General features: G+C 42.6%; 79 protein-coding genes and 2 tRNA genes. 19 read left to right on the top strand and 62 right to left on the bottom strand.

What is annotated here, in order from left to right; genetic code table 11:
• The 24 genes from LX64_RS24090 to LX64_RS24205 all read right to left on the bottom strand — a co-directional run.
• Positions 1-6,473: MBG domain-containing protein (locus LX64_RS24090; protein ID WP_148707442.1), on the bottom strand; the 6,473-nt coding region annotated here is incomplete at its 3' end.
• Between the two features lie 197 nt (positions 6,474-6,670).
• Positions 6,671-7,582, bottom strand: coding sequence for a bifunctional molybdenum cofactor biosynthesis protein MoaC/MoaB (gene moaCB / locus LX64_RS24095; RefSeq protein ID WP_111600269.1), 912 nt, complete (start codon positions 7,580-7,582; stop codon positions 6,671-6,673).
• Between the two features lie 4 nt (positions 7,583-7,586).
• Positions 7,587-8,018, bottom strand: coding sequence for a molybdenum cofactor biosynthesis protein MoaE (locus tag LX64_RS24100; RefSeq protein WP_111600270.1), 432 nt, complete (start codon positions 8,016-8,018; stop codon positions 7,587-7,589).
• Between the two features lie 5 nt (positions 8,019-8,023).
• Positions 8,024-9,127: a ThiF family adenylyltransferase gene (locus LX64_RS24105; RefSeq protein WP_111600271.1), complete on the bottom strand. Its 1,104-nt coding sequence runs from the start codon at positions 9,125-9,127 to the stop codon at positions 8,024-8,026.
• Between the two features lie 11 nt (positions 9,128-9,138).
• Positions 9,139-9,366, bottom strand: a complete 228-nt coding sequence (locus tag LX64_RS24110) for a MoaD/ThiS family protein (RefSeq protein WP_111600272.1) — start codon at positions 9,364-9,366, stop codon at positions 9,139-9,141.
• A gap of 1 nt (position 9,367) precedes the next feature.
• Positions 9,368-10,108, bottom strand: a complete 741-nt coding sequence (locus LX64_RS24115; RefSeq protein WP_111600273.1) for a sulfite exporter TauE/SafE family protein — start codon at positions 10,106-10,108, stop codon at positions 9,368-9,370.
• Positions 10,101-11,300, bottom strand: a complete 1,200-nt coding sequence (locus tag LX64_RS24120; RefSeq protein WP_245952814.1) for a molybdopterin molybdotransferase MoeA — start codon at positions 11,298-11,300, stop codon at positions 10,101-10,103. The genes LX64_RS24115 and LX64_RS24120 overlap by 8 nt, the downstream gene beginning before the upstream one ends.
• An 11-nt stretch (positions 11,301-11,311) precedes the next feature.
• A complete protein-coding gene (gene moaA, locus LX64_RS24125; protein WP_111600274.1) occupies positions 11,312-12,295 on the bottom strand; it encodes a GTP 3',8-cyclase MoaA in 984 nt (327 codons plus the stop codon).
• Complete coding sequence (locus tag LX64_RS24130) at positions 12,292-14,031, bottom strand: XdhC family protein (protein WP_111600275.1); 1,740 nt, start codon at positions 14,029-14,031, stop codon at positions 12,292-12,294. Before LX64_RS24130 ends, moaA begins: the two co-directional genes overlap by 4 nt.
• Before the next feature lie 6 nt (positions 14,032-14,037).
• Positions 14,038-15,189: a cysteine desulfurase family protein gene (locus LX64_RS24135; RefSeq protein WP_111600276.1), complete on the bottom strand. Its 1,152-nt coding sequence runs from the start codon at positions 15,187-15,189 to the stop codon at positions 14,038-14,040.
• A gap of 9 nt (positions 15,190-15,198) precedes the next feature.
• The gene (locus LX64_RS24140) at positions 15,199-17,418 is read right to left on the bottom strand and encodes a xanthine dehydrogenase family protein molybdopterin-binding subunit (protein WP_111600277.1); all 2,220 of its coding nucleotides are present in this window, start codon (positions 17,416-17,418) and stop codon (positions 15,199-15,201) included.
• 10 nt (positions 17,419-17,428) lie between these two features.
• Complete coding sequence (locus LX64_RS24145) at positions 17,429-18,409, bottom strand: FAD binding domain-containing protein (protein WP_111600278.1); 981 nt, start codon at positions 18,407-18,409, stop codon at positions 17,429-17,431.
• A complete protein-coding gene (locus tag LX64_RS24150; protein ID WP_111600279.1) occupies positions 18,406-18,996 on the bottom strand; it encodes a (2Fe-2S)-binding protein in 591 nt (196 codons plus the stop codon). Before LX64_RS24150 ends, LX64_RS24145 begins: the two co-directional genes overlap by 4 nt.
• Before the next feature lie 384 nt (positions 18,997-19,380).
• Positions 19,381-20,190 (bottom strand): HNH endonuclease signature motif containing protein, encoded by an 810-nt coding sequence (locus tag LX64_RS24155; protein WP_111600280.1) that lies wholly within the window; start codon positions 20,188-20,190, stop codon positions 19,381-19,383.
• 4 nt (positions 20,191-20,194) lie between these two features.
• Positions 20,195-20,911 carry an OmpA/MotB family protein gene (locus LX64_RS24160; RefSeq protein WP_111600281.1) on the bottom strand — a complete coding sequence of 239 codons (717 nt, stop codon included), beginning with the start codon at positions 20,909-20,911 and terminating at the stop codon, positions 20,195-20,197.
• A 1-nt stretch (position 20,912) separates the two neighbouring features.
• On the bottom strand, positions 20,913-22,313 hold the full coding sequence (locus tag LX64_RS24165) for a MotA/TolQ/ExbB proton channel family protein (protein ID WP_111600282.1): 1,401 nt from the start codon (positions 22,311-22,313) through the stop codon (positions 20,913-20,915).
• 418 nt (positions 22,314-22,731) lie between these two features.
• Positions 22,732-22,815 (bottom strand) — tRNA-Leu (locus tag LX64_RS24170).
• Positions 22,816-22,836: 21 nt separating this feature from the next.
• A complete protein-coding gene (locus LX64_RS24175) occupies positions 22,837-23,715 on the bottom strand; it encodes a hypothetical protein (RefSeq protein WP_111600283.1) in 879 nt (292 codons plus the stop codon).
• 34 nt (positions 23,716-23,749) lie between these two features.
• Positions 23,750-27,169 (bottom strand): exodeoxyribonuclease V subunit beta, encoded by a 3,420-nt coding sequence (gene recB, locus LX64_RS24180; protein WP_111600284.1) that lies wholly within the window; start codon positions 27,167-27,169, stop codon positions 23,750-23,752.
• Complete coding sequence (recC, locus tag LX64_RS24185) at positions 27,170-30,370, bottom strand: exodeoxyribonuclease V subunit gamma (protein WP_111600285.1); 3,201 nt, start codon at positions 30,368-30,370, stop codon at positions 27,170-27,172.
• 9 nt (positions 30,371-30,379) lie between these two features.
• Positions 30,380-32,215 carry an exodeoxyribonuclease V subunit alpha gene (gene recD / locus LX64_RS24190; RefSeq protein ID WP_245952817.1) on the bottom strand — a complete coding sequence of 612 codons (1,836 nt, stop codon included), beginning with the start codon at positions 32,213-32,215 and terminating at the stop codon, positions 30,380-30,382.
• A 354-nt stretch (positions 32,216-32,569) separates the two neighbouring features.
• Positions 32,570-33,229, bottom strand: a complete 660-nt coding sequence (locus LX64_RS24195; protein WP_111600286.1) for an RloB family protein — start codon at positions 33,227-33,229, stop codon at positions 32,570-32,572.
• On the bottom strand, positions 33,216-34,526 hold the full coding sequence (locus tag LX64_RS24200; protein ID WP_111600287.1) for an AAA family ATPase: 1,311 nt from the start codon (positions 34,524-34,526) through the stop codon (positions 33,216-33,218). The genes LX64_RS24195 and LX64_RS24200 overlap by 14 nt, the downstream gene beginning before the upstream one ends.
• Positions 34,527-34,917: 391 nt before the next feature.
• Positions 34,918-35,001, bottom strand: a tRNA-Leu gene (locus LX64_RS24205).
• 280 nt (positions 35,002-35,281) lie between these two features.
• Between LX64_RS24205 and LX64_RS25880 the strand changes: the two genes are divergently transcribed.
• A complete protein-coding gene (locus LX64_RS25880; protein WP_148707443.1) occupies positions 35,282-35,611 on the top strand; it encodes a hypothetical protein in 330 nt (109 codons plus the stop codon).
• A 401-nt stretch (positions 35,612-36,012) separates the two neighbouring features.
• Here the strand turns inward: LX64_RS25880 and LX64_RS24210 are convergent, their stop codons facing one another.
• Both LX64_RS24210 and LX64_RS24215 read right to left on the bottom strand, forming a co-directional pair.
• A complete protein-coding gene (locus LX64_RS24210) occupies positions 36,013-38,178 on the bottom strand; it encodes a catalase (protein WP_111600288.1) in 2,166 nt (721 codons plus the stop codon).
• Positions 38,179-38,362: 184 nt separating this feature from the next.
• Positions 38,363-38,908 carry a DUF892 family protein gene (locus LX64_RS24215; protein ID WP_111600289.1) on the bottom strand — a complete coding sequence of 182 codons (546 nt, stop codon included), beginning with the start codon at positions 38,906-38,908 and terminating at the stop codon, positions 38,363-38,365.
• A 218-nt stretch (positions 38,909-39,126) separates the two neighbouring features.
• On the opposite strand from LX64_RS24215, the gene LX64_RS24220 reads away from it, so the two are divergent.
• Entirely contained in the window at positions 39,127-41,262 is a 2,136-nt protein-coding gene (locus LX64_RS24220; protein ID WP_111600343.1) for a DNA topoisomerase 3, read from the top strand.
• Here the strand turns inward: LX64_RS24220 and rpiA are convergent, their stop codons facing one another.
• The 5 genes from rpiA to LX64_RS24245 all read right to left on the bottom strand — a co-directional run bounded on the left by rpiA (position 41,263) and on the right by LX64_RS24245 (position 48,330).
• On the bottom strand, positions 41,263-41,952 hold the full coding sequence (gene rpiA, locus LX64_RS24225; RefSeq protein ID WP_111600290.1) for a ribose 5-phosphate isomerase A: 690 nt from the start codon (positions 41,950-41,952) through the stop codon (positions 41,263-41,265). It abuts the gene before it with no gap.
• A gap of 76 nt (positions 41,953-42,028) precedes the next feature.
• Positions 42,029-43,468: an efflux transporter outer membrane subunit gene (locus LX64_RS24230; RefSeq protein WP_111600291.1), complete on the bottom strand. Its 1,440-nt coding sequence runs from the start codon at positions 43,466-43,468 to the stop codon at positions 42,029-42,031.
• Complete coding sequence (locus LX64_RS24235; protein ID WP_111600292.1) at positions 43,452-46,595, bottom strand: efflux RND transporter permease subunit; 3,144 nt, start codon at positions 46,593-46,595, stop codon at positions 43,452-43,454. The genes LX64_RS24230 and LX64_RS24235 overlap by 17 nt, the downstream gene beginning before the upstream one ends.
• Before the next feature lie 30 nt (positions 46,596-46,625).
• A complete protein-coding gene (locus LX64_RS24240) occupies positions 46,626-47,744 on the bottom strand; it encodes an efflux RND transporter periplasmic adaptor subunit (protein ID WP_111600293.1) in 1,119 nt (372 codons plus the stop codon).
• Positions 47,745-47,883: 139 nt separating this feature from the next.
• A complete protein-coding gene (locus LX64_RS24245; protein ID WP_148707444.1) occupies positions 47,884-48,330 on the bottom strand; it encodes a hypothetical protein in 447 nt (148 codons plus the stop codon).
• A 335-nt stretch (positions 48,331-48,665) separates the two neighbouring features.
• On the opposite strand from LX64_RS24245, the gene LX64_RS24250 reads away from it, so the two are divergent.
• Positions 48,666-49,223, top strand: coding sequence for a hypothetical protein (locus LX64_RS24250; protein ID WP_111600295.1), 558 nt, complete (start codon positions 48,666-48,668; stop codon positions 49,221-49,223).
• 465 nt (positions 49,224-49,688) lie between these two features.
• Here LX64_RS24250 and LX64_RS24255 read toward each other — a convergent pair whose 3' ends face one another.
• From LX64_RS24255 to LX64_RS24265, 3 genes are all read right to left on the bottom strand, one after another.
• A complete protein-coding gene (locus LX64_RS24255) occupies positions 49,689-50,411 on the bottom strand; it encodes a tRNA1(Val) (adenine(37)-N6)-methyltransferase (protein ID WP_111600296.1) in 723 nt (240 codons plus the stop codon).
• An 11-nt stretch (positions 50,412-50,422) separates the two neighbouring features.
• Positions 50,423-51,433, bottom strand: a complete 1,011-nt coding sequence (tsaD, locus tag LX64_RS24260; RefSeq protein ID WP_211324888.1) for a tRNA (adenosine(37)-N6)-threonylcarbamoyltransferase complex transferase subunit TsaD — start codon at positions 51,431-51,433, stop codon at positions 50,423-50,425.
• A 119-nt stretch (positions 51,434-51,552) separates the two neighbouring features.
• Positions 51,553-52,806, bottom strand: coding sequence for an ABC transporter permease (locus LX64_RS24265; protein WP_111600297.1), 1,254 nt, complete (start codon positions 52,804-52,806; stop codon positions 51,553-51,555).
• A gap of 157 nt (positions 52,807-52,963) precedes the next feature.
• On the opposite strand from LX64_RS24265, the gene LX64_RS24270 reads away from it, so the two are divergent.
• Entirely contained in the window at positions 52,964-54,547 is a 1,584-nt protein-coding gene (locus LX64_RS24270) for a peptide chain release factor 3 (RefSeq protein ID WP_111600298.1), read from the top strand.
• A 149-nt stretch (positions 54,548-54,696) separates the two neighbouring features.
• Here LX64_RS24270 and LX64_RS24275 read toward each other — a convergent pair whose 3' ends face one another.
• The 6 genes from LX64_RS24275 to porG all read right to left on the bottom strand — a co-directional run bounded on the left by LX64_RS24275 (position 54,697) and on the right by porG (position 62,095).
• Entirely contained in the window at positions 54,697-55,647 is a 951-nt protein-coding gene (locus LX64_RS24275) for a DUF6607 family protein (protein ID WP_211324889.1), read from the bottom strand.
• A gap of 144 nt (positions 55,648-55,791) precedes the next feature.
• Positions 55,792-56,370, bottom strand: coding sequence for an HmuY family protein (locus tag LX64_RS24280; protein WP_111600299.1), 579 nt, complete (start codon positions 56,368-56,370; stop codon positions 55,792-55,794).
• 18 nt (positions 56,371-56,388) lie between these two features.
• On the bottom strand, positions 56,389-58,476 hold the full coding sequence (locus LX64_RS24285; RefSeq protein WP_111600300.1) for a TonB-dependent receptor plug domain-containing protein: 2,088 nt from the start codon (positions 58,474-58,476) through the stop codon (positions 56,389-56,391).
• Positions 58,477-58,662: 186 nt separating this feature from the next.
• Positions 58,663-60,594 carry a menaquinone biosynthesis decarboxylase gene (locus tag LX64_RS24290; protein ID WP_111600301.1) on the bottom strand — a complete coding sequence of 644 codons (1,932 nt, stop codon included), beginning with the start codon at positions 60,592-60,594 and terminating at the stop codon, positions 58,663-58,665.
• 161 nt (positions 60,595-60,755) lie between these two features.
• The gene (locus tag LX64_RS25885) at positions 60,756-61,061 is read right to left on the bottom strand and encodes a hypothetical protein (protein ID WP_148707445.1); all 306 of its coding nucleotides are present in this window, start codon (positions 61,059-61,061) and stop codon (positions 60,756-60,758) included.
• Between the two features lie 164 nt (positions 61,062-61,225).
• Entirely contained in the window at positions 61,226-62,095 is an 870-nt protein-coding gene (gene porG, locus LX64_RS24295; RefSeq protein ID WP_148707446.1) for a type IX secretion system protein PorG, read from the bottom strand.
• 205 nt (positions 62,096-62,300) lie between these two features.
• Between porG and LX64_RS24300 the strand changes: the two genes are divergently transcribed.
• A complete protein-coding gene (locus LX64_RS24300; RefSeq protein WP_111600303.1) occupies positions 62,301-63,113 on the top strand; it encodes a GNAT family N-acetyltransferase in 813 nt (270 codons plus the stop codon).
• 565 nt (positions 63,114-63,678) lie between these two features.
• Here the strand turns inward: LX64_RS24300 and LX64_RS24305 are convergent.
• Together LX64_RS24305 and LX64_RS24310 are read right to left on the bottom strand one after the other, a co-directional pair.
• On the bottom strand, positions 63,679-65,277 hold the full coding sequence (locus LX64_RS24305) for an FMN-binding glutamate synthase family protein (protein ID WP_111600304.1): 1,599 nt from the start codon (positions 65,275-65,277) through the stop codon (positions 63,679-63,681).
• A 198-nt stretch (positions 65,278-65,475) separates the two neighbouring features.
• Positions 65,476-66,120 carry an NAD(P)-dependent oxidoreductase gene (locus tag LX64_RS24310; protein WP_111600305.1) on the bottom strand — a complete coding sequence of 215 codons (645 nt, stop codon included), beginning with the start codon at positions 66,118-66,120 and terminating at the stop codon, positions 65,476-65,478.
• 276 nt (positions 66,121-66,396) lie between these two features.
• On the opposite strand from LX64_RS24310, the gene LX64_RS24315 reads away from it, so the two are divergent.
• Both LX64_RS24315 and tamL read left to right on the top strand, forming a co-directional pair.
• Positions 66,397-71,430 (top strand): translocation/assembly module TamB domain-containing protein, encoded by a 5,034-nt coding sequence (locus tag LX64_RS24315; RefSeq protein ID WP_148707447.1) that lies wholly within the window; start codon positions 66,397-66,399, stop codon positions 71,428-71,430.
• 14 nt (positions 71,431-71,444) lie between these two features.
• The gene (gene tamL, locus LX64_RS24320) at positions 71,445-73,718 is read left to right on the top strand and encodes a translocation and assembly module lipoprotein TamL (protein ID WP_158538727.1); all 2,274 of its coding nucleotides are present in this window, start codon (positions 71,445-71,447) and stop codon (positions 73,716-73,718) included.
• A 37-nt stretch (positions 73,719-73,755) separates the two neighbouring features.
• On the opposite strand, the gene LX64_RS24325 is transcribed toward tamL, so the two are convergent.
• Entirely contained in the window at positions 73,756-74,868 is a 1,113-nt protein-coding gene (locus LX64_RS24325; protein WP_111600308.1) for an AI-2E family transporter, read from the bottom strand.
• Between the two features lie 160 nt (positions 74,869-75,028).
• Here LX64_RS24325 and LX64_RS24330 point away from each other — a divergent pair, with 160 nt between their 5' ends.
• Both LX64_RS24330 and LX64_RS24335 read left to right on the top strand, forming a co-directional pair.
• Positions 75,029-75,337 carry a GNAT family N-acetyltransferase gene (locus tag LX64_RS24330; RefSeq protein WP_111600309.1) on the top strand — a complete coding sequence of 103 codons (309 nt, stop codon included), beginning with the start codon at positions 75,029-75,031 and terminating at the stop codon, positions 75,335-75,337.
• A gap of 2 nt (positions 75,338-75,339) precedes the next feature.
• Positions 75,340-75,648, top strand: coding sequence for a GNAT family N-acetyltransferase (locus LX64_RS24335; RefSeq protein ID WP_111600310.1), 309 nt, complete (start codon positions 75,340-75,342; stop codon positions 75,646-75,648).
• Positions 75,649-75,743: 95 nt separating this feature from the next.
• Here LX64_RS24335 and LX64_RS24340 read toward each other — a convergent pair whose 3' ends face one another.
• The 3 genes from LX64_RS24340 to gyrA form a co-directional block, all read right to left on the bottom strand.
• Positions 75,744-76,079, bottom strand: coding sequence for an MGMT family protein (locus LX64_RS24340; RefSeq protein ID WP_111600311.1), 336 nt, complete (start codon positions 76,077-76,079; stop codon positions 75,744-75,746).
• A 116-nt stretch (positions 76,080-76,195) separates the two neighbouring features.
• Positions 76,196-77,452: a tetratricopeptide repeat protein gene (locus LX64_RS24345; RefSeq protein WP_148707448.1), complete on the bottom strand. Its 1,257-nt coding sequence runs from the start codon at positions 77,450-77,452 to the stop codon at positions 76,196-76,198.
• A 106-nt stretch (positions 77,453-77,558) separates the two neighbouring features.
• On the bottom strand, positions 77,559-80,159 hold the full coding sequence (gene gyrA / locus LX64_RS24350) for a DNA gyrase subunit A (protein WP_111600313.1): 2,601 nt from the start codon (positions 80,157-80,159) through the stop codon (positions 77,559-77,561).
• A 382-nt stretch (positions 80,160-80,541) separates the two neighbouring features.
• On the opposite strand from gyrA, the gene LX64_RS24355 reads away from it, so the two are divergent.
• Positions 80,542-81,870: a saccharopine dehydrogenase C-terminal domain-containing protein gene (locus LX64_RS24355; protein WP_111600314.1), complete on the top strand. Its 1,329-nt coding sequence runs from the start codon at positions 80,542-80,544 to the stop codon at positions 81,868-81,870.
• Positions 81,871-82,353: 483 nt separating this feature from the next.
• On the opposite strand, the gene LX64_RS24360 is transcribed toward LX64_RS24355, so the two are convergent.
• Positions 82,354-82,515, bottom strand: a complete 162-nt coding sequence (locus tag LX64_RS24360) for a DUF1328 family protein (protein ID WP_111600315.1) — start codon at positions 82,513-82,515, stop codon at positions 82,354-82,356.
• A gap of 220 nt (positions 82,516-82,735) precedes the next feature.
• On the opposite strand from LX64_RS24360, the gene LX64_RS24365 reads away from it, so the two are divergent.
• Positions 82,736-83,104 (top strand): hypothetical protein, encoded by a 369-nt coding sequence (locus LX64_RS24365; protein WP_148707449.1) that lies wholly within the window; start codon positions 82,736-82,738, stop codon positions 83,102-83,104.
• A gap of 23 nt (positions 83,105-83,127) precedes the next feature.
• Here LX64_RS24365 and LX64_RS24370 read toward each other — a convergent pair whose 3' ends face one another.
• Positions 83,128-83,814, bottom strand: a complete 687-nt coding sequence (locus LX64_RS24370; RefSeq protein ID WP_111600317.1) for an SMI1/KNR4 family protein — start codon at positions 83,812-83,814, stop codon at positions 83,128-83,130.
• 8 nt (positions 83,815-83,822) lie between these two features.
• Positions 83,823-85,046 carry a serine hydrolase domain-containing protein gene (locus tag LX64_RS24375; protein WP_111600318.1) on the bottom strand — a complete coding sequence of 408 codons (1,224 nt, stop codon included), beginning with the start codon at positions 85,044-85,046 and terminating at the stop codon, positions 83,823-83,825.
• Between the two features lie 400 nt (positions 85,047-85,446).
• On the opposite strand from LX64_RS24375, the gene LX64_RS24380 reads away from it, so the two are divergent.
• Positions 85,447-86,679: a TCR/Tet family MFS transporter gene (locus tag LX64_RS24380; RefSeq protein ID WP_111600319.1), complete on the top strand. Its 1,233-nt coding sequence runs from the start codon at positions 85,447-85,449 to the stop codon at positions 86,677-86,679.
• A gap of 883 nt (positions 86,680-87,562) precedes the next feature.
• Here the strand turns inward: LX64_RS24380 and LX64_RS24385 are convergent.
• The 6 genes from LX64_RS24385 to LX64_RS24410 all read right to left on the bottom strand — a co-directional run bounded on the left by LX64_RS24385 (position 87,563) and on the right by LX64_RS24410 (position 96,769).
• The gene (locus tag LX64_RS24385; RefSeq protein ID WP_111600320.1) at positions 87,563-88,357 is read right to left on the bottom strand and encodes a helix-turn-helix domain-containing protein; all 795 of its coding nucleotides are present in this window, start codon (positions 88,355-88,357) and stop codon (positions 87,563-87,565) included.
• 15 nt (positions 88,358-88,372) lie between these two features.
• Entirely contained in the window at positions 88,373-89,410 is a 1,038-nt protein-coding gene (locus LX64_RS24390; RefSeq protein ID WP_111600321.1) for an SDR family oxidoreductase, read from the bottom strand.
• A gap of 148 nt (positions 89,411-89,558) precedes the next feature.
• Positions 89,559-90,161, bottom strand: coding sequence for a hypothetical protein (locus LX64_RS24395; protein ID WP_111600322.1), 603 nt, complete (start codon positions 90,159-90,161; stop codon positions 89,559-89,561).
• Positions 90,162-90,244: 83 nt separating this feature from the next.
• Entirely contained in the window at positions 90,245-94,801 is a 4,557-nt protein-coding gene (locus LX64_RS24400) for a PKD domain-containing protein (RefSeq protein ID WP_148707450.1), read from the bottom strand.
• A gap of 481 nt (positions 94,802-95,282) precedes the next feature.
• Positions 95,283-96,314, bottom strand: a complete 1,032-nt coding sequence (locus tag LX64_RS24405; RefSeq protein WP_111600324.1) for a polysaccharide deacetylase family protein — start codon at positions 96,312-96,314, stop codon at positions 95,283-95,285.
• A gap of 68 nt (positions 96,315-96,382) precedes the next feature.
• On the bottom strand, positions 96,383-96,769 hold the full coding sequence (locus LX64_RS24410) for a winged helix-turn-helix transcriptional regulator (RefSeq protein WP_111600325.1): 387 nt from the start codon (positions 96,767-96,769) through the stop codon (positions 96,383-96,385).
• 125 nt (positions 96,770-96,894) lie between these two features.
• Here LX64_RS24410 and LX64_RS24415 point away from each other — a divergent pair, with 125 nt between their 5' ends.
• A complete protein-coding gene (locus tag LX64_RS24415; RefSeq protein ID WP_111600326.1) occupies positions 96,895-97,692 on the top strand; it encodes an SDR family oxidoreductase in 798 nt (265 codons plus the stop codon).
• 95 nt (positions 97,693-97,787) lie between these two features.
• Here LX64_RS24415 and LX64_RS24420 read toward each other — a convergent pair whose 3' ends face one another.
• Both LX64_RS24420 and LX64_RS24425 read right to left on the bottom strand, forming a co-directional pair.
• A complete protein-coding gene (locus LX64_RS24420) occupies positions 97,788-98,450 on the bottom strand; it encodes a fatty acid desaturase (RefSeq protein ID WP_245952818.1) in 663 nt (220 codons plus the stop codon).
• Between the two features lie 373 nt (positions 98,451-98,823).
• Complete coding sequence (locus tag LX64_RS24425; RefSeq protein WP_111600328.1) at positions 98,824-100,476, bottom strand: ABC transporter substrate-binding protein; 1,653 nt, start codon at positions 100,474-100,476, stop codon at positions 98,824-98,826.
• A 45-nt stretch (positions 100,477-100,521) separates the two neighbouring features.
• Here LX64_RS24425 and LX64_RS24430 point away from each other — a divergent pair, with 45 nt between their 5' ends.
• Entirely contained in the window at positions 100,522-102,156 is a 1,635-nt protein-coding gene (locus LX64_RS24430) for a M1 family metallopeptidase (protein ID WP_111600329.1), read from the top strand.
• Positions 102,157-102,485: 329 nt separating this feature from the next.
• On the opposite strand, the gene LX64_RS24435 is transcribed toward LX64_RS24430, so the two are convergent.
• On the bottom strand, positions 102,486-103,142 hold the full coding sequence (locus LX64_RS24435; protein ID WP_111600330.1) for an NADPH-dependent F420 reductase: 657 nt from the start codon (positions 103,140-103,142) through the stop codon (positions 102,486-102,488).
• A gap of 128 nt (positions 103,143-103,270) precedes the next feature.
• Positions 103,271-104,011 (bottom strand): menaquinone biosynthetic enzyme MqnA/MqnD family protein, encoded by a 741-nt coding sequence (locus tag LX64_RS24440; RefSeq protein ID WP_111600331.1) that lies wholly within the window; start codon positions 104,009-104,011, stop codon positions 103,271-103,273.
• A gap of 117 nt (positions 104,012-104,128) precedes the next feature.
• Between LX64_RS24440 and purB the strand changes: the two genes are divergently transcribed.
• Both purB and LX64_RS24450 read left to right on the top strand, forming a co-directional pair.
• Positions 104,129-105,469, top strand: a complete 1,341-nt coding sequence (gene purB, locus LX64_RS24445; RefSeq protein WP_111600332.1) for an adenylosuccinate lyase — start codon at positions 104,129-104,131, stop codon at positions 105,467-105,469.
• Between the two features lie 70 nt (positions 105,470-105,539).
• A complete protein-coding gene (locus LX64_RS24450) occupies positions 105,540-105,977 on the top strand; it encodes a hypothetical protein (protein ID WP_111600333.1) in 438 nt (145 codons plus the stop codon).
• A gap of 8 nt (positions 105,978-105,985) precedes the next feature.
• Here the strand turns inward: LX64_RS24450 and LX64_RS24455 are convergent, their stop codons facing one another.
• On the bottom strand, positions 105,986-107,017 hold the full coding sequence (locus LX64_RS24455; protein WP_111600334.1) for a sialidase family protein: 1,032 nt from the start codon (positions 107,015-107,017) through the stop codon (positions 105,986-105,988).
• Positions 107,018-107,132: 115 nt separating this feature from the next.
• Here LX64_RS24455 and LX64_RS24460 point away from each other — a divergent pair, with 115 nt between their 5' ends.
• Together LX64_RS24460 and LX64_RS24470 are read left to right on the top strand one after the other, a co-directional pair.
• Positions 107,133-107,576 carry a hypothetical protein gene (locus LX64_RS24460; protein ID WP_111600335.1) on the top strand — a complete coding sequence of 148 codons (444 nt, stop codon included), beginning with the start codon at positions 107,133-107,135 and terminating at the stop codon, positions 107,574-107,576.
• 499 nt (positions 107,577-108,075) lie between these two features.
• Entirely contained in the window at positions 108,076-108,525 is a 450-nt protein-coding gene (locus LX64_RS24470) for a hypothetical protein (protein ID WP_111600337.1), read from the top strand.
• A 15-nt stretch (positions 108,526-108,540) separates the two neighbouring features.
• Here LX64_RS24470 and LX64_RS24475 read toward each other — a convergent pair whose 3' ends face one another.
• Both LX64_RS24475 and LX64_RS24480 read right to left on the bottom strand, forming a co-directional pair.
• Positions 108,541-108,957, bottom strand: a complete 417-nt coding sequence (locus LX64_RS24475; protein ID WP_111600338.1) for an acyl-CoA thioesterase — start codon at positions 108,955-108,957, stop codon at positions 108,541-108,543.
• A 153-nt stretch (positions 108,958-109,110) separates the two neighbouring features.
• Positions 109,111-110,754, bottom strand: a complete 1,644-nt coding sequence (locus LX64_RS24480; RefSeq protein ID WP_148707451.1) for a DUF6600 domain-containing protein — start codon at positions 110,752-110,754, stop codon at positions 109,111-109,113.
• A gap of 287 nt (positions 110,755-111,041) precedes the next feature.
• Here LX64_RS24480 and LX64_RS24485 point away from each other — a divergent pair, with 287 nt between their 5' ends.
• Positions 111,042-111,734 carry a hypothetical protein gene (locus LX64_RS24485; protein ID WP_148707452.1) on the top strand — a complete coding sequence of 231 codons (693 nt, stop codon included), beginning with the start codon at positions 111,042-111,044 and terminating at the stop codon, positions 111,732-111,734.
• The last annotated feature ends 526 nt before the right edge of the window (positions 111,735-112,260 follow it).

Raw genomic sequence — 112,260 nt, forward strand, 5'->3', positions numbered from 1 at the left:
ACAAAACCTGCATACGTTACGCCGTTACCTCCATTGTATGCAATGCCGTCATATACTTTGGTAGCATTTGTGGCAGTGATTGTTAAGGTAGCCGTGGTAATTTGTAAAGTACCGTTATTGAAGTTGATCGTATAGTTAGGCGATGTTAAACCGCCCGGGGTAATGAGGTAATTACCTGTATTGGTTGCTCCTTGGGAGGTACCACTGTATGTTAATGTACCACCTAAAACCGTCGCATTCTCTCCGTTTACAAAGCCTGTATAAGTAACGCCATTACCACCATTGTAGGCAATGCCGTTGTATGTTTTGGTATCATCGATGGCAGTCACCGTTAAACTAGCGGGGTTAATCGTAAGTGTACCGGTTACATATGTAAGCATGTAATTGGAAGAAGAGAATCCACTTGGCGTAATGTTATAATTACCTGTATTAATAGCGCCTTGGGAAGTACCTGTGTAAGCTAATGTACCAGCTAATACACTAGCATCTTCACCATTTACAAAGCCGGTATAAGTAACGCCGTTACCACCTGTGTATGCAATGCCATCATAAGATTTCGTAGCATCTGTAGCAGTCACCGTTAAATTTACAGGGCTAATTACCAGTGAGCCGTTATTGTAAGTAATATCGTAGTTGGTAGATGTATAACCACTTGGTGTAACCGTGTAAGTACCGACGTTTACGGCGGTGGTTGCATTACCTGTAAAGCTTAAGCTACCAGTTAAATTAGCGGCGGTTTCTCCATTTTGGAAACCTGTATAGTTAGCGGTGAAGCCTGTGTATACTTGGCCATCGTAGTTTTTACTAGCATTATCTGCGGTGATCGACAAACCAGCCTTTGATATATCGAGGGTGCCGTTGGTGTAGGTGATATTGTAGTTAGAAGATGTGTAACCGCTTGGGGTAATGATATAATTACCTGCGTTTACGGCACCTTGTGAAGTACCCATGTAAACCAATGTTCCACCAAGTACCGTTTCATCTTCAGTACCTACAAAACCAGCATACGTTACACCGTTACCACCGTTGTATGCAATGCCATCATATACTTTGGTAGCATTCGTGGCAGTGATAGTTAAGGTAGCCGGGGTAATTTGTAAAGTACCGTTATTGAAGTTGATCGTATAGTTAGGAGATGTTAAACCGCCCGGGGTAATGAGGTAATTACCTGTATTGGTTGCACCTTGGGAGGTACCACTGTATGTTAATGTACCACCTAAAACCGTCGCATTCTCTCCGTTTACAAAGCCTGTATAAGTAGCGCCATTACCTCCATTGTAGGCAATGCCGTTGTATGTTTTGGTATCATCGATGGCAGTCACCGTTAAACTAGCGGGGGTAATCGTAAGTGTACCAGCTACATATGTAAACATGTAGTTGGGAGAAGTAAAACCACTAGGCGTAATGTTATAACTACCTGTATTAATAGCACCTTGGGAATTACCATTAAAAGCTAATGTACCACTTAATACCGTTGGATCTTCTCCATTTACAAAGCCTGTATATGTAGCGCCGTTACCTCCAACAAATGCGATACCATCATAGGTTTTCGTAACATCTGTAGCAGTCACCATTAAATTTACAGGGCTAATTACCAGCGAGCCGTTATTGTAAGTAATATCGTAGTTCGTAGAAGTATAACCACTTGGTGTAACCGTGTAAGTACCGACGTTTACGGCGGTGGTTGCGTTACCTGTAAAGCTTAAGCTACCTGTTAAATTAGCGGCGGTTTCACCATTCTGGAAACCTGTATAGTTAGCGGTGAAGCTTGTGTACACTTGCCCATTGTAGTTTTTACTAACATTATCTGCGGTGATCGACAAACCAGCTTTTGTTATATCGAGTGTACCGTTGGAGTAGGTGATATTGTAGTTGGTAGATGTGTAACCACTTGGGGTAATGATATAATTACCTGCGTTTATGGCACCTTGGGAGGTACCATTGTAAACTAATGTTCCACCTAGTACTGTTTCATCTTCAGTACCAACAAAACCGGCATACGTTACACCATTACCGCCGTTGTAAGTGACACCATCGTAGACTTTGGTATCGTTAGATGCCGTAACTGTTAAGCTGGCCGGGGTGATGGTTAATGTACCTGTATTATATTGAATCGTATAATTCGTAGACGTTAAGCCGCTTGGTAAGATGGTATAGGTACCTGCGTTGGTAGCGCCTTGCGAGGTTCCACTGTAAGTTAATGTACCGCTTAATACCGTTGCATTTTCACCATTCACGAAGCCGGCATATGTAACGTTATTTCCGCCATTGTAGGCAATACCGTTGTATGTTTTCGTATCGTTTACTGCGGTAACTGTTAAGATTGATTGGCCGATATTTAACGCACCGTTGACGAAATTGATTGTGTAATTCGTAGAAGTTAAACCACTGGGGGTAATCACATAATTACCTGTATTAACTGCACCTTGGGAGGTACCTGAATAGGTTAATGTACCACCTAAAACGGTGGCATCTTCACTGCCCACAAAACCTGAATATGTTACGCCGTTACCACCTGTGTATGCAATACCATCGTAAGATTTAGTAAGGTCTGTAGCTGTAACGATTAAGTTTACGGGATCAATCACGAATAGCCCACTTGTATAAGTAAAATCGTAGTTCGCAGCAGTAAAACCACCTGGCACAATTCCATATGTTCCCACATTTACAGCTGTTGTTGCACTACCTGTAAAGCTTAGGCTACCGGATAAATTAGCTGTTGTTTCACCATTCTGGAAGCCTACGTAGGTAGCGGTAAAGCCGGTGTATATTTGGCCATTGTAGCTTTTATTGGCGTTATCGGCTGTAACGATTAAGCTAGCTTTTGCAATGTTGAGTGTACCGTTGAGGTAGATGATATTGTAGTTGGTAGATGTGTAACCACTTGGGGTAATGATATAATTACCTGCGTTTACGGCACCTTGGGAAGTACCGATGTAAGCCAATGTTCCACTTAGTACTGCTTCATTTTCTCCCGCCACGAAACCCATATACGTTGCACCATTTCCGCCTGTATAAGTAAGGCCATCATATACTTTAGTAGCATTTGTGGCTGTTACCACTAAAGTAGCGGGGGTAATGGTTAACGTACCTGGTACAAAGTTGATGACATAGTTTGTTGATGATACACCCGTAGGTGCTAATGTATAAGTACCGGTATTAATGGCACCTTGCGAAGTACCTGTCATACTTAAGGTACCAGTTAAAGCAGCCACCGTTTCACTATTCACAAAACCTGCATATGTATAGCCATTATCTCCCGTGTATGCAACACCATTATAGGTTTGTGAATGGTCATTGGCCGTTATGATTAAATTAACTTGTTGAATGTTTACAGTGCCGCTGTGGTAAACAATGTTGTAGTTGGGAGATGAGAGGCCACTTAGTGTAACCAAGTAATTCCCAGCATTCACAGCATTAACCCCTGTACCTGTGTAAGTTAATGAACCTGTTAGCACGGATATATTCTCACCATTTACAAACCCGGTAATTGTTGACGTGAATGTATTGACAGGTAATCCATCGTAAGGTTTTACGATATTATCGACGTATATATCAAGTTGTGTTGGTTGAATGGTTAATGTACCTGCTACATACGTAATCGTGTAATTATTGGTGCTATACCCGCCAGGTGTAATATTATAATTGCCTACATTTATCGCTCCTTGTGAAGAACCTCCGTATGCTAATGTGCCTGTTAAATTGGTAACATTATCCGTTCCAACAAATCCACTGTAAGTAACACCATTTCCACCATTATAAGCTGTTCCTGTATATGCTTGCGTAGCGGGGTTAGCTGTAATGAGTAACGGCGCCCTTGTAATTTGCAATTGCCCTACTTGGTAAACAAAATTATAGTTCAGCGATGTATACCCGCTTGGGCGAATATCATACAAACCCACATCCACCGCATTTTGCGAAGTACTTCCATAGGTTAATGTACCACCTAATGACGACACATTATCTGTTCCTAGAAACCCTGTAATTACCACACCATTTCCACCTGTATAAGGCACTTGATCATACATTTTTGTATAATCATTCGCTTTCACAGTTAAGTTTACTTTTGAAATAATGAGGGTACCACTTTGGTAAAAGATATCGTAGTTAGTAGAGGTATACCCCGTAGGCATGATAACATAAGTACCGGCATTAATAGCGCCTAGCGATGTACCACCATAAGTTAGCGTACCACCAAGACTTGTTTCGGTATCTGTATTCATGAACCCGGTATAGGTTACGCCGGCAGTATTAACATATGCAGCACCTGTATAGTTCGTTATTTCGGTTCTAGCCTTGATCACTAACAACGATTTGTTCACGGTTAATGTTCCCGGAACATAATTGATGAAGTAATTCGGTGAAGTTAGGCCTGTTGGAGTAATGGAATAGGTGCCTGCGTTTACTGCATTTTGGGCATCCCCGGTAAAGCTTAAGCTACCAGTTAGTGCGTTCGTTTCATTATCTGTACCCACAAAACCTGTGTAAGTAACATTGTGATTCGAAGCTATGGTATATGGGAAGCCGTCGTAGGATTTAAAATCATCGTCGGCTACAATATTTAAGGAAGCAGGTAAAATACGCGCACGGCCATCTACAAAAGTAATATCATAATTTGTGGCCGTTAACCCGCCCAGTGTTAATACATAATTACCCACATTGGTGGCTCCTTGTGCAGCGCCTCCGTAAACAGGGGTACCTGAAATAACGGATTCGTCATCACCATTTACAAAACCGGTTACGGTATATCCATTACCTCCACTGTACGGGGTAGCATTGTAGGAAAAAACGGCATCCGTTACAGTAACTGTTAGTATTGGTTTGGTAACTGTTACTGGAATAATTACATCGGTGGCTGGGGCAAAGGTTGCGTCGCCTGGCTGCTTAGCTGTAATAGCTACAGCACCTACTGCTTTTATCCTAAGTTTCCAAGCATTCCCAGCTGCGGCATCTTGATAAGGTTCGGCAATTGCGTTATCCGAAGAAGTGTATTCAACAGTTAAATTAGAACTAGCTGTAGCCGTAAGTAAAGGGTCGGCCGTGCCATATACAAATATAAGGTTGGCAGGTGCCGTAATTGTTTGGGCAACGGGTACACCAAATTCAAAGGCTCCCATATCAATTACCCCGCTTGTAGCATAATCGGTTACACGTGGATTGCCTTGTAAGTCGAGAGTAGCCGCTCCTAAACCGGTAAAGTAACTATTTAATCCTGCGTCTATTAAAGGACTGTTTGCTTTCAACCTAAAATCCCCGCTAGTGGTACCGCCAGCCACTGGCAATGGAGCAGAAATTAATTGGGGATCGAGCGAGCCATCAATATTGCCGTTAACAGGCGTAGAAAGGCTCTCTACATAATTATTATAAACATTACTACCTATAAAAGCATTCCGAGTATTCCTATACACAATGGAATTGTATAAATCTATTGGCTGTGTGAGGTTGATAGAATTGGCATTTGCATTACCGTTATAATTTGAGCTGATGGTTGTATTTCTGATGGTACAAGAAGCGGCTGTACCAGAAATTGCCCCACCAGAAGTGCCTGCCGCGTTACCACTAATCAGCGAATTCGTAATTACCAAAGCTCCGGAATTAGATGTGGTGATACCGCCACCTAACGAAGTCGCCGTATTTCCCTTAAAAATAGTATTAGCGAATGTGGCTGTACCAAATAATACAGCTGCACCCCCACCCGTAGAGGTGGCTTTATTATTTGTAAATGTTAACCTATTTAATATAGATGGGATAGTATTGTAATATACCATTCCCCCACCATTCAATGCTAGGTTATTTGCAAACTCACAATCCTCCACTACCAAGGATGAAGAAATATATAATAACATGCCTCCACCATAAGAAGAAGCTATGTTATTCATCAGCCTTAAATTCTTCAAACTTCCGTTAGCATAAGTAGCATATATCCCTCCACCATAGTTTGTACCTAGGCTTACCGCTTCTACTATTTGGGCACCAGCATTATTTGCATTGCCATTCACTATGTCGAAACCATTTAACTCGAAACCACTCACATTTAAACATGTAACTACATGCAATACATTATCTGCCGAATTATTAATGGTACCTATGTCGCCATCTAAAATGGAGCGATTGGCAGGAATATTTCGTTGTGAAATAGCGGTCTCATTCCCTGCAAAGCCACCATACACACTTACATTTGGTAATAGGCGAAAAGTTCTTGAACGCGTAAGTGGGTTTGCAATATCTATATACTCAGTTGGATAGTATGTTCCCTGTGCTACCCATATTTCACGTACAGTGGATGGTGTAGCATTCAAACTACGCGCAGCTGCCAAGGCATCACCTAATTCGCCCATGGCATTGGCCCAGGATGAGCCATTGCCGGTAGCACCTTTTACAACATATAATACACCCGCTGCACTGGGCACTTGTGCAAATAAACGCGGAACAAAAAACAAAACTAAAAACAGGGATAGTAGAAGTCGCTTCATCTAAAACAGATAGGGATTTTCAGTGTAATCGTTACATAGGCATATATGAAAATACCCTGTGTATTGAATATCTTTTCTCATACACAGGGCAATTCATACCAGTTAATATTATGCAAATATAATATATATCTAACAATAAAAAAGCGCATGTATATTATGTTATGCATGCGCTTGTATAATAACTTGTTATGCTTTCATTATTGCACGCTTTGTTCGTGTCGAACCTTAAAAACATGCAGGATATAAGGGAACAGAGCAGCCGTCGTTTCTTTCACTGCCCTAGGCGATCCTGGCATGGTAATGACCAAGGTATTATTGATAAAACCTGCTACCCCGCGTGATAGCATTGCATATGGTGTGCGTTGTTGCCCATAATTGCGGGCGGCTTCCATGATACCCGGCATTTCTACATCGAGTAATGGTTTAATAGCATCCGGCGTAACATCACGACGTGAAACACCTGTACCACCGGTGAACAAGAGCAAATCGATGTTGGCTTGTACACTTTGATGGGTTTGGGTTTGAATGGCCGCTATCTCATCGGGGATGATGGTGTATTGGGATACTTGTATATTATGTTGTTGTAACAATTCTACTAGTAACTTACCTGATTCATCTTCATACACACCTTGCGAAGCACGATCGGAACATACCACTACAGCAGCTTTAATAATTTTATCTTTTTGCGGGATGATATCCGATTTACCACCTTTCTTACTTTCCAGCTTTACGTTGTGAATCTCCACTTGTTTGTCGATGGGTTTCAACATATCGTAAATCGTTAGCGCGGCAATCATGGCGCCGTGCATGGCTTCTACTTCAACGCCGGTTTTGTAGATGGTATGTACTTCGGCGTAGATTTTCAATTGCAGGCCGTCGATTTCGAAGCTAAAGTGGCTATATTCTACCGGTAAAGGGTGGCAATCGGGGATGGCGTCACTGGTTCTTTTAATGGCGAATAAACCGGCTGCACGGGCAAACTCGAAGATATCGCCTTTCGGGATGCGCTTCTCAATGACTGCGTCGATGGTAGCTTGTGATGATACTTGTACCACGGCTAATGCGACCGCTTTGCGCAATGTATTTTGTTTATGTGTGATATCGACCATACAATTATTGGTTAACTTTCCATTGATAATCTTCTATTCCTAGTAGTTCTTTTCCCCAAATAGGAATATCTTTTTTCAAACGCTCTACAAACTCATTACAAGCCTGCATAGCTTCTTTTCGATGACCAGAAGCCGCCACAACGCATAAACAGGTTTCCCCTACTTGTACCATACCTAAGCTATGTTTCACCGTTAAACCTTGTAATCCGTATTTCTTTGTTACATCTGCTACCAGTTCTTCTAGTAATGGTGCTGCCATTTCTTTGTAGGTAGTATATTCCATAGCGGTGACTGTTTTCCCGTTCTGCACATCGGCCCTAATTTGCCCTGTAAACATGGAATACGCACCAATTTGCACATTACTACTATAAGTAGTGATCAATTCCGCTATTACCGTTGCAGGAATAGCACCTTGATGAAAATATGTTTGTTCCATAATGATTACAATAAACCGTTTTCTAATAAAGCAATTACTCCACCGCGTAAACTGTATACCATGCGATGTGGATGAGATGCCGCGTATAATTCAGCAGCTTGTAAACTACGTTTACCGCTTTGGCAAACAAATATAACGGCTCCATCTCCTACATATGGGAATGCTTGTAAAAAAGTTTGTAATGGCACACGTTCATGCGGAAATTTTCCTAGGCTAGGTTCTTCGTGAAGCTCCCGTACATCTATGATTGATGGGGTTTCAGTAGCGGTGAAGATGCGAAATTCTTCTACGCTAATTTCACGTGCTTGAAGTGGTATTGTACCGCATAGCATGGCGTAATCACGACTTTCAAACTCTTCCTTACTTGTGGGCCTAGCCAATTTACCTTCCGCGGTTGAATCTATGTCGAGTTCCAAGAAACGATTATCCAGGGCCGAGAAGGTGAGTAATTTTCCGCTTAGGGTGGTGCCTAATTTTGTTATCCACTTCAAACATTCTCCTGCCATCATATTACCTATTATACCAGGTAAATATCCCAACACGCCGGCCTCTTCACAATTTTGCACTTCTCCCGGTTTGGGAGGAACGGGGAATACATCGCGGTAACTCAATCCATTTTCGAATACTGCCACTTGTCCTTCAAATCGAGAAACAGCACCGTATATCAAGGGCTTGTAGATAAAAGCACAAGCATCGGCTAGCATATAGCGTGTTGTAAAATTATCTGTGCCGTCGAGTACAATATCGTATTGCGTTAGGAGATCGATGGCATTGTGGTTGGTGAGTAGGAAGTTGTATGTATGAGTTTGAATACTTGGATTTAATACAGCTAATTGACGGGCGGCTATATCCACTTTGGGTAAACCAATATCATTCATGCCGAATAGAAATTGGCGATGTAGGTTGCTTAGTTCCACTAATCCATCATCCACTATACCAATTGTTCCTACACCTGCACCGGCTAAGCTAGCAAGTATTGGGCAGCCAAGGCCGCCTGCGCCAACTACGAGAACTTTAGCAGCTTGCAATCGTTCTTGCGATGCAATGCCGAAACCCGGCAAGCGTATTTGTCGATGATAGCGCGCGAAGGCTTGTTCGTTTATATCCATCGTCGTTATTTTTATCCTCCTGAAAATGGCGGCAGTAAAGCAATTTCAGCATGCTGATCGATCACCATATTTTGCTTCGCAATTTTCTTATTGATAGCAATTAAATACGTGATGCTTTTCAAAGATGGGAATTGTGTATGTAACATTTCCCGTAATTCATCGGAACTAGCAACAGTGGGCAACTGTAAGCTTGTGCTGCCAGTAATATCCGTTAATTGTCCAAACACCAACACTTCCATATTATAATAAATTCGGTAAAAACAATTTGAATGATGCTACTGCTAACACCACAGCGAGCAGGTATTTAATGGTATTGTTTTGGAATTTCACGGCGCCGTAATACGAACCGAGTAATCCTCCTACGAATGCAATACCAACGTATGATACCATTTGCGGGCTGAAGGTAATTCCTTTTGTTAACTGGCCTAGTAAGCCCGCTAAAGAGTTTACAAAAATAAATAAGGCACTAATGGCGGCTGCTTGTTTTTGGTTTGTCCAACGAAGTAATAACAATACCGGTGATAATATCACACCGCCTCCAATGCCCAGCATACCCGACAGTAAACCAATGGAAGCACCGATAATAATAAGCCAAAATGTAGATGGTTGTTTTGTTTCATCCACTTGAACGTCTTTAAAAAACAAGAAACGAGCAACGGGAATCAATAGAAAAACACCTAATAGTTTTTTATAGATATCGGCATGAATGGTAATACTTCCACCAATAAAGGCCAAGGGTATTGAAGCTAGTGCTAAGGGAATGAATAAGCGTTTATTGAAATAATTACCCTTGAAATAAAAGGTAAACGACGTTAAGGATACGAATAAGTTAAGTAATAAGGCCGTGGGCTTCATAACAGCGGCTTGTACACCGAATAGTGCCATTAATGCCAAGTAGCCGCTAGCGCCACCATGGCCTACGGAAGAATATAAAAAGGCTACGAGTAGTAGTAAAGGGTAAATCAAGTATTCGTTATCCATACATTGGTAATATAATCAGCTCAACAATATCGTTCGTCTTGTAATGATTCGGTGTTTCCGGGAGATGTACTAAGCAATTTGATTGCGCATAACTTGCCATCCTGTAAGATTCTTGGCCGGTTAAGATGGTTACTTGGCCATCTATATAAGTACCTTTTAAGAATTGTGTGAGTTGAATTTTTTTATTGCATTCGTTCACAAGCGGTGCTTGTAAACGCTTTAGTTCAGTAGTTTGCCCTTGTGCAGCGCGAATAAACGGCCACACATATATATAAAAGCAGGTTAGTACGGAAGAAGGATTTCCCGGCAAGCCGAATACTCGTTTTTCGCCTTTTGTACCAAAATATAAGGGTTTGCCTGGGCGCTGTTTTACTTTATGGAAGATGGGCGTAACACCGCAATTGTTCGCTGCTTGTACAACAAAATCGTAATCGCCAACACTTACACCACCTGTTAACATTACAATATCGGCAGCATGTAAAGCGGCGTTTAATTGTGTTGTTACCTCTTCTAAAGTATCTTTTGCACGGAATATTTGCAAATGGCTAATGCCCATTTGCTGCAAGCCAGCTTGCAACATGTACGAGCTAGATTCGTATACTTGGCCATGCTGTAAAGGTTGACCGGGTGTTTGCAATTCGTTGCCAGTAATAATCAGTGCCACGGTAGGCGAAGCGAAAACCGGCACTTGGTCGTACCCCAAACCAGCAAGGAAGCCGATGGTATGTGGGCTCATGCGTGTTCCTTTAGGTAAAGCAAGCGCCCCTTGCTTAATTTCGGAGCCGGCAGGACGGAAATTTTCGAATGCTTGTAATTGCGGGTAATTGATATGCAATGCATCGTTTTCGATGCGCGTCATTTCTTGCATCACAATTGTATCGGCCCCTTCCGGAACAGGAGCACCGGTGAAAATGCGTGCCGATTCGCCGGGTTGAATGCTATGTTGAGCCGCATTACCTGCCGCAATTTTAGTTACAATTTTGTAAGCATTGTTGGAAAATTGGTTATCATAACGGATAGCATAGCCATCAACAGAAGATTGATTGAATGCTGGGATATCGATCTTTGCAAATAGGTCTTCCGCTAATATTGCCCCGGTTGATTGCGCTATGGGTACTTGTATAATTTTCTTCGTTAGTGGCACTGCTTCCATTAATGCTGATGCTTCGGCCACTGTGATCATACTTTTCATCATACTCATTTTTACCCGCCAATACTGATCATACTGCGGTTGATTATTTCCGTACTTTTTAAATGCTCGAAAGAAGTGTTTCCGAATTGACCACCTAGTTTTTCTGCTTTATTAGCAATAGATTGGTGAATCAATGGCGTTATAGGTAATCCATTTCTTAAAGCAGTTAATAGATCTACTTCATCTTTAGAGAATAAGCAATTCTTCATTTTGCCATCTGCTGTTAAGCGCATGCGGTTGCAATCGCCGCAAAATGGGTGGCTCATGGTGCTAATGATGGCAAAGCTACCTGTAAATCCGGGCACTTTAAAGGCGGTGCTTGTGGCATGTGGAGCATTTTCAAGCGGAACAACATGATGCACGGTTTGTATGACATCGAGTAATGCTTTTCTAGTTACCACCTTTTCACTCTCCCAATGATTTCCATCGAAAGGCATAAACTCAATAAACCTTACTTCGATCTTTTCATGCTTTGTCCATGCAATAAAATCCAGTACTTCATGATCGTTAATGCCGCGCATAACTACCATGTTTATTTTTACTTCAAAGCCTTTGTGTAGAGCGGTTTGAATATTTTCTTTTGTTTGGTGGAATTTATCCCGGCGAGTGAGTAACATGAATTTATCAGCCGACAAAGTATCTAAGCTGATATTCAATTGTTGTACACCAGCACGTTGTAATACATCGACATAACGATGTAATAAAACGGCGTTCGTGGTGATTGTTAGTTGTGTACCTAAAGTTGAGAGCCGTTGAAGAATATCAGCAAAATCTGGTCGTGCTAAAGGTTCTCCACCTGTTAGCCTGATTTTGGTAACGCCGTTCTCTACGAACGACTTTGCCAAGCTTTCAATTTCATGGGCTTGCATGAGATGAGAACGATCCATGAAATGAAAATCTTCGTCGGGCATGCAATAAGTACAACGTAGGTTGCACCGATCTGTTAACGAGATCCGTAAATAATCGTGTTTTCTATGGAACCTATCTATCATCATGCTTCGGATCGAGTTAAAAGTGCGTTGTGGGTAATGGCATCTAAAGAAGCTTGATCGTCGATATCGAAAGCACCGCCAGGGAAATCTACAGTGGCAATATTTTCGGTATGGGCGATTACATGTTTAGCGCCGGTGTCGCCTTGTAAAGTTAGCAAAGCGGGGAACATATCGGCACGAAATAATGCCGGCACGCCGTTTCTGCCTTCGTACGTGCTAGCAGCGATAGGTACATTCCGCGCTTGTTGTTCGTGCATGAGTTGGCGTAGATGGAATGAATCCAAATAAGGCTGGTCGCATACGAGGATGAGGATAAAAGCTAATTGGGGATGTATTGCCTGTAGTGCAGCTACCCCGTGGCGAATAGAACTTCCCATACCTTCTTCGAACTGCGGGTTTTCGATGATGGTAACGGGTAAATCTGCCAACTGGGTGCGTGTAGTTTCTACCTCCTTGCCTACTACCACTCCAATAGTGGATGTACCGAGTTGTTGCGCTGTTTTAATCGTATTACGTAACAGGGTATCTCCTTTGTACATCAATGCTTGCTTGGGGCTACCTAAGCGTTTCGATTGCCCGGCTGCTAATACCAGCACCGCGTATTGTTCTAAAGGCGTAGCTAGGTGTTTTATGCGTTTATGGATATGTTTCTTTTGTTCGATACGCAAAGAAGTGCCCGGTTTGTTTGCAAACACGGCCTTTACTTCGCTGATAATAGACAGGGCGATTTCTTCCGGGGTTTCGGCTCCAATATTCAAACCAATTGGGCCATATACCCGGTTTTGTTGTTCTTGGATTTGCATTCCTTCAGCAGTTAGCTCATCCATCAATCGTTTCTGCTTTTGTTGGGGGCCTAAAATGCCGATATACTTTGCTTTACTATTCAAAGCGATCTTCAATACAGCTTTATCATACGCATAATTGTGCGACATAATAATTACGGCTGTTTCTTCATCGACCTGCCTCTCTTTCATCAATGTTTCCGGGTCGCCAACAGCAATTTGACAGGAAGGGAAACGGGTTTCATTGGCGTATGAAGAACGACCATCTAGTAAAGTTGTATCCCATCCCAGCACATCTGCCAAAGCAACTAAGGGAAGCACATCGTTCCCTGCCCCGGCTATTAAAAGTGCGGGATTGGGCTTGATATATTCGAGAAAAACAGTACACTCATTGAATTGCACAAAAGATGACGTTTGCAATGCGAATACGTGCTGTATATCTGCTTGTAATCGTTCGTATGCAATGGGTAGTGCTCCATTCGTTTCGTGTGTGTTGTTTTGAAACGCGAGTAAATGGGTACCTTGCGCAGTGGATTTTTTATCGTTCGGCGTGAAGAAAGTTGCTAGCACTACCGGTTCACGGAGGGTATTTACTTTCTGTAGGAAATAGAAAGCGGTATGATGCGTATGTGCTTGCATGGGTTCTAGTAAAATCCTGGTGATCCCACTACACCCAAGGCTGATGGCAATACCGGCTGTACCCGTTTCTTCGGAAGTATCGTAGGTTACCAGGTGTGGCTTTTGTTCTGCCATTACTAGTAATGCTTTTCTTAATACATCGCCTTCCAAGCAACCACCGCTTACGGCTCCAACGATGGCGCCGTTGGGTAAAATCAACATACGCGCACCGGGCGCCCGGTAGGCAGATCCTTCAATATGCACAACAGTGGCCAATACTGCTTTTTCAGTATTGCCCACTTTTTCAATCGCTTGTATGATTTGCCTAATTTCTTTCATAATCTTTCATTTACAAATCACGGCATTCGTTAAAAGCGCTACGACCTGTAATATATCGGCTTGGGTTGTAAAGCGGCCAAGGCTGAGTCGTATTACGCGCGCTGCTTGTTCACCAGTGATTCCCATTGCAGTTAGTACATGGGAAGGTGCTTGGAGTAAACCCTTACAAGCACTACTTCTACTGGCGGCTAATTGTTGCGACAGCGAGAGTAGTATTTGTTCTGCATGTCCGTGTGGCAATGTAATATTGCTAACATGTGGTAAACGGGGTTCGGCCCCGTTTATTTGCAAGCCTGGGATATTTGCTTTCAATTCATTTTCTAATTGATCGCGGAGTAGGCGGAGTTGTTGGGATTCTGTTTCCATCAACATAGCACATAACGCCGCAGCTTTACCAAAACCAACAATACCCGGTGTATTTAAAGTACCGCTACGCATCCCTCCTTCGTGATGCCCTCCATGTTGTTGTGGTATAAAGGGAAGGTTCTTCTCCTTCACCCCGTTTCCAATAAACAAAGCACCTATACCTTTAGGGCCATATAGTTTATGTGCAGAAAATGCCATGATATCAATGCCATCCTTCAACACATCTACAGGTATTTTCCCTACGGCCTGCGTAGCATCACAAAAAAACAAAATACCATGCTTATGCGCGATACTGCTGATTGCTTGTACGGGGTGTATAACACCTGTTTCGTTATTTGCGTACATCAGCGCTATACAAATAGTATGCGTACGTATTTCGCTTTCAAGTACAGCTAGATCAATCTTTCCGTCATCATTTACATCGAGATAAGATATTTCCACACCTTTCGATGTTAAGTAATCACATGTATCTAATACAGCACTATGTTCGGTTTTGCAGGTAATGATATGTTTGGGCTGGTGAGGAAATGCTTCAACTATTCCTTTCAAACCCAAATTAATCGCTTCAGTAGCGCCGGAAGTAAATACTATTTGTTGCGTATTCGCCCCTATTAGCTTTGCCACTTGTTGCCGGGCATCTTCTACCTGTTCATGGGCTTGCCAACCGTACAAATGATCACGACTGGCCGCGTTACCAAATTCTTGTGTAAATAAAGGAAGCATTACTTCAACCACCCTAGGATCACAAGGCGTAGTGGCATTGTAATCCATATATACCGGCTTTCCATTCATATGCTGCTGTTATGCCATTAAAACCTTATCGGGCGTAATAGGCAAATTGCGTAAGCGTTTGCCAGTTGCGTTGTAAATAGCATTGGCTACAGCGGGTGCCATTCCAATGATACCTACTTCACCTAAACCTTTCGCCCCGGCTGGGTTAATATTTACATCGGGTTTGCCAATGAAGGATACATCAATGATGGGTGCATCGGCGTTTACTGGGAAGTGATAACCGGCCAAGTCGTTACCAACAACACAACCTAATTTATGATCTACCAATTGTTCCTCTGTTAGTGCCATCCCCAGTCCGCCTACAGCTGCACCAGAAATTTGGTTTGCTGCGGCTTTATCATTTACAACATACCCGGCATCTACTACGCTCACAATCTTATCTACTTTCACTTTACCTGTTTTTGCGTGTACTTTCACTCTTACGAAGTGCGCAGCACCAGAACAAAACGCGTACTTCTGGCGTTCTTCGCCAGGGCCAGATGTGGCCTGTACATCTATAATTTCTAGGTTATTTTTCGCGAAGATGTTTTCGTATGATACAGGGCGATTGCCTTGCGTTTGCAAAGCCACACCGTTCTTTGTAAATACGATATCAGCAGGATTTACATGCTTATATGCCTCGTCTACCACACTTGCCAATTCCGCTATTTTTTTACGGAACTCGTTACAAGCGGCTACTACGGCACCGCTCATTGTAGATAAGCCTGTGCTACCACCTTGACTAGGCGCTGCAGGTAGATTAGAATTACCGAGGTTGACTTTAATTTTGTTTTTGGGGATACCTAGGTTGTCGTGCGCAATGTTTTGCATGCCTGTGCCTGTACCTGTTCCTATATCCGTCATGGCTGTTTCTACGGAAATGGTACCATCTTTCTGCATTTTAATACCGGCACTTGCTTTCGATCGTCCAGCGAACCACATGCCGCAGGCCATTCCGTAACCAATCATCCAATCTCCTTCTTTCACACTGGCCGGTTGTGCTTTGCGGTATTTCGCCCATTCAATATTGGCGGCTCCTTTCTCTACGCATTCGTTGAGGAAGTTAGTCGACCATGGCTTTTGTGTATCTGGATCGATTTCAGTCGCTAAGTTTTGTAAACGTAATTGTACAGGGTCCTTCTTCAATTGATAACTTAGTTCATCAATCGCACATTCTAAGCCGAAGGCGCCGCTACAATCACCAGGCCCGCGCATCCAAGTAGGTGCACTTAGGTTGAGTGAAACGGTAGCTTCTTCTGTTTTTGCATTGGGAATTTTATAGAGCATGCGGGAAATGCGGGTAATCCCTTCCCTGTAATTATCGTAAACAGATTTACTGTGTTTGGATTGATGTAAGATACCCAAGAAGTTACCATCTTTGTCAGCGCCAATTTTCACCTTCTGCCATGCTTGCGGGCGGTAACCTACTAATGTAAACATTTGCGGTCGTGTTAAAACCACCTTTACCGGGCGCTTTACTTGTTGTGCAGCCATTACCGTCATTAATACGTGTGGCCAAACCAGCAAACCTGCACCAAAGCCACCACCTACGAATTCGCTGATTACTTCAATATTCGCTGCCGGCATTTTCCATAAGCGCGACAAGGTACCTTGTACATTATTTACACCTTGGTTTTTATCCCAAAGTTTCAGCTTATCCTTACTTACCCAAGTAGCAATTGTAGCATGCATCTCCATTGGGTTATGCACTTCATGCTTGATATTGTATTCGGCATCTGCTACAAAAGCTGCATTACTCCATGCATCCATAGTGCCACGCTCTTTGCCCGTACCTGCTAAAGGTATAGAAGGGTGCGTGGTATCGAAGTCAACATTGAATGAGCTTTGTTTGTAAGTAGCTGTTACCAACGAAGCTGCATAAGTGGCATCTTCGAGCGTTTCGGCAATCACTAGCGCAATGGGTTGCCCTTTAAAGAATACTTTATCTGTATGTAGTACCGGCAAACTAAAACCGGATTTCTTGATAGATTCTTCATTTTCGAAAGCTGGAATGCTTGGGCGGTTCAAATGGGTAATAATATCCAAAACGCCGGCTACTTCCTTTGCATCATCTAAATGATATGCTTCAATTTCACCTGCAGGAATAGTGCTACCAACAATAACACCGTAGCAAACATTGTCTACTTTATATTCAGCAGCGTATTTACCACTACCTGTAACTTTTGAAATACCTTCCACGCGGCCTTCGGCCATATTGGAAACAGGTTTTTTACGTCGAAAGAAACTCATACCTGTACAATTAAGCGTTTAAACAATTTTGTAATGCCACTTCTACTGCACCCTTTAACATAGGTACTTTGAATGCGTTATTCGATAATGGCTTTGTTTCCTTAACAACGATGGCCGCTGCTTTTTGAAACGTTTCTAGAGTTGCATTTTTTCCTTTCAGGAAAGCTTCTGCCTCGTACCAACGCCAAGGTTTATGTGCTACACCACCTGATGCCAAGCGTGCTTGCACTATTTTATTCCCATTTAACTCAAGTGCCGCAGCTACAGAAATCAATGCAAAAGCATATGATTCACGGTCGCGGAGTTTAACGTAAGCAGCGTTCTTAAAGAATTGGTTGGAAGGAATATCCACGGCTGTAATAATACCTGAAACAGGCAGGTTATTGTCCTGTTCGGGTGTTTCACCTGGCAAGCGATGGAAATCTTTAAAAGGAATAATCGTTTCTTTTTTATCGGTTGTTCGGATGATTACATTCGCATCCAAAGCAGCTAGTGCAATACACAAATCGGATGGATGCACGGCTACGCATTCAGTAGAATAACCTACTATAGCCGACATACGATTTTCGCCATCAATAGCGCCACAGCCCGTACCTGGGTTGCGTTTATTACAAGGCAATGTAGTATCGTAGAAGTAAGGGCATCTTGTTCTTTGTAATAAATTCCCACCGATGGACGCCATGTTTCTTATTTGTGGTGAAGCACCGGCTAACAAGGCTTTTGAAACGAGCGGGAATTTTGAGCGAATCAAATCATGATTAGCAGCTGCGCTATTACGCACCATGGCACCAATGCGGATACCTTTTGCCGTGGTTTCGATTTGATCGGGCAATGCCTTGGTGATGTCGAGCAACACTTCTGGCACAGTAATATTTTTCTTCATCAAGTCGAGCAAGTTCGTACCACCGGCGATACATTGGTGACCGTCGTTTGCTTTTCTTGCGCTGGCTTGATCGAGTGATTGGATACGTTGGAAAGTGAATGGTCTCATCGTGCAGCAACTTTTTGAATGGATTCAACAATACCGTTATAAGCGCCGCACCTGCAAAGGTTGCCGCTCATGAACTCCTTGATTTCAGCAACAGAACCTGTACGGCCTTCATTTACACAGGCTACGGCCGACATGATTTGCCCAGGTGTACAATACCCACATTGGAAGCCATCACATTCTAAGAATGCTTGCTGCATGGGATGTAGTTTTCCATCCTGTGCCAAACCTTCTATGGTTGTTATTTCATGGCCTTCCATCATCACTGCTAAAGAAAGACAACTTAATGCACGTTGCCCGTCGATATGCACGGTACATGCACCACATTGACCATGGTCGCACCCTTTTTTAGAGCCCGTTAAGTGTAGTTCTTCCCGTAAGAGATCGAGCAATGTGGTACGACTATCGACCGATAAAGTATGTTTTTGCTTATTCACGATAATCGACACCGTTTCTTTCTCTTTAGAGCGAACGATGGCTCGTTTTACATTGTTGTAAAACGCCTTTACACCGGCAGGAATAAAAGCCAGTGAAGCTGCCATAGAGGAAGTGAATAGGAAAAAACGCCTCGAGATTGTTTGTTTTTCCATAGAAAAGTAATTATTTAAGCTATCAATTTTTCAACTGTTGTAACTGGACGACATTACAAGCAGCCATATTTTACAATATCGGAATTCGCTCGTTTATCAGCATAGTAAACATGCATCAAATAATTGCGAAAATCAATCCATTTAAAGCGCTGGGAAAAGACAACGTGGGAAACGGGTTTGACCATCCCGTTTTTCAATCTATTCCTTATCAAAAACACATGTATTAAATATACCAAAAAAATGCCAGCAACATGGTATTGAAGCACTTAATTGGGCCTTAAGATGGTAAAAAACTGTGAGAAAAGGAAGGAATGACGAGAAAAGTTGGTTGAATGGTGGAAAAATGGCCTTGAATCCAATTTTACGCAGGCCAATTAACAGTTTTTAGAGCTGAGTTAAATAAGCTTTGATATATGGGTTTCCAATTTTCACTAATTCCTCTTTATATTTATTGACGAAATAATCAAGGCTTTGCTTAATTCTTGGCTTATTAAGTTTTGCCTTATGCAGTGCATCGGTATGAATATGACATAAATAACAGAGCGATTCTAAATTTTCGGGATAATTATTTAATGGATTATGGTCCTTGTGATGCATATGCATATATACCCTATCCATCCGGTCTGTTATTTTAAGCGAACAAGCATTACATGTATAATTCATCATTTCTCTAAATATTTTTGAGATCTCGCCTGAATTATAGGGCCTTTTATCAAGCGACACATCAATTGTTAATGCGGCATTTGCTAATAACATTTGATAGAATTCCTCGGTAGTTCGTTCTATTGTACCCACCGCTTCCTTAGCACAATTCCCACATAGCGACAATCTAACATCATGGTAAACATCTCTTGTCGTTCGTTCTTGTACATCTACGACATTGGAATTACTCCAAATATACTTTGTGTTGAAAGCTCCCCTACTCATTTGATCCACGATGGTCTTGCATTTCATGATATGAAATTTTGGGTACTGGTTATGTTTAGCTACATCGTAACTATACATATACATATACCCTCTTTGAGCCTGGTTATTAATGGTTCGGTAAACACCGTCTTGTCTATAACTAATATGTCCGCTAATCTCTTCTTGGGTAAGATCAACCTTAATTACTTTAAAACCACTTTCCTTCATCTGTGGATACCCTAACTGAGTGAGCTTCTCCTCTAATTTATTGAATGCATATAAACGCATGGTACTATGGATGAATTTGTTGAATAATTTCTTCTACTAATTGTTCGCTGGATGTTACAATTCTGAATTCCACCCTTCTCGACAATTGTTTATCAATCTCGTTTCTTGAATTAATTGTATAATCTCTATTTTTATCTAATGTTCTTCCGAAAGAAAGACCATTTGCTGTAAGCATATATTGCAATTGCATTTGTTGCTCTAAGGTAAGGGCCTTATAGCAGGGTAAATTGCGTAAGAATTTTAGCACTTGTCTTGATCTATCTTGAGAGAGTTTAATATTATCAATATAAGGGTCGTTGGTTTCGTTTGTCGGTGTTTGATCAGTATGCCCTTCTATTCTGATTTCAGCAATACTTTGTTTGTATTTAGGGTCGAGTATCACCTTTAAATACTTAGGAAAAAACGCCGCTAGTATATCTTGGAACTGGGCAGTTACTTCAGCTTTACCAGGTTGAAATAGTACTTCTGGATTTGTGAACTTAATCGATAGATCCTTGTCTAATTGTAAATTCCACTTTGTTGCCTGGTTATGAAATGTTTTCTCTAAATCGAGATACAAATTTTCCTTTACAAGTTTATAATTTTCAAATAATTGGTCTTGTTTTTTCTTTTGATATTGAACAAGTGCCATAAAACCAAGAGAAATGAATAAAAACACCAGCATAAGTACCGTCATTAGATCGGCATATGGTATCCAAAAGTTTTCTTTCTTATTTGCCATGCTAGTTTCTATTTCCAATCATAAAACGTTGAATGCAATTATCGAGATTTTCCATCGTGGTACTTAAACGTTCGTAGAACTCGGCATTAATATTTTTAACATTCTCGTTCAAGCTATTAGACGTTTGACGAATAATATTAACAGCCTCGTTCATTTCTTTCCTGTAGTTCGTCCAAACATCACTATTCATATTCCTAAACTCTTCCATTTTCTGAATAAGAATGGTTGCTGCGTCTTTAAAACCGCGTTCATGCTTAATCCAATCATTTAATTTATTAGTTGTTTCATCATACTTTTCAGCTGCAGAATTAATAGCAATTGTACTTGCGCTTAACTTCTGGGTAATATCAACAAACTTGGTATCGTTAATCATTACCTGGTCTAGTTGTTTAATTAACAGGTGCAACTTACCCTCTTCTTGCGTAAGTATAGTAAGGCTTTGGGAAACTGTTTGCATTGTATTGGAAGAGTTTTCAAATGCAGCAGTAGTTTGCTTAAAATGGTTCGTTAATTGAGCTATTTGGGCTTTATTTTCAATTTGCCAGCCATTTAACCTGTTTACACTCTCATTCAGTTCTTGGAAATTTTCCTTTACCAGTGTATCAATTAACTCATTCATTTGTGTATTAAACTGTTCGGTTACATTCCTCATTACATCTACAAGAGCTTCCGTATTGTTTTTCTTTAAAATATCAGCGAACTCAATAAATCGTTTATTCAACTCATCACGGTTTGCCTTCATTGTTGTTACAATTAAATCTGAGTTTGCATTAGCTTTAACACCTATATCAAATTGGGCATTACGTATATAATCTATATTAGCTCCAATGTCTTTCAACTGGCCAATTTGTTGCTCCATCATTTGATGTATTCCAGCTTGCTGGTTTACTGATTGTTGTAAAATACCATCCAACTTCCCTACCACATCCACCTGGATACAATTAACCAGTGTTGTTAAATGCTGACTGTTCTCCCGTTGCATTTGTGAAATAACATGTGCTATATCAGCAAGAGCAGAAACTTCATCTGATTGCTTTTTAGGCTTATTGGGGGCACTATCGATTTTCTTTTGGATAATACCTGTGTATTTTTGAAATACAATTAATAAAGCAATACCTAGGATGGTTGCAACAAATGCAGATTTTAACCCTTCTAATAATAAGGGAATACTTTCTTGGATATTACTTGTGTCGAATCCATGTAAACCAATCGTAACCCCGATTGCTGTAAATAGGATGCCTAGTGTAGGAAAAATAGAAGGAATAGCATCGAAAATATATTGGTTATTCCAGAAGTTATAAGATTCCTGGGGTTTGTGTTGTTCATTCTTAAATCGTTGAACATAGAATACACATGCTAACACAACGCATGCAAAGATGCCAATAAATATTGCTTCAAACATATAGGGTAAATGGGTTTCAAACCTCTAATATATATATTTTTCACATATTTAATGCTATTACATATAAGTAAATCCTGGTTATGCAAATGAAAGTTCCACGAAAAAAAATTCAAATTATTTTTGGATAGATTGGTTAATGAGTAGGATAAGGTAACATATTTACAATAGGCTCGCTCCAAAAGAAAGGATAATAAACTAGCATGTTTATACCTTGGTAAGGTATTCAATATTTTTAAAAGAAAGGCAAAGCCTATTGTATTGGAAGCGTTGGCGGCTTATGAAAACAAAAACAAGTATTTTGAAGGATGTGCGTAATTCACTCGATCCAGCATTTGAAATTCCAGTCCAAATAAAAAGCTAAACATACTAAAACCAAAAACGCCATCTCTACAATGTAGAGATGGCGTTTACCATCTTGTGCCCAGAACAGGAATCGAACCTGCACTACCTTTCGATAACAAGATTTTGAGTCTAGCGCGTCTACCAGTTCCGCCATCTGGGCCTCAAAGCCGCAACCATTCTATCAATTGCGGGATGCAAATGTAAAGATGTTTTTTATAATTCCAAACTTTCTTTTGAAAAAAGATTTAAACGAGCTCTTTTGTTCGTTTAATTCGAATGGAATTTCTTCATCTATTTCTATTTGCACACCTTCTATGCAGTACTGTTTCTCGTGTTGTAAATAGTAGTGTAATGTATTTGACAAGTTGGATGAAGCATACTTTACCTTCTTTTGTTTTAGTGCTGTAGCTTTTTCGTTTTCGAAAACAATAAATCGATTATTCCTCCTATCGTACTCCATTACGAGATGACTGTACCTCATTTCACCTGGATGAAAGTGATTATAGGCACCTGGGTAAAATATGTTTCCCTCAAAATATCGCTCGAAAAAAGTGCTTACTTCACTATATAAGAGAGGTGATTGTTGATAGATTGATCTTTCACTTAGAGACAGTCCTCTTTGCCAAAACAGCTTACGAATCAGCCCCCATCTTTCTAGCGATGGATCGAATTGAATAGGAAGTTGATTATCGAAAATAAAGGGAGCGAAGGTGGCATTATTTTCCCTGTGGTGATTAACTACATCTTTCCATTTTCTATACCGATTACATGTATGTATTATAATAATGCCATCGTCTTGTTCCTTCACTTTTACCCACAAGGGAATCCGTGCACGATTCGTCAACAAATCGCATACCTCGTTCAATGTAAGTTTCACAGCAATATATCCCGGCAATCGCCACCAATTGATAATGTCACTATCGGAATCTACACAAGGTACACCCTCTAGTGTTTCCGGTAATATAACATACGTCCGCTCTTCTAACCTCCCAGGTTTTTTCAAGTAAAACTCGAGCGTTTTTCGGAATTGGGATTTGAAGTATACTACTGAATGATTCATTAAATAGTTAGGTTATTGAATAATGAAGCGTTTGTTAGTTCCCCAATAATGCCTCCAACTCCTCTATCTGCTTCCTTCCCGGCTTCACTGTAAATATACCAGTTGTGCTATCTTGCCTTACACCACGCAAGAATAGGTACACAATACCGCCAAAATGTTTATCATAGTCGAAGTTTGGCAAGCGTGTAGACAGGTATTTCTTTACGGCAACGGTGTAAATTAAATATTGCAAATGATAGTTATTGTTGTTCATTTCTGCTAACAAAGCAGCAGCATTGTAGCTTTCCAGCTGGTTGCCTAAGTAGTTGGACTTCCAATCCAACACGAAAAATTTGCCTTGGTGTTCGAAGAATAAATCGACTTTACCATTCATGATGCCCTCTATTTCTTGTTGATTATAATCGGAGAAGCGTCGCACATGAATGTTTACATCATCGCTTGATAATTGTTGGAGTGCATGGGGTTGAAACAAGGATACGGGGAAATCAAATTCAAACTCCGTCATCCTTTTCTCCTTCCCAACAGCGGATAATTGGAATGTATTTCCGTCCACTTGTAATGGTACGCGTACAACGTGCTGCACCAGTTGCTGTAGCATAGGCATATACACCTCATCCTGCCCAGGCAAATAACGATCTAGGGCAGTTTTTAACCAGTATTCCCATTTCGAATCGTCGGAGAAGCTGATGTTCTCGAAGATAAAGTGTAAGAGGTTACCTGTTTTAGCACCACGTTTGAGGGTATTGAATATAAATTGGTCGTAGGCATCGTCTATGGCTTCACCATAAGGCAGGCTTTTAAGTTCTGCTTTGGCACTTAGCATTGTGTAACTCATCTTCCGCCAATGCTCTTCCTCTAATTGGAAAAAAACTTGCTTTGTATTGCGTGGCCCGCTCGATGGAAGTGCCTGCTCTTTATATGGCACAGTGGGCATCGTTGGGAGTTGACTTTGTATTGAAATAAGTGCTGCATCGATAAACATACCCTTTAGTTCGTTGACAAACACTTTCAAGGTCGACTTGCTGGCCCGTAGGTTGCTATATATGTAGCATTTGTATACGGCACGGGTAATGGCTACATATACTAACCGCCTATTTTCTTGCTCTTGCTGCTCGCGGTAAGCTTGTTTCTGCGCATCGCTCTGCCTGCCTTGCTCGGCACTATAATATTCGCCTGTTTCTGGGTCACGGAAGCTCACAAAATCATCTCGCTCCCGTTCTGTAAAATCAAGATAAGGGGCCAATACAATATTGTATTCTAAGCCTTTACTTTTATGAATCGTTACAATTTTTACAGCAGCCTCATCACTTTCCATCCTTTGTGTATACTCATCTCCGGGAATAGCCATTCCATCAATACCACGTTTCAGCCAAGAGATCAAATCACGTAAAGATAAATTACGCCTGCTTTGTACTTGGTGAACAATTTCGGTGAGTTGCAGCAAATTGGTTAAAATGCGTTCACCGTTTTCAGCACGGTTCTTCAATAAAGAAGTACGCACGTTAAAATCGGCAAAAAAGGCCATTAGCGCCGTATACACACCATCTTTATCGAATAGCTCGCGGTATTTCGTGAAGCAGGATAATACTACTTCATCATCCAAATGTAGCATGTCATCTACCGAAAACCCAGTTAGCGGCGATAACAAAGAACGGTTAATGGTCGAGCGCTCAGGCGATTCTATCGCTTCTAGTAAGTAATATACTTCAATGGCTTCTGCTGTATTCAATACCTTCACTTCATCGATTAGCACAGCAGGAATACCCTGTTTCGCTAATTCATGCTTTACTTCCAAACCCTCCTTGCCTGTTCTCACCAAAATGCCAATATCTTCCGGTGTAATAGCACTGGTTGTACCGTTTGATTTCACAATCTTGAACTTTGTATCAACCAATAGCTGGGCTACTTGGGCCACTACGCCGGTAGCTATTTCCGACTTGGTTTTACTTTCGAAAATAGTAATGGGTATTTCGGGTTGTTGATCGTAGTAAAGCAATCCTTTCCGGTTCTCGGCAGGACTTTCCACATCTATATAATCAATACTGTCTACTTCATTTTTAAAACAGAAAGTATCAAAACCCGGCGTAGGTCTGAAAAAAATATTCATCGCCTGGATCATAGTGGTCGACGAGCGGAAGTTATGATTCATATCGTACAAATGCTGCACGCTATTACGGGCTTCGAAATACGTGTAAATATCGGCCTTGCGCCATGCATAGATGCTTTGCTTGGGATCGCCGATGTAAAACAAGATGGTATTGCTGCCAAAAGCGGTATTGAAAATCTCGTATTGCTGGCGATCGGTATCTTGGAACTCGTCGATGAATACGGCTTTGTACTTTTCTTGCAGCTTTTCTACTAGCTTGGGGTTATCCCGGTGCACGAGTGCTTTGTGTAGGTTGACAATCAAATCGTCGTACCCTAACATGTTATTACGTGCCATATAACCCTGCACGCCCTTCCCTACTTTGCTTATGGCAAAGCAAGTTAACCAGTGATGAATGTTGTCTAAGTGTTTTGTAATCTCCGATTCGATCCCCTCTTGTTTATCAATCAATTCTACTATATCACAAAACAATTCATGTATATACGCGGGCGGTTTGCTACCATTCTTCTTTTCCTTCAACATCGCTACAAACGCGGCAGCATCGTGCAACAATGGCTCGAAGGCCTTCTTCGCATGTGCATTTTTCTTGGCAGCGGTAGCTATGCTGGGTTGGTTTTTATTGATGTAGTCGTACAGCGCATTCAAAGCTACCTCTTTATGCTCGCACAATTGCGCATGTTGGGTCATCCAATCATCTTGGCGGAATGACGATATTCCATAATCGGCTGTGTCATCATATCCCAAGTACTTTTTACCGCTCATATGTTCTTGTAACACGTTCTGCATGCGACTTCTCATGCCTTCACTCCATAAGCTTTGCAATAATGCCGGGTGCAAAGTAGTTACCTGTCGACGCCAGAATTTATTGAGTTCTTTCTCTACAATAGGACTCGTATCTGGCACCATTTCAGCACCGAATAATTGGTCGGTTTCAAATGCATATTCGTTTAATACTTGCTGGCAAAAGCTGTGGATGGTTAAAACAGATATTTCATCCAACAACAACACCGCATCCCGTAACAAGTGATTCACAGTTAAAGGATCGGCGGCATCCACGGCTTGTAATACAAGTGTTGTGATATTATCATCGTCTATTTCGTTCCCGAAACTTACTTTATAGGCTTTTCGAATAAACAAACGGATACGATCCTTTAATTCGGCTACGGCAGCCTTTGTAAAGGTTACCATCAATATCTCCTTCACAGGCACACGTTTCTCCAGTACCAATCTCAACACGAGAATGGCAATAGAATAAGTTTTCCCTGTACCGGCACTGGCTTCAATGAGGTTACTATCTTCTAGCGGTACTGTAAGGGCATCAAAATGTTTATATCGTTCGTTCGTCATTTATTTACTGTAATAACCTGGAAAAATATCGGCCAGCGGGGCAACAACTTGCTCGCAAACGCGCTTGAAGGTAATAGCGTGACTAGGTTGGTCGAAATAACCACGTTCATATTCCTTTACCATGTACCTGTCGCTATTGGCAAACTTGCCACCTTCGAAAATATCATGCACCAGCTTGGCAAATTTCTCTTCATCGATTCCTGCTATTTTAGCGGGTTCAATATCGAAGTCGGGGGAGAATGGAAGTATCTCCGTTAGCCCTTGTAAATAGAAGTTCTTTAAGATACGAAGGCGCTGTATTGCATCTTCCCGGCTAATGGATGTTGCCTCGAAAACTTGTTCTTTAGCGGCGCCGGAAATGAATTGTAAACCTGTTAGTTTACCGGCGGCTACGCCAGCTAGGTAGGCAATATAGGCTTCGATCATATTCCGTAAATCGCGGGTCGACCACGATACTTTTACCCATGTGCCATCGTATACATTTTCTAAGCTGCATTTCAACACTACTTCATCAACCTGTATATCAAAATCCAAACGCTCCGCCAACTTACCTGCTGTACAGGCTTCAAATAAGGCTCGTACAGGCTGCACCTTTTCTTCTACATGTTGAACCGCTACATAGGCCATATTGCGCAATGGCAACTTACCCGTTTTCACCAAGGCGGCACGTTCGGCCGGGGTAATACCTTGTGTAGGTAGCAGCTTGTGTTTCATACCCCATTGCTGCAACTTATCTAAGCTGAACAACTCTGTTTCTCCCAACAAAATAGGATCATCGTTGAAATAGATGCCGAGTACTTTGTTGTAGTATGCTTTGAACGGGTTTTTGAAGAAGTTCGTGAGCATATCCAAAGTAAACTCTTCTAGCTGTGGTGCTTCAATTGTTTTATTAGGGTTAATGAAGTGAAGGGATGACAGGGCGTTCACATCCAAGTAACTATACAAACCAGGTACTTGGCCGTATTTACGACTGAATTCCTGCATGGGTTGCACTTTCACTAATTTCTTGCGCACATCTTCCGGGTTGCCATTGTACCCGGCTTCAATATAATCCAATAACTCGTCTACCAAAACGGAAGGCGGAATGGCCGTATTATCGCTCACACTTCTACCCAAATAACTAATGTACAAATACTGTTGGGCAGAAATGGTTGTTTCTAGGAATAGGTGCTTATCGTTCTCCTTCAAGTTACGATCTCCCCGTTTCGGTTCCTTCGACATAATATCGAAGCTCGATTTATTCTCTTTGCGGGGGAATTTATCATGGTTCAATCCCAATAACGCCACTACTTTAAACGGTATACTACGCATTGGAATAAGTGAACAGAAAGTAATACCCCCGTTCGCAAAAAGACTACTACGCGTGGTGCCAGTAATCACATTCAGCAAACTATGTACAAACACGCTATAGGGCACTTTACCAGGCAGGTACTCGTGTAATAAGTTGAATGCTGAAAGTTCCTTTAACAAGGTGGTATAATCTTCATCGCTTTCGTCTTGTTGTTCGTACACAAGGCTATGCAGTAATTGCTCTACGTACTTCACCCAATCGGCAATACTACGCGCTTCGCGGCGTTCTTCTACGGCCGTGATAAGCACTTGCGCGAAATGACAAAAGCGGATTAAGTCGTATGCTTCTTGCCCTTCCGCGATATCCAAGGGGAAAAAGCTATCGGTATATTCGCCGAATTCGGGTTCGCCGCTCATACAAATGCCGTACATAATCCGTTGAATACCGTATTTCCAGCTTACATATTGCGTTTCGTCTTCTTTATTACCTTCAATGCCAAACCTAATATTCGCGGCCTCAACAGCGGGGCGTAAGTACACGGGATCTTTTAGGTTAAAGCGCTTTCGGATGTACGAGAAATCGAGCAATTGCATTACCGCTTCTGCGGCAAATGTTTCTTCGTCTAACAACAACACCGCTTGTAGTGCATTGAAAAGATTATCGTTATCGGCATAGCTTTCATCGGCGATGGTATAACGAAAACGGTGCGGTGCGTGGTTGAACACGGCTTTGATATAGGGTGCATAAGCATCAATATCACTAACCATCACCACGATATCGCGGGATGATAATTTCTCTCTCCTTTGGTCGGACAAATGCACCAAGTAATTGTACAACGCTTCTACTTCCCTAGCAACGGTGTAGCAAGCATGTACTGTTATAGAGCCATCGGTTAAATCATTCTCCGAAAAACGGGTGCGATGATCTGTAGCGGCTGTAAATATATCGTGTTGGATTTTGTGTAATAATGAATCGGTACGAGGTTCCACCACGCCAATTTCTTCGTAGGCATTAAGGAAACCATCGTTCGCAAAAAATAGGGCAAAGCTGTTTTGGATCACCTTTCCCCAACCGGTGAGCAAAGCATTCCCAACAACCGCTGCATCTACCCTATCTTGTAACCCTTTCGCGCGCCAACGGGCTAACTGTTTCTCGTTTCGATCTTCGAACCAAAACACGCCGGGTGCTGGGTTCAGGATATGGAAATGTACATCAATCACCTTCGATACCTCGTGCAAGATTTCTACGTGGAATACCGTTAGGATGGATAAGCCAAATAGGTGAATGGCAGGCATCCGGTTAACGAGCGACTTGTGTTTCTCCGGTTGACTTTTTAGTATATCGAGGATATAATTCCCAATAAGCGTTTTATCAGGCAATATATCACCCGACAATTGCTTCACCCTTACCCATAACCATTCTTGCCACTCTTCTGTTTGCAATGTTTGCATATCGGCTTGGTTCCATTGCTGGATCATGCCGGGGCGGTATACTTGGTATTGATCGAGTAAATCGGCTACTTTCTCGGCTAATACCATCTTCTTCAAATCCGTTTCTTCACCGTGATCGAGGTAATAAGCAGCTACATCGGGGTAACGCTCTATGAACTCCGGTTCGCCGAGTAGTTTAAACAACAGCCAACTTAGATGTTGGGACGACATGGATTGAATACTCGGTCCTCCCAAAATCATGTATAGCTGGAATAGCAAATCGTTCGGTTTTAGAAACCGGGCATTTGCAGCAATACCTACTTGGTATGCTTGCCGGTGTTTCAACCAGTTATTCATACCCTCGGTTTGCGTAATAATATAGTGAGGTTGAAATACGCTATAGTTGGCCGTTTGCAGGTCGTTAATCAATCCTTCTGCCAAGCTTTCTAACGAATTCGACACCTTGAGAAATAATGCCATAAATACTTTTTATTGATCCTCCTTCCCGGCAGCCATTCTTGCGTTGATACCGGAACCCCTGTCCACGAATTTAGCGGCGGCGTTGATAATCGTTTGCTCGCTGCCTTGTACAAATACTTTTTTACGGGCGCGGCTAACGGCGGTATACAGCAATTCTCTTGTAAGAATGGGTGTTTCATTAACGGGTAATACAACAAGCACCGACGTGAACTCGGAGCCTTGGCTTTTGTGGATAGTCATGGCGAAAGCAGTTTCCGCTTGTGCCAAGTATCCCGGGAAAACGGCTTTCAAATCGCCGTTTGTATCTTCAAACCATGCCATCAGCACACCGCTTTCATCCTTGCGAATAATGCCTGTATCGCCATTAAACAGGCCGTGTTCATAATAGTTACGGGTAAGCATAATGGGTTTGTTCTCGTAAAAGTTCGTGCTTACCTGTAATAACTTTTTGTCTTGCAGGTATTTTTCGATGCGGCGGTTGATGGTGGTTAAACCCTGCGCTCCATCGCGTATGGCTACAAGTACACGTAGGTTGTTTAGCTTTTTGAGGGCTAAACGGATATCTTTTTCTTTGATGAACTCGGCGTATTCGCTAATGAATTGTTCGAATAACTTTTCGTTGTACTGTTGATCGATATGTACTTCTTCATCTGCACCCGGTACAAGGAATGCTTGGATAACCGGTACATTATTTTGAATGAGTGCTTTACTGAACCTACCAATGCCTGCATGCCCGGTAAACCTTCGGCTATGACGAAGCTCTACAACATGTTCGAACAAAGGGTGTTTACTTTGATGCTCGTTCGCTGTAGTAGTAATAGCACTCTCCTGCGCCATAAAGCTATTCATTAGCGCTGTTCTTTCGGGCGAGAAAACATTTAATTGTTCCTGCGCCTGGCAAAGATCCCCGAACAAACTCCCTGCTTCTACCGAAGCTAATTGATCTTTATCGCCCAACATAATCAACCGCGATGTAGGTTTAATGGCCGACAATAACTTGGAAAATAAGGCCAAATCGATCATCGAACATTCATCGACAATCATTACATCGTAATTCAATGGGTTCTCTTCATTGTGTTTAAAATAATGAGAACCGTTGATGGGCTTCAGTAGCCTGTGAATGGTAGAAGGACTTAAATCCTGGAAACGTTTCGCTGTTGCCGGGTCGGTTTGTGCGGCCGCATTCCGTAAGCTTTCGGCCATACGGGCAGCAGCTTTCCCAGTGGGGGCAGCTAGGGCTACCTTTAACTGTGGATCGATGGTATATAGAATGGACAGAATTTTTGCTACGGTAGTGGTTTTACCTGTTCCCGGGCCGCCAGTAATAATGGTAAAGTTGTTTAATACCCCGCTGATGGCGGCGGCTAATTGCCAATCAACTTTGTCGGCACTACCTTCGGGGGTTGAGCCACCGGGGAAAAGCGCACGTACTTGCGCTTCGTGTTGTTGCAAGATGTTGATACGTTCTTGCAACACGCTTTCTTCGGCTTGTAAGAAAGCAGCGATATACCGGAGGAAATTGGTTTCGTACTTGAAATAGCGTTGGAAATACAAGCGGCCATTATGCAAGATGAAGGGCTTATCTTCCGCATTGTTAATAGCCACCAGTTGAGAATTATACAGGCGCGAGGCATCCACTTGGTTCGCATAGGAACCGGGTAAGTCTTGGATATCTCCTTCGAGCTTGTGCAAGTCTAAACAGATATGTCCCTCGCCGAGTTTTTTGGATAACAAGTAAATGAATGGCTTCAAAGCCGGTACATCGAAGTATTCCGCGAACTGTTGGTGCACATCGTTAATCGTAACAATATTTTTCATACTACGTTTCTCCTGTTCTACAGGCACTAAGGCGTATTTTTTAGGAAGATAAGCGAATAATTTGCAACGGGTGCTAATTCCGCAGGTTTTTATGGTGGTACCCGGGGAATAGCAACTTGCAAAGTTATTCAAAGTATGGGATTTTAAAGGGAAGATTGTTGGGGGAAACCGTAGAGCTTCTGTAAAAAATGTAATATCTTCCTACATGTAGTTGTTGCAAGCCGTGTTCCGATGCCCCGTTCTACAGTATTTATGCGAACATTATTCTTACGATTGGCTACAATTATGCCCTTGATAGCAACGGCTCAAACAAAGCACTTGGGAGGCGATGGTTTCAATTGCTATTTTGCAGTCGATAAAGATTAGCAGGACACTTACAATTTAGAACTTTACATTTTCATAATCAATCCCACTTAGTTCGAAAAAGAATTGCATCTGTGCCATTCCAGCACGTGGATTTTGGAAATCAAAATCACCCAATTTTTTAGCATTGTCAATAGCGGATTTCAAATGCGGTTTAAGCCTTAAATAAATATCGTTTCCTTGTGCTGTAAAGTACTTTTGTGTTTTATCGAAATTAGGTAAATGCTTTTTTAGCCTATCAATAGCTTTATTACAATCAGTAAAATATTTTGCAGTAGACTCAAAATGCAGCAAAAACCAAAACTCTAAACAGGGATTATTTATAATAATAATTATGCTGGATTCTTTACTCTTTGCATTTTTCTTTACGATAGCATTATAATAACGCTCTAATTTCTGCAGAGGAGTTTGAGTTCCTTTTTCGGCCAAAAGAGTTTCGTTGTTTACCACATCTAAATCAATAATCCAAAATACCTTATCATAGTCTTCACTCAGTTCGATCACTTTATTATATTGATCTTCTAATTTTGTTTTTTGCGGAATTTGTGGACTTAAAGTAATACCTAATTTTCTTTCATTACGCTTCAACATTTGCAAATACCAAACTTCACATTCTCCATCAACAACGAAAGCAAATCTTAAAGGTTTTGGTGATAATCTTTTGTTACTTTGCCTCATCCTCGATATCTATAAAATAATCACCTAAATTGGGAATTCCGCCTAATTTACCGGCTTTATAAGCATTGTATACATTAGTGGTATCTCGGATTACCGATGTATCAAAATCAGCCAAGGAGTATAATTCAGTAGTACCCTTCTCTGATTTATCTGTAAACCATATGGCATCGTTTCTGAAAATATCCTTGTTGTTAAATACTTCTCTATTATGCGTAGTTGCTATGATTTGAGACTTCTTTGAATTTATTAAAAAAGAAACAATAAAGTGTGTAAACAGATCTGGATGCAAGGAGGATTCGAGCTCATCGATAGGAAATATAGCAGGCTTTTGAATTACCAAACTTAATACTCCAGCAAATCCATAATACCTTTTAGTCCCTTGCGATTCGAGATCAAATGGCAAACTATATTTTTCTTTGTTTACAGTATGTTCAAACTCTAGGTTTAAAGACGTAACCTTCCCCTTGATTTTCAGCTCTTCCAATTTATCACTTGGAGCTTTTACTTGTTTTTCTAAAAATTCAATAAAACCATTGGGGATAGCCTCCTCCTTCTTCTCAATTAAAATATTGGAAATATTAAAGTCAGCTTGTTTTAAAATATTTAACACAGTTTCCTTTTGAATTTCCGCATTGTCAATACGAGCTGTAACATAAGTACTAAGATCGGTTTGAGTTACAATTATTCTTTTTAAATAATTCGCAAACCAATCGGTTACATCTTTCAAGTGTTTTTGCTCAATATTTGTTTTAATAAAACCACCTAATACAGTATTATTCCAAAGTGTATTAGCAGCAAGCGTTTTAGTAATATCCTTATCTTTTTCTATCTTACTATTGAAAGTTATTAATGACAATTGTTTTTCTACATCTGTACTTCTCTTATAGACATTATTTTTCTTGGGATTGTAGAAATATAGCTCTTCATTAATAATAGCCTTTCTATTGAACTCCACTTCATAAAAATAACGCGTTCCATTTTGTATTAAATCAATTGATATATGCGAATTCTGCAAGGAAGACTCAACATCAAATAAAAATGGGTTAAAATCTAATGTTTCAGTTTTTTTTGTTTCTGGCTCTATAACAAGATCACGCAAAAAATCTAGTGCATTTAAAATAGTGGTTTTGCCTGAGGCGTTCGCACCATATATAAGCCCCAATTTTAAAACTCTTACATCATCAAGTGCTTGAATTATATAATAGTCTTCAAGTAAACTTGATTTATCGGCTTCAAATGACAATGTTTGTTTATCTTTTATTGGACCGAAATTTTGAACACTGAAATTTACAATCATCCTCTCTTCAATTTTGGAATCAATTTACAAAATTAATAGCAATTATTATTAACAAGCAATACCTTTTTATCAAATTTTTGTAAATCATTTTCAATTTCAAATAAAATAAACATCCTCCATTTACACGCTACATATCGCCTTCAAATGTTAAAGGAATTATCCCCTTTAACATGTCTTTCCCTTAAAGGCATATCCTTGAAATAAAAGTATATTAACGCTTATAAAGCAAATATGCAGTCGACACTTATGTGATTCAATTCTATTTTTAATATGATTCAACTGAATGGATAGACAAAGGCAAGACCGCCCTGGTAACGAGGAAATAATGTAGGAGCGATAAGAAATAAACAAAAAAGGTCGGAGAAAATTCTCCGACCTTTTTGCCATCTTGTGCCCAGAACAGGAATCGAACCTGCACTCCCTTTCGAAAACAAGATTTTGAGTCTAGCGCGTCTACCAATTCCGCCATCTGGGCTCTTATCTTTTGAACTGCGTTTTGCGCCGTTCGGGTTGCAAATGTAGAATTGTTTTTCAATTCTGCAAAAAATTATTTTCAATTGTAGGAAAATTCCATAATTCATTGTCTTACAAGCGATCAGCTTTCATTCCCAAACATATCCAAAATACATCCCCAAAACATCCAACATATATCTCTACCATTGGAAGAACATTGGGGTAATATTGGAAAACCATAGAAAAACCTTTAAAACATATTGTAAAAACCACTGCGAGAAATATAGGTACTACTTCATTACTTGGTTACCAATCCATTACGCTATCAACCCAATACCCACCAAGCAGAAACCCCAGTGTTTTCGGGCATCTACACTTTTTTCACCGACATTTCACCGACTTTTACCTACAGAACCCCAGAATTGGCGCGGGCCGTACCGACAGTTACCAAGGCTTTTGTCGACAAAAACCTTATCAAAGGGCCTATTTTACCGATAACAAGTAAGCTTTTACCTTGGATTTTATCGACTTTCACCAAGGTTCCTCCTAATAGCTATCATATAATCAAAGGAAAACCAGCTACTTGTGAAGGCAACCCGGCCAAACGCAAAGTCTCCTTAAAGGCAAGTTAAAGGGTTATCAAAGGCTTTTTATAGGCTGGTTAAAGTCTTTCAAAGGGTGCCTACAGTACTGGCAAGGGTTTTAAGCGATTTCAAAGGGAAGTTAAAGTCTTTCAAAGGGTACCCCTAGTGTTTTCAAGGGTTCCAGGCGATTTTCAAAGGGTTTTCAAAGGGTCGTCAAAGGCTTTGTGCTAAATTTTAGCAGTTGGGGGGGTTGGGGAGCCAAGAACGAGATTGCCTTGGAGCATGGGCAAGATCAAAATAAGGCATTTTAAGGCCAATAAAAGGCGCCTTTTGACCTATGACAACAAAATGTTCGGTTGATAAAAAATCGCCCTAAAAACAGCTTTAAAATAACAATCCGGCAGGCAATAAAAAAGAGTAAGCTTTACGCTTACTCTTGTGCTAAGAATTTATGAAGGCACCTTATCCCGTTTTTCACGATCCCAAAATCGATGTTGCGCAATGGCATCTATGAATTGTTGGATAAATGTACTATTTGCATTCTCCGATAATACCAATCCCAAAGTGGCTTCAGGACTATTGCTACCCAGTTTTGTACCAACATACGTTGCTTGTAAAAACGTAATCCCTTCACCATTCGCAGCAATTGGTTTGCAATGACTATATGCTTCGTTTACAAAATGAACAGCATCTGGGTCGGCGATTAATGCATTCACATGCTCATCGCCACCGGGAATATACACAGCGTCGAATAGAACCGATGCGGTGGTTAATAAACTCATATCGGCTTGGATGTTTGTATTAGTGCTGGTAACGATGCTACCATTACGAGGGCCAATTAGCACTGCTTGTGCCTCAGCTTGCGCCAGTTCGGCTTTTACTTTTGCAACAGCGGCTTCATCTACTCCATCGGCTATTAACACGGCGATTTTACGCGATTTAATGGTGTTTTTGATAGTATTCGCCATGCTTAATGATGGTGCGTTGTCGATAGGCGCTTGCTTTTCTACCGGTTGGAATTCCACCGTGTTCGCATCCGCTCCAAACATATGATTTACTGGGGCTAACGGTTCATCTATGTCTACTCCCAATCCTGCTGCCACTTCCGCTGCAAGGCGCGAGTTGACATGCGATAACAATCCTACCATGCGCTCGCGTATGGCCGGTATCGTTACTTTACCTAATTCAAATCGCAAGGCACGAATGATATGCTGTTGCTCATACTCCGATTGACTATTAAAAAACAATTTCGCCTGGCTAAAGAAATCCAAGAAGCTCTTACTACGTCCCCTCACTTTATGTGCATCTACACGTTCGGGATACGACGTAAATCCACCCTCCGACATCTTCGCTTGGAACGGGCATCCACCACCTGTTGAATTCGGATGGTAACTCGATTTGCCTACATTAATTTCTTGGCGCATATATCCATCACGTTGGTTATTATGAATGGGCACCACCGGCCTATTAATTGGAATCTCGTGGAAGTTCGGGCCTCCTAAACGGATCAATTGCGTGTCTGTATAAGAAAATAAACGGCCTTGTAACAGTGGATCATTTGTAAAATCAATCCCCGGCACAATATGGCCCGGGTGAAAGGCTACTTGTTCCGTTTCTGCGAAGAAGTTATCCGGGTTCTTATTCAATACCATTTTGCCAATTCTTACGACAGGTACTATTTCTTCCGGGATAATTTTCGTTGGGTCCAGCAAATCAAAATCGTATTTGTGTTCATCGTCTTTCGGTACTATCTGCACACCGAATTCAAATTCCGGGAAATGACCATTTTCTATGGCTTCGAATAAATCGCGGCGGTGGAAATCAGGGTCTTTACCGGAAATTTTCTGTGCCTCGTCCCATGCCACTGAATGTACGCCTAACAAGGGTTTCCAATGGAACTTCACGAAGTACGATACGCCTTCTTCATTCACAAATCTAAAGGTATGTACGCCAAAGCCTTCCATCATGCGTAAGCTACGCGGTATAGCCCTGTCCGACATGGCCCACATGATCATATGCATCGATTCGGGGCTGAGCGATATAAAATCCCAGAACGTATCATGCGCTGTTGCGGCTTGGGGAATTTCATTGTGTGGTTCGGGTTTAACGGCGTGTATTAAGTCGGGAAATTTGATGGCGTCTTGGATGAAGAATACCGGCATGTTGTTGCCTACTAGATCGAAGTTCCCTTCTTCCGTATAAAACTTCACAGCGAAGCCGCGTACGTCACGCGCCAAATCGGTGGAACCACGGGAGCCGGCTACGGTCGAAAATCTTACGAATACCGGGGTTTGTACGTTCGGGTCTTGTAAGAATTTTGCTTTCGTATACTTCGCCATCGATTCATATACTTGAAAATACCCGTGGGCGGCTGCCCCTCTTGCATGCACTACGCGCTCGGGGATACGTTCATGGTCGAAATGGGTAATTTTCTCACGTAGAATAAAATCCTCTAAAAGGGACGGGCCACGGTCGCCCACTTTTAAAGAATTCGTATCGTCGTTCACTTTTACACCTTGGTTGGTGGTCATGAACTCGCCGGAAGACTCTTCCTTATTGGGCTCTAGGTCTTCTTGCTTTTTGTTGATGTTACCAGGAAAATCTTGGGTTGCCATTGATGAAATGTTTAGAAGGTGAGGAAATTCGTTGAGTATGGATTTGTATACCATAGTGTTACAAAAAGCCAGCCGCCTTCTAAAAAGCAACACCCCAAGTATGTAAACATACCCAGGGTGTTACTAAATTTTCCGTTCAGCAGAACGTTCAATGGAATGGTAGAAACAGTTGTTCTAAAGAACCCTACACCGTTTCTTGCAAGGCGCCGGTATTAATATACCGCGCCGCAATAGCCGATAATTGCTCGTCCATTTCCTTCTCCTCTTTCAATGTTTCTCGCAATATATCCGCTATCAAATGATATTGTAAGGTCTCCGCAAAGGTAACAAGTCCACCATAGGTGGCAATTTCGTAATGTTCAATCCGCTGCCAGCATAATATTAATGCGGCATCGCGTTGGGCCGACTTCTCCTTGGTTTCCGACATTGTTCTGCGGGCTTCTTTAATCAAGCCCTTCATTCCCACGCTTTCTTCGAATGCCAATGGTAGGTCCAAATGTTGCAACACGCTTTCAATTCTGTTTACGTGCTGCTTAGTTTGATGATTGTGAACGGCTAGCGCTCGCTTCAATTCCCGTGCTTCGGCAATTTCTTCCCATTGTTTATACTGGTCGACTAACGACAAGGCCGTCCAATACAAGCAACGCATTTCGCGTACAAACAATTGGTGCAGCAGTGTGCTGCCGCTATCTTGTGAGTGTAATAGTGGATCATGTCCCCAGCTGGTCATATTCGTATTAATTTTATGGTTACTGGAAAAGAGTAAATCAAAAATGATGCAATTTGTAAAACACCGATCCTATATGCATTGTTAAAAAATTTCTTGGGGAATATGGCGTAGCGATTTTGCTACAAGTTGTTGGCGGATTCACTTCCTTTGCTTACATTAGTTATTATTCGGCGAATGAAAAAAAATCCGAACTTCGCCAGCCATTTTTAGATTGTATTATGAAAGTTTGTATTGCGGAAAAACCTAGTGTAGCAAGGGATATCGCTGAAGTAATCGGCGCCAAACAGCGGAAAGACGGTTATTATGAAGGCAATGGTTACCAAGTTACGTGGACCTTTGGGCATTTCTGTACCCTAAAAGAACCGCACGACTATTACGATCAATGGAAAATGTGGCGATTGGAAGATCTTCCCATGATTCCCTCCCACTTCGGAATTAAACTCATCGAGAATGCCGGTGTACAAAAACAATTCGGGATCATCGAAAACCTTGTGCAACAATGTGAAGAGGTGATCAACTGTGGTGATGCCGGGCAAGAAGGAGAATTGATCCAACGCTGGGTATTACTCAAAGCCAAATGCACCGCCCCCGTTAAACGCCTTTGGATTTCTTCCCTTACGGAAGAAGCTATCAAAAACGGTTTCCAACAACTCAAAGATGCTGAACAGTTTAACAACCTCTATGCAGCCGGGTCGGCCCGCGCCATTGGAGATTGGTTACTGGGTATGAATGCAACCCGCTTATTCACGAAGAAATTCGGGATGGGCAAAGTGGTGCTTTCTATCGGCCGCGTACAAACACCCACGTTGGCCATGATTGTTGCCCGCCAGAAAGAAATTAATGCGTTTAAGTCGGAAGACTATTGGGAGTTGAAAACACTTTACCGCGAAGTGGAGTTCACCGCTACGATCGAACGATTGAAAAGTCTTGATAAAGCACAAAAGGGCTTAGCGTACTTAAAGGAACATCCCTTTGAAGTAACCTCTTTCGAAAAGAAAGACGGTAAAGAAGGTAACCCTCGCCTATTCGATTTAACGGGCTTGCAAGTAGAAGCCAATAAGAAATTCGGTTATACAGCAGATGAAACGCTGAAACATATCCAAAATCTCTACGAGAAAAAACTGGTGACCTATCCCCGTGTAGATACCACCTACCTCTCCGAAGATTTACACCCCAAAATCGCCGGCATCTTAACAGATATGACGCCTTACAAAGCGCTTATTGCCCCGCTTTTGGAAAAGCCTATTCCCAAACTAAAAGCCGTATTCGACGACAAGAAAGTAACGGATCACCACGCCATCATTCCCACAGGCGTTTACCCTAGTTCCTTATCACTCGAAGAAAAACGCGTATACGACCTCGTTGCGCGCAGGTTCATTGCTGCCTTTTACCCGGAATGTAAAATTTCTACCACCACGGTATTTGGTAAAGTAGGCCAGGTAGAGTTTAAAGTTACCGGTAAACAAATCATAGAACCCGGTTGGAAAGAAGTGTACGCGAACGATCAACCTTCCAAAGACGAACCTACCGATGGTAAAAAAGAAGGGGAAGAAACGGAAGAGAAAACTTTACCACACTTCGTAGTAGGCGAAACAGGGCCTCATACCCCGAAAATTCACCAAGGCAAAACCACGCCTCCCAAACCTTTTACAGAAGCAACCTTGCTCCGCGCCATGGAAACGGCCGGTAAGCAAGTAGAAGATGAAGAGATGCGGGAATTGCTGAAAGATAACGGTATTGGCCGCCCCTCTACCCGCGCCAATATTATCGAAACCTTGTTCAAAAGAAGGTATATCGAGAAGAAAAAGAAGAACATCTTCGCTACACAAACAGGCATGGACCTCATTGATACCATTCAATCCGAATTACTGAAAAGCGCGGAACTAACGGGTACATGGGAGCGCAAACTCCGCCTCATCGAAAAAGGGGAATACCAAATGGAAACCTTTAAGCAGGAACTGATTACCATGGTTGTAGAACTTACTACCGAGGTGAAAAGCAATGCATACAAGGTAATTACCTTGGCACCGCCTACTCCTGTTGAGCCAGAAAAAGTGAAGAAAGAACCCAAGCCGAAGAAGGTAGTTGAAGTAGGTGCTTTACAATGCCCCAAATGCCAAACGCATGCCCTCAAAAAGGGGAATACGGCCTATGGCTGTGCCAACTTCCAAGTATGCGGGTTTAAGATTCCTTTTGAAGTATTTGGGAAGAAGTTAAATGAAAAACAAATTGCCGACCTCGTTACGAAGAAGAAAACAACAAAGTTGAAAGGCTTGCAAATCCCATCGCAGCCGAACCCTATCGACGGCAAAATTATCCTCGATGCGCAATTCCAATTACAAGTAGAACCCTAATTAGCGTTCACGGTAAATGTGCTGCACGCTTTTCTTATCGGCAATAATGGCTTGCGTGGCCATTTGATAGAATAGCGACGTTTCCAATACACCGGGAATCGCTTTTAGGCTTGTGTTGATCATGCCTACAGCGGGCATCGATTCGAAGTAAATATCGATTAATGCATTCCCATGCTCTGTAATCACGGCACCATCTTTCTTATTGCTTAGACGCAAGATAGCTTTTGCGTTGGGCCATAGTTGGAGGATTTGTTGTTGCACAAAGAAGATCGCTTCTTGTAGCACTTCTATTACCACCGGTACATTTACGAGTAATTGGGGTACGAACTTCGATCCGTCACCAATTAAAATAAAATCACGGGCCATAGCCGCTAATAATTTTTCGCGTGTATGAATACCACCGCCGCTTTTTAAGGCATTCAACGATTGGTCGAACAAATCACATCCATCGAAATAAATATCCAAGTAAGTCGTAACACTAATTGCCTGCGTTTTTATTTGATGGGCTTGCAATAGTTGCTGCGTATTGAAAGAAGAGGTGACCGCCGTAATGGAACGTGCTAAGTTCTCGTCGAGCTTAATCTTCTCGATCAAGTGTGCAATGGTGCTACCTGCGCCGAAACCTACCAGCATACCAGGTTGCACGAGTTGATAGGCCGCTGCTGCTGCTTTTTGTTTCAAGTCTTCCATGGTATAAAATTACATAAAAAAAGCTAGGTCATAGACATGACCTAGCGTACACATTAACACTTATAATTCAACATCATCAACCTCCTCCGAGTGCCCTGTACAATTGTACGAGGCCTTGGAACACTTGTCGACGGGTGTTTATCATTGTAAGTTCTGCTTCCAATACGCTTTTCTGCGCGGTAATGACTTCTAAGTACGAAGCATACCCGGTAGAATACAGCGTATTTGCTGTAGATACAGCGTTCTGCAAAACCATTACTTCTTGTTGTTTCAACTTGAAGGCTTCTTGCTGGTTCGACACCTTGTTCAATTGCGTAGCCACCTCTTGGTAACTGTTTACAATTGTTTGTTGGTAACCATAATACATAGCGAAAGCATTTGCTTTTTGCTGGTTGAAGTTGCCTTTCAGTTGTTTTTGATTGAAAATCGGCGCTGTTAATCCGCCCAATACGCCCCATGCTAACGATGCCGGGGTTTGGAATAGTACCTCTGGTCGGAATGCATTAAAGCCCACGTAAGGTGTAATACTTAACGATGGTAAGAATGCCAGCCTAGCAGCGTTTACGTCGGCCTTGGCCGCTTTCAATTGCCACTCCGCTTGTTGAATATCCGGCCTATTAAGTAATAAACTGGCCGGGATGCCTTGTTGCAAAGTGGGTAAGGTAGATTGCTGTACCGACAACTTGCTACGTGTAATTGTTCGTGGCAACCTGCCTAGCAAAGCATTTAATTGGTTTTCCAGCGCTGTAATTTCTTGCAGCACGTTATACTCCAATGCTTTTGTACTTAATAGCTGCGCTTGGAATTGCTGTACCGCCAATTCTGTAGCACGGCCACCGGCCTTTTGAATATGTACCGTTGCCAAAGCAGCATCTTGTAGCTTTACGTTACTTCGAATAATCTCTAGTTCATTATCGAGCGCTTGGAGTTCGTAGTAGATATTCATAATCCCGGCTACTACTTGCGTTTGCAATAAACGGCGACCTTCTTGCGTGGCAAAGAACTGCGCTATGGCGCTTTGTTTCTTTTGCTTGATCTTTCCCCAGATATCTACTTCCCACGAACTGCGGATGCCTAAGAAATAATCGGGTGTATGCGGGGTTGGGATACGTTGTTTCTCGTTGATATTGGGTGAAAGATTGGTATCGTAGTTACCTACGCCATTCAACGTATAATCGCCATAACGATCCACCCCTGCACTGGCTACAGCATTCACCGTAGGCAACCAAGCGTTCTTCGCGATCATCATATTCGCGGAGGCCGCTTGCAAGCGTTGCGTAGCTGCTATCAGGTCGAAATTGTTTTGTAGCGCTGTATCGATGAGATGTTTTAAATGTTCATCTTGAAAAATGGAATCGAACGAGGCGAGCGATAATGTATCGCGCGACGCGGTTTCGATTGCCAATGCCGTATTGTTTTCCGGCAAAGTGAATGAACGTTTTTGTGTTTGGCAGGATGCGAGCAGTACACCGCTCGCTGCCAATGCCCATGAAATATTTTTAGTGCGTTGCTTCATGTTTTGTTACTTTAATTTCTTGCGGTTTTTGTTTCACCATCGATGCAAAAAGTACATAGAGGCCCGGGATAATAATCACCCCGAAAATTGTACCCACCAACATACCACCGGCAGCTGCTGTACCAATAGAACGGTTACCCATAGCGCCCGCACCTGTAGCTATACACAATGGTATCAAACCGGCAATAAACGCGAAGGAGGTCATCAAAATCGGGCGCAAACGCGATACTGCACCTTGCTTTGCGGCTTCTAATACCGACAAGCCCTGCTTGTTCTTTAATATCGCGAACTCTACTACGAGGATGGCATTCTTACCCAGCAAACCAATTAACATGACCAAGGCAACCTGCGCGTAAATGTTATTCTCCAAGCCCATCAATTTCAACGATAAGAAAGCACCGAAAATACCGGCAGGCAAGGAAAGAATTACCGGCAACGGCAATAAGAAACTTTCGTACTGAGCCGCCAACAATAAGTAAATAAACACCAAGCAAATAAGGAAGATATATACGGCTTGGTTACCCGATAGAATTTGCTCACGCGTCATACCACTCCATTCAATTGTATAACCACGCGATAAGCTTTCTTTTGCTACCTTCTCTACCGCTGCAATTGCTTGGCTGGAAGAATATCCCGGCGCGGCATCACCGTTAATCATGGCCGCTGTATACATGTTGTAGCGGGTTAATTGTTCTGGCCCGTATACGCGTACCAGTTTAATGAAATCGGCATACGATACCATTTCGCCACGGTCGTTCTTCACATGCAACTTCAACAAGTCCTCCGGCTTTGTTCTGTAACGAGGATCGGCTTGCACCATTACCTTGTACATTTGCCCGAAGCGGATGAAGTTAGATGCATAGAAGCTACCCATGAGGGTTTGTAGATTGCTCATGGCATTGTCTACACTCACCCCTTTCTTCGCCGCCATTTGTTGATCTAAGTGAATCATGTATTGCGGGAAGCTGGCATCGAAGCTGGTGAATGCACTACCAATTACAGGATCGGCTTTCAGTGCATCGATGAATTTATTGGTTTGAGCGGCTGTTTGTTCTAAATCGCCCGTACCGCTTTTATCGAGTAAACGTAATTCGAAACCACTACTGTTACCGAAGCCCGGTACGGTGGGTGGTGGGAAAAATTCGATCGTAGCATCGCTGATATTCTTTGTTTGTTCTTGCAAACGGGCAATGATATCGTTCACAGAGGCTTTCCTTTCTTTCCATGCTTTCAAGTTCACCATACCCATACCATAGGAAGCACCCGCTACCTCGTTCACCAAGCTATAACCGGCTAAGATAGACACGGATTCTACCTCATCCATTTTATCGGCGATTTGTTGGATTTCGTCGAGTACAGCCTCGGTACGTTCAACGGTTGCACCTTGCGGGGTGGTTACGTTCACGTAGATCATACCTTGGTCTTCCGTAGGAATAAAGCCACCAGGTAAAATGGCACTCATACCGTATGTGGCAACGAAGAATCCTACTAAGCAGAGCAACGTAATTATTCGCCTTCCTGCAATAGCACCAATTAACTTCGCATACTTGCTTTCTGTTTTGTTATAACCACGGTTGAAGCTGTTGAAGAATTTCTGCAACCAACCTTTTTTCTCGCCTGTATTGTGCTTCAACATAATGGCACATAAAGCCGGCGTTAACGTCACGGCGTTTATACCAGAAATCACAATCGCGATGGCCAGCGTTAAGGAGAACTGGCGATAGAATACACCCACTGGGCCAGATAAGAAAGCCACCGGGATAAACACAGCCGACATTACCAAGGTAATAGCTACCAAGGCACCACTGATCTCGCGCATGGCAGCAATCGTGGCTTCCATAGGGCCCATATGTTCTTCGCTCATCTTCACATGGACGGCCTCCACCACCACAATCGCGTTATCTACTACAATACCAATGGCCAGTACAAGGGCAAACAAGGTGAGCAAGTTGATGGAGAAGCCCATCATTTGCATAAACGCCAAGGTACCAATCAAGGCCACAGGTACGGCGAGTGCTGGGATTAAAGTAGATCTAAAGTCTTGTAGGAAGATGAATACCACCAAGAACACCAGCAAGAAAGCTTCGAACAATGTTTTAATTACGCTCGAAATGGAGGCTTCTAAGAAGCGGGATACGTCGTAATTGAAATTGTACGTCATACCCGGCGGGAACGACGTTGCTTTCATTTCTTCCATCTTCAACTTCACATTTTCAATTACTTCTTGTGCATTCGATCCTGGGCGTTGTTTCAACATAATAGAAGCGGAAGGCTTACCATCTGTTTTCGACACCATGCTATACGTGAGGGAGCCAAATTCTACGTCTGCTACATCTTTCAATAATAAAATTGATCCATCGGCGCCTGCACGCACAACAATCTCTTCGTATTGTTTCGGTTCGAAGAACTTACCTGTATAGCGTAATACGTATTGTTGCAAGTTGGGATCTTTATCGGAGCTCTCCCCTGTTTTACCGGGAGCCGCTTCAATGTTCTGCCTGCGAATAGCGGCAATAACTTCATCCGAAGAAACATTCAAGGCCAACATACGATCAGGTTTCAGCCAAACACGCATGGCGTATTCTTTTGCACCCATGATTTCAGCACGCCCTACCCCATCAATCCTCTTTAACTCTTGTAATACGTTAATATCGGCGAAGTTGTAAATGAATTGTTCATCGAGATTTTCATCGTCGCTCATCACGTTTAAGTAGAGCAACATACTATTCACCTCTTTCTCGGTAGTTACCCCGCTTTTGATTACTTCTTCCGGTAACTCATCGATAATGGTAGCCACCCGGTTTTGTACGTTCACGGCGGCTTGATCGGGATCGGTACCTACTTCGAAGAATACTTGGATAACGGTGATACCGTCGTTACTGGAAACCGACGACATGTACGTCATACCCGGCACCCCGTTAATCGCTCTTTCCAGTGGCGTAGCAACGGCTTTCACACACACTTCGGCATTCGCACCGGTATACTTCGCAGTAACGGTTACAGAAGGCGGTACAATGTCGGGGAATTGCGTAATAGGGAGCGTGAATAACGCTAACAACCCTAGCAATGTGATAATAAGAGATATAACCAGTGACAGCACCGGTCGTTTTATAAACGTTTCAAACATCGAAAAAATAAATTCAGTGAAATAAAATCATTACATGCGCAACAATGAATCGATCGGCACCATCCGCGGTTGAATTAACATACCATCGCGGATACTTTGCACGCCTTCAGATACAACTTTTTCGCCTGGTGCTAAGCCATCTTGTACGATGTAGCATTGCGCCATGCGGGAGAGCGGCACGAAGTTTTTCATTTTCACTTTATTATCCTTTCCTACTACGAAAACGTAGTTTTTATCTTGCATCTCGAACACGGCTTTACCGGGTACTAATACGGCATCTTCTACTTCACTGGTAAGCATTACTTTACCGCTGGCCCCGTGTTTCAAGAGTTTTTTCGGGTTCGGGAATTTCGCACGGAAGGCAATGGAACCGGTGTTCTCTTCGAACTCACCTTCTATGGTTTCGATTTTACCGGGGAAATCGTAATCTGTTCCATCGGCCAATACAAGGCGCACGTTTTCATATTCGTGTTTATGATTGTCGATAGCATTTTTATATGACAAATATTCTGTTTCACTTACGTTGAAGTACGCGTATACATTCGCAACATCGGAGATAGTAGTGAACAAGGCACCTTCTGTTATTAAACTACCTTTCTTCAAAGGAATACGATCGATTACACCGTTAAATGGAGCGCGGATGGTGGTGTATTGTAACCTGTTTTCCGCGGCATGTAAGCTAGAGCGGGCTTCATCAGTTTTGGCTTCGGCGGCGGCTAGGCGAGCTTTAGCTACTTCTAGTTCCGAAGCGGCTACTACTTTCTTTTCTACGAGTAGTTTCACACGGTCTACTTCTAAGGCCGCGCCTTTTGCTTCTGCGATTACGCTACTGAGGATAGCGCGTGCTTTGGCTACTTCTGCTTTAAATTCTTCGTCGCTAATGCTGAAAAGAATTTGGCCTTTCTTTACTTCATCGCCCTCGTCGACATGTATGGCATCTAAGAAACCGTTTACTCTCGCGCGGATTTCAACGTTTTGTTGCGCTTCGATGCCTGTTACATAGGAACGGTGCATGGTGGTATCTTTTGCTTTAAGTTCTGTTACCGGCAAAGTTTTAGCGGTAGCATCCGCGTTATTATTAGCTTTAGTGGCGCAACCGGCCATAGCAATAGCTGCCAGTGATATATAGATCGCTGAATGAATTTGCATAACAATAGTGTTCTGGTTCCGCTCTGCAACGGAACAAGTTAAAAAGGAAAGTCAATACGCTGCCGCAACACACGGCGCACGTTTGTTGAATTAAATGAAATGTGTTTGTGAAAAATTAAATAAGGAGCATAAATACCTATCAGAATGGATAGAGCCTAAAGAGGAAATTGTAATAAGCAGGCAGAAACGCGCGGTGACGGCTATATTCGCCTGTTTTATTGACAGGTATTAAGTTTTGTTGTTCGTGGATGCAGTTGAAATAAAACGCAATCGGTGTAGCGAGATTGAGTTGTTTATTGACTTGATTAACGAAGTAACGAAGTTTATTCCTGCGTGGTTTGTAGGGTTTTACTAGTTCGATGGCATCTTGTGGTGCATCGTCTTGTTCCAGCAAGTCCATCTTTTCGGCTAATAGCGAATTGGGATGGGGTGCTGAAGCGTTGAGTGGATATGATTCTAAATCATGCACATCGATGCACACCGGCTGGTACGAAGCCCAAGCCGCTGTTACACCCGCTGCTATTTGAATCATCAAAAACAGCAAGCAGATCGTCCATCGTTTGATATGTTTAACACTTACTTGCATGAATCCACAAAAATAATCGTTGCAACCCAGTATTCAAAATTATAAAGTGAACAACGGTATTAAATAATGCATGAACGTGTTGTACATTTTAATGAATACTTGTTTTTATTGATGAAATCGAAAAGAAAAATAGCCATCCTTACAAAATAATCAAAACGAGCCACCACGTAGCCTTATCGGCATACATGACATATCAAATATCTACATTAAAAACGTAAAAAGTACCGTTACTATTTTAATATTTCATTAACAAGTTTGCACCAAAAACATGATAAATTACCAAGTCTTCGCACTAATATTTTTATACATTTGTAGTTGAACTAAATCGAAACCAAATGATGAAATCTCTCTTCATGACCATCTTGGTTACTAGCACCATTACAATCTCGGCGAACGCGCAATCCCAACAACGTAGCGGCTTATACCTAACCGTGGAAGATTATGTAAATGCTCGTTTAAGTTATAAAGATGCGAAGATCAATGCCGATGTTGCCTTTCAACCCAAAGCTATTAAAGTAAACGGGGCCGATAAAGTTAGTCTCGACAAACACCAAGTGTACGGCTTTAAAGATGATAAAGGTACTTCGTACCGTTTCTTTAAAGAAGGTACGTATACGATTGTCGACACTACACATTTCGATCTCTACAAACGTACTGTCAACATCGAAAACGGCAAAGAACGTACGCGTGAAACTGTTTACTATTTCAGCACAAAACCTGGTGATGATGTATTGTTGTTAACGAAAGAAAATTTGAAGAAAGCTTTTCCTACAGATGAAAAGTTTCATGTGATGTTAGATATGCAGTTTAAGAATGATAAAGCGTTGCAACAGTTTGATAAAGCTGATAAGGTGTATAAGGTGAAGCAGTTGTACGCGGTGGCGAGGATGTAAAACTGATTTTTTAAATTTTATTTTTAAAAGGTTATCTCTTGATGAGGTAGCCTTTTTTTTGCCGGAGGCGTATTGTTGCCGGAGGCGAGCAATGCCGAAGGCGAGCGATAAATTATGTTTATTGTATAAATGATTTTTCATTCTAATTCTTAATCGCATTTATTCTTTTTATTTCAAATCCCGTTGTTACTTTCTTTGCTTCTCCAAAGAAAGTAACCAAAGAAAGGAGGACCAACGGCCAATTCACTTCGTGGCCGTTGGATCGGGGCTGTGATTTGGCTTTAGTACTACTGTGGTGAAGGGCGTTGGGATTTCTTTTTGGGGGAGCGATTGGGTTTATTTTAGAGTGACGAAGAAGGGGCGGTAATAAATAGTAGTAATAATCTTTCAAGAGGGTTGTGAAGATTGTGTTGGGGCTTTTTGAGGGGGGAATGGGGGGATTATTGAGTAGCTATAAGGGGGTGGTTATAAATAGAGGTAGTAATCTTTGAGGAGGTTGATGAAGGTGGGGGAATATTGGTTTTGTTCGTCTTTGATGATGAGGGTGTTGGTGATGGGTTGAGGGTGGGTGTTTCGGCTGAAGATCCCAACTGTTCTAAAATAACTGTGTTTGGGGCTTTGTTGTACATCTAGCCTATTGTGCAGGGTAAAGCCCATGGTGGTGGCTAAGGCTAAGAAGTCTTTGAAAGGTTCGTATGGTAGTAATACAGAGAATTCTCCATTAGGCAATAAATTATGATCAATAGCAGTCAACAAGGCTTTATAGCTCAGTGTGGTGGCGTGCATGGCTTGGTTGCGTAAATGATCGCTGCTTTTGAGGGCTTGTTCGTAAAAAGGGGGGTTAGTGATGATGAAGTCGTACTTATTGGGGGCTTCGAGGGCTTGAATATCAGATTGGATGATGTGTAGGCGATCATTCCAAGGAGATTCTGCGAAGTTGCCTTTTGCTTGTTCGTAAGCGTTTATGTCTAGTTCGACGGCATCGATGATGGCGGGGCTTTTTTGGGCTAGCATGAGGCTTAATAGGCCTGTTCCAGTGCCAATGTCGAGTATGCGGTGGATGTGGGGGGTGTTTTGAAGGTATTGGGCGGTGTAGGCCCCTTGGATGCAGGCATCGGTGCATACTTTCATCGCGCAACGGTCTTGGTGCACGGTGAATTGTTTGAAGGAGAAGTGTTGGTTACCCATTTTTATATGACTTAGCTGGCGAATTCGGCGCGGGCGCTTGGGATGGCGGTTAGGTCCGTGAAAGCGGCGGCTTCGTATTTGAAATGGGCTGTCATGGCAATCATGCCAGCATTGTCTGTGCAATATTCGAATTTCGGGATGTAGGTGTTCCAGCCGTGTTTTTCGCCGTATTCGGTGAGGGCTTTGCGCAAACCGGAGTTGGCGCTTACGCCACCGGCGATGGCTACTTCTTTGATGCCGGTTTCTTTTGTGGCCTTTACCAATTTATTCATCAAGATGGTGATGATGCGGTGTTGGATGGAGGCGCATATATCGGCCATATTTTCTTGTAAGAAACCTGGTTGGGCTTTCTCTTGTTGTTGTACGAAGTAGAGGATGGCGGTTTTTAAACCACTAAAGGAGAAATCGAGGCCTTGGATTTGTGGCTCCGGGAATTTAAACCTTGTGGGATCGCCTTGTTGGGCGTATTTATCGATTAATGGGCCACCAGGGTATGGCAAGCCTAATATTTTAGCAGTTTTATCGAAGGCTTCGCCTGCGGCGTCGTCGAGGGTTTCGCCGATAACTTTCATATCCAAGGCGCTGTTAACCTGCACAATTTGGGTATGACCACCAGATACGGTGAGGCACAGCATTGGGAAGCTCGGTTTCGGGTCTTCGATGAAGTTGGCGAGTACATGGGCTTGCATATGATGCACCCCAATCAGCGGAATATCCAAGGCAAGGGCCATGGCTTTTGCAAAGCAGGCACCTACCAACAACGAACCAATTAAACCGGGTGATTGTGTAAAAGCAATGGCACTCAGTTCACCTTTGGCTACGCCCGCCTTTTTCAAGGCTGCATCCACTACCGGCACAATATGCTCCTGGTGGGCACGCGATGCCAATTCTGGTACCACACCACCGTATTGCTCATGCACGGTCTGGTTCGCAATGATGTTGGATTTTACCTGCCCATCTACGATAACTGCGGCGCTTGTTTCGTCGCACGACGATTCTATTGCTAATATTTTCACTGCCATAAACGCCGCAAAGTTACGATAGTTCAAGCAAATTTTCACGTCTGCCTACCTTCCCCTTAAAACAAACAACCCGTCACTACAAGTAGAGACGGGTTGCGAATATATAGAAGGTAAACTAGTTAGTTACCTCTAATTGCTACTACAGGATCGAGCTTCGATGCCGAGTACGCGGGGATAAAACCGCTAATGATACCCATCACCACCGAGAATACCAAGCCTACTACGATATTCTTCACGGTTAAAGTAACCGTAAAGCCCGCCAAGGATACGAGGATGGTTAAACCAAAAATCATCACCAACCCAATTAAACCGCCAATCAAACAAAGAATGATCGACTCTAATAGGAATTCTTGCATGATGATACTACGTTTCGCCCCTATGGCCTTCTTCAAACCAATAATGTTGGTGCGTTCTTTCACCGTTACGAACATGATGTTGGCAATTCCAAAACAGCCCACTAACAAGGAGAATCCTGCAATTACCCCGCCTACTGTGTTCAGCAAGGTGAATATGCTGTTCAATTCTTTATCGGCGGCCGTAATCTCGTTCAAACTAAAATCATCTTCTTCTGCCGGTTCTAGTCTTCTTACAGCACGCATCACGCCCTGCATATCGTCTTTCATGGCATTTAAGGTTACACCCGGTTTACCGATCACCATTATCCATGGATCGCCATATCTACGTTCATCTACAATTTTTCGTAGGAACATATAGGGTAAAATGACAGTTGCATCGTTGTATACACTGGCATCGATGATGCCGGAGCCTTTGTATTTCAATAACCCGATAACAGCGCATTTGTGCCCTGCTACGTTCACATATTTGCCCACGATACTGGTTCCCGGCGGGAACAGTTGTTGCCAAATATCGGCACCCAATACCACTACATTCGCCCCATCTGAGCTTTCCCGCGGGGTGAAGTAACGACCTTGCTCAATTTCAACGGTTTGCACCTTGTCGAAATCGTAGGTAACACCTAATAAATTTACGTTATCGATGTAATCGGAGCCGTATTCTACTCTCCTATTATTCACTTGTGAAAGGAAGGCTGCATGTTCCACCGTTTTAGCACGGTCTTCTACCATTTTCAATTCTTGGTAGCGAGGTTCAGGGCGGTTAACGAACTTCCACCACGGGAAATCTGGACCGCCATCCCAAGGCCATTTCTGGATAAAGATCACGTTAGTGCCAAGGCTGGCCAATTGGTTACGGATATTGGTTTCCAAGCTGTCGGTTGCCGTTCTCACAGCAATGATACAGAAGATACCAATGGTAATGCCTAAAAGGGATAGGAACGTTCGAAGTTTGTTCATGCGCAACTCTTGCAACGCCATCTTCAAACTATTCCATAAAATTTTCACGGTAGAAAGCATGAACCAAATTTAATGTATATAACGAATTTTTGTATTTATTTCTGGCTGAATGGTTAGGAAATAAGATTGTTGGTTATCTCCTTCCTTCCACAGCTAAAATAGAGAAGTGCTGCGTAGTTTACAAGGTAATTCGTACCTTTGCAGCCATTTTCCGATTATGAAGTACCAAAACGAGATTAATAAAAGAAAAACATTTGCCATTATCGCGCACCCGGATGCCGGTAAAACAACGCTGACGGAGAAGTTTCTCCTCTTCGGTGGTGCCATCCAAACCGCCGGTGCCGTTAAAAGCAATAAGATTAAAAAACATACCACTTCCGATTTCATGGAAATTGAACGTCAACGTGGTATCTCCGTGGCAACTTCGGTAATGACGTTCGAGTACCGCGACACCCTCGTGAACTTGTTGGATACCCCGGGTCACAAAGACTTCGCTGAAGATACCTACCGTACACTTACGGCGGTAGATAGCGTTGTGTTGGTAATCGACTGTGTAAAAGGGGTAGAAGAACAAACCGAGAAACTCATGGAAGTATGCCGCATGCGCGACACTCCCGTGATTATTTTCGTGAACAAGATGGACCGCGATGGTAAATACCCATTCGATCTACTCGATGAATTAGAAGAAAAATTAAACATCAAAGTACGTCCTTTAAGCTGGCCTATTAACATGGGTAAAGACTTCAAAGGGGTATACAACCTATACAACAAAAGCTACGTTTCCTTCTCTGCCAACAAAAAAGCAACCGACGATGATATCGTACCGTTAGCCGATTTAAGCAGCAGCTTTGTTGACGAAAACTTCAACGAAAAGGACGCAGAACAACTCCGTAACGATGTAGAATTAATCGAAGGCGTTTACGATACATTCGACAATACCGACTACCTCCAAGGTAAAATGGCACCCGTATTCTTCGGTTCTGCTGTAAATAACTTCGGTGTGAAAGATTTGCTTGATACGTTCGTAGAAATTGCCCCTACTCCACGCGATAGACCGTCTAGCAATAGAGAGGTTTCTCCGTACGAAGACAAGTTCTCTGGCTTTATCTTTAAAATCCACGCGAACTTAGACCCTCGTCACCGTGATAGGATTGCCTTCTTGCGTATTTGCGCAGGTAAATTCGAACGTAATAAGTTCTACCACCACGTACGCCTCGATAAAGATGTACGTTTCAGCAACCCTTACACCTTCTTAGCCCGCGAGAAAAACGTGGTAGACGATGCCTACCCTGGCGACGTAGTAGGTTTGTTCGATACCGGTAACTTCAAAATTGGTGATACTTTAACCGAGGGCGAAGATTTTTACTTCACCGGTATTCCTAGCTTCTCTCCAGAGTTGTTTAAAGAATTGGTGAACAAAGACCCCATGAAAACAAAACAATTGGAGAAAGGTATTCGCCAGTTAACAGACGAAGGTGTTGCCCAGTTGTTTACGCAACACGGTGGTAACCGTAAGATTATTGGTTGCGTGGGTGATCTCCAGTTCGAAGTAATTCAATACCGTTTGTTACAGGAATATGGTGCGGCTTGCCAGTTCAACACGTTGCCTTACTACAAGGCGTGTTGGATTACAGGTCCTAAGCAAAAAATCGAAGATTTCATCCGCTTTAAAGGATCGAATATCGTGGAAGATAAAGATGGTCACCTCGTATACTTAGCACAATCTGAGTGGTATTTAAATACCGAGCGTACGAATAACCCGGAAATAGAATTCCATTTCACTTCCGAAATTCACAAATAAGCACAACACAACTAAAAAACAAATAAAGGCCAATTGGGATCATCCCGGTTGGCCTTCTTTTTTGGCCCTATGCGAGCCTTTCAACGAATTATACAAATAAAAAAACCGCAGCTATGAGTAGCCGCGGTTGTTTGGTACGTCCAACTCAATTATCGCTTGATAGTTAAATCCTTGTTGGCCGCAGCAAACGCTTTCAACGTAGTGTTGATTTCTGTTTCTAACGCTGCGCCTGCAATTTCTTTATTAAGAGCTTTCTTTTCCAGGGTGTTCATTACGCTGTAAAGAGATTTGTCGTTCACTTTTCTCTCCAATGTAATGGTGTTGTTTTCGCCGTACAATTTCTCCCAGCCTCTGCGTACTAAAGCCCAGAATTGTTGGTTATTCTGCCACCAATCTTTCGCTTTTTGGCATTTACTTTCTTCTACACGGCGGTACGAGTTCACGCCTTTTTCACCAACGATGGTTACATCTTTTTCACCGTCTTTACGTACTACTTTCAAATTGTCTTGCTCGTGTACAGAACCCCAGTTGGTAATTTCGTGGTGGTTAGTGCGTGTTAACACGTTGTAGTCGTTACGGGTGGTGTATTCACGACGAGGCAAAGGAGCGTCCGACGTGCTTTCCCAGTAATGTCTACCATCGGCATGTACCCAAGTAGCAGAACCTTCGTAGCGGGGTTCATCGTCTACACCGAACACCTTTTGTGTCCACTGGCCTTTAACATCTGCAGCGGGTAAGGTGATATTTTTCCATTGTTGGTCTTTGTTATATACCAACAAATTCCTGTTTTCGTATTGCCAATCTTCCGTCCAATGTTTAATTACTTCGCCACCTGCCAGCAACAAGTGCTGCAAGATGATACGGTTGTTCTTGTCTTCCACTACGGTTACATATTCTAATGCACCGTCGGTTTTGTGGTAGCCTTTTGGCTTGTAATTAGAATCGGTAGGGAATGTTTCCGTGTATTCGAAGGTAACATCCATGCAACCGCACATATTCTTAATCGCCGCCTTATCTTGCGCCAACTTATCTTTTTGTTGGGCAAAAGCACCTACCGCCATAAAGGCTGTAGCGAGGGTGAGGATTGATGTTTTGTTCATAGCGTAATTGAGTGTGTTTTTTATAGAAAGAGAATCGTACTTGTTATCGTGTTACAATGAGTTTTGGAGCGAACTGGATGAAATACCGTGTTGCTTTCTACCGGCGGCATAGGGTATCAATAGGATAGTAATGTATTGTATGTATTATTTGAAGTTGACGGAACCATTCGGTTGGTATACATAACGGAAGTTCAACAACCTAGCTTGTTCTGTACCGGTTGGTGCAGCCGGTGCATCTTTGTAGTAACTGAAAATTTCAATTTTCGCGTAGTTGTTGTTGGTCGTTTTCAACATAATTACTTTACCAGGGATCGCGGTTACGATGTGGGTCATGAAGTTATAGTTGTACCAAGCTTTCGCCACTTTTACAGCTGTTGAATCCGTTGCATAACCTGTTGTTGGTGCTGTAGTTAAGTTGGCGAATACACCTGTTACAAATTGTGCTTGTGTTTTACCAGGACCGCTAACGCCACCGTTTACAATCACGTTCAACGCTTGGAAACCAATATCCCATTTAGTAGTTGCTGAATCGCTGTTAGGGATGATTTTATTTTCAGACAAGCTATACAAGGTGAACTTACCTGTGCTGGCGGTGTCGATGTTTAAGTTTGTTACGGTGGTTGATAGGATCTGAGGTGCAGGTGTATCATTTTCATCACTGCTACATGCTGTAAATCCTGCTACTGCTGCTAATACGCCTACAAAAAATAATTGCTTTTTCATTGTTATAGAGTCGATTTGTTATTTGTTATGGTTGTGTTGAAATGTGTATGTTAGCGCGATAGCATAAATTCTACCTGGTAAAGCAGCAATGCGTTGCGCATCTGTATGGTTGAGGATGTTCTCTACCGCTCCTTGTACCCTGAATTTTTCATCCCACAATGTTTTAGCCACCGAAAAATTCAATAGTGTGTACCCTTTCACAAACTCGTTCTCCATATCTGGTACATTGTTGCCATTTAAATCGGTAAACCCGTATTTACTTCTATACACTGCACGGGCGGTTACATCTAATCCCAGTGCAGGGTTGACATACATCAACTTTAAGTTGGCGGCATGATGGGAGCGATTAAACAGCCCGAAATAATCGCGGCGCGAAAGTGCACGGGTCTCGTGCGTAGCGGGATCCACGGTAAATACTTCGTTTCTTTTTACTTTCTTGAGCTGGTCATTATCAATCGCTTGTAAGTATTGATAGCCGCCCGCCACCTGCCAATTTCTTGAGATCGTTTGTTTCCATTCTACTTCTACGCCGTAAGTAGTTACTTGGTTAACGTTGATATAGCTGAAAACACTTTGGTTATTCGTTTTTACAGCCACTGCGCGGGTATCAATTAAGTTCTTTACACTGTTATAAAAGAAATTCACCGACGCGTTGCTGTTTTTAATTGGGTTTGCTTGTAAGCCTATGTTGTACGACCATGAACTTTCTGCATCTAAATTCTTCAACTTGCTTAAGTCGTACGTTACGGCTTGTATTTGCCCTGCTGCCTGCATTTCTCCAATAATATCGGAAGCCAGTTTCGTTCCTACCACTGTGTAACCCACGGCGGCATTATTAAAGTGGAGATACAACTGCCTAAAATCTGGCGCCCTATAGCCCCTACCCGCACTGGCCATTACTTTGTACCGTTCATTAATTTGATACGATATAGAAGCTTTTGGGCTTATTTGCGACGGGTATTGATTATGCGTATCGAAACGTGCGCCTAATAATATGTTCCATGCGGCATTGGGTTTCCAATTTTCTTGTACAAACATATACCCTGTATTGAAGGCCATTTTATCGTCGTACCGTGTTGCTGCTAACCCTTCGTGTACATAACCCGCACCGGCTGTAAGCGTATGTTGCGCGCGAATTTGCCAATCGAATTGATACTCTGGTTTGATGTACGATTGGGTGAAGAAAGATGCATCGTACACTTCTTTACTATTTCGGTATATCATGTTCTCGTTGGTATGATAGCGTGAATAGTAAATGCGTGCTTGGTGGGTAAAGTTGTTATTTACTTTATGACGAAGGTTGAAGGACAAGTTGCCGTCGTTTTCTTTTCCTTCGTCATCTACAATACCCTTAGTATCGTCGAAAAAGGTGTTATACTTTTGTGTGAAATACCTGCCGGAGATATTGGTTTGGATGCGCTCCGTCCAATCGTGCTGCCAGCGTAATTGGGTGGTAAGTGCTTTGAATGGCGCAACGGTGGGTGTAGTGCTACTCCCTAACGTGTAGCCGTCGGTATTGTAGTAGTTAGCATGCAACGACACCATCCCGTTTTTATAGGGTACTTTCGTACTACCATCTACGTTATACGTTCCATTCGAACCATACCTACCCGTAAAGCTGGTTATGCCTTCTCGCTTCTTTGCATTCGTGATAATATTAATTACACCCGCCATGGCATCGCTACCATATAAAGAAGAAACAGGCCCTTTAATAATCTCTATTCTTTCAATATTATTCACCGAAACACGCGATAAATCTAAGGTACCGGCTGTTCTACCAATTAATGGCTCACCGTCTAATAGAATCAAGGTATACGCCGACTCCAAACCTTGCATTTGGATGCCTTTACCATGGTTTTCGGTAATCATTAACCCTGTTTGTTCCACTAACACTTGTTGCAGTAACACGGCGCCCATGCGCTGTATCTCAGCTTTCTGAATGACGGTTACTGGAATTGGTACTTTCTTAATAGATTGCTCATTGCGTGTAGCCGTTACAACTACCTCTTGTAACGCTTGGTTTCGACTAATGGCCGAATCGATTTGTTGGGCAAAAAGGAGCCCTGGCCACGTAACGCAGCTAATGGCAATAATGTATTTAAACATTTTAATCTTCTCTCTTGTGAAATATTGTGACGCAAAAGTAGGCGGTGAAAAATTAATCTAGTTACCAATTCGGGAATTAGATTATCACAATCGGGAAAAGTATAGGAAGGGCTTATTTGGGGTAAAAACAAGAAAGGCATGCACTGCTTTAAGTACATGCCTTTCAATACTTTATTGATATGTCAATTATTTTTCAAAGGATACAATGGCTTCTTCACCATAGATCTGTTCGCGGTATTTGAGGGATGGAGAGGGTACAAATTCGCCCAATCCCAATTGTTCCCACAACAAATCCACTTTTTCAATCGTAGGAATATCACTTACCACGATGTTTGGCCAATCGCGCTGGAAGTTATCCCACTCCTTGGTTTTCAAGGTGCCATCCAAGCCTATGGCTGCTGTTAACTTGCTAGCATCGCTGCTGCTTGTTTGTGTATAGATGTAATGGTCGCGTTTTGGATCGAGGTTGTTGCAGAAACGCCATAATGACGATGGTAAGTCGTTAACATCCACGGTGTGTTCTACGAACAATACCATTTTAATGCCTTGCATAACAGGCAATGCGAACAATTGCTCGTTTAATTGCTTGATGTGCTGCGCGCGGTTCTTTTTCACGGCAACTACGAGGCAAGGAATGTCGTGCTTCAACAAGGTTTGATTGATGGCTGTAATCTCTGGCAATACGGCTTTAATCGCTTGCTCGTCGATGGAGGTGGGTGTTTTGGCGAATGCGTATTGTTCGTCGATTTCCTCGTCGTATTTCGTTGTACCATCGATACACATCTTACCACCGAAGCCCATTTTAGAGCAAGAGTGGTCGAGTACATCCATCGGGCCTTGGCTAAAGTAAATGTCTGTAGCCGGGTTCAGGTGTTTGAATACGTGTTGTGTTAAGGCTTTATAATCAGTGATTTTCGTTTCTGTATCGGCTACTACCAATATTTTGTTGAACATCATCTGCCCAGCGCCCCACATAGCGTTCATTACCTTTTGTGCTTGGCCGGCGTAGTCTTTCTTAATTTGCGAGATCACGAGGTTGTGGAATACGCCTTCTACCGGCATTTCCATGTCAACAATCTCCGGTACTAAAGTCATTTTAATCGGTGCGAGGAAGATTCTTTCCGTTGCTTTACCAATCCAAGCATCTTCTTGCGGTGGTACCCCTACGATGGTAGCCGGGTAAACCGGGTTACGTTTGTGGGTGATAGCCGTTACGTGGAAGCGAGGATACCAGTCGGCTAAGGAATAATAACCGGTATGGTCGCCGAATGGGCCTTCCCAGATCAGTTCTTCATTAGGATCAACATATCCTTCAATTACGAAGTCGGCATCGGCAGGCACTTCCAGTTCTGGTTGTGTAATACATTTCACCAATTCCACCTTTTTCTTGCGTAAGAAACCTGCTAACATGTATTCATCCACGTTTTCAGGTAATGGGGCGGTTGCTGAATAGGTATATACTGGGTCGCCACCCAAAATTACAGCCACCGGCATACGTTTACCGAGGGCTTTATATTCGTTATAGTGTTTGGCCGATACTTTATGCTTATGCCAGTGCATACCCGTTAAATTAGGCCCGAAAACCTGCATACGGTACATCCCTACGTTGCGGGTGCCGTTGTTGGGGTCTTTGGTATGAATAACGGGGAGGGTGATGAAAGGACCACCATCTTTAGGCCAGCATTGAATAACCGGGATTTTTTCGAGGGAAGGATTTTGCATAACTACGTCTTGGCAAGCACCACGACCGCTAATTACCTTCGGCATCCAAGAGGCAAACTGGCTCAATTTCGGTAACATCGCCAATTTATCTAAAATACCCTCTTTAGGTTTGGATATCATTTTAAAGAGCCCTTCGATTTCGTGGGCTACATCGTCTAATTCTTGTACACCCAGCGCCAAGCACATGCGCTTGTAGCTACCCATCGAGTTCATTAAAACCGGGAAATCGTATCCCGTGTTTTCAAATAACAAAGCCTTACCACCACCCGGCATCTTGCTAACACGGTCGGTTATTTCCGCGATCTCCAAATGTGGGTTTACGTACGTTTTAATGCGCACTAATTCGCCAGCTTGTTCTAATGTATTGATAAAATGTTCCAGGTTCTTAAATGCCATACGTTTTGATTTCGAGCATCAAAAGTAACAAAAAAAGACGTGTAATGGGGGAAATGAGGCCTGGGTAAGGTCATAAAATAAAGCTGCCCCGTATAAAACGAGGCAGCTTCGTATCGTACTAAGCAATGGTTACATTGCTATTACTTTGGATCTTCCTTTTTCTATCCACCAATCACAATCACACCTGTTACGCGTGGAGGACGTGGTACTGGAATAATCACTCTTGGTCGTGGTGGTGGTGGCACGGGTGCCGGAATTACTACCACTCCTCTATCATCACAATGCCTGTAGTGTTTATAATGTTTTGCATAATGTTTATCATCCCAACGATCTCTTCTCCTGTCGTGTCTTTCATACCTGTCGCAATCCCTATCTTTTTTTCCGTGGCCCCAACCTTTGTGATGTTGTGCATTCGCTGCATAGGAAGCTCCTATAACTAATAGTGAGAATAATAGAAACTTTTTCATACCTGTTGATTTTAGTGTTTTAGTTGGCTATACGTGGTTTTTTGCTCGCCGGCGTGGTTTTTCTCGCGTATGGTCCTGCTATGTTAATTCCAAAGAGTATGCCAAATAAAAAATGCCCCGCTTTTGCGAGGCATTTAGCATATTGTTATGTTCGTAAAAATATATTAAAACCGCATGTTAGGACAACCCGTATTGCGTAAAGCACGACGCTGTGCGCTGTTACCCCCACCTGCTAAACGATACGCAATGGTAATACCCGAGAAGGCGTACCAATCTTTGTTTTTCGGGTTACCTCTTACCGTACCATCCGGAGGATACACACCAGGTGTTCCATTTTTCGGGTTTACTTCATCACCCCGGTAAGCCATTTCAACAGCGGTTGCACCACGGTATAATAACAAGGTATTTTGATCGACATACGTGCTACTTACATCATCCAAATAATCGGTAAATGTGTAACGTAACCCAAATTCTAGTCCTACCGTCCAAGTTTCATTCAATTCATATTTTGCACCTACGCCGAATGGAATGGCAAATTGAAATAAGTTATAAGGGTTACGATCGGGGTATTGAGAAAGACCTTGACCTTCGGTGCCTAAGTTGCGAAGCGTGATCCACTGCCCTTGTAAACGCGCTTCTGGATTGAAAGCGAACCCACTGATACCGGCGAAAATGTAAGGGGTGAAGCCGGTTTCTTCCATATCCATAAAATTGAATTCGCCGATTAAATTGATTTCACCGATATGAGAACGGAAGCTGAGGTTACGGTTACGATATGCGGCGCTTTTGGCGGTACTATCGGCCGCAGCTACCATACCCCATTGCAAACCTGCCCGTAGGGTGAGGTAACGATTTATGTCTTTGCGCACAAAAATACCGATCGTGGGTTTAGTATATTTGAAATCAACTCTCTTCTCCGACAAATCTCCGCTATAGTTACTGATGCCTACCATGCCGCCTATATGCCAGTCTTGCTGGGCTTTTACGAGGAATGGGGTCATCAAAGTGGCACAAAAAAGTAAAATCTTTTTCAATGTTGTGGCAGTTTTAATCTAAACGAAATAATGGCAATAAAATTATCCTGCAACAAAATAAAAATAAGTATTGATAAATCAAACCCTTTACAGCACAACATTTCATTGATATAGCAATGAACCCTGTAAATCAGCTGCACTTGCCTATTAATCTGCACTACAATTTGTAAAACTTTATGCTTACTTTCAACGTACAAACCATTACATGCAGATATTATCACTCGAACACACCAGTCCGAGCACCATTGCACGCTGTTTTAACGATGCTTTTGCCGACTACTATGTAAAGTTCAATGCCAACGAAACGTACTTCATCAACCGCTGGAAAGCAGCCCGTGTTAGCTATGCGTTAAGTTATGGCGCTTTTGAAGAAGAGCGCTTAGTGGGGTTTATGTTAATGGGAATTGATCAATGGGAAGGATTGCCAACTGCGTATAATGCAGGTACCGGCGTAATTCCCGAAGAGCGGGGAAGAAGATTAGTAGAGAAAATGTACAGCCGTGCCCTCCCTGCTTTACAAGCGCAAGGCATTCAACAATCTACCTTAGAAGTAATTACCATCAACGAAAAAGCCATTAAAGCTTATAAGAACGTAGGCTACGAGATCGCCCGCGAACTCCATTGCTTCAGCGGCGAAATCAAACAAACGAGTACCGACCGGCTTTATAAATCCAAACATATCCCTTTCGACACCTTACCCACTCCACGCTTCCCTTATTCTTGGGAAAATAACCTTCAAGGCATCAAAATCGCTCCTCATCACTACGAATATTGGTACATTAAAGACGATAACCAAATCATAGCTTCTGCCATTATAAACCCCGGTAATGGCTATATCGCCCAATATTTCTTCACCGATCCCGACCAAGGTCTTCAACTCCTTGCTGCCATCGGGCAGCACTGCCCTGTTCTAAAAATCAACAATATTGACTCCCGGGACGATATCACCCTCTCCACCTTCACCCTAGCCGGCCTTAACGACTTCATTCAACAATATGAAATGAAACTCCTCTTGTAAGTGTCCTTTCCCTAAAAATCCCAAAATTTCGTTGCTTCATCATCAGCAAACCACCCCTCTTTCTCCTAAAAATCACTTTGTCACTGCGAAAAATCGCAAAAATCATAAAACTGCCATTTCGCAAATACTTCAATACTAATCACTTAAACACCTAAAAACGCTGAAACTCAAGCCCACAAAGGGTGAGGATAGGCTTTAGATAGGGTCGAGATAGGGTTTAGATAGGCAAAGGATAGGCTAGGGATAGGCTCGAGATAGGCAAAGGATAGGCTGGGGATAGGCTACAATACTCCTACCATTAGCATACCTATTGATTTACAGGCTTTTCCGAAATATTACCCTACAACTGCATAAAACGCCCACCATTCCCACCAATTTAATCCCCTATTTAAGGCACCCACTATCCTCATAAAGACAATAAAATCCCATGAATGAACCCATATAACGATTCTCAACCTGTAAAGACGGTTTTGCGCCTTTATATGGACACTTTTTGAGGCGAGTCGTAAAAACAACAAGGCCCCGCCAATTGGCGAGGCCCATACCATTTTAATGTACGTGGATTTTATATGGCAAGTGCGCTGTTCCAACTATCAATTTGTGCCATGTCCATTTCGAGTTGGATTTTCGCTGGTAAATCCTTACCGAGTAACATGCCTTTTTGCATAGATGGGTAAATTTCTTCAAAGCTCCTTACTTCGTTCATGAAAACACGACGTTGGATGTGCTTACGTGTAACCATATGAGGATCAGTTAAGCCCGCAGCGGCTGTTAATTCGATCGCACTTTCAATGGTATCACGGTGGTAATTCGCTACACGTTGTTTTTTATCGTCGACAACCAAACCGGCCATCAACCATTTGTCTTGCGTAGCAACACCGGCAGGACATTTATTCGTATTACATTGCAAAGCTTGGATACAGCCGATAGCCATCATCATGGCACGTGCACTGTTACATGCATCGGCACCCAACGCCATCGCGCGGAGAATATGGAAACCGGTTAATACTTTACCGGAAGCAATCAACTTAATTTGATCACGGATACCGAAACCAATCAATGTATCGTGTACAAAAGATAAGGCATCCATGAATGGCATACCAACAGAGTTGGAGAATTCTGGCGGCGCAGCACCTGTACCACCTTCACCACCATCTACCGTGATAAAATCGGGGTAAATGTTAGTGGCTACCATTGCTTTACAGATCGCGTAGAACTCGTTACGCTGACCAATACACAACTTGAAACCTACCGGTTTACCTTTCGATAAATCGCGCAATGTTTTAATGAATTGAATCATTTCGCGTGGCGTACCGAAAGCCGTGTGATATGGTGGAGAGTAAATAGTTGTATGTGGTTGTACGTGGCGAATAGCCGCTACTTCTTCTGTATTCTTAGCAGCAGGTAAAATACCACCATGGCCCGGCTTAGCACCTTGCGAGATTTTCAATTCCACCATTTTCACATGTGGATGGGCTACTTTTTCGGCGAATTGTTCACCGTTGAAGTTACCATTTTCATCGCGGCAACCGAAGTAACCGGTACCAATTTGCCAGATAATATCACCTCCATGTTTTAAGTGGAAAGGACTGATACCACCTTCACCGGTATTGTGTGCGAAGCCACCGATTTGAGCACCCGCATTTAGTGATTCTACAGCATTAGAACTCAGAGAACCATAACTCATCGCAGATACGTTGAAGATACTGCAAGAGTAAGGCTGCAAGCAATCTTTACCGCCTACTAATACACGTGGATCTTTGTCCATTTTGTTAAAGCCGATGGGTTGGATAGAATGTGCTAACCATTCGTATCCTTCTGCGTATACATTGAACTGCGTACCAAACGGTTGAGAGTTTAACTCGCGTTTAGCACGTTGATAGATAGTAGAACGATCAACACGGTTAATCGGGCTACCATCAATATCGCTTTCAACGAAATACTGGTAAATTTTTGGACGAAGATCTTCCATCCAATAACGCATACGCCCGAAAATCGGGTAGTTACGCATAATTGCGTGACGACGTTGCGTCATGTCGGCAATTAACATTGTTGCGAATGGGATGACTAGGATAAACGCTATCCAGACCCAAGGAAAATAGAATGCTAGCAAAGCCAATCCTAACATCGTAAAAATAGCAGCAACAATAAATACTTTTCTCATAACACCTCCTATTTGCGCGCAAAGGTATAGAATTAAACCATTGGAAAATGCCCGTGCATATTGCATTCTAGGGCACGAGGGGTCGATTTTAGATAATATTTAATAAAAACGCAAGAACCATTGTCGTTGTAAAAAAGAACTTGCAAGTTCCTGGTTTTTAACAGTGGTTCCAGCGTTTAATTTTGTTATTATCTTTTATCAATATGCAACGGTGAAACGTTCTTTGATATGTTTGTTGTTTTGTAGTTCATCGATCATCGCAACGGCATAATCTTTCACGGAGATATGGCTATGCCCTTTTGCATCGAATACTACTTGGTTTTTCCCTTCGCGGTAGTTACCCGTTCGTTCACCCGGATCGAGGCTGATGGGTGGGCAGAGGAAAGTCCAATCTAGTTCGGTATCCTTCTTTAAGAGCACTAACATATCGCGCGTGGCAATGGCGCCACCTTTAAACTGTTCTGGAAAATCGGGGGTATCGAGTAATTGCACACCGGGGGCTACTTCTAAGCTACCGGCACCGCCAACGGCTAGGAAACGTTTCACGCCCGATCGGCGGATGGCATCTAAAATAGTGTGATTGGCAGCGGTTTGTTCGGTGAGGATATCGGGATTATCCCACCCGGCATTATAGGCACTAATAACGGCATCTTGATCCTTTACCAGGTCTACCAGCTCATCTTCATTTAAAGCGTCGCCCTTTACCACGTTGAGTTGTGGGTTTTTCGTTTGAATCTTTTCGGGATGACGAACAATGGCTTTTACAGTAATACCTCTCGATAACGCTTCTTCTAAAATGGCCGAGCCTACAAATCCACTGGCACCGATAATTGCTAATTTCATTTGGATTCTATATTTTAAGATAACGAATGCTTCAGCAAAACAGATAAGACGGAGATAGCCTGTAGCCTACCCCGAGTACTAAACAAATAAAACATTCAAGTGTTTAATACACTTGGCAACCGTTGCTAAAAACACGGTAGCACTATTTGCCTCCAAATCGAATACCAAAGCGCGCAGGGAAACAACTGATGGAGAAAAAAAGATATACTTTTTTTGTAGGTATGATATTTGATTACATAAATAAACCCTTTCTATTATTAAAAATTATTATTATTTGTGAGTGAGACTCCATCCCATACATCCACCAAGAAAAAGAAAGTTTTACGTTGGGTGCTGCGCATTTTGCTCGGCATTATTTTAATACCTATTCTAGTATTGATCTTATTGCAATTGAATCCTGTACAGGACTTCGTGAAAATACGTGCACAAAAATATTTGCAGAAGCAACTGGGAACAAAAGTAGAAATTGGGTCGCTCCGCTTCCAGTGGTGGCACCAAGTGAAGTTAGGCGGTGTGTATGTAGAAGATAAGAAGAAGCAAGTATTGTTTTCAACAGCATCATTGCAAGTCAACTACAATTTGTGGGATATTCTCCACAACGAGATTGCTATTAGTTCGTTGAAATGGGAAGATGCATCGATTAACGTGTATCGCCCAGCAACAGATTCAGCCTTCAACTATCAATTTATTATCGATGCTTTTACTAGTGGAGAAGCGAAGCAGGATACATTAATTGAAGAAAGTAATACCACCCTTTCTTATAACATTGGTAACATTTCATTAAATAAAATTCGTTTACAGTTTAATGATACGTTGGGAGGCATGTTGGTAAGTGCCCGTTGGAATATGTTGCGTATAATTCCGAAAGATGTTGACCCTGCTAAAGGCATTTACAATATAGAAGAATTAACGGCCGATAGCCTAGTAGCATCGTTCGTTCAAAAATACATTCCAAAACCGGCTGTTACCCCTACTCCAACGGCCGATACCAGCAGCACACCATTAGCGTTGGCTGTTTCTAGGCTTTCACTCATGAACAGTCAATGGTTGTATAGTGATGAAGGCAGTGGTTTTGCAACCAGCGGCAACACGAAACAAATAGCTTTTAGGAATGCCTCGATTGATTTAACGAAAACATGGGTATTGGCCGATGAATTGAAAATTGATCGTTCTAATGTACAGCTAGATTTTAATGCTGCGGCAGACAAAACACCCCCTATTGTAGATTCCATAGATACACCGAATACCTGGGTAGTACAAGCAAAAAATGTGAACGTAGATTCGTTGTACTTTGTCATGAACGACCATACGAAACCGGTGCAAAAGCAAGGCATAGATTATATGCACTTAGGACTCCTGCCCGTTGTACTTCAAGCCTCCGACATTTACTATTCAAGCGATAGCACTTCTGCTACTTTGCAACATGCTTTCTTGAAAGAGAAAAGCGGGATTGTGTTGCATGAATTAAAAGGCAAGGTAAAATACACGGCAGCTGGGGCAGCTTTGCAGCAATTGATTTTACAAACCCATGAAAGCAAGATTGATGCTGATGTAGATTTGAAGGTCCGGGATTGGGCAACTTTAGCCGACAACCTTTCGCAATTACAAATCAACGCGAATATTCGTCCTACTACCGTGGCATTAAAAGAAGGCTTGTACTTCGCGCCTAGTTTGGCGAATAACCCAAGCATGCGCCCCATCATGCAAAAACGCCTAGCATTGAATGGTGTAATCCGTGGTACGATGGAAAGCTTGCAAATACCGAACTTCCATGCGCAGGATAACCAAGGTACTATCTTAGATGTGCAAGGTACCGCGCAGCATGTAACAGATTCCAAACGCATTGAAGTTAACCTACCTAAGTTGCGTGTGCAAGGTACACGTAGCAGTTTAGCATCCTGGTTACCGGCAGGCACTTTGCCTACAAATATACAGTTGCCGAATAACCTCCTACTCACGGGTAATGTGCGTGGCGGGATGCAACGTGTTCACCCGAACTTATTCTTGAATACCAGCTTCGGCAATGCAGCCATCACCGGTGATATCGCCCACTTCACCGATATGAAAAAGATTAGCTACGATGTAGAAGTAAAGGCACAACAACTCGCCGTAGGCAAGTTCTTAAGTGATACGACTATTGGCGCTTTAAATGGAAACATTGTTGCCAAAGGCTATGGAACCGATCCTAAGCAAGCGAAGCTCGACGGTGATATCAATATCCAATCATTCACATACAACAATTATACTTACCACAATATTGCCCTTAACGCTCAATTAGAAAATAGCTTCTACAAAGCCACGGGGTTTGTACGCGATTCTAGCTTACGTACGCAGTTCCAAGCAGAAGGTAAGATTGATACGTTGCAGCCTAGGTTATCGGCGAGTTTGGATGTAGACAAATTCGATCTCTATAAAACCAATTTCATGGCCGAGCCTTTCACTTTGAAGGCTTGCTTATTGGCGAAAGTGGACAACTTAGCGCCCCGGAATTTAAACGGGTATGTATTGATCGACCGGGTGCAGTTTGCAGAAAAAGAAAACATTTATTCGCTCGATAGTATCCTGGTGCGGGCACGTACAGAGGATGGTTTACAGCATATCAACTTTAGGAGTCCTTTTGGGTATATTGCAGCAAAGGGTGCCTTCAATTACCAAACCTTCGCACAAAGTGCACAAGAGCTTATACAACGACATTTTACACCGGTAGCCCAGCAAGTACCTTATGCACCGAAAGAAAGCCAGTGGATGACCTTTACGGGGCAGTTAGAAATACCGAAGTCGTTACGTAAATTCTTACCGAGTTTGCAAATGACGAAGCCTGTATCCTTGAATGGCGGGTTTAGTACCGATAGTGCGAAGTTAGCGGCGCATCTTTTCTTACCGACACTTAATTACAACGAATTCAACCTCGATACTTTACAAGCAGATATATTAGCCGACACCACGAATATGCAGGCCGCCATTGTATTGGCCCGGATGCAGCATCCGCAAATACCGTTAGAGCGTACTACCATTAACGCGAATGCTAAGAATGGTTTGCTGGATTGGGATTTGGTGATCAACAACAGTGCGAAGCAACCGAAGTATAAATTGGGCGGCATGTTGCATTACTTAGATGCCGATAGCTTGTTAGTGTCGTTGAAAGAAGAGTTATTACTCAACAAGCAAAAATGGACCGTTAGCGGCGATAATAAAATCTTGATCCAAAGCGGCGCCTTCACCTATGCGAACCTCGGTATCCAAAACGGCGAACAGGCGCTAGAAATACTTACCGGCCCCCCATCGCGCCCAGGTGCTTTGCCTGATGTAACCGTGAACTTGCGCAACTTCAACCTCGCTTCTATTACCAGCCTTATCGAAAAAGATACAGCGCTGATTGCCGGTATTGCTTCCGGTAAACTAACGGCGGCGAACCTTAGCGACACCAGTGGTATGAAGGTGGAAGGAGAATTGAATATTGATAGTATGGCGTTTATGGGTACTAAAATCGGCAACTTGGAGTTAACGGCAGGTACAGTTGAGAAGAACACTTACCGTGTAAATGCCCATATTAGCGGTAATGAAAACGATATTACGCTTTTCGGTACTTATGGTGAAATGATGGACTTTGACCTGGCTTTGGATAAGCTCAACATGGCCTCTATAGAACCGTTTACATTTGGCTCGGTAACGTCATTAGGAGGTGTAACCTCGGGGCGCTTATCTATTATGGGTACGGTGAACAAACCTGTGATCCAAGGGAAGCTACACTTCGAAAAAGTAGGTGGTCGTGTTACCATGATCAATAATATACTTACGCTTCCTTCGGAAGACATCGTATTCTCCCGTGCGGGCTTGCGTTTTAATAATTTCGTAGTAGCAGATAGTGCCCAAAATGAAGCAGTTATTAATGGTAGTATTGTTACGTTGAATTACCGCGACTACGCCTTCAACCTCGACTTGAAAGCAGAAAACATGATGGTGTTAGGTCCTAAATCTCCTACCGATAAAGAGCAATGGTATTGGGGTCCTGCACGCATCGATGCCAATGCAAAAATTCGTGGTACACTCGATTTACCTAGAGTAGAAATGAATGTGAAACTCCGCGAGAAATCAGAAGTTACCGTCATGATTCCTGATAATGATCCTGGCTTATCCGACCGGGAAGGCGTGGTACAATTTATCGACAAGGATTCGCCGATAGATTCGAGCTTATTAGCGAAATCGGATACCGCTGCTAAATCAGTTTCTACCAACATCAAAGGCATCGTATTCTCCGGCGATATTGAAGTAAACCCGGATGCAACCATGCGGATTATTATCGATCCTAGTAACGGCGATTACTTGGAAGTAAAAGGTACTGCTACGCTGAATGTAACCATGGACCCAAGTAGTAAATTGAGCTTAACGGGTAGATATGAAATTGAGCAAGGTAAATATGCCATGAGTTTAAGCCAGTTGATTAAACGAGAATTTGATATCCAAAAAGGTAGTAGCATTACATGGAATGGCGATCCTACCAGTGCCGATGTTGATATTAAAGCACGTTATACCGCCAATCCACCTGCCATCGATCTTATCAGCGATCAGCTTACAGATGGTAGCACCAATAGGAACCGTTACAACCAGAAAATACCGGTATATGTATACCTTAAAATCACGGGCGAATTACTGAAACCCGATATCGCTTTCGAACTGGATATGCCTGAGAAAGACCAAGGTGTATTCGACGGGGCCGTATATACCCGTTTGAAACAAATTAACCAAGTACCCAGCGACTTAAACAAACAAGTAATGGGCTTATTGGTACTGAATAAATTTATTTCCGACAATCCATTCGAATCTCTTTCTAGCGGTGGTTCTACAGTAGAAGACATTGCCCGTAAGAGTGTGAGTAAAATATTATCCCAACAATTGAATAGCCTGGCAGGATCATTGATTAAAGGGGTTGATATCAACTTCGATCTACAATCGAACGACGATTACAGCACCGGTGAACGCCGCGAACAAACGAACTTGAACGTGGATGTGTCGAAGAAATTGTTCAGCGATCGCTTAACGGTATCAGTTGGGTCGAACATTGCATTATCGGGCCCTGCGGCTACACAAAATGCCAGTTCGATTATTGGTGATGTAACGATAGAATATGCATTAACGAAAGATGGTCGTTACCGTTTACGCGCCTATAGGAAGAACTTAACAGAAGTGATATTAGAAGGCCAGAACGTAGAAACGGGTGTGAGCTTCTTACTCGTAATGGACTACGACGAGTTTAGGGAAATTTTAAGACGAAGAAAAGAAAACAAAGCACAACGCATCAGAACTAAATAATCATGACGCAGCAGATGAGAATTTATACATACCTCCTTTTCATATCCGCCAGCGCCATCTTGGCTGCTTGTTCCACTACGCGCACCGTGCCCGAAGGCGATCGCCTATATACAGGTGCCGATGTGAAGTGGGACGGCAAAAAGCCCAAAGATTATAGCACGCTCAGCGATGGCGTGGATGACCGTATTCGCCCCAAACCCAATAAGAAATTTTTGGGCATGCCTATCAAACTTTGGCTGTACAACCTTGGCAACGAACCGAAAGGGAAAGGACTAAATTACTTACTCCGTAAGAAATGGGGTGAAGCACCTGTGTTACTCAGTTCCGTTAAGCCTAACAATACCAACTTAATTTTGGAAGGTTACTTGGAAGATAAAGGTTATTTCAACGTACAGGTAGAAAATGAAATCAAGCATAGCGGGAAGAAAAAAGCAGGTATTCATTATACGATTGACCCTCGGAACCGCTATACGATTAAAAGTGTAAGTTTCGTGGTAGATAGCAGCAAATTGGGGTATTTCATCGATAGCTCGAAGAAATTTACCTTGTTGAAAGTAGGAGATAATTACGATCTCGATATTATTAAAGATGAGCGGGAACGTATTCATAATATTTTAAAAGAAAAAGGGTATTATTACTTTACGCCAGACTATTTACTGGTGCAAGTAGATAGTACAAAAAGCGGGCAGGTTGATTTATATGTGAAAGTGAAAGATGCTGCACCGCGCGTGGCTTTGCGCCAGTATTACATGCGTAAGGTAGATCTGTACACGAACTACACCTTGGGTAGAGACAGCTTAATATCGGAATACCCTGGTCGCCCCTTCCACGGGTTTACTATTTATGATCCAGATAGTTTGTATAGACCTATTGTATTTGAGCGTTCCGTGTTCTTGAAAGAAGATTCTTTGTATAGGTTGAGCTCGCACAACATTACTTTACAACGTTTAATGAACTTGGGTACGTTTAAGTTTGTGAGAGGAACATTTCGTCCTGATAGGGATTCGAGTTACTTGTTTGCGAAATTCTATTTAACGCCGTACCCGAAACGTTCTTTGCAATTGGAGTTATCGGGATATTCTAAATCGAATAACTTTATTGGTTCGGAATTGAAAGTTTCGGCGAAAAACCGGAACTGGTTCAAAGGAGCCAATTTGCTACAAATAACGGTAGGTGCGGGTTTTGAAACCCAAGTGGGCGGTAAAAACACGCAGTTGGTAACGAATGCCTATAGCTTGAATTTAGGCGTATCGGTTACATTCCCTAGGTTCATCTCTCCTATTCCCGGCTTGAACTTACGAACGCCGTATGTGCCGCGTACGAGAATAAGTGCGAGTTATGAATTACTGAGTAGTCCGAACTTATACAACCTGAATGCACTCAACTTGCAATTCGGTTACCAGTGGAAGAAAACCCAGTTCCTCGACCATTTATGGAACCCCATTTCCATTACTTACGTGTTGCCTTCCAAAATAACCCCTGAATTCCAGGAGCGCTTGGATAAAGATCCAACACTCAGGCAAAGTATTGCGAAACAGTTTATTATCGGTGGTAACTACACCTTGAACTTCAGCAACCTTTCACCAGAACGTTATCATAGCTTCTTTGCGAGCTTCAATGCCGATGTAGCGGGTAACTTAATTGGCTTGGTAACGAAGAAAGATGATGATGGACAACGCAAGATATTTGGACAGGATTATTCGCAATTTGCACGCTTGTCGTTGGAAGGCAGGTACTACTGGAAATTATCGAAGAACTTGAACTGGGTGAACAGGGTGTTTGCGGGTTATGGTTTGCCGTATGGCAATTCGAAATCGCTGCCTTTTGTGAAGCAGTTCTTTACGGGTGGTAGCAATAGTTTGCGCGGCTTCAGGGCAAGAACCCTTGGCCCGGGTAGCTTCCGTTCCGATTCCAGTACGTATTACGCCAATGAAGCGGGTGATATCAAAGTGGAATTTAACTCGGAATTACGATACAAGTTAATGAAATACATTGCGCTGGCAGCTTTCGTGGATGCAGGTAATATTTGGTTGCAAAAAGCAGACAGTTCTAAACCAGGTGCGCAATTCAAGTTCAATAGCTTCTTAAATCAAACTGCTGTAGATGCGGGTATTGGTTTACGGATTGATGCTTCCATACTTGTTGTACGTTTCGATTTGGCCTTCCCTGTGCGCAAGCCTTGGTTGCCTTCGAATGAACGATGGGTAATTGATAAGATTAACTTCGGAGATCCCGATTGGCGGAAAGAGAATCTCATCTTGAATATCGCGATTGGTTATCCGTTCTAATAGTAAAAAGGTCTCTACGATATAGAGACCTTTTTGTTTATGATTCGTTGCCGGTTTTACGCTTCGTGTACGTTCGCTTTTTCTTCTCCATTTGTTCTTCATCGCCCAATACACGGCCATAGGGTTTTAACTCCTCTACACGGTCGAATATTACTTTGAAAATTGCGAGGAATGGGATGCTTAGGAACATCCCCGCAATACCACAAATGGCACCGCCCACCAATACAGCAACGATAGAGAATAAGGCATTCAACTTCACTTTAGAACCAATAATTCTTGGTACCAACAAATTATTATCAATAAACTGCACGACTAAGAACACGCCAATAACCCCGATGGTAATTCCAATGTCGCCCGTATTCGTTAAGGCAATCAGGGCAGAAAGCACAACAGCAACTAATCCCCCGATATACGGTATAAGGTTCAGCAAGGCAGAAATAACACCCAGCAAAATTGCATATGGAACACCCAACAACAACAAGCCTATACAATTTAACACGGCTACACATGCTGTTTCTAGCAATAATCCCGAAATGTAGCTTTGCACCACCACGCGTACTTCGCCTATTACTTCGCGTACACGCGGCTCATGCTTCTTATCGAACACATCGATGATAAATTGTAACAACAGTGTGCGATAGAACATAAATAAGAACACGTAAATGGGTATCAACGTCATCATTGCCAGCGACCCACCTAGCGCGCCTAAAGTACCTTTCGTAGCAGCTCCCAGTTGCTCCATCGAATTGGAGCGGGCTCGCTCAAGAACTTGTTGCTGTTGTGCTACACTTACGTCGAATGTTTTACGTAGCCAATCTTGTATTTCCTTACCAAATAGCAATAAGTTACGTTCAATCTTCGGCCAATCGTCGAAGAACGACATAAACTGGTACGATAAAAACGTGAGTACCCCAAAAAGCACGAATGCTGCTAAAATAATCGTAATAAAAATGGCCAGTACGCGGTGTAATCCCCAGCCCGTTAGCTTCTTCTCTATTGGCCGTAATAACACGGCAATTAAAAATGAAAAAGCAAAAGGCACAAAGATTTCTTGGCCCATGTAAATAATGAAAACAAGCGCGATTAATACGAAAAGTATGGCCGCCAGTTTTACATAAAAGGGTTGTTTCAAGGTGGATGTATTTTCCATGGATTATAAGTGATAACGTTATTGTAAATTACAACACTATGTTGTTCAAATATGTTGCCGTTTTACTGCTTTCAGTGGTGAATATGAAGAACAAAAGTCCCTTTCGCACTGTTTTTTCTACAAAGCCCTTAACTTGTAAACGCTATTAAATACGATTATTATGAAAGACGAATATGTATCACTTCCCTTGGTGAAGAACGAGGCAAAAGAACAATTTGAATTGACGGTCGACGGGTACACGGCCTTTATCGTGTACAAAGAAAAAGGTACCAAAACCTACCTCATTCATACAGAAGCGCCCCCAGAGCTGGAAGGTAAAGGTGTGGCCACTGCCCTGATTGAGAAAACATTGGCTTATTTAGAAGAACATCACCACACGTTGGTACCACTTTGCCCATTGGTAGCGGCATATATTAAGCGCCATCCCGATTGGGAAAGAATCGTTGACCCCAGCGTTAAAAACGATTAATTATGGAAACGCCTTTTCAAGTCGTGAACAACGAAACGAACCTCCAGTTCGAGGTTGATTACGCCGGTGAAAAAGCCGTATTGGTATACCGTTATTATAAGCAACGCAATATTGCTTTTATGCATACGGTAGTACCCGGTAAGCTAGAAGGTCAAGGCATTGCCTCAGCCTTAGCAAAAGCTGCATTTGCCTTTGCTGCGGAGCAAAAGAAACTCGTGATGGTGTATTGCCCGTTTGTAGCGGGTTATGTAAAAAAGCACCCGGAGTATTTGCCGCAATTAGATCCGCAATACCGCGTAGGCGTATCATAAAAAAAGACGGGCCTCAACCCGTCTTTTTTTATGCTTATTAAGCATTAATAGCTTTTATTGTTCAGTAGCTTCCCGCGCTCCTAAATAATTACCTGTTAAAGTTCTATTTCTGTCACGGGGTCCCAAAATAGCTTCTTAAAATCGACGATCTTCCCGTTCTTCACTTGGATACCTTCCGCGGCGAGTTTTTTTTCACGGGTACCATTGTCGCCACTTAAATGACCACTACTATTTACTACACGTTGTACTGGCACGGCTGGTTTTTCGCCGTTAACGAACCCCATCGCTCGCCCTACCATGCGTGCACCCGATTTAAGGCCCATTGCTTTAGCAACGGCACCATAGGTGGTAACACGCCCTTTGGGTACGCAGCGTACGATATCAAAAATGCCTTTATAAATATCGGTGGTGTTTGTGATTTTCTGCTTCATGGGTAATATATGATGAGATCACTACGAAAGTAAATGATTCCCACTAGCCAGGAAAATAAAAAGGGTGGCTCAACGGTATTGAGCCACCCTTTTTTATATCGTAGATTCAAGAAGTATTAGCCTCTTAAAACTTCTAATTTTTTCTTCACCTCGTCTACTTTCGCTTGTTGGTTTTTAATCGCGTAAATACGAGATAAAGCGATCAAACAGTTTTCGTAAGTAGATTTATCGCTTGGTTGGATTTCGCTACCCATTGCAGCATAAGAAGCATCCGCTTTCTCGAAGTAAGGTAATGCAACATCCATCAAAGAAAGTACTTTGGTGTTGAGGTCTTTACCTTTTTGAGAGTTTTGCGTTTTGCTATCCATAGCGTTCAATTCGCGTGAAGCAGCTGCTGCGCGGTTGAAGTAAACAGCGCCCAATTGGAAGTTCATGGTTGGGTCTGTAGGTTTGATGTCCAACGCTTTTTTGTAAGCAGCTTCTGCTTTACCCATCAATTCTTCTGCGTTAGCAGGACGAGCTTGGTCTTCACCTTTATCGTCGCGAGGGTTAGCGATGTTATCTAATTGGATGGCATAGTCAGATAATGTTTGGAAATCGTTCGGGTTGTCCGCCAATTTCTTCTCCATGATCGTTACTAACTCACCTGTTTTGTTTGTTTTACGGTAGTAGTTCAATTCCATATCGCCAAAACGTTTGTCGTTAGGGAACAACTTCTTACCTTGCTCGATTGTTTTCAACCAACCGGCTTCGTCTTTTTTATCTTCATACAATTGGCCCAATACTACATATAATGCAGGTTCGCCTTTGTATTGTAATTCAGCAGCTCTGCTCAATCTTTTGAAAGCTACATCAGATTGACCAGCTTGGTTAGCTACGTAACCTGCGTAGAATACCATAGCAGTATCTTCAGCGATTGTACCACTTAAATTTTTGCTGTTAGTGAACTCAACAATTTCAAATGCTCTATTGAAGTTGTTAGAAGCTGAATCCCATTTTTGATCGTTCAAGAAACCGTAAGCGTGGTTAGCTACAGTAGCATATAAGTTGAACATACGGTTGTAAAGATCTAATACCGCTTCGTTGCTTTTAGGATTGATTTCTAACGACTTTTTGAAAGCATCGAACGACTCCATAGAAACGGCAGCACTTTTATCTTTCAAGGCAATTGCTTCCATGATTTTACCTTTCAAGTACCATGCTTTCGCATCGTTCTTTGTTTTTTCGTTTTGAAGGGCAACATCAATGTCGGCGTTCGCTTTGTCGTAGTTCTTACTGTTGTAGTAATCTTCAGCACTGTTCACCTTTGCACGTTGTGCGAATACACTCATCGTAGCACCGCAAAGGAGAAGAGATACCATTAATTTTTTCATGTTAGCCAGATTTTTGTTTTAGTTAGCAGTTAAATTAATGAAACTTGTCATAAAAGCAATGGAGATGTTGTGGCATCTCCATTCTTTCAGTTATTTAAATATAAAATTACTCGTTTACAGGAGCTTCAGCTTCCTCACCGGTTGCCGACTCGTTTTCTCCAGGGTTGCTGTCGCTACTTTCAGTACCTTCTGCACCTTCCGTTAACAACACATCACCCTCTTCCAACACCATTTCTTCTTCTTCTTCCCTATCGAGGCGTGCTACTGCTGCAATTTCATCTGCTTCATCTAAACGAATCAAACGAACCCCTTGCGTTGCACGTCCCGCTTCACGGATGTCTTTTACAGCCATGCGGATTGTGATGCCCGATTTACAAGTAATCATCAAGTCATTCTCTTCTGTTACGTCCATAATGCCTATCAAACTACCTGTTTTCTCTGTAATGTTAATGGTTTTAACACCTTTACCACCACGGTTTGTGATACGGTATTCGTCAACACTTGTACGTTTACCATATCCTTTTTCGGAAACCACCATCACGGTTCTTGAAGTGTCCTCTTTATCTACACAAATCATACCAACTACTTCATCGCTCTCGTTATCCACTTCAATACCACGTACACCAATTGCACCGCGACCAGTATCACGTACTGTATTTTCAGGGAACCTGATTGCTCGACCGCTACGGATAGCCATCATAATTTCGCTGTTACCGTTCGTTAATTTCGCTTCCAATAATTGGTCACCTTCGTTGATGGTAATAGCGTTTACGCCGTTCTGACGAGGGCGAGAGAACTCTTCCAACAATGTTTTCTTGATGATACCATTTTTCGTACAAAGCACGATATAGTGAGCGTTAATATAATCTTTATCGCCGAGGTCTTTAATATCGATGATCGCGCGGATTTTATCATCAGCCGGGAGGTTGATGAGGTTTTGAATAGCGCGGCCTTTACCAGATTTTTCGCCGTCTGGGATTTCGTATACTTTCAACCAGTAGCAACGTCCTTTTTCTGTAAAGAACAGCATCGTGTGGTGCGTAGAAGCTACGAACAAATGTTCGATATAATCTTCTTCCCTTGTTTTACCACCGATCGCACCGCGGCCACCGCGTTTTTGTTGACGGTAATCGTATGCAGAAGTACGTTTGATATAACCGAGGTGAGAAATGGTAATTACCACATCTTCTTCCGCGATGATATCTTCCATACGCATTTCGCTAGCGAGGTATTGAATCTCTGTTTTACGTTCGTCACCGAAACGTTTCTTGATATCTTCGAATTCGTCTTTGATGATTTTGAAACGAAGACCTTCATCATTTAATACATCTTGTAAGTATTTGATGAGCTTCATGATTTCATCGTATTCTTCGCGGATTTTATCGCGTTCCATACCTGTTAAACGTTGTAAACGTAATTCGAGGATGGCTTTCGCTTGAATCTCAGATAGGCCGAAATTACTGATCAAACCTTCTTTCGCTTCGTCAGGCGTAGCTGATTTACGAATAAGGGCAATTACTTCATCGAGGTGATCGAGTGCAATTAAGTAACCTTGCAAGATGTGCGCTTTCTTCTCTGCTTCACGTAATTCGTATTGTGTTCTACGTGTAACTACTTCATGACGGAAGTCGATGAATTCGCTGATCATTTCCTTGATATTCAAGATACGTGGGCGACCTTTTACAAGGGCTACGTTGTTGATACCATAGGATGTTTGTAATTCGGAGTATTTATATAATTGGTTGATGATAACGTTTGGAATAGCATCGCGTTTTAAATCGATTACCAAGCGAATACCTTCACGATCCGATTCATCTCTTACATCAGAGATACCTTCGATCACTTTATCATTTACCAATTGCGCGATTTTCTGGTGAAGAACCGCTTTATTGATTTGGTAAGGCAATTCGTAAATAACTAATTTCTCTTTGCCTTTTTTATCTGTTTCTGTAGTGATTTTACCACGAACAACCACTCTACCATGACCCGTTTCGAAGCCTTGTTTCACGCCTTCAAAACCATAAATAATACCACCGGTTGGGAAATCAGGCGCTTTAATGTGCTTGATAATTTCTTCTACGGTAATGTCTTTATTGTCAACAAATGCCATACATGCATCCATCACTTCCGTCATGTTATGCGGCATAATGTTCGTAGCCATACCTACCGCGATACCAGAACCACCATTGATGATTAGGTTCGGAATACGCGTTGGTAATACTACCGGTTCTTCGAGGGTATCATCGAAGTTGAGCGAGAAATCAACCGTATCTTTTTCGAGGTCTTCCAACATCGCTTCGGCGATTTTCTTCATACGCACCTCGGTATAACGCATCGCAGCCGGCATGTCACCATCAATCGAACCAAAGTTACCTTGGCCATCGATCAAAGGATAACGCATCGACCACGGCTGTGCCATACGTACCATTGTAAAATATACGGCAGAGTCACCATGCGGGTGATACTTACCCAATACCTCACCTACGATACGTGCCGATTTTTTATGGGGTTTGTTATGGGTATTGCCCAGTTCGGACATACCGAACAACACGCGACGGTGTACAGGTTTAAAGCCATCTCTAACATCCGGCAAAGCACGACCAACGATCACCGACATGGAATAGTCGATATAGGCCGTTTTCATTTGCTCTTCGATATTAATCTGTACAATTTTGCCTTCCTGCTGATTGTCCGTATTTTCTATCATTAGTTAATTGATTTACAAGTTTTTCTATTTAAGAAAAAGAAAAGCAAATATAGCCATTCTAGGCCGTATTTAGGCGCTTTTGGGGCAAAATGTGAATAAAAAATACCGCGGTCAAATCCGTTTATTTTATGATATTGCGGTCAATTCAATTATTTAATTATGTTAATTTCGTATTATCTCTAGTTAATATACAATATTTAAACAAATTTTTATATTGCGTGTTTATAATCTTGGCAAGACATTTGCCTCTAACCATGTGATAATCAATCGAAAAAACGGGATGAAAAATTGGTAGTGAACGGAAACGATTTTTAATAATTTCGAACATTCATAACCACCATTTGTTAGTTCCAATATAATTAACCACTTTCTATTACTATATATGAAGAATGTTCTACTGTTTGGTGCAGGAAAATCTGCAACATGCTTGATAGACTATTTACTTGCAAATGCCCCCAGGCAAAAATGGCATGTTACTGTGGCGGACAGTGATCTTTTATTGATTAAATCCAAAATCGGTAAATCTTACTACGCTACGCCTGCTGCTTTCGATATCAAGGATCAAACAGAAAGGCAAAAACTCATCCAGGAGGCCGATATCGTTATTTCGCTCCTCCCCCCGGGTTTACATATCATTGTAGCGAAGGATTGCATCCAGTTCAAGAAAAACCTCTTAACAGCCTCTTATATCGATGCGGAAACACGCAAGTTGGCCAAGGATATCCAAAAAGCAGGGGTCCTATTCATGTACGAAATGGGCCTCGACCCAGGTATCGATCACATGTCGGCCATGAAGCTCATCCACTCCATCGAGAAAAAAGGCGGGCAAATCTACTCCTTCAAATCCTACTGTGGTGGACTTATCTCGCCCGAAAGCAACGATAACCCATGGCAGTACAAAATCTCGTGGAATGCCCGCAACGTAGTACTCGCCGGCAATTCTGGCGCTATCTACCGCGAAAAAGGAAAAATCAAAGAAGTAGGCTACCAACAGCTCTTCGATCAAAATAAAACAGTGCAAATCCCCGGTTTAGGCAAGTTAGCCTATTACCCCAACCGCGACTCACTCGGCTATATCGACGTATACAACCTCGGCGAAATCCCCACCTTCATGCGCGCTACCCTCCGCTTCCCAGATTTCTGCGAAGGCTGGAATGCTCTCGTGAAACTGGGCCTTACCGAGGATACCACGAAGGTGAATACCGATAACATGACCTGGTTCGATTGGACTACCCAGCACCTAACGCTCGACAAATCTGTCGCCCCTGAAGAAAGCCTTTCGGCTCATTTAGGCGTTAGCAGTAAGTCGAAACTCATCCGCCAAATAAAATATTTGGGTATATTAAGCGAAGAATTCGTTAACTTAGGAGAACAAACGAATGCAAGTGTTTTGCAGCAAGTGTTAGAGAGCAAGTTAAAAATGGAACCACACGATAAAGATATGATCGTGATGCTCCATGAAATCGAGTTCGAACGTCGCAACATGGCCACCAAGATGCATAGTTATATGATTGTTCAAGGTGAAGACAACCTCCGCACAGCCATGGCGAAAACAGTAGGCTTACCGCTAGGAATTTTGGCCAAAATGCTTTTACAAGACAAAAAGATTGAATTAACAGGTTTGCACGTACCCGTGATGCCTGAAATATATTTACCGGTACTTCGAGAACTAGAAGACTTCGATATCCGGTTCGAAGAAATCTTCGAATAACAACGCATTATTTCCTATGACACCCGCATGGTTTAAGAGGAAGATTGTTTTTTGTGAATGGGAAGAGGCTATACAAATGGTATAGCCTCTTTTTTTATGTGCAATTCTTCCTACGTTTCAACCCTGATTTTCTACGTTCCACACTTTTATGCTTGACTTCCACTTCACCATAAAGTATTTTTATACCACATTCTACCGCCATTGAATAGATATATTAAATACTTCGCCCTGCTGGTCGTGCTATGCGTGCAACCTCTTAAGAAACAGCACCATTCTAAAACCGCCCACATAAAAATCCCGCCCCTACAAGTAGAGACGGGATTTACCAATACGCTTCATCTTCCGTCACCAAACTCCTATGCCTTCAACACCATGAAAAACAGGTGCGATAGGCTGTACAGCTTTAATTAACGGAATAATACAATTTCGAGGTGTAACGATATATCCAGTAAACTATTTACTGGTAAGGGTTTCGCGATCCCACTACTTCCGCAGCAATGATCCCAACAGGGAAATCACGAATAAAACTACGAAGATGAAAAACAGGATTTTAGCAATAGATGCCGCACCTGCCGCGATACCACCGAAACCAAAAATAGCCGCTATAATAGCGATAATGAGGAAAATGACTGTCCAACGTAACATATATCCAAGTTTTTAGGGTGAATAATAGATATCTACACATTAACCTAACCCTTCAATCATCCATACTTAACAAAATATATTCATAAAAGATGCCAGAATTTTTTGGCAGCTGGTGCAACCTTTTTAAAACCCAGTCGTCTTTTTCTTGTAAGCGCACCCAAATGGTGTGAATTGTCATTTGTTGAACGCGGGAACCCAATCCCTCGAAAAAACTATTTGTATGCTCGAATTTAATCAACTACTCCAAGAAGACGGCGTTTTCAGCTATACCGAAAAAGGCTTCACCATTAAAGGTGACGGCAGCCATAAATGGGCCGATATTGCGGCGCTCTTCGGTTGTAAAAACGATCGCTTACAGGATGATGAAATCAGCCTCGACCTCTTTTTTAAAAATGGAAAGTGTATGTCGATTACGGAATCTACCGGTGGATGGTTTAAATTTCTGAAGGCTTTACACACCCATATTCCCGGGGTGGACCCTAATTGGGATATGGAAATCGCCAATTCTCATGTGAAAACGAACCTCACGCTACTGTTCGACCGTGCTGGAAGGTCTTCTGCAGAAGCGGAGAAATTATATTATGCTTAAATCAGTGCTACTCTTTATTACATTTATTTGAACTGCTCGAGAGAATCCAAACTCTCGTTCAACCACTTACTGTACCAACTATTAAATCCTACACGCTCTTCCGACGGGGTTTGCAATGGATAAATCCCGTTTTCACCCGCACGGTCATCAATCCACACATTTCCTGCTTCTACACCCGATACGACTAACAAAGTATATACACCATAGCCATTATGACAAATACGCATCGAGCCGGTCAATTGCTCGTCGTCGTAATACGATGTTTCCCAATGTTGGTAAGCGGCCGATTCAAAGAAGTTTTCATCTTCTAAATCGAAAGCCTGTTCCATATTCCATGCTTTCTTATGGGGAAATGGTTTGGCTAAGAAGCCATTATAGGTGGCTAAGTCGAGGTTCCATTTTTCGATGGGGAAAATACCATAGCCGGGTCCTGCACCACCGTTACCCATCTTCGATAAGAAGTTGCGGTATTCCGTGGGCAATTCAATGTAATGCGCCTCTTCAAAGGCACGAATATCCTTTTCTCTTAAAGTTCTGTTGAGTTTGTAATGATGCGCTATTGATCCGAAAATTCTATACCGCACTTTACGGAATAGTCGCCAGCCGTCTTTCTTTCTTAACATGGCAAGTTTGCTGGCAAGTTCATTTGTCTTCATGGTAATAAAGTAAGAAAGCGTCGCCCCTGGCTCCAAAGTTGCTAATGTTTTCACGGTGAAATTTATTTGTTAGGCTGAATAGTTTTCTCGTTCTTCCAATTGTAGTCCTTGGCCACAGTATAAACGATCTCCTTAAAAATCCTATCGTTATCAGAATTAATCATAATTACAATGCCTTTACCCGTGGTGAGGCTTCCGCAGTAAAATGACCTAAAACCTTCGTTTGCGCCACCATGATTGAAGAATGGTGTATCCCCCCAAGCGCTTTCGAAAACGCCTAGCCCTACTTTTGTACCTGCTAAATAAGGGGTGACCATGGTGTGTGCTGTTTGTTGCTTAATGAATCCTTTCTTTTTGTTGTAAGATTTTTGAATCGCGATGATGAAATTTGCTAAATCGCTGGGCGTAGTCCATAAACCAGCCGCAGCTTGTTCCGGATAGATATGCCATTTGCCAGTTAAAGGCTTTCCTGTTACGCGGTATCCCACAGCTGCTTTATCTCTACATTCAACCGGTAACGGTTGCGTAAAAGTGCTATGTTTCATTTGTAACGGAATCAACACTTTTTTATCTAAAATAGTTGTGTACGGTAAGTTAAATTGTTCTTCTAGAATTTCTTGTACAACTAAAATGCCACCGCCAGAATATTTAAAGCCAACATTCGGCTTTGTTACAAATTGCACAGCCGGGCTATTCGTTGGCGGCTTACCATTTAAAATCGCTACGGTACTTGTTGGCATTGGCTTACCCACTTCGTATCCTTCAAAACCATGTACGCTAAGACCGGCAGTATGACTCAACAAATTAGCCAAGTTCACTTCATATCCGCGCGCAGTATCGGAAATAGGTAATCGCCAACCGCTTAAATACTTGCGTACGTCTTCCGTGAGTGATAATTTCTTTTCATCTACCAACTTCATTACGCACAAAGCGTTTACAGATTTACTAATAGACGCTGCTTGGAACATGGTAGTAGGCGTAGCTTCTATCCTATCTTCCGCGTTCGCGAAGCCGTATGCTTTTGCCCATTCCAACTTACCATTATTGATAACGGCGATAGACAAAGCATTTACATTATAATATGCCATTCTTTCCGCTAGGCTAGCGTATCCTGTTATGGAATCGGTTTTAGGAAAGAAAACTGCCAAATTTGTTTCTACAGCATCTATATGCGTTTGCACTTCTTTTGGAACAGGTTTCTGCCCGTACGCAGTGGCTATTTGACAGCCAATTATAAAATACACAATACCTAACAGGTGAATAAATCTCGTCGAAACGCAGTACATGATCCGGTTCTAAATTGGTTTTATTAAACGATCAGCATCAAATTGGGCCCAAATGGGACAATACTCTAAAACTTTGCTTACAGTTATTATTTGCTATGAGTAATAGCTACCAGGTTGAACATAAATACAAAGGAGAAGCGCAGGTCCTTCGCTTTTAGCTACAAGGAAGCTATAAAGATAGTAAATATCGCTATCAACATTGGTTTAAAAACAACACTTTTGTGTTATTATGGTCTTCCCGGATATGGTATACTATTGATAATAACGCAGTTAGCGCAAAAATTGGTATGCAATGGTACAATTTTATCCTTACGAACCCATGAATTAATTTATAATTCATTTTTTGTTCATATACCGTTCAATAAATGCTGTAATTTTGGCGCTCAACTTTTCAAATTTTATGGCCGTTAAACGAAATGCTGCACTAGGCTTCATTTTCATCACGATTCTAATTGATGCAATAGGCATCGGTATTATTATTCCCATTGTTCCTGACTTAATTAAAAATTTAACCGGCGAGAATCTTAGTCATGCCTCCACCTACAGTGGTTGGCTAACATTCGCTTATGCCAGTATGCAATTCTTATTTGCCCCTATAGCGGGCGGATTGAGCGATCGTTACGGTCGCCGACCTATTTTATTAGCATCTTTATTGGGTTTAGGCATTGATTATTTATTCCTAGCCTTTGCCCCTACGCTGGCTTGGTTATTTGTAGGCCGCGTAATTGCAGGAATTTTTGGCGCCAGCTTTACAACAGCGGTTGCCTACATTGCCGATATAAGTACACCTGAAAAACGTGCACAAAACTTTGGTTTGGTGGGCGCAGCATTTGGCTTAGGGTTTATTATAGGTCCAGCTATTGGCGGTATTTTAGGGCAGCATAGTTTGCACTTACCGTTTATTGTAGCGGCTGTTTTTAGCTTGGTGAATACGTTGTACGGTTTTTTCATCTTACCGGAATCGTTACTCCCCGAGAACCGTCGACCATTCGATATAAAACGCGCCAACCCATTCGGCGCCCTTACGCAGTTAAAGAAATACCCTGCACTAAGCGGCATGGTGGTTTCCATTGTACTTATTTACATTTCCGGGCATGCTACCCAAAGTACGTGGACCTTCATTACGATGGAGAAATATAATTGGGATAAAAACTATACGGGGTATTCACTCAGCTTTGTTGGGTTGATGATTGCGTTAGTACAGGGTGGATTGATTAGGATACTGATCCCGAAATTCGGCCAAACGAAGTCGGTGAACATCGGTATGATGTTCTACATAATTGGGTTTACCCTTTTCGCCTTCGCTTCACAAGGCTGGATGATGTACGCCTTTATGCCCATTTTTGCACTCGGTGGTATTGCCGGCCCTGCTATTCAAGGTATTATGAGTAACCAGGTTCCTCCAAACGAACAAGGCGAACTGCAAGGATCTCTAACAGCCCTTATGAGTATTACCTCTATCTTCGGGCCACTTATTATGACGGGGTTATTTACCTATTGCACCAGTCCAACAAGCCCGATTTATTTCCCAGGCGCACCATTTGCCTTGGGAGCGGTATTGGTGTTGGTTAGCTTATTGCTAGCACAGAAATCGTTGAAAAAGTACGGGATGGATCATCCTAAGTCTAAATAACACATAAAAGGCGGCTCCTAACTGGGTCGCCTTTTTAATTTGTTTTTAGTTTGAAGAAAGGCAAGAGAAAGTGATATGCTATTGCTTGAATGCATGTTATCTTACTTACCATTCGCCTTATTGTCGCAATCAACCCTACACTGCCATTTCTCACAAACACTCCGAATGATTCCAACTATTACCTTTCTAAGGTCTCACTATCCCCTTGGATTAATCCGTGCTATACTTAGAAACTACCCAATGGTTAATAGGTATTTGACCGTGCGGGTCGTGTAATTCCTAAGTAACTTCAAAGTGACTTCCAAGTAGCTTCCATGTAATTTCCATGTAATTTTCATGTGTTTTCCATGTAATGTCCAAGTAAATCCATGTAATTACATCGTATTTACATCGATAATCAGTCGATATAAGATCGATATGTTATCGGCTTTTACCTTATGAAAACCTTACTTTCTACCATTTAAAAGCTTGTCGTGCATAATGAATATCTGCATTACATTGAATTTCAATATCATAATACAACAATGGTTCAATTAATTATCATAAACAATTCATAACCAAGCACATATAAAAATCAAACAAACTATCAATATTGGAGATACCTGCTACTATTTTATTGATTTATAAGCTATTGAATAAGAAATAGACGCTTATTTAGGAGCATAATCTATACAGGTTGAGTAAGCATTTGTAGTTCGTTGGACGAATGGGCTGAGCAAAATTGGTTTTGAGAGGATGTAGAGAAGAGTTTGAAAGATGAGTAAAGAGAATACACTTATCAATGATAGATTTTAAGCTGATTGTAGTAGGTGAAACCAGCAGAATTGATATGAACTTAAAAGAAGAATAGTCGACTATCTATTCTAAATTATTGGTTATCAAATCATTTACTTTTTAGCAATAGCGCTGTTGGAGCATATCCAAACTGCTTCTTAAAGGCGAACGAGAAATGGGATAAGTCTTCAAACCCCAATTCCACGTAAATATCACTTGGCCGTTTTAAATCCTTCTCTATCAAAAACTTAGCTTCATCCAACCTGCGCCCGGTTAGCCAGCGGCTAGGGGTTTGTTGGAAAATCTCTTTGAAGTCGCGTTTAAAGGCCGACAAACTTCTACCCGACAAATAAGCGAAGCGCTCTATGCTCACATTAAACTTGTAGTTTTTCTGCATAAAAGCCTCTAAATCAATCTTCCCTGGCACCCCGAAATCGAAGAATACACCTGCTAAGGCAGGGTTAAGTTGTAACAAAATCAACAACAACTCCTCCCGCTTAATATCCGCAAACGATTGGTGCAATTTTCCTTCTTCTGTAAAGTAAGGTGTTAATGAGTGTATGAAATTATGGATCAACTCTGCAGGGGGGAACTTTATAAAGGCTTCCTTCCCAAAATAAGTTTGTAAAGAAAAGGCATGCCTCGCTTGAAACGCCTTCAAAAAGACTTCATCAAAAATAATGACCACCTTCTCGAATGCATTGTTTTCCTTGTTCTTATGATAACGGGCTAAATGATTTTTTCGAACAACACAGGCTTCACCGGGATGTAATACATAATGCTTATTCCCATCGTACCCATCTATACTGCCTTTCGCCAAAAACAGGAACATGTGTTCTTGCACGAATTGCTCCGGCGATATTGTGGGACCTATATAACAAGATTTTATGTCGGTAAACTTCATAATAAACGGATTTAATCACTTTACAAGCCCCAAATCAAGTAAACTATTAGCAGTGGCTAATACAGCTTCTTCGTTAGAGCGTGGTTGCCATCCCAATAAACGCTTAGCCTTATCGTTACTAGCCGATTTAACAATGCCTACCAAGGGTGCCACCAAGGCAAATTGTTTATTAAACAATGCACCAACACGTATAAACCAATTGGGTACTACCTTCGTAGGCACCTTAGCCGCCTTCTCTCCTAAGTTACGACGTAATATATTCGCTATATCCACCATCGACATCGATTTTCCTGCTACTGCCAAGAAGCGTTGCCCATTCGCTGCGGGTGATACCATTGCTTTTACATGTAAATCGGCCACATCACGTACATCTACATAACCAAACGATAGCTTAGGACAGGCTTTCATTACCCCGCTCAACATTTGAAAAATAGGCTGGATGGAATGAGAATAATCGTTCGACAGCACGGGGCCCAATACACCAGCTGGGTTTACAACAGCAAGTTCCATTCTATTCCCATGGCTACGTACAAACTCCCATGCCGCTCGTTCTGAAATGGATTTAGATTGTTGATAAGGCGGAACTGTATTGTTCAACACAGTCCAATCTTCTTCCGTATAAGGGGCCGTTTTATTCGTTCCCATGACTACCGCCCCAAATGCAGAGGTAAGCACCACCCTTTTTACGCCAGCTTTTTGAGCAGCTTCTAACACATATAATACCCCGTTCCTGGCAGGAACTACGAAGTCGTCGAGTGTTTTAGCGGCAGTATTGGGTGTAGGGGATGCCGTATGAATAACGTAGGTACAATCTTTTACGGCATTATGCCAACTGGCAGCATCTTGTAAATCGGCTTCTACAAAGCTCAGCGACTCGAAAGAGTTGACACCCCCTTGGCGTAACATCGCTTTCACTTCTTCCGTTCTTTTTAACGAACGTACGCTGGCCTTTACTTTAAAACCGGCTTTCAATAAGGCAATAATGCAATAGGAAGCAATAAAACCGGAACCACCGGTTACAAGCACTTGTGCTTGGTTTGATGAATTTTCCATGTGTAGGTATTGTGTGTATTCGATATCCGAACCAGTACAAAGTTCCTACTCGTTTGGTTGATTCATGTTGTTTAAAAGTCCTATTTCTCTTTGTTCAAAAGTTCAACCTAATAAAAAAGGAAGGCGATCAACCTTCCTTTTACTATGCTTAATGATGATGTTCGTGTGTTGTTTTCTTGGGAAGATAGCCTTGCTCCTTAAGTACTTCTATCACCAAGGTAAGTGTTTCTTCTATTTCGGTCGACACTTGCACTGTTTTGAACGCACCTGCTGGGCCGATCAGTACATCGGAACCTTCGAACAATGGCAGCATACGGGCGAACTTTTGTTTTTCTTCTGCAGGAATCTCTAATCCAATAAAGGCTACCAAGTGTTTAGGACGTGCCGGGTTACTGAACAGATGAATTGGAAACCCGTTCAGCTCGCCTGCCCATACTTCTTGCGCCAACATGGTAAGGCTATTGCCGCCCATCTTGGCTGTTGTGAAATGGTATTTCTCCAAGAATTCCGGTACCCCGGGCTGCGCGAATATTTGGGTTTGACGGCGGTACAATAAGTACCCCCTTAAAAACACAGCCGCCGTAATAAACAATGCCCCGCTCAGTGCCACAAGCGCCATACCGCCAACATCGAAAGGCGCCGGGTTGTTCGTTAGATTGTGTTGCAAAAGCATTAATAAATAGCAACCCGCAAAGGCAATCATGCCGATGATGATTAATTGCCGACGGTTTAAATACATCAATTTTTTCATAACCAGCCGCAAAGTAAATAAAAAACGCGGCGAACCCAAAAGGAGTTCGCCGCGTTTGCAATACTAGTTAATGGAACAAGCGTTTAGTTTACTTTCACGAAGTTCGTTGTGTAGTTCACCCCGTTCGCTCCTACTAATTTTATGTAGTAAATACCTGCTGCAAAGTTGCTCACATCAATGTCGAGGTTATAGCTGTTGGTGATGTTGCCAATATTGTATTGTTTCACCATGCTACCAGAGCTGTTCATGATGTATACCATGCCGCTTTTGATTTCATTCTTTTTAATATCTAACCGAATGCGCGATGTAGCCGGGTTCGGGTACAGTAACACTTCAAGCACGTTTAATATGCTTACTGCTTTTACGGTTACCACGTCTTTGCTAATGGCGCCTTTGTTATCGGTAACTGTTAACTCGAATGAATAGTCGCCTTCCCGGAGGATAAGTACACCTGTTGAAGCCATGTTCGGCGACAAAATTGTGGCTCCTTCTCCTGCAATGAGCTTCCAGCTATAGCTTACGATATTACCATCTGGATCGTACGAATTTTTACCATCGAGGGTAAACGGCGGGCCGGGCAATTGTACTGAGAAGTCGGCACCTGCATTGGCTACCGGCGCTTTGTTAGGCGCTGGTTGTACGGTGATGATAATGCGATCTTTCGCTGTAGCACCATTATTATCTGTTACTGTTAATTCGAATTCATATTTTCCTTCGGCAAGACCGCTAATGGTGGTTTGTGCAGCATTCGGTGAGGCAATGGTTGCATTTCCGCCGGAGATTTTAGTCCATGCGTACTTGGTAATAGTACCATCTTCATCCGAAGAAGCGTTCCCATTCACGGTTACTGAATTGGTGGGTAAAGTGATAGTTACATCAGCACCAGCTACAGCCACCGGTGGTTTATTTGCCGCTAACACGGTAACTAATACACGATCTGTTGAGGTTGCACCACCATTATCTTTCACCGTTAATTCGAATTCGTATACCCCGGCAGCTAAACCACTTACTGTAGCTTTTGAAGCTTGGGGGTTGGTAATACTTACTTTGGTGCCACTTACTTGTAGCCAGCTATAGCTAACGATGGAACCGTCTTCGTCGGTCGACTGGGAACCGTCCAGCGTAACACTGTTGGTAGGTAAAGTAATGGTAATATCGTTGCCGGCTTTTGCAACAGGAGCCTTGTTCGGGGCAGACTGCACAGTTACAGTAACCCTATCGGATGCGGTAGCACCGAGGTTATCAGTAACGATCAATTCAAATATATAGGCGCCCGCGGAGAGGTTTTTCACGTTAGTTGTTGCGCTATTCGGAGAGTCGAACGCAACAGTGCTTGGGCCGGTAATTAATTTCCATTCAAACTTCACAATGGAACCATCTGGATCAGACGATTTGCTACCATTCAGCGTAGTGCTATTAGCGGGTAACGTGATGGTGATATCGTTACCCGCATCTGCAATGGGAGCCCTGTTGGGCGCCGCGTTTACAGTAAGGGTAACTTGTGCCGTGCTCGACAAACCTTCTTTATCCGTCACTTTCAATTGGAACACATAGTTACCGGCGATCAAACCACCGATCGCTGTTTTTACAGCATTCGGCGTAGCAATATTGGCTTGGTTCGGGCCGCTTACTTGGGTCCAGCTGTAAGTATTGATATTATTATCTGGATCTGTAGAAGCGCTACCATCGAGGTTAGCCGTGGTGGTTGGCAATGTAATTGCGAAATTACTGCCTGCGTTTGCTACAGGAGGTTTGTTGGTAGAAGGTTTTACGATTACGCTTACTTGCGCAGTGGCTGTGGCGTTATCGTCGTCGGTTACTTTAAGTTCGTATACGTAAGTACCGGCTACCAGGTTGTTCACGGCTGTTTTAGCGGCATTGGGTGAAGCAATCGCAGAAGTGCTTGGGCCACTCAATTGTTTCCAAGTGTAGGTAACAATTTTGCCGTCGGCATCTGTAGAAGCGCTACCATCCAAATTAGCTGTATTCACAGGCAAAGTAATGGTTACATTGCTGCCTGCATTCGCAACCGGAGGCTTATTGGTAGGCGGTGTTGTACTGTTGTATTCATCGGCACCAATATCGAAAGCAGCGCCTTGTGGGCGGTTATCGCCATCAATATCTTTGGTAATGCCATATGCGCTGGCATTGTAACCTTTATCCAAAGCCGGCGATAAGTTCGTAATATGGAAGTTATTACCTGCTACGTCCACGAACCTAGCGGCGTTAATATCAGCCAAGAAGAGGTTATTACCGGCAGTATAGTCAATCCCGTTCGACACATCCATGTAGGCACGGTCGCCACTACTTAAGTCGGCCCCTACTGCCACAATGAAGTTGTTATACAACATATTGCCTGTACCTACGGTGCCTTTGGTTTTCATGAAGTTGATCCCTTTCCTACCCGGCCTAACGATGGTATTATTGAACACCTGTAAACGTAAAGGTTTATAGATCACATTCGTAGGACGGTCATCGATCAAGATCGCATCCTGGCGAACTGCGGAACCATCATACCCGGCATCTACAACAATATTATTGTACACCTTCACTAAATCGGAACCGAATATTTGGATACCGTTACCTGTACCTTTAATAATGGTATTATTATATACAGCCCCTACGTTTTCGCCACCGAAGATAATACCGGCTTGTTGACTGCCTTTATTCTCGAGGCCGTAGTTGCTTACTTTATTATTATATATATAGGCATTTTCCGGGGCACCAGATAACTGGATACCATCCCATCCTGTATTATTTGTAATAACGTTATAAATCTGCACATTGAATAAACGCGGAGGCAAAGCATTTACGGTAGCCCCGTTACAAGTAAGTGATACCCCGTTTTGCGAAGTATGCCCGATATACATCCCTTCCCCTGTAACATCATGAATGTACAAGTCGTGGAACTTGGTATTCATAATTTTAAAGTTAGGGTGTTGGTTCATCGGGTCACAATCTGGGTTTACTTTGCAAAGCACACCTGCTTCGGTATGCTGGATTTCGATATGATCGATTTCATAGTCGGAGCAACCTTTGCCTGCTGCGAAGCCGCTAGCTAAATACTTGCCTGTAGTGTTTACACTAAAACCGTACTTATCGGCAGAACCGGTACCTGTAAAGCGCCAGTATTTAGAATTGCTCATGTTAATACCGAAGTAGTTCCCTTCGCCCACCTGTACTTGTCCACCACAGTTGATGAACGTTAAAGGAGCTTCCGGTGTACCGGAGAAGTTGAAGAACTCGATATATTTATATTTACCCGCTTTGATACAAATCACATCACCAGGTTTCACATCGCGTTTAGAGCCATCGATATATGCACCACCATCCGAGCCGGGGGTAATGGTAATATTACATCCACAATCTGTACTACTGGCAGCGTTTACGGTAACTGTAACACGCGCCGTGGCCGCTACTTTATCGGTATTGGTGACTGTTAATTCGTAAATATATGTGCCTGCAATGAGGTTTGAAACTGTGGTAGAAGCAGCGGTAGGTGTAGCAATTGTGCTCGTATTTGGCCCGCTTACTTGCTTCCAGCTGTAGCTGGCGGCGTTACTGGAGTTCGACCCGTTCAGAGTAGCAGTAGAGCTGGGTAAATTAACCGTTACATTATTACCAGCGTTTGCAACAGGTGGCGGGTTGCTGGCGGCAGCATTCACCGTAATGGTAACACTGGCCGAGGCAGTGGCCCCGTTGTTATCGGTTACGGTTAATTTGAACACGTATGTACCGGCTACCAAGCCAGACACAGCCGAAGTGGCTGTTGTTGGTGTAGCTAGCTTCGCCGTGTTAGGACCGCTGGTTTGGGTCCATTCGTATTTAGTGATAGCACCATCGCTGTCGGATGAATTGCTACCATTGAGTGTTGTAGAGGAAGTGGGTAGAGTTATAGTTACATTCGAGCCTGCATTAGCCACTGGGGGCTGGTTTACTGGGGTTGCACCACCTTTGGAGTATTGCAACATCCATTCGTAAATATTCGGGTTTTGGTAAGCATGATCGGCAGAATAAGCACGATCCCATGCCTCGGTACTGTGTCCTAGGCCGGGATAAATAGTCTTGATGGCCTTCGTTTTTGGATTACATGCATTAATACGATCGATGTAAGAATTTGCCAGGTCGTAGAATTGATCTTTATCGCCGATCAACGTCCATACAGGTACATTACTTGTAGCCAAGTTACAGAGTCCACCGAGTTTTGAATTATCAATACCCGCGGCGCTCACTGGTACAATGGCGGCGATTTTATCACTGTAGGTAGTACCTGAAGCTACGTAGTTCCAAACCCCGTAACCACCGGCACTAATACCCGTTAGGTAAATCCGCGCATCATCCACCCGGTAGCGTTTTTTCATGTCCTCCAACACAGCATCTACCATGCTTTCGTTAAACCAACCGTTGGGTGCTTGCGGGCACACAGTAATAAACTTGAACGTTTTACCGTTTACCGTAAAATTCATTTTCGCCCCTCTCGCGATGGCGCGTGGCAAACCTTGGTTCAAGACAACGTCTAAATTTGTGCCTTGCTCCCCGATCCCATGAATGAAAATAAGTAAAGGATAACGTTCTGATGTGGTGTTGTAGTCGTCCGGCAAATGTAACCAAGCGCCCATCGTTCCACCCCATGAGTTCATGGAGATGGAGATTTTCGTTTGATCGCCCTGGGCACGGACAATAGTGAATTGGAGCAGTATGTAAAGTATACTTAAGACACCCACACGTATCTTTTGCCCCCTTGAGAAATGGTTCTTCACAGATGGTTAATTTTTTAAAAAGATGGTTAATTCTTTAAGGGCTTCTTTCAATAACAATATAAACTTACACACACAGTTTCAACTTGTGCAAAGATAACCTTGGAATGGATACAATGCGTAGAATTGACGCAAATTACATATATAATTTATTTAATAAAGTATTTTTATTTTAAATGTATAATGAAATAAAATACAATCATTTGACTTTTATAACACATGCGATTATTCTTCATATTACAGATTGTAATTAATTATATATTAATATAATAAGAGTAAGAAACGACCACTTCCACGGTACATTCGCGGCAAGTCATTTTTTACCCCTCGCCTTGTGCCGGGTAGTCTATTTACCGCGGTGGAATTAGGAACGATGAACAATTTGCTTACCCCGGTAAGTGTTACCGATGGTATAAGCTAATATTCCTTTGACAGCCGATTGTATATCAATGGCCGGGCGTTCACAGTTAAAGCGGTGTAGAATGCGGGGAGAAATATCTTGTTTGTGATTGCTGGTGCCAAAGATTAAGTCTAACGGCGGGTTGGGTACATGCAACATGGCATCAAAGAAGGCTTTGCTAACACCCGTGTCGTAATGGGGGAATGCGAATATTTTATATGGAAGTTGGAAGCGTTCCACCAACGGGTTCACGCTACCAAGGGTTTGCTGTATTTGTTGTTCGAGGGTAAGCGAGGTGTAGTAAGGATGATCGATACTATGTCCTCCAATAGCGAAGCCTTTATCCACGAGGGTTTGTACTTCATCGGAGTTGAGGAACGGTTGTTTTTCGCGGAGGAAGCTTTGGAAATCCAATCCCGCCACCTCTCCCAACTCATCCGCCAATTGCTTATTACTGTAAGTAATCTGCCTAATTCGTTGCTGCAATTCTCCCCGGCTAACACGCCCCGGCAATCCCATAATTTCCGCCATCCGCTCCAATTGCGCCGGGCTTACCTGTTGTTTCACCATGCTTTCGATCAGCAAACTCACTTTCATGTTGTAAAAAAGCTCCTTATTATCAAGAAACGCGGTATTGATAAAGAAGGCAGCGGGTACACCTTTTTGTTCTAGTAATGGAGCGATATGGGTTTTCACTTCGCGTAAACCATCATCGAAACTTAGGAGAAAGCCATTTTGTGGTAAAGGGGTACCGGCATTTATGTGTTGCAAGATATCTTCTACCGACAAGGGCTTGAAGTGCTTCAATAAGTAATCGATATCCTTGGCAAAGGCTTTCGTGCCCTTGAATGGGTAAAGATGCTTAATATGCGCTACTTGCTCGTCGTTTACTAAGTGTTGGTAAGGTAAAATTATGCGGTGCGGGTTCAAAGATTTGAGCAGGGCAATTGGCATAAATCGTATCCCGGTATAGAAGGCTTGCTTTAATGGGGTCATGTTATTCTAATCTTGGCGTTATGTATAGGGCGTTAAATTAGAAAGAAAGATAGGGATTTTGAAATTTTTCACGAAGTTTTCGGCGTAACGGGATGTTGTTCTTCCCAAGTGGATGCAATTACGCGTCGTAATTGATCATCATGTTCATCGGCCCATTGACCCAGTTGAAACAATAATGGTATTAAGCTTTCTCCTAATGCCGTTAAACTATATTCTACTTTAGGCGGCACTACAGGGTAAATCTTCTTCACCACTAACTCGTGTTGCTCCAATTCGTTTAATTGCATGTTCAGCACACGCCGCGAAGCACCGGGAATTTTGCGTTGTAATTCACTAGGGCGCTGGAACCCCTCATGAATAAACCACAACAAACGTATTTTCCACTTGCCATACAACACTTCCCCCATTAGGTCTAAACCACAATTCAAATTCGGCTTAATTTTCCTTTCATACATACTTATAAAGGTAGCCCTATACACCCAAACAGCCAATATGGGAGAAATTTATCCCTATGGTAATCGTAAGCCCGTACTTGACCACGATGTATGATTGCTAGACCTTTGTTGAAAATTTACAACACATGGAACAGGTTTTCGATTACCCAACTGAATTAAAAGGAAAAATTGCACTCGTTACCGGTGGCACAAAAGGAACAGGTAAAGCGATTGCAACGAGGTTACTACAAGCCGGCGCTACCGTTATTGCTATTGCGAGAAACACACCCAGCGACCCGCTTCCCCAAGGCCTACATTTCATCGCCGCAGATCTCGGCACTACAGCCGGTACATTAAAAGTACAACAAGCTGTAACGGAACAATTCAAGCGAGTAGATATCCTTATCAATAACCTCGGCGGCTCCGAAACACCAGCTGGAGGCTTTGCTGTATTATCTGATGAAGACTGGGAAAGTACACTACAATTAAACTTACTGGCGCCCGTAAGATTAGACCGTGCATTTCTACCTGCTATGCTGGCTGAAAAAACGGGGGTTATCATTCATATTGCTTCCATCCAAAGCAAGCTACCACTACACGATGCTACCCTACCTTACGCCGCCGCAAAAGCCGGCCTCCTCAACTACAGTAAAGGTTTATCCAAAGAGGTAGCTCCCAAAGGTATCCGCGTACTTACCGTATCGCCAGGATGGATTATGACGGAAGCTGCGGGCAGAATGATGGAACGCATTGCCGAGGGATCACACATTTCTATCGAAGCCGCTACCCAAAGCGTGATGAATGCTTTAGGAGGCATTCCCATGGGCCGCCCCGCTCAACCTAGTGAAGTAGCAGAATTAGTAGGGTTCCTTGTTTCACCACGAGCGAATTACTTAACGGGCACTTCTTTTGTTATCGACGGTGGCACGATTCCAACCGTATAATTTATCTACTTCAACTGCCACAAGCTACGTATATACCAGGCATAAAAAAACGGCCTCTATTGGATAGAGACCGTTCACATATGTTGACATGAAGGTTAGTGCTTACTAATAACCGGTACAGGTTTCAACTTAATGATACCTACCCAGTGCATTACTTTCATGATCGGATAAGTTGGATCAATTTCGAACCATTTCTTAGCGAAGTTCGGGTGATTACCATGTTTGTGGTGGTTGTTTTGGAACAATTCACCCATCAACAAAATACCCCAAGGCGAAGTGTTTTTAGATTCGTCGCCGTTATCGAAGTTACGGTAACCGTACTTGTGTCCGCACCAGTTCACTACTGCACCTTGGATTGGTCCCATAAGGAAGTGAATAGGTAACAACAAGAACCACCAAGCAGAAGGTGCAAATACTGCGTAGAACGCAATATATAAACCTACCCACACTAAGCGTGTAATATTGTTATCGCCGAATTTATCCATCTTTTCCCATATTGGTAAAGGTTCTTGGGTAAATTCTGGATCTACCTTAGCCTTACCCTCTACGTGATCATTATAGATCTGGCGGGTACGTACCATCATCGACCATACATCTTTGAAGAAGTGTGGAGAGTGTGGATCGTGTTCGGTATCGCTATATACGTGGTGCATGCGGTGCATTACACCGTATGCTCTTGGAATCAAATAAGAAGAACCTTGGAAGAACCAAGTGGAGAAATAAAAGAATCGCTCCCAGAATTTGCTGGTTGTATACATCTGGTGAGATGCATACCTGTGCAAAAAGAATGTGTGAAAGAACAAAGAAAAGAACCAATGCACACACAAAAAGATCAAAATCGCTGTCATTTATCTACTTAATATTTTGGAAAGAAGCCGTAAAGATAGGTTAATATTCCATCGTTTCAAGTTGCCAGGAAAAGTTAACAATCATTGCATAACGGTATTTACACATATCATGTTGTAACAGCTGCCTGTAAACTCCATCGCAGTATATATTACAGCGTTATTCTCATCATCGTTCAAGGCATGGTATTAATTATACCTACATACCTTCAACAGGATTATTTACCATTCCTTTAACATTCATGACAAAAATTCTCCATCTTTTACAAAACAAAATTATATGCTTTTACTTAGGCAGTAATTTCACCGTGCGCAATTCCAAAATGTTCAAACTATTGTTCACCATCCCTTTCACATTGGGTTGTAGAAAGTGAATCACTTCATCGTAAAACAAAGGTACCACGGGCGCATTCGCTATTACAATGCGATCCATTGCTTTGTACTCTTCGTAACGAAGACTATCGTTCGTTTCTTGCAATGCTTTCTCATATAATGCATCGAATTGAGGATTGGAGAACCTTGTATAATTCGGTGGGGCGGGATTTTTACTGTAGAAAACGGCTAAGAATGATTCAGCATCTGGATAATCGGCGATCCAGCTAGCCCGGAAAAATGGTACTTGCACTTTTGAAGCTTGTTCAATTAATGAGCTTTTCTGGATTATTTCTACTTGCACTTTAATGCCCACTTCTTCTAATTGGTTGGCCACAAAGCTGGCCATATCGGCATATAATGGAATAGACACAAGTTTAATGCCCGGCATGCCTTTACCATTAGGGTAAGCGGCTTCCGTTAATAGTTGTTGCGCCTTTTGTGGATGGTAATGATACCCTTTAACTGTAACGGAATCGAAGGAAGGCAAACCCATCGGCAAGCACCCCGATGTTGCCGGCTTACCAATGTTATTACGCAAATACATCATCATCTTCTCCCGGTCGATCGCGTAGTTAATGGCTTGACGGATTTTTACATCTTTCAACGGGGAATTACGCACCATGGGGTTTTCCGGGTCTACTACAATACCAAAATACTCGATGTTTAAATAGAATGATTTGTCTAGCACAATCTTTCCTTTCCATTCATCTTTCAGCTCGCCGGATTTCGACAATACTTCATCTTTAAATGACGACTCAATATCATTCATGAAATCCAATTGCTTTTGCATGAACAATAAAAACTCCGTTCCCCTACTATCCACAAACGATACCTGCACAGCATCCAAATACGGCAACCGCGCACCTACACTATCTCGCTCGAAATAATTCGGAAATCGATGCAGTACCAAAGCCTGCCCTTCTTCCCAAAAATGAAACTGGAAAGGCCCTGTACCACACGGATGCTTACGGAAATCTTTCCCGTATTTCTCCACTACTTCATGCGGTACGATCGAGCAATATTGCATGCTAAGGATGCCAAGAATTGGGTTGAATGGCTTTAATAACTGTAACTGGAAGGTGGTATCGTTTATGGCTTGGAAGCCTTTCTGTGGATCTACTTTATCGTTAAAAATCCATGCACCTGGCGATGCTGTGGCCGGGTCCATTACGCGGCGAAAACTATACACGATATCATGTGCCGTCATACGGCGACCTTTTCCGCCTGCAAAAACTTCATGATCATGAAAGAATACATCGCCCCGCAAATGGAAGGTATAAGTCAACCGGTCGCTAGAAATCGTCCAATCCTTGGCGAGAGAGGGTTTAATGCCGATGATTGGATCGGGTTCCACCAAGGTATTATAGATTTGATGAACGGCCCATATAATAGCTTGGTTCTTAGCAAATGCGGGATCGAGGGTAGGAATACCTTCGGGTTGATTGTATCGAAATACGTTTTTGTTTTCGCGTTGCGAAGTACCACAAGCAAGCATCATGGCCCATAAAAGCCCCATTAACACGGTGTACCGTTTGTGTAATATGCGGTGAAATGTCTCTCTCATTTGCCGTTAAATTAATATCTTTCCGCCTAAAATATAAACTTCTATATGCGTAGGATTTTTTTATTGTTGATGGGGATAGTAGGAACCAGCAGTGTATTTGCGCAACATCAAACCACGTTTACCAAGGCCGACACACTCCGCGGAACGCTCAATGCGGATAGAATTTGGTGGGACGTTACCTTTTACGATTTACACGTAAATGTACACCCCGCCGATAGTTCATTACAAGGTCATAATACCATTCGATACAAAGTATTAAAACCGCATAACAAAATGCAGATCGACCTGCAAGTACCCATGCAAATCGATTCTGTTGTGCAAAATAACCGTTCCCTGAAGTTTACGCGCGATGGGAATGCCTTCCTCGTGCAATTGGAAGCTACGCAAACAAAAGGTTCTACACAAGCCATTACGGTACACTATTCGGGCAAACCCCGCGTAGCGATCCGCGCACCATGGGACGGTGGCCTTGTTTGGTCTAAAGATTCTCTCGGTCGCCCATGGATTGCTACAGCCTGCCAAGGGTTAGGCGCCAGCGTTTGGTGGCCTAATAAAGATCACCAAAGCGAAGAACCCGATAGCATGAGCATCACGGTCACTGTACCAAAAGGGCTAATCGACGTATCGAACGGTCGCCTCCGCAGCAAGCAAGAAAACGAAAACACGACTACGTTTAATTGGTACGTACAAAACCCTATCAATAACTACGACGTAGCCCTCAATATCGCCCACTATAGCAACTTCACGGATGTATACGACGGCGAGAAAGGTAAACTGGATTTATCTTACTGGGTAATCGATTACAACCTCGAGAAAGCGAAAAAACACTTCGAAGTGGTAAAACCCATGATGCAATGTTTCGAACATTGGTTCGGACCATATCCTTGGTACGAAGACAGCTATAAATTAGTGGAAACACCGCACCTCGGCATGGAACACCAAAGCGCTGTAGCCTACGGTAATAAATACAAAATGGGCTATAACGGTAGAGATTTATCTGGTAGCAAATGGGGTATTAAATGGGACTTTATCATTATCCACGAAAGCGGCCACGAATGGTTTGGTAACAACATTACCACGAAAGACATTGCCGATATGTGGGTACACGAAAGTTTCACCAACTACTCTGAAACTATATTCACTGAATGTCAATACGGTAAAGAAGCAGGCAACGAATACAACCAAGGTGCCCGCAGAAATATCCAAAACGACATCCCAGTGATCGGCCACTACGGCGTAAATAGTGAAGGCTCTGGTGATATGTATTACAAAGGTTCTGCGATGATTCACACCATCCGCCAAGTAATCGATAACGACGAGAAATTCCGTAGCATCTTACGTGGTTTGAATAAAACCTTCTACCACCAAACTGTTACTACAAAACAAGTAGAAGAATACATCAATAAAATGGCCGGCCGTAACTTCAACAAAGTATTCGACCAATACTTACGCACTACCGGCGTACCTGTTTTAGAATACAAAGTAGAAGGCAATAAATTAAGCTACCGTTGGAAAGCTGATGTGAAAGGATTTGATTTACCTGTAAAAGTGAAAATCAATGGTAGTACCAATTTCCAATTCCTGTACCCAACTACGGAAAGCTGGAAAACAATGGTTGTAGACAATTTCACGAGCTTAGAAGCAGACAAGAATTTCTACATTAAAGTGAGCAAACACTAAATATTATTCCATCTTTATTTCCAATGCCGTCTCTACAAGTAGGGGCGGCATTTTTGTTGGAGCGTATTCCTCGTTTTGAACGGATTGTTGCACTAAAAATCTAATCCCCTGCGTATGAGCCAGTTATTAAAAAAGCTTCACTAGGCACTACAACTACCGGGTAAGGGAAGTTAAAGGGATTCAAAGGCAGGTCAAAGGGAAGTCAAAGTCTTTCAAAGGGGCGTCAAAGGCTTTTCAAAGGGTCGTTAAAGGCTCGTCAAAGGGAAGTCAAAGGCTCGGTAAAGGCTTTTGTATATTTAACCACCTTTACATCCCATTTACGACAAGCATTATTCCCGCAATAACCGGAAGGCATGGTGCCATGTTCCTGTTCTAAACCCGTAAGCCCACCATAAAACGCTTAAAGCTTCGATTTCGCGGGCTATCTCGATGCCGCCGATATCGATAACGTCGGGCCAGCCGAGTTGCTGTAAAATGTCTTTAACGGCCTTTTTTGCCCAATCGTTGTTACCGCAGATAAACATACTGGGGGCACCCTCTTTGAATTGGGGGTTGATCATATGGCCATGACCGATGCTATTGAGGGCTTTTACCACGTGGGCACCGGGTAGCCAAGCCTGTATTTGCTCGCCTGCCGAGAGATTTTTATGTAATTGGAAGGAGATTTTGCCGTTGGCATCTGGCCCTTTATCGTCGAGCGGGTTGGTAACGTCGACCACTATCTTACTTTTAAAGTTCCACACACCGGCTTGTTCGATAGAAAGTTGGGCGCTTTGCCAGGTGGTGCATAACACGATGAGGTCGCCCCAAACGGCTGTTTCCTGTAGCGAACCGAGGAAACCTTTGCCGGGGAAAGTGGCTTGAAAATCTTGTAAGGAAGGCTTCTGAACATGATTTGATCCCATCATCACTTCATACCCCTTCTCGCACAAACCTTTACCGATTGCCATTCCAACGGCACCGGCTCCCAGGATCCCGATCTTCATACTTCACACGTTTCTACTAATTTACCGAATTTTCATGGCAGTACGAAATCGAATCCCGGGCATAAAAAAACCGTTGACGGGGCGTATTTCCACCTCGACAACGGCTATTTCGTTGATATATACGGCTATTATTGTTGTAAGTAGCTTAAAAAACGCTGCATACCTTGGCGTTTCGCCGGGGTAAGCGGGTAGCTGATATTTTGCGTGTAATACACGTGCATATCGTATACCGGGTGCTCGATTTCGGCAATAACTGCCGGTAAATTCTGAAAACCAATACTGTTCGCATTATTAAAGGCAGCGATAAACTCGGGCGACAATTGCTTGTTGCTGATCCATGCCGCGAACACGAACGGTAAATTCGTGAATTTAATCCATGCTTCGGCCAAATCGTAAATAAATGGCGATTTATGGCGCTGTGCTAGGGCACGGTCGCCAATTACCAAACCGGCGTCGGTGCCTTGGATTTTATCTTGGTAATCGCCCGTTGTTTCTACGAATTCAACAGGGAGTTTCCAATATTCCTTTACTAATACTTTTAAAAGGGCTACCGAAGTACGACTTTGATAGTCTAAATAAATTCTTTTTATATCGTGTAAAGGCACTTCACTAAATAAACATACGGAGGCAACGGGCCCATCGGCACCGATGCAGAAATCTGATATAATATGCGCTTCTTGTAATTTGGGTATAATTGCCACTGGCACAAGGGCTACGTCAACCTCTCCATCGATCAACTGGCGGGCGATTTTAGCCGGGTAATCCATCGTCAATTCCATCATATCCATTACAGGATGATTCCTAAATCCGTATAATAAAGGCTTAGTATTTGAATAACTTACTGCCGCAACTTTTACTTTCCGTTCCAATTTCTGTAATTTTGAAGCCGCAAAAGTACTTAAATTCCAGTTTATAACCGGGGAATCATTGATTTCAAGGTGTTAAAAGGAAATTAAAATTGTGAATACGAGTTTATTAATATCATTATGCAACTACAAGCTTTAACTGCTATTTCCCCTATCGACGGGCGTTACAGAGGTCAAGTAGAAGAACTGGCCCCTTATTTTTCTGAATTTGCGTTGATCCGTTACCGCGTAATGGTGGAGGTAGAATATTTTATTGCCTTGGCAGAACAAAAGCTTTTCGCTTTACCGAAAAGCAAACATGCTGCTTTGCGCAATATCTACCAAAACTTCACGGTTGAAAACGCTCAACTCATCAAGGATACAGAAAAAATCACCAACCACGATGTGAAAGCAGTGGAGTATTTCTTGAAGAACGAGTTGAAGAACCTGGGTCATGAAGCTCTCCTAGAATGGGTGCATTTTGGTCTTACTTCGCAAGACATCAATAATACGGCTAACCCGTTGATGTGGCGCGACGCCGTAGAACATGTTTACATGCCTGCGATTGCCAACCTTATTTTGTCGTTGAAGAAGATGTCGAAAGCTTGGATGAAGGTACCTATGTTGGCCCGCACACACGGTCAACCTGCATCGCCTACTATCCTTGGTAAAGAAATCGAAGTATTCGTTGAACGCTTGGAAGGCCAGGTGAATTTGCTCGGCCAAATTCCTTTTGCAGCGAAGTTCGGTGGTGCTACCGGTAACTTCAATGCTCACCACGTAGCTTTCCCGAAAGTAAACTGGGAGAAATTCGCGAATAAATTCGTGAATACCACCCTCGGCTTGCAACGTATGCAATACACTACGCAAATCGAGCACTACGATAACATCGCCGCGCAATTCGATACGTTGAAACGTATCAATACCATCCTCATCGATTTCGCACGCGACGTATGGCAATACATCTCTATGGACTACTTCAAACAAAAGATCAAAAAGAATGAAGTAGGTTCATCTGCGATGCCACACAAAGTAAACCCGATCGACTTCGAAAACGCGGAAGGTAACTTGGGCTTAGCAAATGCTATCTTTGAACACTTAAGCAGCAAATTGCCGATTTCTCGTTTACAACGCGATTTAACGGATTCGACTGTACTTCGTAACATCGGCGTTCCATTTGGTCATACCGTATTGGCATTGAAATCGCTCGATAAAGGTTTGAACAAATTGATCTTAAACGAAGCGAAGTTAAAAGCTGATTTAGAGGCGAACTGGGCGGTTGTTGCTGAAGCTATCCAAACAGTATTGCGTCGTGAAAACTTCCCGCAACCGTACGAAGCGTTGAAAGCGTTAACACGTGGTGGTGAACAAATTACCCAAAAAACAATGCACCAATTCATTGATGGATTGAAAATCACTGCTGCATTGAAAAAAGAATTAAAAGCGATTACACCACACAATTACACCGGTATTTGGTCGTAATGTACGGTAGGTATTATATTTAAAAACCCGTCTCTACACGTAGAGACGGGTTTTTTATCAATCTTACAGGATGTTTGCATTAGAAAAGATCGCCCCTAAGTTTTCATTCTACATGGCCTTGCTTACAGCGGTGCTGGCCCTCCTCGTTTTTTCCAACGAATTCACCGTGGAGGATGTGTGGAGCGATTATGCTGTATCTGTGAAAACCGCCCCCGTTATGTTAGCTGCGGCGATGATTTGGGTATTGAATGGCCTTGTATACCGTAGATGTAAAGCTATTAAACTACAGGCTTACATTACGCGGGCACACCTTGTATTACTCGCTTTAACGGGCATTGCCTTCTTTGTTGTAACGAAATTCACCCAAAACGGGCTAATGGCCGTACAATTAATGAAAGCGTTTTTTGTGGTGGAATTACTGTTGTTGGTGAACGCTTTGTATAGCCTCGCCAAACAAGCCGTTACCCCTTTTTCGGAAAAGGAGTTCGTGGTAGAGGAAGATGATTAACCTTTCTTCTACCCCACGTTTAACACCACGTGCTTTATTTTCTTCCGGTCGAATGTATACGTAATATGTACCTGGTTACCCACGGTAATAATTGCCGGGTAGCTGAATTCGCCTTTATCGTGTTTTTCTAACGTATACACATCTTTCCAATTCTTCCCATCTTTCGAAACGGCTACACGTAATTCATTTCTACCGTTAAACCAATCGGCACCCGCCACGGCAGGATTGTATACAAGTACTTGCCAACCATTCTTCATCGACACAGCATCGATACCTGAATTGGGATTCAGTATATTCAATGGCTTTAAGGCCGACCAGGTTTTACCTTCATCTGTCGACCAACTTTCGATGATTCTATTTTGGCGACTGCGGAAGAGCATTTGTAATTTATTCCCTGGGTAAGTTAGGATAGCGGGTTGAATAACGCCAAAAGTATCACAGTTGATTTGTACATCTTGCCACACCATGCTTGCGCCATCGCTTACTTCCAGGTGTGCATGCCACACTTTTTCATCTTTACTTTCGGTACTGGATGGATGTAATACTTTTCCATTTGCCAATTGAATAGGCTTATTTTTAATAGGGCCTAGGTTGTTGCCCGGTAAGCGTTTTGCTTCGCTCCATGTTTGACCGTTATTCGTACTTACTTTCATCATGCCCCACCATTCGCGTGGATTAGGACCAACTTTGTAGTACAAGAACAGTACGCCCACTTTTGTTTTAAACAGTACGGGATTCCAAGCTGGGAAACGCTTGTTTTGATCTACGACCCCATCGGCTACTTTCACAGCTTTTTGCCAAGCTCCATTGCTGTAGATAGCGGTATAAATGCTTACATCTTTATGTCCTTCGTATTCTCCGCCAAACCAAGTGGCCATGAGGCGGTTATTGTCTAATGCTACGATGGAAGAGGAATGGCAAGCGGGTGTAGTAGTGACTGTATCTTCAATAAAACCGGCTTTTGCTACACTTACTTTCTGTGCTTGTAATTGGGTGATTGCACCCAATAGCGCCATCATAACAACTAATCTCGAAATCATATGCCCATCTTTTAGGCGAGTAATATAGCAAAATGTTCCGCGAAATCGCAGCAATACGGGTAGTATTTACGTTTTCTTTGTATCTTTTCCCGCGAAATTCAATTCCATTCAAACAATGTCGTCTCAAAAAATCGCCGCGATCCTATTTGCTATTACTGCCCTGTTTTGTTTAATAGCGGGTTTTACATTCTTTAGCGATCGTGCTTACAACATCCATATAGCTGGTGGTTATGTTACCTTGCCGAGCTTGGTTGTATTGGGCGCCTTTGCTTTGTTGATGGTTACGTATGCTTGTTTCTATTACGCCTACCCGGCTTTGTTCCCGTTTAAATGGTTAACGTGGTTGCATGTTTTATTACTGATTCCTACCAGTATACATTTCATGTTTCAGCCCGATTGGTTTCCGCAAGGGCCACGCCGTTATTACGAAAATGCTTCGTTCATTGGGCAATACCAATCTACCTTTTTAATGATTTTCATGGCTGCACAGGTATTGTTTATTGTGCACTTAGCTATTGGCGTGGTGAAAGCGGCTTCAAGGAAATCGAAAACAGCATAGGTTTCGTATATTCACCCATAATATCATCCAAATCAACCATGAACTCCAATAAATTTGCGGCATACGCCTGTTTGTTAAGCGCTGTAATATTTGCCGTTGTAGGCATTTTTGCAGACCATTCCCTCACGTTAGACATGCATGTACATGATACCTACTTCGTGATATCCTTGCCCCATACATTAACTGCTGTGAAATTGATCTTTCTACTTGGTTGGATTTGCTATTATTTTTTACCCAGCTTCTTTCCCTTTAAAACATTGACCTGGATACAGGTCGTAATAACCCTGTTAATGTCACTGGTGATTGTTGGTAATACTTTATGGGCTAGACGTTTTATTGACCTTATTAGTGTAGAAGGATTTGAACTGAATAATCGATATATGATATGGGCGTTTTTGGGGTTGATGAGTGGTTTACTTTTGTTTATTGGTCATTTTGTTATCGGTACATTATTATGTTTATTTAGAAGATTTAATTCTCCTTCCTTCAACTCCCCCCTATGAAAACAAACAAACTAGCCACGTTCGTTTTATTAGCTGTGGCGATTTTCTTAACGGTGGCTTCTAAAACGTTTTTATCGAGGGATATACTTGATATCCATGTGTATGATACTTATTACGTTTTCGGTACATCACAAGTCATCTTTCTTTATACGTTATTTGCCCTGGCAATGGGCAGCTTCTATTATTTTACCAGCTCCCTTTTCCCGGTGCGTTGGCTTACTTGGGTGCAAGTCATCACCTTTACCGCATCCATTTTACTTATTGCCTTTTTTCATCAATGGCGTATTCCAAACAAGCGGCATTATTCAATACATTATGATCCTCCCTTTGCTGATTGGCCTAATGATCATTTAATTTTCTTCTGTGCTGTTGCCGGTTTCCTTGCAGCAATAGCACTCTTCTTAATACACATGATCATCGGTATCTTTCAGCATAACCGCAAATAAAAAAGAGGAATATTGCTATTCCTCTTTTTTATTCAATCTATCTTTTACATAAGAAATATCTGTTTTCCCGTGTGGTACCGGTTGCCCAGTGGCATCCAAATTCACGAATACCATTTTATCGATGGTTAATACCAATTGCTGGGTAAGTTTGTTACGAACTTCACAACGCATGGTTAATGAACTGGTACCGAAATGCGTGGCTACGATACCCATTTCGATGATATCGCCTTGCTTCGGCGCAGAAATAAAATTGATCTCGGAAATTAACTTCGTTACAACATGGGGGTTTTCGAGTTGAATGATCGCGTAGATCACTGCTTCCTCATCAATCCATTTCAATAAACTGCCACCAAAAAGGGTTTGATTGGGGTTTAAATCCTCAGGTTTCACCCACCTACGTGTGCGAAATTTTAATTCTGGTGCTTCTTTCATAGTCTGTTGATTTAATACAGTACAAAGGTCCTCATTATAACGCAGATTCGATAATTGAGTTTATCGATATGACCATAGATCAACAAATATGTACAACAAAAAACGGCATGCATCCCATCGATGCATGCCGTTCCGATATAAAACCTTCTTGTACTAACTTCTTACTCTTACCGGTGCACTACCACCCCTATCGCCACCACCACGACTTTCGCTACTGCGTGCCGGCGCTTCTCTTCGTGGTGCTTCCGAACGCTGAGGCGCTTGCATACGTGGCGCTTCTGAACGTTGTTGTTGCGGTGCTTGCATGCGCGGTTGACTTTGTGGGCGAGATTCACCTCCACGGTCCCAACCCCTAGCCGGTGCCGAAGAACGATCGTTGCCATTATTAGCAGGGCGATTATTACCACCGTTCCCCCAAGGGTTCAATGCTTCTTGGCGACGTTCTGGTGTCATAGATCGTGCCGGTGGAGCACTGTTGTTATCACGGTTATCGTTGTTATTCCAACCTGCACCGCCACGGTTCGGTTGAACCGGTGTGTTATCGCGGTTAAAATCGCGTGCACGGCCGGGTGCAGATGGTGTATTATCCCTGTTATTGTTCCAGCTGCTATTTGGGCGGCTGTTATTCCAATCGTTCGAACGGTTATCGTCGCGGTTACCGTTTATTACGCGGGATGGGGCGCCACCGTTGTTGTTATCACGGTTGTTCGACCAATCGCCTGTACGGTTATCGTTCCCATTGATAACACGGGATGGAGCACCGCCGTTGTTATTATCACGGTTATTCGACCAACCATTGTTGTTATCGCGGTTTCCGTTGATAGCGCGGCTTGGTGCGCCGTTGTTGTTATCACGATCGCGATCGTTCGCTGTCCAGTTGTTATTATTGCGTGATGGGTTGTTACCTGCTAAATTCGAACCGGTAGAAACTCTTGCCGGTGCTGCAATAGCACGATCGCTACCACGGTTGTAATAATTGTTCGGCATAGGTCGATCGTTGCCGGTACGATTGTCTTCACGCATATTCGGTGAATACATTCTAACCCTGTTACCCACTACCTCTGTAGCGCCTGGGCGACTATCGCGGGTAATCATTTGGGTACGAATAGGTGCACCTACATAGCGTACAGCTTCACGAACTTCAGGACCTCTTACGTATGTATGGTTATTGTTGATATAAGTATTGTTGATGATGGTGGTGTTTTGAATGATCACATTGTTTTGCGCATAAGGAATACCATAACGATGCCATCCACGGTCGCAGATGTAACGGCTTGGTAAGAAGTTCCAATATGCAGTTGGGATGTTGTAACCACCACTGAAATTGATGCTGATATTGATACCAGGACCTAAAGGAGCCCAACCGTAGTATCCGGCACTATGTCTCCAACTAACCCAAGCGGGTCCCCAGGTACGACCGGGAATCCATACCCAACCGTAGTAAGGGTCCATACGCCAACGACCGTAGTGGAAAGGTGCCCAACCCCAAGAGTAATTGGATACCCAAGTCCAACCGTAGTTGGTGTAAGTCCAGTAACCATTTGTATGATACGGCCTAAAATCCCGGCCGGCATTAGGAGCCCACACGTAACCATATTCTGAATCCGAGATCCAGCGGCCATAGGGGCTTAATTGATCGTAGAAAGTTTGATATGATGCTTGATCGTCATAATAATCATCTTGATCGTAACGATCGTCGTACTCGTTTTGAAAACTTTGTGCGGCGGCGGAGTTCGTAGCAGATGAAGCCATGATGCCAATACATACTAGCAGAATCGGTAACAAGAGCTTTTTCATATGTTGTTGTTTTAGGCGGGCATTTTACACAGTACCCAACTGTACTTGGTATAATGCAAAACAATTGCCAAGTTTTAGAAATTAACACTGGTTAACTTTCCGTGTGTAGTAAATAAGAAATTAGCATACCTAAAATTGTTATTACCAGCTATTTATATTTTCCCTGCGTTATAAAATGTTACGTTTGTGTGATGCCCGTATGACCCAGTTCTGATCGCTTATTGATAAAATCATTGGCACGCGATGGCATAATTATTGGCGTTCGCTTTTTAACAAAATCGGAAAACATGCTTTGCAAAACAGTCATCTTATTGGGATGTGCCATGTTAGCAATCCTTTCTTGTTCGAAAGATACCTCTACATTTGTTAACACGGTTCCCATCTATCAAGACCTTAAAGTTACGTTCGATAAAACTACCCGGCATAGCACTGCATTGGCTAATTTCAGGGCAAATAATGCAAATGGTTTACGCTTGGCATTGAATGGTTCGTCGGACTTACTATTTAACGGGAATCACCCGCAAATATTTTCCAGTACCAATGCTTATTCTTACACATACGAGGCAGATAGTTTGCAAAACATGCAATTCACCTTCAAGAAAAGTAATGAACAGGTCTTTAACAATACCATTTCTCTTAAAGACACCACGAATATCGATCTTCCCCCTACACTCACCAACGTGTCTATTCGTCAAAACACCACGATCCCCTTTACGGGTAAACCCTTACAATTTGGCGAGCAGGTAACCGTGTACCTCGTTCAACATAACACCCAAAGTGGGCTAGCCACTGAAAGTACCCCTGGCGTAACTAGCCTTGTATTCCCGGCCAGCTTATTGAGCAATTTTACCGTGGGGTCGGCCGACCTCTATATCGAGCGAACTGGGTTACCCATGAGTTTATCGGAAACGGATGGAACAGCGGGTGGGCAAAAGGTAACAAGCGTGGTGGTGGCTAAACGCGTCATTATCAACGAGTAAGAAAATCGACTTTTCACTATCACATGATTTACAAGCTGTTACAAGGGGTCAAAACGCTGGAGGATAGGCTTTTACTGGAAAAAGATAGGGTGGAGATAGGCTTAGGATAGGCTTTAGATAGGGTGAGGATAGGCTTAGGATAGGGTCGAGATAGGGTAAAGATAGGGTCGAGATAGGGTCCAAAGATGGGCGGAAAAGCCAATGTCACGTCCTAAAATAGGTTTACACCCTTGTTAGATAATCCGGATAAAGGTTTACACCTGTAGTTGTTAATCCGTATAATAGTTTACAGTTCCAAAGATTAAAAAAAAGAACCTATTACTACTACTTATTATAGTTTTTCTTTTTTTGCTTCTTTTTTTCTTTTTACAATCCACCTGGATTTGTGGATAACCGGCCTTGGGCACCTGTAGGTGACGCACCCTTTTGCTGCCATCTCATGGCCATTTTACCATGTTGATGATGCGCTTGTGCAGGGGTTAAGTAGTTGCAGCTACTGTGTGGCCGCTGCTCGTTGTAAATGGTG

The organism is Chitinophaga skermanii (genome assembly GCF_003259335.1).
Classification (GTDB): Bacteria; Bacteroidota; Bacteroidia; order Chitinophagales; family Chitinophagaceae; genus Chitinophaga; species Chitinophaga skermanii.

Coding starts and splice junctions, on each gene's coding strand:
- gyrA (WP_111600313.1), bottom strand. CDS start 80,159: ATGATAGAAAATACGGACAATCAGCAGGAAGGCAAAATTGTACAGATT.
- LX64_RS24290 (WP_111600301.1), bottom strand. CDS start 60,594: ATGGCATTTAAGAACCTGGAACATTTTATCAATACATTAGAACAAGCT.
- rpiA (WP_111600290.1), bottom strand. CDS start 41,952: ATGGAAGACTTGAAACAAAAAGCAGCAGCAGCGGCCTATCAACTCGTG.
- LX64_RS24175 (WP_111600283.1), bottom strand. CDS start 23,715: ATGAATCATTCAGTAGTATACTTCAAATCCCAATTCCGAAAAACGCTC.
- LX64_RS24365 (WP_148707449.1), top strand. CDS start 82,736: ATGCTCGAATTTAATCAACTACTCCAAGAAGACGGCGTTTTCAGCTAT.
- LX64_RS24455 (WP_111600334.1), bottom strand. CDS start 107,017: ATGATTTCGAGATTAGTTGTTATGATGGCGCTATTGGGTGCAATCACC.
- LX64_RS24450 (WP_111600333.1), top strand. CDS start 105,540: ATGTTTGCATTAGAAAAGATCGCCCCTAAGTTTTCATTCTACATGGCC.
- LX64_RS24310 (WP_111600305.1), bottom strand. CDS start 66,120: ATGAAATTAGCAATTATCGGTGCCAGTGGATTTGTAGGCTCGGCCATT.
- LX64_RS24470 (WP_111600337.1), top strand. CDS start 108,076: ATGAAAACAAACAAACTAGCCACGTTCGTTTTATTAGCTGTGGCGATT.
- LX64_RS24135 (WP_111600276.1), bottom strand. CDS start 15,189: ATGAATGGAAAGCCGGTATATATGGATTACAATGCCACTACGCCTTGT.
- LX64_RS24475 (WP_111600338.1), bottom strand. CDS start 108,957: ATGAAAGAAGCACCAGAATTAAAATTTCGCACACGTAGGTGGGTGAAA.
- LX64_RS24305 (WP_111600304.1), bottom strand. CDS start 65,277: ATGAGAAAAGTATTTATTGTTGCTGCTATTTTTACGATGTTAGGATTG.
- LX64_RS24340 (WP_111600311.1), bottom strand. CDS start 76,079: ATGAAGCAGAAAATCACAAACACCACCGATATTTATAAAGGCATTTTT.
- LX64_RS24165 (WP_111600282.1), bottom strand. CDS start 22,313: ATGTTTGAAGCAATATTTATTGGCATCTTTGCATGCGTTGTGTTAGCA.
- LX64_RS24360 (WP_111600315.1), bottom strand. CDS start 82,515: ATGTTACGTTGGACAGTCATTTTCCTCATTATCGCTATTATAGCGGCT.
- LX64_RS24110 (WP_111600272.1), bottom strand. CDS start 9,366: ATGGAAGTGTTGGTGTTTGGACAATTAACGGATATTACTGGCAGCACA.
- moaCB (WP_111600269.1), bottom strand. CDS start 7,582: ATGGTCGATATCACACATAAACAAAATACATTGCGCAAAGCGGTCGCA.
- tamL (WP_158538727.1), top strand. CDS start 71,445: ATGAGAATTTATACATACCTCCTTTTCATATCCGCCAGCGCCATCTTG.
- LX64_RS24385 (WP_111600320.1), bottom strand. CDS start 88,357: ATGAAGTTTACCGACATAAAATCTTGTTATATAGGTCCCACAATATCG.
- LX64_RS24255 (WP_111600296.1), bottom strand. CDS start 50,411: ATGGGTAACCAACACTTCTCCTTCAAACAATTCACCGTGCACCAAGAC.
- LX64_RS24230 (WP_111600291.1), bottom strand. CDS start 43,468: ATGAAGCAACGCACTAAAAATATTTCATGGGCATTGGCAGCGAGCGGT.
- LX64_RS24120 (WP_245952814.1), bottom strand. CDS start 11,300: ATGAAAAGTATGATCACAGTGGCCGAAGCATCAGCATTAATGGAAGCA.
- LX64_RS24480 (WP_148707451.1), bottom strand. CDS start 110,754: ATGAAAAAGCTCTTGTTACCGATTCTGCTAGTATGTATTGGCATCATG.
- LX64_RS24285 (WP_111600300.1), bottom strand. CDS start 58,476: ATGTTTAAATACATTATTGCCATTAGCTGCGTTACGTGGCCAGGGCTC.
- purB (WP_111600332.1), top strand. CDS start 104,129: ATGCAACTACAAGCTTTAACTGCTATTTCCCCTATCGACGGGCGTTAC.
- LX64_RS24485 (WP_148707452.1), top strand. CDS start 111,042: ATGCTTTGCAAAACAGTCATCTTATTGGGATGTGCCATGTTAGCAATC.
- LX64_RS24420 (WP_245952818.1), bottom strand. CDS start 98,450: ATGTATACAACCAGCAAATTCTGGGAGCGATTCTTTTATTTCTCCACT.
- LX64_RS24355 (WP_111600314.1), top strand. CDS start 80,542: ATGAAGAATGTTCTACTGTTTGGTGCAGGAAAATCTGCAACATGCTTG.
- LX64_RS24410 (WP_111600325.1), bottom strand. CDS start 96,769: ATGTATGAAAGGAAAATTAAGCCGAATTTGAATTGTGGTTTAGACCTA.
- LX64_RS24145 (WP_111600278.1), bottom strand. CDS start 18,409: ATGAGACCATTCACTTTCCAACGTATCCAATCACTCGATCAAGCCAGC.
- LX64_RS24220 (WP_111600343.1), top strand. CDS start 39,127: ATGAAAGTTTGTATTGCGGAAAAACCTAGTGTAGCAAGGGATATCGCT.
- LX64_RS24300 (WP_111600303.1), top strand. CDS start 62,301: ATGCAGATATTATCACTCGAACACACCAGTCCGAGCACCATTGCACGC.
- LX64_RS24435 (WP_111600330.1), bottom strand. CDS start 103,142: ATGAAGATCGGGATCCTGGGAGCCGGTGCCGTTGGAATGGCAATCGGT.
- recB (WP_111600284.1), bottom strand. CDS start 27,169: ATGACGAACGAACGATATAAACATTTTGATGCCCTTACAGTACCGCTA.
- LX64_RS24375 (WP_111600318.1), bottom strand. CDS start 85,046: ATGTACTGCGTTTCGACGAGATTTATTCACCTGTTAGGTATTGTGTAT.
- LX64_RS24210 (WP_111600288.1), bottom strand. CDS start 38,178: ATGGCAACCCAAGATTTTCCTGGTAACATCAACAAAAAGCAAGAAGAC.
- LX64_RS24105 (WP_111600271.1), bottom strand. CDS start 9,127: ATGGATATAAACGAACAAGCCTTCGCGCGCTATCATCGACAAATACGC.
- LX64_RS24150 (WP_111600279.1), bottom strand. CDS start 18,996: ATGGAAAAACAAACAATCTCGAGGCGTTTTTTCCTATTCACTTCCTCT.
- LX64_RS24235 (WP_111600292.1), bottom strand. CDS start 46,595: ATGTTTGAAACGTTTATAAAACGACCGGTGCTGTCACTGGTTATATCT.
- LX64_RS24250 (WP_111600295.1), top strand. CDS start 48,666: ATGATGAAATCTCTCTTCATGACCATCTTGGTTACTAGCACCATTACA.
- LX64_RS24415 (WP_111600326.1), top strand. CDS start 96,895: ATGGAACAGGTTTTCGATTACCCAACTGAATTAAAAGGAAAAATTGCA.
- LX64_RS24430 (WP_111600329.1), top strand. CDS start 100,522: ATGCGTAGGATTTTTTTATTGTTGATGGGGATAGTAGGAACCAGCAGT.
- LX64_RS24345 (WP_148707448.1), bottom strand. CDS start 77,452: ATGAAAAAATTAATGGTATCTCTTCTCCTTTGCGGTGCTACGATGAGT.
- LX64_RS24460 (WP_111600335.1), top strand. CDS start 107,133: ATGTCGTCTCAAAAAATCGCCGCGATCCTATTTGCTATTACTGCCCTG.
- LX64_RS24335 (WP_111600310.1), top strand. CDS start 75,340: ATGGAAACGCCTTTTCAAGTCGTGAACAACGAAACGAACCTCCAGTTC.
- LX64_RS24160 (WP_111600281.1), bottom strand. CDS start 20,911: ATGGCAAATAAGAAAGAAAACTTTTGGATACCATATGCCGATCTAATG.
- LX64_RS24130 (WP_111600275.1), bottom strand. CDS start 14,031: ATGAAAGAAATTAGGCAAATCATACAAGCGATTGAAAAAGTGGGCAAT.
- LX64_RS24115 (WP_111600273.1), bottom strand. CDS start 10,108: ATGGATAACGAATACTTGATTTACCCTTTACTACTACTCGTAGCCTTT.
- LX64_RS24405 (WP_111600324.1), bottom strand. CDS start 96,314: ATGACCCCATTAAAGCAAGCCTTCTATACCGGGATACGATTTATGCCA.
- LX64_RS24215 (WP_111600289.1), bottom strand. CDS start 38,908: ATGACCAGCTGGGGACATGATCCACTATTACACTCACAAGATAGCGGC.
- tsaD (WP_211324888.1), bottom strand. CDS start 51,433: ATGGCAGTGAAAATATTAGCAATAGAATCGTCGTGCGACGAAACAAGC.
- LX64_RS24275 (WP_211324889.1), bottom strand. CDS start 55,647: ATGAACAAAACATCAATCCTCACCCTCGCTACAGCCTTTATGGCGGTA.
- LX64_RS24140 (WP_111600277.1), bottom strand. CDS start 17,418: ATGAGTTTCTTTCGACGTAAAAAACCTGTTTCCAATATGGCCGAAGGC.
- LX64_RS24240 (WP_111600293.1), bottom strand. CDS start 47,744: ATGCAAATTCATTCAGCGATCTATATATCACTGGCAGCTATTGCTATG.
- LX64_RS24330 (WP_111600309.1), top strand. CDS start 75,029: ATGAAAGACGAATATGTATCACTTCCCTTGGTGAAGAACGAGGCAAAA.
- LX64_RS24195 (WP_111600286.1), bottom strand. CDS start 33,229: ATGAGGCAAAGTAACAAAAGATTATCACCAAAACCTTTAAGATTTGCT.
- LX64_RS25885 (WP_148707445.1), bottom strand. CDS start 61,061: ATGAAAAAGTTTCTATTATTCTCACTATTAGTTATAGGAGCTTCCTAT.
- moaA (WP_111600274.1), bottom strand. CDS start 12,295: ATGATGATAGATAGGTTCCATAGAAAACACGATTATTTACGGATCTCG.
- LX64_RS24155 (WP_111600280.1), bottom strand. CDS start 20,190: ATGCGTTTATATGCATTCAATAAATTAGAGGAGAAGCTCACTCAGTTA.
- LX64_RS24380 (WP_111600319.1), top strand. CDS start 85,447: ATGGCCGTTAAACGAAATGCTGCACTAGGCTTCATTTTCATCACGATT.
- LX64_RS24395 (WP_111600322.1), bottom strand. CDS start 90,161: ATGAAAAAATTGATGTATTTAAACCGTCGGCAATTAATCATCATCGGC.
- LX64_RS24265 (WP_111600297.1), bottom strand. CDS start 52,806: ATGCTTTCTACCGTGAAAATTTTATGGAATAGTTTGAAGATGGCGTTG.
- LX64_RS24245 (WP_148707444.1), bottom strand. CDS start 48,330: ATGCAAGTAAGTGTTAAACATATCAAACGATGGACGATCTGCTTGCTG.
- LX64_RS24280 (WP_111600299.1), bottom strand. CDS start 56,370: ATGAAAAAGCAATTATTTTTTGTAGGCGTATTAGCAGCAGTAGCAGGA.
- recC (WP_111600285.1), bottom strand. CDS start 30,370: ATGGCATTATTTCTCAAGGTGTCGAATTCGTTAGAAAGCTTGGCAGAA.
- LX64_RS24325 (WP_111600308.1), bottom strand. CDS start 74,868: ATGGAAAATACATCCACCTTGAAACAACCCTTTTATGTAAAACTGGCG.
- LX64_RS24270 (WP_111600298.1), top strand. CDS start 52,964: ATGAAGTACCAAAACGAGATTAATAAAAGAAAAACATTTGCCATTATC.
- LX64_RS24200 (WP_111600287.1), bottom strand. CDS start 34,526: ATGATTGTAAATTTCAGTGTTCAAAATTTCGGTCCAATAAAAGATAAA.
- LX64_RS24390 (WP_111600321.1), bottom strand. CDS start 89,410: ATGGAAAATTCATCAAACCAAGCACAAGTGCTTGTAACCGGTGGTTCC.
- LX64_RS24400 (WP_148707450.1), bottom strand. CDS start 94,801: ATGAACTCATGGGGTGGAACGATGGGCGCTTGGTTACATTTGCCGGAC.
- LX64_RS24100 (WP_111600270.1), bottom strand. CDS start 8,018: ATGGAACAAACATATTTTCATCAAGGTGCTATTCCTGCAACGGTAATA.
- LX64_RS24425 (WP_111600328.1), bottom strand. CDS start 100,476: ATGAGAGAGACATTTCACCGCATATTACACAAACGGTACACCGTGTTA.